Annotated in this window: 92 protein-coding genes, 2 pseudogenes and 1 riboswitch (2 of these 95 running past the window's edge); of the genes and pseudogenes, 28 read left to right on the forward strand and 66 right to left on the reverse strand. The window is 48.6% G+C overall.

All coding sequences use genetic code 11. From position 1 onward, the window contains the following. On the reverse strand, window positions 1-1,253 hold the 5' portion of the coding sequence (locus MAMMFC1_RS05350) for a hemagglutinin repeat-containing protein (protein WP_232035681.1). The gene continues 1,219 nt to the left of window position 1, outside the view; only the first 1,253 of its 2,472 coding nucleotides appear in the window; it begins with the start codon at window positions 1,251-1,253; its stop codon lies beyond the left edge, outside the window. A 6-nt stretch (window positions 1,254-1,259) separates the two neighbouring features. Here MAMMFC1_RS05350 and MAMMFC1_RS22265 point away from each other — a divergent pair, with 6 nt between their 5' ends. After that, window positions 1,260-1,403 (forward strand): hypothetical protein, encoded by a 144-nt coding sequence (locus tag MAMMFC1_RS22265; RefSeq protein ID WP_232035682.1) that lies wholly within the window; start codon window positions 1,260-1,262, stop codon window positions 1,401-1,403. Window positions 1,404-2,286: 883 nt separating this feature from the next. Continuing rightward, window positions 2,287-2,421, forward strand: coding sequence for a hypothetical protein (locus tag MAMMFC1_RS22600; protein ID WP_269471864.1), 135 nt, complete (start codon window positions 2,287-2,289; stop codon window positions 2,419-2,421). Between the two features lie 189 nt (window positions 2,422-2,610). Here MAMMFC1_RS22600 and MAMMFC1_RS05355 read toward each other — a convergent pair whose 3' ends face one another. The 8 genes and pseudogenes from MAMMFC1_RS05355 to MAMMFC1_RS05385 all read right to left on the reverse strand — a co-directional run bounded on the left by MAMMFC1_RS05355 (window position 2,611) and on the right by MAMMFC1_RS05385 (window position 12,036). After that, window positions 2,611-3,060, reverse strand: a complete 450-nt coding sequence (locus tag MAMMFC1_RS05355) for a CPCC family cysteine-rich protein (RefSeq protein WP_126307144.1) — start codon at window positions 3,058-3,060, stop codon at window positions 2,611-2,613. Next, a complete protein-coding gene (locus tag MAMMFC1_RS22270; RefSeq protein ID WP_232035683.1) occupies window positions 3,047-4,117 on the reverse strand; it encodes a hypothetical protein in 1,071 nt (356 codons plus the stop codon). The genes MAMMFC1_RS05355 and MAMMFC1_RS22270 overlap by 14 nt, the downstream gene beginning before the upstream one ends. 486 nt (window positions 4,118-4,603) lie before the next feature. Next, window positions 4,604-4,870, reverse strand: a pseudogene (locus MAMMFC1_RS22780) (hemagglutinin repeat-containing protein); the annotation flags it as partial. Between the two features lie 222 nt (window positions 4,871-5,092). Beyond that, window positions 5,093-5,545 (reverse strand): hypothetical protein, encoded by a 453-nt coding sequence (locus MAMMFC1_RS05365; RefSeq protein ID WP_126307148.1) that lies wholly within the window; start codon window positions 5,543-5,545, stop codon window positions 5,093-5,095. A 13-nt stretch (window positions 5,546-5,558) separates the two neighbouring features. Then, a complete protein-coding gene (locus MAMMFC1_RS21120) occupies window positions 5,559-7,346 on the reverse strand; it encodes a hemagglutinin repeat-containing protein (protein ID WP_331852780.1) in 1,788 nt (595 codons plus the stop codon). Window positions 7,347-7,504: 158 nt separating this feature from the next. Continuing rightward, complete coding sequence (locus tag MAMMFC1_RS05375) at window positions 7,505-7,855, reverse strand: DUF2019 domain-containing protein (RefSeq protein ID WP_126307152.1); 351 nt, start codon at window positions 7,853-7,855, stop codon at window positions 7,505-7,507. Window positions 7,856-7,870: 15 nt separating this feature from the next. After that, complete coding sequence (locus MAMMFC1_RS05380; protein ID WP_232035684.1) at window positions 7,871-10,621, reverse strand: hemagglutinin repeat-containing protein; 2,751 nt, start codon at window positions 10,619-10,621, stop codon at window positions 7,871-7,873. Window positions 10,622-10,719: 98 nt separating this feature from the next. Beyond that, window positions 10,720-12,036 (reverse strand): hemagglutinin repeat-containing protein, encoded by a 1,317-nt coding sequence (locus MAMMFC1_RS05385; protein ID WP_232035685.1) that lies wholly within the window; start codon window positions 12,034-12,036, stop codon window positions 10,720-10,722. Window positions 12,037-12,051: 15 nt separating this feature from the next. On the opposite strand from MAMMFC1_RS05385, the gene MAMMFC1_RS05390 reads away from it, so the two are divergent. Both MAMMFC1_RS05390 and MAMMFC1_RS05395 read left to right on the forward strand, forming a co-directional pair. Then, entirely contained in the window at window positions 12,052-12,603 is a 552-nt protein-coding gene (locus MAMMFC1_RS05390) for a helix-turn-helix domain-containing protein (RefSeq protein ID WP_232035790.1), read from the forward strand. Beyond that, complete coding sequence (locus tag MAMMFC1_RS05395; RefSeq protein ID WP_232035791.1) at window positions 12,597-13,637, forward strand: IS3 family transposase; 1,041 nt, start codon at window positions 12,597-12,599, stop codon at window positions 13,635-13,637. Before MAMMFC1_RS05390 ends, MAMMFC1_RS05395 begins: the two co-directional genes overlap by 7 nt. A 441-nt stretch (window positions 13,638-14,078) precedes the next feature. Here MAMMFC1_RS05395 and MAMMFC1_RS05400 read toward each other — a convergent pair whose 3' ends face one another. From MAMMFC1_RS05400 to MAMMFC1_RS05425, 6 genes are all read right to left on the reverse strand, one after another. Next, window positions 14,079-16,034, reverse strand: coding sequence for a hemagglutinin repeat-containing protein (locus MAMMFC1_RS05400; protein WP_126307162.1), 1,956 nt, complete (start codon window positions 16,032-16,034; stop codon window positions 14,079-14,081). A 491-nt stretch (window positions 16,035-16,525) separates the two neighbouring features. Further along, window positions 16,526-16,762, reverse strand: coding sequence for a hypothetical protein (locus MAMMFC1_RS05405; protein WP_126307164.1), 237 nt, complete (start codon window positions 16,760-16,762; stop codon window positions 16,526-16,528). 17 nt (window positions 16,763-16,779) lie between these two features. After that, window positions 16,780-18,990, reverse strand: coding sequence for a hemagglutinin repeat-containing protein (locus MAMMFC1_RS05410; protein ID WP_232035686.1), 2,211 nt, complete (start codon window positions 18,988-18,990; stop codon window positions 16,780-16,782). 739 nt (window positions 18,991-19,729) lie between these two features. Further along, window positions 19,730-20,053 carry a hypothetical protein gene (locus MAMMFC1_RS05415; RefSeq protein ID WP_126307168.1) on the reverse strand — a complete coding sequence of 108 codons (324 nt, stop codon included), beginning with the start codon at window positions 20,051-20,053 and terminating at the stop codon, window positions 19,730-19,732. Window positions 20,054-20,208: 155 nt separating this feature from the next. Then, window positions 20,209-20,571, reverse strand: a complete 363-nt coding sequence (locus MAMMFC1_RS05420; protein ID WP_126307170.1) for a hypothetical protein — start codon at window positions 20,569-20,571, stop codon at window positions 20,209-20,211. Then, window positions 20,568-20,954, reverse strand: a complete 387-nt coding sequence (locus tag MAMMFC1_RS05425; protein ID WP_197723918.1) for a hypothetical protein — start codon at window positions 20,952-20,954, stop codon at window positions 20,568-20,570. Before MAMMFC1_RS05425 ends, MAMMFC1_RS05420 begins: the two co-directional genes overlap by 4 nt. A 181-nt stretch (window positions 20,955-21,135) precedes the next feature. Between MAMMFC1_RS05425 and MAMMFC1_RS05430 the strand changes: the two genes are divergently transcribed. The 6 genes and pseudogenes from MAMMFC1_RS05430 to MAMMFC1_RS22855 all read left to right on the forward strand — a co-directional run. Continuing rightward, the gene (locus tag MAMMFC1_RS05430) at window positions 21,136-21,633 is read left to right on the forward strand and encodes a helix-turn-helix domain-containing protein (protein ID WP_126307173.1); all 498 of its coding nucleotides are present in this window, start codon (window positions 21,136-21,138) and stop codon (window positions 21,631-21,633) included. Between the two features lie 11 nt (window positions 21,634-21,644). After that, on the forward strand, window positions 21,645-22,055 hold the full coding sequence (locus MAMMFC1_RS05435) for a transposase (protein ID WP_126307175.1): 411 nt from the start codon (window positions 21,645-21,647) through the stop codon (window positions 22,053-22,055). A 37-nt stretch (window positions 22,056-22,092) separates the two neighbouring features. Then, on the forward strand, window positions 22,093-22,671 hold the full coding sequence (locus MAMMFC1_RS05440) for a DUF6431 domain-containing protein (RefSeq protein WP_126305552.1): 579 nt from the start codon (window positions 22,093-22,095) through the stop codon (window positions 22,669-22,671). Window positions 22,672-22,762: 91 nt separating this feature from the next. Then, window positions 22,763-24,046 (forward strand): DDE-type integrase/transposase/recombinase, encoded by a 1,284-nt coding sequence (locus tag MAMMFC1_RS05445; protein WP_126305553.1) that lies wholly within the window; start codon window positions 22,763-22,765, stop codon window positions 24,044-24,046. Next, the gene (locus MAMMFC1_RS05450) at window positions 24,046-24,846 is read left to right on the forward strand and encodes an ExeA family protein (protein WP_126305554.1); all 801 of its coding nucleotides are present in this window, start codon (window positions 24,046-24,048) and stop codon (window positions 24,844-24,846) included. The genes MAMMFC1_RS05445 and MAMMFC1_RS05450 overlap by 1 nt, the downstream gene beginning before the upstream one ends. Before the next feature lie 200 nt (window positions 24,847-25,046). Further along, a pseudogene (locus tag MAMMFC1_RS22855) lies at window positions 25,047-25,265 on the forward strand (transposase); the annotation flags it as partial. Here the strand turns inward: MAMMFC1_RS22855 and MAMMFC1_RS05460 are convergent. Continuing rightward, window positions 25,220-27,136: a hemagglutinin repeat-containing protein gene (locus MAMMFC1_RS05460; RefSeq protein WP_232035687.1), complete on the reverse strand. Its 1,917-nt coding sequence runs from the start codon at window positions 27,134-27,136 to the stop codon at window positions 25,220-25,222. The pseudogene MAMMFC1_RS22855 and the gene MAMMFC1_RS05460 sit on opposite strands and share 46 nt — an antisense overlap. A gap of 6 nt (window positions 27,137-27,142) precedes the next feature. On the opposite strand from MAMMFC1_RS05460, the gene MAMMFC1_RS22280 reads away from it, so the two are divergent. Next, window positions 27,143-27,304: a hypothetical protein gene (locus tag MAMMFC1_RS22280; protein ID WP_232035688.1), complete on the forward strand. Its 162-nt coding sequence runs from the start codon at window positions 27,143-27,145 to the stop codon at window positions 27,302-27,304. Window positions 27,305-28,165: 861 nt separating this feature from the next. Here MAMMFC1_RS22280 and MAMMFC1_RS05465 read toward each other — a convergent pair. The 5 genes from MAMMFC1_RS05465 to MAMMFC1_RS05485 form a co-directional block, all read right to left on the reverse strand. Then, a complete protein-coding gene (locus MAMMFC1_RS05465) occupies window positions 28,166-28,630 on the reverse strand; it encodes a hypothetical protein (RefSeq protein WP_126307179.1) in 465 nt (154 codons plus the stop codon). 22 nt (window positions 28,631-28,652) lie between these two features. Continuing rightward, window positions 28,653-31,355, reverse strand: coding sequence for a hemagglutinin repeat-containing protein (locus MAMMFC1_RS05470; protein ID WP_126307181.1), 2,703 nt, complete (start codon window positions 31,353-31,355; stop codon window positions 28,653-28,655). Window positions 31,356-31,741: 386 nt separating this feature from the next. After that, window positions 31,742-32,233, reverse strand: a complete 492-nt coding sequence (locus tag MAMMFC1_RS05475) for a WapI family immunity protein (RefSeq protein WP_158618655.1) — start codon at window positions 32,231-32,233, stop codon at window positions 31,742-31,744. Between the two features lie 16 nt (window positions 32,234-32,249). After that, the gene (locus MAMMFC1_RS05480) at window positions 32,250-34,112 is read right to left on the reverse strand and encodes a hemagglutinin repeat-containing protein (protein WP_126307185.1); all 1,863 of its coding nucleotides are present in this window, start codon (window positions 34,110-34,112) and stop codon (window positions 32,250-32,252) included. A gap of 206 nt (window positions 34,113-34,318) precedes the next feature. After that, on the reverse strand, window positions 34,319-34,552 hold the full coding sequence (locus MAMMFC1_RS05485) for a DUF7336 domain-containing protein (RefSeq protein ID WP_126307187.1): 234 nt from the start codon (window positions 34,550-34,552) through the stop codon (window positions 34,319-34,321). Window positions 34,553-34,910: 358 nt separating this feature from the next. Here MAMMFC1_RS05485 and MAMMFC1_RS05490 point away from each other — a divergent pair, with 358 nt between their 5' ends. Further along, window positions 34,911-36,191 carry an IS110 family RNA-guided transposase gene (locus MAMMFC1_RS05490; RefSeq protein WP_126306781.1) on the forward strand — a complete coding sequence of 427 codons (1,281 nt, stop codon included), beginning with the start codon at window positions 34,911-34,913 and terminating at the stop codon, window positions 36,189-36,191. Between the two features lie 492 nt (window positions 36,192-36,683). Here MAMMFC1_RS05490 and MAMMFC1_RS05500 read toward each other — a convergent pair whose 3' ends face one another. Next, complete coding sequence (locus MAMMFC1_RS05500) at window positions 36,684-37,388, reverse strand: hemagglutinin repeat-containing protein (protein WP_145987615.1); 705 nt, start codon at window positions 37,386-37,388, stop codon at window positions 36,684-36,686. 33 nt (window positions 37,389-37,421) lie between these two features. Between MAMMFC1_RS05500 and MAMMFC1_RS22605 the strand changes: the two genes are divergently transcribed. Next, window positions 37,422-37,544 (forward strand): hypothetical protein, encoded by a 123-nt coding sequence (locus tag MAMMFC1_RS22605; protein ID WP_269471865.1) that lies wholly within the window; start codon window positions 37,422-37,424, stop codon window positions 37,542-37,544. Between the two features lie 56 nt (window positions 37,545-37,600). On the opposite strand, the gene MAMMFC1_RS05510 is transcribed toward MAMMFC1_RS22605, so the two are convergent. The 4 genes from MAMMFC1_RS05510 to MAMMFC1_RS21345 form a co-directional block, all read right to left on the reverse strand. Further along, window positions 37,601-37,903, reverse strand: coding sequence for a hypothetical protein (locus tag MAMMFC1_RS05510; RefSeq protein WP_126307195.1), 303 nt, complete (start codon window positions 37,901-37,903; stop codon window positions 37,601-37,603). Between the two features lie 354 nt (window positions 37,904-38,257). Next, entirely contained in the window at window positions 38,258-38,668 is a 411-nt protein-coding gene (locus MAMMFC1_RS05515) for a hypothetical protein (RefSeq protein ID WP_126307197.1), read from the reverse strand. A gap of 11 nt (window positions 38,669-38,679) precedes the next feature. Then, window positions 38,680-49,107: a two-partner secretion domain-containing protein gene (locus MAMMFC1_RS05520; RefSeq protein ID WP_126307199.1), complete on the reverse strand. Its 10,428-nt coding sequence runs from the start codon at window positions 49,105-49,107 to the stop codon at window positions 38,680-38,682. A 317-nt stretch (window positions 49,108-49,424) separates the two neighbouring features. Continuing rightward, window positions 49,425-49,562 carry a hypothetical protein gene (locus tag MAMMFC1_RS21345; protein ID WP_158618657.1) on the reverse strand — a complete coding sequence of 46 codons (138 nt, stop codon included), beginning with the start codon at window positions 49,560-49,562 and terminating at the stop codon, window positions 49,425-49,427. Window positions 49,563-50,073: 511 nt separating this feature from the next. Here MAMMFC1_RS21345 and MAMMFC1_RS05525 point away from each other — a divergent pair. Next, window positions 50,074-50,475 (forward strand): hypothetical protein, encoded by a 402-nt coding sequence (locus MAMMFC1_RS05525; RefSeq protein ID WP_126307201.1) that lies wholly within the window; start codon window positions 50,074-50,076, stop codon window positions 50,473-50,475. A gap of 517 nt (window positions 50,476-50,992) precedes the next feature. Here MAMMFC1_RS05525 and MAMMFC1_RS05530 read toward each other — a convergent pair. The 6 genes from MAMMFC1_RS05530 to MAMMFC1_RS05555 form a co-directional block, all read right to left on the reverse strand. Next, the gene (locus MAMMFC1_RS05530; RefSeq protein WP_126307203.1) at window positions 50,993-51,259 is read right to left on the reverse strand and encodes a CopG family antitoxin; all 267 of its coding nucleotides are present in this window, start codon (window positions 51,257-51,259) and stop codon (window positions 50,993-50,995) included. A gap of 4 nt (window positions 51,260-51,263) precedes the next feature. Next, window positions 51,264-51,572: a BrnT family toxin gene (locus tag MAMMFC1_RS05535; protein ID WP_197723919.1), complete on the reverse strand. Its 309-nt coding sequence runs from the start codon at window positions 51,570-51,572 to the stop codon at window positions 51,264-51,266. 476 nt (window positions 51,573-52,048) lie between these two features. Next, window positions 52,049-55,825: a helicase-exonuclease AddAB subunit AddA gene (gene addA, locus MAMMFC1_RS05540; protein WP_232035689.1), complete on the reverse strand. Its 3,777-nt coding sequence runs from the start codon at window positions 55,823-55,825 to the stop codon at window positions 52,049-52,051. Continuing rightward, window positions 55,822-59,376 carry a helicase-exonuclease AddAB subunit AddB gene (gene addB / locus MAMMFC1_RS05545; RefSeq protein WP_126307205.1) on the reverse strand — a complete coding sequence of 1,185 codons (3,555 nt, stop codon included), beginning with the start codon at window positions 59,374-59,376 and terminating at the stop codon, window positions 55,822-55,824. The genes addA and addB overlap by 4 nt, the downstream gene beginning before the upstream one ends. A 104-nt stretch (window positions 59,377-59,480) precedes the next feature. Further along, entirely contained in the window at window positions 59,481-59,951 is a 471-nt protein-coding gene (locus tag MAMMFC1_RS05550; protein ID WP_126307207.1) for a hypothetical protein, read from the reverse strand. 14 nt (window positions 59,952-59,965) lie between these two features. Further along, window positions 59,966-60,736, reverse strand: coding sequence for a hypothetical protein (locus MAMMFC1_RS05555; RefSeq protein ID WP_126307209.1), 771 nt, complete (start codon window positions 60,734-60,736; stop codon window positions 59,966-59,968). A 131-nt stretch (window positions 60,737-60,867) separates the two neighbouring features. On the opposite strand from MAMMFC1_RS05555, the gene MAMMFC1_RS05560 reads away from it, so the two are divergent. Both MAMMFC1_RS05560 and MAMMFC1_RS05565 read left to right on the forward strand, forming a co-directional pair. After that, window positions 60,868-61,044, forward strand: a complete 177-nt coding sequence (locus MAMMFC1_RS05560) for an EVE domain-containing protein (RefSeq protein ID WP_126307211.1) — start codon at window positions 60,868-60,870, stop codon at window positions 61,042-61,044. 259 nt (window positions 61,045-61,303) lie between these two features. Then, complete coding sequence (locus MAMMFC1_RS05565; RefSeq protein WP_126307213.1) at window positions 61,304-62,968, forward strand: ATP-binding protein; 1,665 nt, start codon at window positions 61,304-61,306, stop codon at window positions 62,966-62,968. Here MAMMFC1_RS05565 and MAMMFC1_RS05570 read toward each other — a convergent pair. The 4 genes from MAMMFC1_RS05570 to MAMMFC1_RS05585 all read right to left on the reverse strand — a co-directional run bounded on the left by MAMMFC1_RS05570 (window position 62,858) and on the right by MAMMFC1_RS05585 (window position 69,681). Beyond that, complete coding sequence (locus tag MAMMFC1_RS05570) at window positions 62,858-64,177, reverse strand: metallophosphoesterase (protein WP_126307215.1); 1,320 nt, start codon at window positions 64,175-64,177, stop codon at window positions 62,858-62,860. The two genes, MAMMFC1_RS05565 and MAMMFC1_RS05570, sit on opposite strands and share 111 nt — an antisense overlap. Before the next feature lie 14 nt (window positions 64,178-64,191). Then, on the reverse strand, window positions 64,192-65,256 hold the full coding sequence (gene mutY / locus MAMMFC1_RS05575; protein ID WP_126307217.1) for an A/G-specific adenine glycosylase: 1,065 nt from the start codon (window positions 65,254-65,256) through the stop codon (window positions 64,192-64,194). Between the two features lie 208 nt (window positions 65,257-65,464). Further along, complete coding sequence (locus MAMMFC1_RS05580; RefSeq protein ID WP_232035690.1) at window positions 65,465-68,557, reverse strand: efflux RND transporter permease subunit; 3,093 nt, start codon at window positions 68,555-68,557, stop codon at window positions 65,465-65,467. Then, window positions 68,557-69,681 carry an efflux RND transporter periplasmic adaptor subunit gene (locus tag MAMMFC1_RS05585; RefSeq protein WP_126307219.1) on the reverse strand — a complete coding sequence of 375 codons (1,125 nt, stop codon included), beginning with the start codon at window positions 69,679-69,681 and terminating at the stop codon, window positions 68,557-68,559. Before MAMMFC1_RS05585 ends, MAMMFC1_RS05580 begins: the two co-directional genes overlap by 1 nt. Window positions 69,682-69,923: 242 nt before the next feature. Between MAMMFC1_RS05585 and MAMMFC1_RS05590 the strand changes: the two genes are divergently transcribed. Beyond that, the gene (locus MAMMFC1_RS05590; protein ID WP_126307221.1) at window positions 69,924-70,562 is read left to right on the forward strand and encodes a hypothetical protein; all 639 of its coding nucleotides are present in this window, start codon (window positions 69,924-69,926) and stop codon (window positions 70,560-70,562) included. 25 nt (window positions 70,563-70,587) lie between these two features. Here the strand turns inward: MAMMFC1_RS05590 and thiD are convergent, their stop codons facing one another. Both thiD and MAMMFC1_RS05600 read right to left on the reverse strand, forming a co-directional pair. Next, entirely contained in the window at window positions 70,588-71,397 is an 810-nt protein-coding gene (gene thiD / locus MAMMFC1_RS05595) for a bifunctional hydroxymethylpyrimidine kinase/phosphomethylpyrimidine kinase (RefSeq protein WP_126310460.1), read from the reverse strand. Between the two features lie 46 nt (window positions 71,398-71,443). Further along, a complete protein-coding gene (locus tag MAMMFC1_RS05600; RefSeq protein ID WP_232035691.1) occupies window positions 71,444-72,538 on the reverse strand; it encodes an MFS transporter in 1,095 nt (364 codons plus the stop codon). A gap of 469 nt (window positions 72,539-73,007) precedes the next feature. On the opposite strand from MAMMFC1_RS05600, the gene dnaK reads away from it, so the two are divergent. The 3 genes from dnaK (at window position 73,008) to clpB (ending at window position 78,763) form a co-directional block, all read left to right on the forward strand. Next, window positions 73,008-74,879, forward strand: a complete 1,872-nt coding sequence (gene dnaK, locus MAMMFC1_RS05605) for a molecular chaperone DnaK (protein WP_126307225.1) — start codon at window positions 73,008-73,010, stop codon at window positions 74,877-74,879. A 115-nt stretch (window positions 74,880-74,994) separates the two neighbouring features. Continuing rightward, a complete protein-coding gene (locus MAMMFC1_RS05610; RefSeq protein WP_126307227.1) occupies window positions 74,995-76,011 on the forward strand; it encodes a DnaJ C-terminal domain-containing protein in 1,017 nt (338 codons plus the stop codon). Between the two features lie 154 nt (window positions 76,012-76,165). After that, window positions 76,166-78,763, forward strand: coding sequence for an ATP-dependent chaperone ClpB (clpB, locus tag MAMMFC1_RS05615; protein ID WP_126307229.1), 2,598 nt, complete (start codon window positions 76,166-76,168; stop codon window positions 78,761-78,763). 158 nt (window positions 78,764-78,921) lie between these two features. On the opposite strand, the gene MAMMFC1_RS05620 is transcribed toward clpB, so the two are convergent. The 5 genes from MAMMFC1_RS05620 to MAMMFC1_RS05635 are packed head-to-tail and all read right to left on the reverse strand — an operon-like array spanning window position 78,922 to window position 81,031. Then, window positions 78,922-79,449: a hypothetical protein gene (locus tag MAMMFC1_RS05620; RefSeq protein ID WP_126307231.1), complete on the reverse strand. Its 528-nt coding sequence runs from the start codon at window positions 79,447-79,449 to the stop codon at window positions 78,922-78,924. A 14-nt stretch (window positions 79,450-79,463) separates the two neighbouring features. Next, complete coding sequence (locus MAMMFC1_RS21950; protein ID WP_197723920.1) at window positions 79,464-80,129, reverse strand: HD domain-containing protein; 666 nt, start codon at window positions 80,127-80,129, stop codon at window positions 79,464-79,466. After that, the gene (locus MAMMFC1_RS21955; RefSeq protein WP_232035793.1) at window positions 80,044-80,574 is read right to left on the reverse strand and encodes an HD domain-containing protein; all 531 of its coding nucleotides are present in this window, start codon (window positions 80,572-80,574) and stop codon (window positions 80,044-80,046) included. The genes MAMMFC1_RS21950 and MAMMFC1_RS21955 overlap by 86 nt, the downstream gene beginning before the upstream one ends. 18 nt (window positions 80,575-80,592) lie before the next feature. Next, window positions 80,593-80,787: a hypothetical protein gene (locus MAMMFC1_RS05630; protein ID WP_126307233.1), complete on the reverse strand. Its 195-nt coding sequence runs from the start codon at window positions 80,785-80,787 to the stop codon at window positions 80,593-80,595. A 13-nt stretch (window positions 80,788-80,800) separates the two neighbouring features. Continuing rightward, window positions 80,801-81,031 carry a helix-turn-helix domain-containing protein gene (locus MAMMFC1_RS05635; RefSeq protein WP_197723922.1) on the reverse strand — a complete coding sequence of 77 codons (231 nt, stop codon included), beginning with the start codon at window positions 81,029-81,031 and terminating at the stop codon, window positions 80,801-80,803. A gap of 191 nt (window positions 81,032-81,222) precedes the next feature. Here MAMMFC1_RS05635 and MAMMFC1_RS05640 point away from each other — a divergent pair, with 191 nt between their 5' ends. Beyond that, a complete protein-coding gene (locus tag MAMMFC1_RS05640) occupies window positions 81,223-81,528 on the forward strand; it encodes a helix-turn-helix domain-containing protein (RefSeq protein WP_126307237.1) in 306 nt (101 codons plus the stop codon). A 202-nt stretch (window positions 81,529-81,730) separates the two neighbouring features. On the opposite strand, the gene MAMMFC1_RS05645 is transcribed toward MAMMFC1_RS05640, so the two are convergent. The 9 genes from MAMMFC1_RS05645 to MAMMFC1_RS05690 form a co-directional block, all read right to left on the reverse strand. After that, on the reverse strand, window positions 81,731-82,939 hold the full coding sequence (locus tag MAMMFC1_RS05645; RefSeq protein ID WP_126307239.1) for an ATP-binding protein: 1,209 nt from the start codon (window positions 82,937-82,939) through the stop codon (window positions 81,731-81,733). 657 nt (window positions 82,940-83,596) lie between these two features. After that, window positions 83,597-83,803 (reverse strand): DNA-directed RNA polymerase subunit omega, encoded by a 207-nt coding sequence (gene rpoZ / locus MAMMFC1_RS05655; RefSeq protein WP_126307243.1) that lies wholly within the window; start codon window positions 83,801-83,803, stop codon window positions 83,597-83,599. A 634-nt stretch (window positions 83,804-84,437) separates the two neighbouring features. Beyond that, window positions 84,438-85,847, reverse strand: a complete 1,410-nt coding sequence (locus MAMMFC1_RS05660) for a DEAD/DEAH box helicase (RefSeq protein WP_269471866.1) — start codon at window positions 85,845-85,847, stop codon at window positions 84,438-84,440. Window positions 85,848-86,003: 156 nt separating this feature from the next. Beyond that, window positions 86,004-86,306, reverse strand: coding sequence for a zinc-ribbon domain containing protein (locus MAMMFC1_RS05665; RefSeq protein ID WP_126307245.1), 303 nt, complete (start codon window positions 86,304-86,306; stop codon window positions 86,004-86,006). A gap of 185 nt (window positions 86,307-86,491) precedes the next feature. Continuing rightward, window positions 86,492-86,818, reverse strand: a complete 327-nt coding sequence (locus MAMMFC1_RS05670) for a YkgJ family cysteine cluster protein (protein ID WP_158618659.1) — start codon at window positions 86,816-86,818, stop codon at window positions 86,492-86,494. Window positions 86,819-87,471: 653 nt separating this feature from the next. Beyond that, window positions 87,472-88,527 carry an alcohol dehydrogenase gene (locus tag MAMMFC1_RS05675; RefSeq protein WP_197723923.1) on the reverse strand — a complete coding sequence of 352 codons (1,056 nt, stop codon included), beginning with the start codon at window positions 88,525-88,527 and terminating at the stop codon, window positions 87,472-87,474. A 135-nt stretch (window positions 88,528-88,662) separates the two neighbouring features. Further along, the gene (locus tag MAMMFC1_RS05680; RefSeq protein ID WP_126307249.1) at window positions 88,663-88,965 is read right to left on the reverse strand and encodes a hypothetical protein; all 303 of its coding nucleotides are present in this window, start codon (window positions 88,963-88,965) and stop codon (window positions 88,663-88,665) included. Window positions 88,966-89,065: 100 nt separating this feature from the next. Beyond that, window positions 89,066-89,842, reverse strand: coding sequence for a DUF3307 domain-containing protein (locus tag MAMMFC1_RS05685; RefSeq protein ID WP_158618660.1), 777 nt, complete (start codon window positions 89,840-89,842; stop codon window positions 89,066-89,068). Window positions 89,843-90,017: 175 nt separating this feature from the next. Further along, on the reverse strand, window positions 90,018-90,644 hold the full coding sequence (locus MAMMFC1_RS05690; protein WP_158618661.1) for a SatD family protein: 627 nt from the start codon (window positions 90,642-90,644) through the stop codon (window positions 90,018-90,020). Window positions 90,645-91,233: 589 nt separating this feature from the next. Between MAMMFC1_RS05690 and larAH10 the strand changes: the two genes are divergently transcribed. Beyond that, entirely contained in the window at window positions 91,234-92,535 is a 1,302-nt protein-coding gene (gene larAH10 / locus MAMMFC1_RS05695) for an NPN-dependent 2-hydroxyacid racemase, LarAH10 family (protein WP_126307255.1), read from the forward strand. A gap of 61 nt (window positions 92,536-92,596) precedes the next feature. Here larAH10 and MAMMFC1_RS05700 read toward each other — a convergent pair whose 3' ends face one another. After that, window positions 92,597-93,385: a transposase gene (locus MAMMFC1_RS05700; protein WP_126307257.1), complete on the reverse strand. Its 789-nt coding sequence runs from the start codon at window positions 93,383-93,385 to the stop codon at window positions 92,597-92,599. Between the two features lie 188 nt (window positions 93,386-93,573). Here MAMMFC1_RS05700 and MAMMFC1_RS05705 point away from each other — a divergent pair, with 188 nt between their 5' ends. Beyond that, window positions 93,574-94,896 carry an aminotransferase class I/II-fold pyridoxal phosphate-dependent enzyme gene (locus MAMMFC1_RS05705; RefSeq protein WP_174234364.1) on the forward strand — a complete coding sequence of 441 codons (1,323 nt, stop codon included), beginning with the start codon at window positions 93,574-93,576 and terminating at the stop codon, window positions 94,894-94,896. A gap of 613 nt (window positions 94,897-95,509) precedes the next feature. Here the strand turns inward: MAMMFC1_RS05705 and ribB are convergent. Beyond that, window positions 95,510-96,145 carry a 3,4-dihydroxy-2-butanone-4-phosphate synthase gene (gene ribB / locus MAMMFC1_RS05710; protein ID WP_126307259.1) on the reverse strand — a complete coding sequence of 212 codons (636 nt, stop codon included), beginning with the start codon at window positions 96,143-96,145 and terminating at the stop codon, window positions 95,510-95,512. Between the two features lie 128 nt (window positions 96,146-96,273). Further along, window positions 96,274-96,428: riboswitch (FMN riboswitch) on the reverse strand. 180 nt (window positions 96,429-96,608) lie between these two features. On the opposite strand from ribB, the gene MAMMFC1_RS05715 reads away from it, so the two are divergent. Then, window positions 96,609-97,694: an HD-GYP domain-containing protein gene (locus MAMMFC1_RS05715; RefSeq protein ID WP_232035692.1), complete on the forward strand. Its 1,086-nt coding sequence runs from the start codon at window positions 96,609-96,611 to the stop codon at window positions 97,692-97,694. Window positions 97,695-97,813: 119 nt separating this feature from the next. Here MAMMFC1_RS05715 and MAMMFC1_RS05720 read toward each other — a convergent pair whose 3' ends face one another. Continuing rightward, window positions 97,814-98,281 (reverse strand): redoxin domain-containing protein, encoded by a 468-nt coding sequence (locus MAMMFC1_RS05720; protein ID WP_126307261.1) that lies wholly within the window; start codon window positions 98,279-98,281, stop codon window positions 97,814-97,816. A 124-nt stretch (window positions 98,282-98,405) separates the two neighbouring features. Next, the gene (locus MAMMFC1_RS05725; RefSeq protein WP_126307263.1) at window positions 98,406-99,590 is read right to left on the reverse strand and encodes an aminotransferase-like domain-containing protein; all 1,185 of its coding nucleotides are present in this window, start codon (window positions 99,588-99,590) and stop codon (window positions 98,406-98,408) included. A 527-nt stretch (window positions 99,591-100,117) separates the two neighbouring features. Here MAMMFC1_RS05725 and MAMMFC1_RS05730 point away from each other — a divergent pair. Beyond that, window positions 100,118-100,735: an N-acetylmuramoyl-L-alanine amidase family protein gene (locus tag MAMMFC1_RS05730; protein WP_126307264.1), complete on the forward strand. Its 618-nt coding sequence runs from the start codon at window positions 100,118-100,120 to the stop codon at window positions 100,733-100,735. 70 nt (window positions 100,736-100,805) lie between these two features. Here the strand turns inward: MAMMFC1_RS05730 and MAMMFC1_RS05735 are convergent, their stop codons facing one another. Further along, window positions 100,806-101,975 carry a TAT (twin-arginine translocation) pathway signal sequence gene (locus tag MAMMFC1_RS05735; protein ID WP_197723924.1) on the reverse strand — a complete coding sequence of 390 codons (1,170 nt, stop codon included), beginning with the start codon at window positions 101,973-101,975 and terminating at the stop codon, window positions 100,806-100,808. Between the two features lie 263 nt (window positions 101,976-102,238). On the opposite strand from MAMMFC1_RS05735, the gene MAMMFC1_RS05740 reads away from it, so the two are divergent. Next, window positions 102,239-103,348, forward strand: coding sequence for an N-acetylmuramoyl-L-alanine amidase family protein (locus tag MAMMFC1_RS05740; RefSeq protein ID WP_126307265.1), 1,110 nt, complete (start codon window positions 102,239-102,241; stop codon window positions 103,346-103,348). Window positions 103,349-103,365: 17 nt separating this feature from the next. Further along, window positions 103,366-104,304 carry a DUF5050 domain-containing protein gene (locus MAMMFC1_RS05745; protein WP_126307267.1) on the forward strand — a complete coding sequence of 313 codons (939 nt, stop codon included), beginning with the start codon at window positions 103,366-103,368 and terminating at the stop codon, window positions 104,302-104,304. Between the two features lie 24 nt (window positions 104,305-104,328). On the opposite strand, the gene MAMMFC1_RS21960 is transcribed toward MAMMFC1_RS05745, so the two are convergent. From MAMMFC1_RS21960 to kdpF, 6 genes are all read right to left on the reverse strand, one after another. Beyond that, the gene (locus tag MAMMFC1_RS21960) at window positions 104,329-105,588 is read right to left on the reverse strand and encodes a DUF4118 domain-containing protein (RefSeq protein WP_197723925.1); all 1,260 of its coding nucleotides are present in this window, start codon (window positions 105,586-105,588) and stop codon (window positions 104,329-104,331) included. Beyond that, complete coding sequence (locus MAMMFC1_RS21965; protein WP_197723926.1) at window positions 105,585-106,364, reverse strand: histidine kinase; 780 nt, start codon at window positions 106,362-106,364, stop codon at window positions 105,585-105,587. Before MAMMFC1_RS21965 ends, MAMMFC1_RS21960 begins: the two co-directional genes overlap by 4 nt. 29 nt (window positions 106,365-106,393) lie before the next feature. Further along, on the reverse strand, window positions 106,394-106,972 hold the full coding sequence (gene kdpC, locus MAMMFC1_RS05755) for a potassium-transporting ATPase subunit KdpC (protein ID WP_126307269.1): 579 nt from the start codon (window positions 106,970-106,972) through the stop codon (window positions 106,394-106,396). 259 nt (window positions 106,973-107,231) lie between these two features. Beyond that, complete coding sequence (kdpB, locus tag MAMMFC1_RS05760) at window positions 107,232-109,280, reverse strand: potassium-transporting ATPase subunit KdpB (RefSeq protein WP_126307271.1); 2,049 nt, start codon at window positions 109,278-109,280, stop codon at window positions 107,232-107,234. A 16-nt stretch (window positions 109,281-109,296) separates the two neighbouring features. Continuing rightward, window positions 109,297-111,003, reverse strand: a complete 1,707-nt coding sequence (gene kdpA, locus MAMMFC1_RS05765) for a potassium-transporting ATPase subunit KdpA (RefSeq protein ID WP_126307273.1) — start codon at window positions 111,001-111,003, stop codon at window positions 109,297-109,299. A 1-nt stretch (window position 111,004) separates the two neighbouring features. Next, a complete protein-coding gene (gene kdpF, locus MAMMFC1_RS22860; RefSeq protein ID WP_126310466.1) occupies window positions 111,005-111,091 on the reverse strand; it encodes a K(+)-transporting ATPase subunit F in 87 nt (28 codons plus the stop codon). Between the two features lie 264 nt (window positions 111,092-111,355). Between kdpF and MAMMFC1_RS05775 the strand changes: the two genes are divergently transcribed. After that, a complete protein-coding gene (locus MAMMFC1_RS05775; RefSeq protein ID WP_126307275.1) occupies window positions 111,356-112,990 on the forward strand; it encodes a serine hydrolase in 1,635 nt (544 codons plus the stop codon). Window positions 112,991-113,128: 138 nt separating this feature from the next. Here the strand turns inward: MAMMFC1_RS05775 and MAMMFC1_RS05780 are convergent, their stop codons facing one another. From MAMMFC1_RS05780 to MAMMFC1_RS05790, 3 genes are all read right to left on the reverse strand, one after another. Beyond that, window positions 113,129-114,364 carry an LL-diaminopimelate aminotransferase gene (locus tag MAMMFC1_RS05780; RefSeq protein WP_126307277.1) on the reverse strand — a complete coding sequence of 412 codons (1,236 nt, stop codon included), beginning with the start codon at window positions 114,362-114,364 and terminating at the stop codon, window positions 113,129-113,131. A gap of 64 nt (window positions 114,365-114,428) precedes the next feature. Then, the gene (locus MAMMFC1_RS05785; RefSeq protein ID WP_126307279.1) at window positions 114,429-115,109 is read right to left on the reverse strand and encodes an energy-coupling factor transporter transmembrane component T family protein; all 681 of its coding nucleotides are present in this window, start codon (window positions 115,107-115,109) and stop codon (window positions 114,429-114,431) included. Continuing rightward, window positions 115,102-115,343, reverse strand: the end of a protein-coding gene (locus MAMMFC1_RS05790) for an energy-coupling factor ABC transporter ATP-binding protein (RefSeq protein ID WP_232035693.1). Its footprint extends 598 nt past the window's final position; only the last 242 of its 840 coding nucleotides appear in the window; its start codon lies beyond the right edge, outside the window; it ends in the stop codon at window positions 115,102-115,104. The genes MAMMFC1_RS05785 and MAMMFC1_RS05790 overlap by 8 nt, the downstream gene beginning before the upstream one ends.

The raw sequence follows: 115,343 nt of genomic DNA on the forward strand, positions 1-115,343 counted from the left end.
CGATCTTTTTTAGCTACGTCTTTACCTGCGTTGTAATTAACTCCAATGCTGTTTGCCAAATACTTTGCTCTGTTCTCAAAATTGGAGAAGGTTAGCGTACCCGTCGACAGTTTATTCTTATCCGGCGTAGCCGTACTGCTAATGACCGCACCCTTTAGGTCGGTATTCTTCCCTACCGTAATGTCAAAGCCGTCTTGACCGGCGAAGATCCCTGCCTGACTGGTGACACTGTCGTAGACGGAGTCGGTTTTGCCGGTATTGAAAGATCCATGGGTACCGCTGATTTTGCCGGTGCCGAAACCAACGCCGATGCTTTGATTGTTCGCCGTGTAGTCGTCGCTGTCCTGCAGGCTGGTGATGTTGAGGTTGCCGCCGATGTCGGCTTTTACTTTTTCGCCTATTACCTGGGAACCGGTGATGTTGGTGTCGTTGCCGGATTTGAGGTTTACTGTGCCGCTGGCGTCAATGACGCTGCCGGTATGGGTCACAGCGTTGCCGTTTTCTTTGCCGCTACTGCTGCCGAAGCTACCGGAGTAGCCTACGCCGATGGTGCCGCCTAAAGACCAGGAGGAGGAGCTGGTTTTGCCATCGATCTGTTGTTGGTTTTGGGCGGCGTCGAGGTTGATGTCGTTTTCGGCGTCCAAGGTGACCTCAGTCGCAGTGATTTTGGTCCCTTTGAGGTTGACATTACCGTCGGTGGCGGTGATGTTGACGTTGCCGCCGGCGCTGATGTTGGATGGGTTGACGCTTTCCACATGGGTGTTTTGCTCGGATGTGATTGTTGTGCTGCCAATGCTGACGTTGACACCCACTCCTTTTGTCAGATTGCCTTTGAAGTCTTTCAGTTTCTCAAGATCTTTAACGGCTTTGTACTCATACAGCGTTTTAAGCCGGTCATCCTGTACCTGACCCGAGCGCTGGATGTCGTTATATGCACCCGTGGCAGCATCGATTACGCCGCCGCCTAAGGATACACTCAGGCCGCTTTGCTTGAATTCGTATTTGTACTGGCTGTCGTAGGTGTTTACTGTGTTGTCGATGGTGACATTTTTGCCGCTGATGTTGGTGTCCTGGCCGCTGATAATTGTAGTCCCGGCGCTGTTGACTTGGTTGCCGGCAATGAGGTTGACGTTGCCGTCGATGGAGCCGATGGTGCTGCCGGCTTGCTCCATGGTTTGTTGATCGAGGGTGGTTTTTTCGCTTTTGCTGCCGATGGTGAAGCCGAGGCCGCCGCTGCTGAAGAGGCCTGACATTTTTTCTTGGCGGTAGTGTTCGTCGCTGCCGGTTTCATCGGCGGCGGTGATGTTGATGTTGCCGTCGGTGACGGTAAGACCGACATCGTTGGTGCCGACTATGTTGCTAATTTTATAGAGTCACGGAACCGTCCCCCGACTCTTACATGATACTTTAATTTATACGTTTTAATTGAATATAAGTGCGTAAATAATAATTATTTTGTGGCGTAAATGAATGAATTAATTGATGGTCTTTTTGTTGTATTGGAGGTAAGAGTAATTGCGTTGTAGTTATTAAAAATATTATATATTGTGCGGTTGCTGTAACTATTACTATATGTTTTTCAGATTTTTAAATTTAATATTTAAATATTACAAAATTGCAAAAGTGTAACATTAAAATTGCACTTTTATAAAAAATATTTTGAAGTGACAATAATGGTGGTTGGTGGTAAAAATACTATGAAGTATTGATTTATATAGTCTGATTGAATTTTATTGCATAAATAATTATTATTTTGTGCGTGATAATACGGTGTATTTATTTTACATTGGGTGCTGTTAATTTATTAAAAATGATTATATTTATTGGGTTGGTGCAACTATATATAAATATTTTTCCATTTTTTTGATTTAATATATAAATATTACAAAGTCGAGAAAGTGTAACATGGTTTTGGTGATTTTTATATAAATATTTTTTATCCGTGACAACGTGACATGTGACAGAGATTTGTCACTAGTTAATTGGGTGATCTCTGATGTATCATTTTTATCTGGTAATATATTTTATTGTACCCGTTAAGAAAAAATCATCAGAGGTTGACTGAGTAACTCTGATGATCAACTGATGCATATTTGATTATTATTTAAGGAACCAGATTCAACGAAACCTTGATTTTACTGGATTAATGGTAAATTACATAAAAGAACCTCTTAGGCGAAAACACAGTTTTCGTCATCACCGACAGGTGATATATTAGAATTATTATTAATGAGGAGGTTTTTTAAATGTATGATAATATGAGAAGATGTCCGAATTGTGGTGCTGATGCTCCATGTCTGGGTGATTTACGTAAGTGTAAGGAATGTGGTGGAACTTATTGTGGTAGTTGTATGGGTAATGGATATGGGGGTAGTTGTCCTTTGTGTGGAGGGAATGAGTCGAAGTCATTTTAGATGGTAGTTAAGATACATAGATGGTCGTAGAATCACTTTTCATGAATTGTTAATAGTAATTTATTACCTATAAATAATGTGTCACTAGAGAGCATACAGAGAACAAAGCGAGGTCAGCGGATTTTTTACGTCCACTGACCTTGTTTTGATTGGTATTAATATTTAGACTTGCCTATGTTCAAGCTTATTTTGAAATTTATTTTTTTGTAAATCGTTCAACCTTTCTATGAGTATATTCATGTAATTTATTTTCCATTTCAATAATTTCCGTCCATACAACCTCCTTCTTGTCGTTATTATCTGTTATTTTAATTTCTTTGAATAAATTAATTAAAGACTTCTTTATACATATTTCTTCTGGGAGATCACCAGGAACAATTCGAGTATCATTCTCGGGAGAAAACATTACTAAATACTTCTTAAAATTACCTTTTGCCTCTGTTAAAGAATATTTTCCATTTGGTCCTCCATATACCCTATCAGCATCAATATCTGTCTGACCATCATCTTGCCAATAACATAAAAAACATATATCAAACGTAGGCATTTGAGGATGTTCTCGTAAAGGTAATGTAGGATACCCACAACAAGGGCAATAGTCTCTCTTGCATTCCATATATATCTCCCCTCTTTTATAAATTACCATATTTCTCAACCTGCTCTAACCAATATTGTATTCCATTTGTAGGACGCATCATAGTCGAAATTGTTCCTTGAGGAGAACCAATTGCAAATTCGTTGGTTGTTGCATTATATCTAAATGTCCATCCCAAATTATTAGTAAAGCCTTGAACTTCTCCTCCAACTTTACTATTTAGTAAATCACGTGCCTTTTGAACATACTGCGCTTGTGTTATATTTCCAAATTCTTGTAAATGATCAGTTATATGTCGTTCTAACAATTTTTCTGACTGGAATGTCGCTTGACCCCAAGCACCGCTTCCTGATGCAACAGTACCTGCTTTTACCCATCCTCCATCGTAGTAATACAATGTAACACCAGCCACGACTATAGCGGCAGCCCCTGCTGCTATTAAAGTTGAAGAATCGACAGTCGGTGCATTTGATAGAAATGATCCCTGAAAATCAGGGCTTGCTTCTATTTCTTGCCCTAGTTTGGATACTGCTTCCAACATACCAGAATTCATGGGAGCATTTAAATCTGTTCCTGGATATACTCCCAAATAAGTAATTGCTTGATCTTGAGCCTTATCGATAGCATCCCAATAGGCTACCTTTTCCCAATCTTTGTCATCAATCGCTTTCTGACGTTGTTCTTTCTGCCAGTCAGAAAGGAAATTATTCTTCGTACCACTAACTGCCGTTGAACCTCCAGTAGTAGCATCTCCACCTATTACACTAGCTGCAGCAGATCCAATTATAAAACTAGCCCATTGGTGAAGATCAGGATCATCCTTGAATTTATCAGCCAATTCTTTTTGAATTGCTTCGTTTACTCCTGCTCCAACTGCTCCTGAAAGAACATTTCCACCTCCAAAATCAGCCATCACTGCGCCAACAAAAGCATGAAGAGCAATTTTTTGTGGACTTCCTTCTTCCCATCCATTTTCCTTACTAATCTTATGAACTAACTTAAATGCTTCTTCACCAAATATTTGAGCCAATTCCTGCTGTTCTTGGACGGTTTTCTTATCAAATATTTTTCCTAAGGTGTTAACAGCATTTTCAGTATCACGACTCAATTTACTTAGATCAGTGTTTCCGCTACGTACTTCAATTGTACCAGGAGAAATAGCCGATTGAGTTGTACTGTCTGCATTGCCTGATGCAGTTACACCAATATTAGGAGTGATTCCTTGCTCGTTACGTTCTGCACTAGGATTTGTATTGACGTTTACTCCAATACTGCTTGCGCTGTACTCTGCATGGTTTTGGATATCGGAGTACGTAAGAGTATCGGTAGAGAGTATGTTTTTATCTGGAGTCGCGTCGCTGGCAATGACCGCGCCTTTCAGGTCGGTATTCTTCCCCACATAAATATCAAAGCCTTCCGCCCCGGCAAAAATCCCTGCCTGACCGGTGACACTGTCATAGTTGGAGTTGGTCTTGCCGGTATTGAAGGAGCCCGTTGTACCGCTGATCTTGCCGGTGCCGAAACCAATGCCGGTGCTTTGATTGTTCGCCGTGTAGTCATCGCTGTCCTGCGTGCTGGCGAGGTTGAGGTTGCCGCCGATGTCGGCCACGACTTTGTCGCCTTTGACCTGGGAACCGGTGATGTTGGTGTCGTTGCCGGATTTGAGGGTTACGGTGCCGGCGGCGTCGATGACGCTGCCGGTATGGGTTACCGTGTTGCCGTTTTCCGTGCCGTGGCCGGAGCCGAAGCCGCCGGTCAGGCCGGTAAAGTTGCCGCCAAGGCCGAAGGATGCTCCCCAAGGACCAGGAGGAGGAGCTGGTTTTGCCGTCGATCTGTTGTTGGTGCCAACTATGTTGCTAATTTCATAGAGTCACGGAACCGTCCCCTGACTCTTATGGATTAGTGTCACTAGAAGAGACTGAGATGAAAAGCAGAGGTCAGTGGATTTTTTACGTCCACTGACCTCTGCTTTTGAAGAAACTAGGATTATGAGCAGTCTCTACTGTTCCTAGCCACCAGAAAAAATATACATTGTCCAATTTTTTCAATCGTTTTCAACGGTTCCTAGAGTATCGAATTATTTCTATATAATCTTCATAGCACGACGTAAGTCAGCAATATCCTTATTATCCCATTTTCGTTTATCAATTTCCTCAATTACATTGCTTGATGCTACAAACAAAGAATGTGTCAAGTTATCTATGCTACAATTTTCTGAAGAAAAAAGCATGTCATCTCCATTCATTCTCCCCTTCATAAAATTCATGGCTATTGTTTTTTGATCAATTTTAACTCCGCTTGCAAAAAACGGACCATCCATAAATCTAAACTCACACACTTCTCCAATTGCTGATTTTTTAAGTTTATTAATAGCATCAAGCCACCACGTTAGTACAATAACAACAAAGTCATTCCAATACAGTTCAGGAAAAAATACATCTCCAATAGCAAGACATATCTCACCCGTGATTAATCTGCTTTTTCCTTGACCAATATTTAAGGTTTCCGTTCTTACTTTCACCAAAATATCTGTCATAATTCCTCTCCTTTTACCATTTCGGATATGCTGTCTCAATAATATTTGTAACCGTATTAACATACATTTCAATTGTCATACCATTGCTTGTACCTCTTATAACTACTCGATCACCTTGAGTTGAGACTCTTTCTCCATATCTATATGCCTCTCGTACAGCTCGCTCAACTTGTTGAGCATTCATATATGGAGGGAATAAATCCTTAATTGCACTTGCTCGACTTCCCCCAATCATGTGTCCTGATGCTATATGCTCAATATCAATAGCAACATCGCGCCAAGCTGGAAGGTTAACTGGTTTAGCAAGTACAGGCGCTCCCAACGTCAATGTCTTCAAATCAACATTTATTGCTACCCAAACTGCTCCAGCTAATACTAAAATACCACCAGTGTCAGTAATCTTAAATCCATCATAGTCACCAGGAGCTAGGTCAGGATTCGCTAATGCTTCTTGCGCTAAAATTGATACATTTTGTAATAAATTATAGTTCTCTTGATCATTTAAGTCTGTTCCTGGAGGTATGTTCAGTGTACTAATAATTTGATCTTGAGCCTTATCGATAGCATCCCAATAGGCTACCTTTTCCAAATCTCCTTCTTTAAGCGCTTGCTCTCTTTGTTCTTTCTGCCAATCAGAGAGGAAATTATTCTTTGTCTCACTGGCAGCAACACTTGCCCCTGTCTGCGCATTACCACCTACAACTTTAGCAGCAACTGCTCCAACAATCACACTAGCCCACTGTATTACAGCAGGGTCTTTTATCTTTGCTAGTTCACTCATGACGGTCTGATTGAATCCTGCTCCGGCAGCACCTGAGGCAAAGCTACCACCGCCAAGTTGAGCCATTAACCCACCAGCAAAAGCATCAAGAGCAACTTTTTCAGCACTGCCTTCTTTTAATCCAAGATTACCAATCGCTTTAAATACTTCTTCACCAAATAATCCGGCTAATTCCTGCTGTTCTTGCACTGTTTGCTTATCAAATATTTTCCCTAGCGCATTGACGGCTCCTTCAGGAGTTCGATTGAGGTTAGAAATATCCTGGTCGGGATTGCTGCGAATCTCAATCGTTCCCAGGGAAATCGCTGATTTGGTGGTGCTGGAGGCTTCTCCACTTGCAGTTACACCAATATTAGGCGTCAGTCCCAGGTCTTTCTTTTCTACGTCGTTACCGTTCGCGTCTTTCCCGGCGGCATAGCCAATGCCTGAACTGCTTGCGCTATACTCCGCCTTATTCTCAATATCTGACCAAGTCAGCGTATCGGTGCTGAGCCTGTTCTTATCCGCATCCGCCTCACTGGCAATGACCGCACCCTTCAGGTCGGTATTCTTCCCCACATAAATATCAAAGCCTTCCTCACCGGCGAAGATCCCTGCCTGACCGGTGACACTGTCATAGTTGGAGTTGGTCTTGCCGGTATTGAAGGAACCCGTTGTCCCGCTGATCTTGCCGGTGCCGAAACCAATGCCGGTACTTTGATTGTTCGCCGTGTAGTCATCACTGTCCTGCGTGCTGGCGAGGTTGAGGTTGCCGCCGATGTCGGCCACGACTTTGTCGCCTTTGACCTGGGAACCGATAATGTTGGTGTCGTTGCCGGATTTGAGGGTTACGGTGCCGGCGGCGTCGATGACGCTGCCGGTATGGGTTACCGTGTTGCCGTTTTCCGTGCCGTGGCCGGAGCCGAAGCCGCCGGTCAGGCCGGTAAAGTTGCCGCCAAGGCCGAAGGATGCTCCCCAAGGACCAGGAGGAGGAGCTGGTTTTGCCGTCGATCTGTTGTTGGTGCCAACTATGTTGCTAATTTCATAGAGTCACGGAACCGTCCCCTGACTCTTATGCAGGGATTATCAATAGGTAATATTATCCATTTGTTGTTTGTTCACTCAGACGACACCTGAGAGAAAAGAGAGGTCAGCGGATTTTTACGTCTACTGACCTCTTTGCCTATGTTAGCTAAATTTTAAAAATCAAATTTTAAATTCCCCTTTTCCCATTCTGCCAAAGTCATTTTTGCAGTAAATCCGACATTACCTCTTTTGCTTGATAGTTCTAGCAATACATTTTTCGCTTCTGAGGGAGTTATAGGTAAAAGAATTGTAGCTGTATGTAATCTTACATATTCGCTCGAATGTTCTAGGTATGGAAGAAGCTTCGTTAACCCGTATTCTTCATTCGATATCAAATCACTTCTTATTTTTGTAAGTATTCGAAACTGCTTGTTAGCAGTTTTTGAATCCCCTTTATCAAGATATTCTCCATTTTTTTTGCAAGCATCTAAGTATTCTTCTAATATTTTTTCGAGCGACCTCATAACCGACTCCTTTTGTTATTCAAATGATTTGAAAATCCAACGACCATTTTCTTTGACTACATCTCCAAACCCTTTTAAATAATTTAGCCCAAATTCAAATTGCTCTTGAAAACTTTTAGTCGCAAGCCAATCTCTTACTGTCTGTGTTCCAGAAAACCATTGTTTTGATGAATAATACGCACTAATAGCACTATGAACACTATCCTTGCCAGATTGCAACGCAATTATGTTTTCTACAGAATTTATTTCTTCTGCCGCAAATCCTGCCCTACTTGCATTTTGTTGAGCTTGTTCCACTATGTGGTGCCACTGATTTCCTGCCCCTGGAGATCCAAGGAAACCTTTTAGTTCCTTAAATGTCTTGAAACTACCTCCACCAATGGAACTAGCAATACTATCACGAATTTCTTTATTCAATTCCAATTGTTTTTCTACTTCTGCCGCTAACAACGGTGCATTGTTTGAATTATTGGGGTCAATCCCCTTTGCTTTTAAGGACAATCTTGCCCACGTTAGTGCATCTTCTGTTTGAGATTTTACTAACCATGCTGTATATGGATTATTGAGGTTCACTACTTCTGTTGATAAATCGGGGAATGAAGAGTAGTTACTACCATCCATATTAACGCCTAGATTATCCCCCATCTTACTCCATTTATCAATTTGTTCATCGGACACTTTATGCCATTTTGCCTTTATAGCAGCAGTTTCTTCATCACTTTTGCTGTTGCTTAACTCGATAATCATTTGCTGGTATTGCTGTTTTTCAAGCGCTATCCGTCCAGATTCATCATCTATTAATACTGCATCTATATGGTGTTCTGCTAACCACTGCTTAGTTTGTTCCTTGTCCTTGTCTGACCAATATTTTTCTACATCCTGTACAGCTTTGTCATATTCTTCCTTCGTAATACTTCCGCTGTCTAACTTATCTTTCAGGTCTTTCTTTTGTTGCTGGTATTCTGCATACTGTTCATGATACAAGAAGTTGTTTTTCGTCTCACTAGCCGCAGTACTAGCGCCAGTCTGCGCATCTCCTCCAACTGCCTTGGCTGCCGCTGCTCCTGCGATAGCGCTCGCCCATTGCATAACGGCAGGGTCTTTTATTTTTGCTAATTCATTCATTATCAGTTGGTTAAGACCTGCACCGGCAGCTCCCGATGCAAAACTTCCTCCACCAAGTTGAGCCATTAAGCCACCAGCAAAAGCATCTAATGCCGCTTTTTCCGGACTGCCTTCTTTTAGTTTCAAGTCGCCTATTGCTTTAAAGACTTCTTCACCAAATACCTGCGCTAATTCTTGTTTTTCTTGAATAGTTTTCTTGTCAAAGATCTTACCCAATGCATTCAGTGCACCAGACGGATCACGGCTTAATCCGCTCAAATCTTGATTGGGATTGCTCCGTACTTCAATCGTTCCAGGTGATATTGCTGATTTTGTTGTACTATCTGCTTCTCCTGATACAGTTATTCCCACATTAGGCGTTAGACCCAAATCACCCAATTTCATCCCTGGAGTAAGTTTGCTGTTGTAATTAACTCCAATACTACTGGATAGATACTTCACTCTGTTCTCCAGATTGGAGAATGTCAGCGTACCGGTAGAGAGTTTATTCTTATCCGGTGTAGCCTCACTGCTAATCACCGCACCCTTCAGGTCGGTATTCTTCCCCACATAAATATCAAAGCCTTCCGCCCCGGCAAAAATCCCTGCCTGACCGGTGACACTGTCATAGTTGGAGTTGGTCTTGCCGGTATTGAAGGAGCCCGTTGTACCGCTGATTTTACCGGTGCCGAAACCAATGCCGGTGCTTTGATTGTTCGCCGCGTAGTCATCACTGTCCTGCGTGCTGGCGAGGTTGAGGTTGCCGCCGATGTCGGCCACGACTTTGTCGCCTTTGACCTGGGAACCGATAATGTTGGTGTCGTTGCCGGATTTGAGGGTTACGGTGCCGGCGGCGTCAATGACGCTGCCGGTATGGGTTACCGTGTTGCCGTTTTCCGTGCCGTGGCCGGAGCCGAAGCCGCCGGTCAGGCCGGTAAAGTTGCCGTCAAGGCCGAAGGATGCTCCCAAGGACCAGGAGGAGGAGCTGGTTTTGCCGTCGATCTGTTGTTGGTTTTGGGCGGCGTCGAGGTTGAGGTTTTGCTTGGCGTCTAGCAGGACGTCGATGGCATGGATGTTTGTCGCTATCAGGTTGATATCCCCGTCGGTGGCGGTGATGTTGACGTTGCCGCCGGCGTTGATGTTGGACGGGTTGACGCTTTCGGCGTGGGTTGTTTGTTCGGCGGTCATTTGGCTGCTGCCGATGCTGACGCTGACACCCGCTCCTTTTGTCAGATTGCCTTTGAAGTCCTTCAGTTTCTCAAGATCTTGAACGGTTTTGTACTCATACAGAGTTTTAAGCCGGTCATCCTGTACCTGACCCGAGCGCTGGATGTCGTTATAAGCACCCGTGGCAGCATCGATTACGCCGCCGCCTAAGGATACACTCAGGCCGCTTTGCTTGAATTCGTATTTGTACTGGCTGTCGTAGGTGTTTACTGTGTTGTCGATGGTGACGTCTTTGCCGCTGATGTTGGTGTCCTGGCCGCTGATAATTGTAGTCCCGGCGCTGTTGACTTGGTTGCCGGCAATGAGGTTGACGTTGCCTTCGATGGAGCCGATGGTGCTGCCGGCTTGCTCCATGGTTTGTTGATCGAGGGTGGTTTTTTCGCTTTTGCTGCCGATGGTGAAGCCGAGGCCGCCGCTGCTGAAGAGGCCTGACATTTTTTCTTGGCGGTAGTGTTCGTCGCTGCCGGTTTCATCGGCGGCGGTGATGTTGATGTTGCCGTCGGTGGCGGTAAGACCGACATCGTTGGTGCCAACTATGTTGCTAATTTCATAGAGTCATAGAACCGTCCCCTGACTCTTATATTCGGAGTAAATCCTCGATCTTTTTTAGCTACGTCTTTACCTGCGTTGTAATTAACTCCAATGCTGTTTGCCAAATACTTTGCTCTGTTCTCAAAATTGGAGAAGGTTAGCGTACCCGTCGACAGTTTATTCTTATCCGGCGTAGCCGTACTGCTAATGACCGCACCCTTTAGGTCGGTATTCTTCCCTACCGTAATGTCAAAGCCGTCTTGACCGGCGAAGATCCCTGCCTGACTGGTGACACTGTCGTAGACGGAGTCGGTTTTGCCGGTATTGAAAGATCCATGGGTACCGCTGATTTTGCCGGTGCCGAAACCAACGCCGATGCTTTGATTGTTCGCCGTGTAGTCGTCGCTGTCCTGCAGGCTGGTGATGTTGAGGTTGCCGCCGATGTCGGCTTTTACTTTTTCGCCTATTACCTGGGAACCGGTGATGTTGGTGTCGTTGCCGGATTTGAGGTTTACTGTGCCGCTGGCGTCAATGACGCTGCCGGTATGGGTCACAGCGTTGCCGTTTTCTTTGCCGCTACTGCTGCCGAAGCTACCGGAGTAGCCTACGCCGATGGTGCCGCCTAAAGACCAGGAGGAGGAGCTGGTTTTGCCATCGATCTGTTGTTGGTTTTGGGCGGCGTCGAGGTTGATGTCGTTTTCGGCGTCCAAGGTGACCTCAGTCGCAGTGATTTTGGTCCCTTTGAGGTTGACATTACCGTCGGTGGCGGTGATGTTGACGTTGCCGCCGGCGCTGATGTTGGATGGGTTGACGCTTTCCACATGGGTGTTTTGCTCGGATGTGATTGTTGTGCTGCCGATGCCGACGCCGACACCCACTCCTTTTGTCAGGTTGCCTTTGAAGTCCTTCAGTTTCTCAAGATCTTTAACGGCTTTGTACTCATACAGCGTTTTAAGCCGGTCATCCTGTACCTGGCCCGAGCGCTGGATGTCGTTATAAGCACCCGTGGCAGCATCGATTACGCCGCCGCCTAAGGATACACTCAGGCCGCTTTGCTTGAATTCGTATTTGTACTGGCTGTCGTAGGTGTTTACTGTATTGTCGATGGTGACGTTTTTGCCGCTGATGTTGGTGTCCTGGCCGTTGATAATTGTAGTCCCGGCGCTGTTGACTTGGTTGCCGGCAATGAGGTTGACGTTGCCTTCGATGGAGCCGATGGTGCTGCCGGCTTGCTCCATGGTTTGTTGATCGAGGGTGGTTTTTTCGCTTTTGCTGCCGATGGTGAAGCCGAGGCCGCCGCTGCTGAAGAGGCCTGACATTTTTTCTTGGCGGTAGTGTTCGTCGCTGCCGGTTTCATCGGCGGCGGTGATGTTGATGTTGCCGTCGGTGGCGGTAAGACCGACATCGTTGGTGCCGACTATGTTGCTAATTTCATAGAGTCACGGAACCGTCCCCCGACTCTTACAAAATACGCAATTAAGTCAATCTGTCAACTACAAAACTGGATTTCAAAGTATAATGGTCATGAGAAGTTAAAGTCTTCTGGAACAGGAGGAGCAACCATCATGATCAAAGGTCGCAAAACGAGTTATGAGGAAAGAGTTGAAATCGTTAAATATTGTATTGAGCAACAGAATAACTATGCTGAAACGGCACAAAAATACCAAGTCTCCTATCAGCAGGTTTATAGTTGGACAACCAAGTATGAAACCGATGGTGTCGAAGCCTTACAAGATAAACGTGGCAAAAGAAAGACCTTAGATGCAATGTCGGAGATTGAGAAGTTAAGGGCCGAGAATAAACTTCTTGAAGCCAAAAACAAAAGGCAACAAATGGAGATAGAATTTTTAAAAAAGCTGGAAGAAATAGAAAGGCGGCGATCCTAAGCCAGGTAAAATATGAAACCATTTACCTTGTAATCCAGGAACTTCATGATACAACAACTTATCCAATACAGAAACTCTGTGAAATCGCAGGCGTACAAAGATCTTCTTACCACAAATGGCTAAACAGAAACGCGAGTGCTAATGAGCAGATGAATAAAGAATTAATCCCACTGATCAAAGACGCCTATCAAGAACGTAATGGTATTCTTGGGTACCGCCAAATGACTATCAAACTCAATCGTAAACACAACCTTACTGTGAATCATAAGCGGATTTACCGACTAATGAAGATTTTGCAACTTCAGTCCGTATGCCGCCGAAAAAGAAAGAAATATATTCAGTCCACACCTGAAATCACTGCTGAAAATATTTTGAACAGAGAGTTTACAGCAACTCACTTTGGAGAAAAATGGCTTACTGATGTAACAGAGATGAAATATGGTCTTGAACAGAAAGCACATTTGAGCGCAATACTGGATCTAGCAGATAAAAGTATTGTCGCTTTTGTGCTTGATCTTTCGAACAATAATGAACTTGTTTTTAAGACCTTTGACATAGCTCATAAAGAATATCCTGATGCAACTCCCCTCTTTCATAGTGACAGGGGATTTCAATATACAAGTAAGGCCTTTCATAAAAAGCTTGTTGATGCCGGAATGACACAAAGTATGTCTAGGGTATCAAGATGCATAGACAACGGTCCCATGGAAGCATTCTGGGGAATGATGAAATCAGAGATGTATTATCTCAAAAAGTTCAGTTCGTACGATGAGCTGGAAACTGCGGTCAGTGAATATATAGAGTATTATAATAATCACCGATATCAAAAACGACTCCAATTGCATGACACCGTTAGAGTACAGACGCTATCGGAGTCATACAGCTGCATAAAAAAGGTGATGCCAACTTTTACGCAAAGTTGGCATCATAGAGCTTTTATTTTTTCTACTGTCTACTTGACAGGGAGCACTTCAATTTTTACGTCCACTGACCTCTTTTGCCTTATAGAAATTAAATCATCGTCCAGTAATTAGATGGTAAATTTCGAACCCACCAAAGAACAATCCAAGTAAAATGAGTGTAGCTACTAAACCATACATGTACAGTTTAACTGTTCTTCGTTTCTCAGGGTCAAAATCCGGACGTGTGGCCTTCTGATAGCCACCCATAAAAATCAATAGGACTGTCAACACCACTAGAGGTATTGATATCTGCCCTAGTATTGCCGAATAGCTTGCTAACGCACCAGTTCCCTTAATTACATTATCTATTATTACAATGATAAGTAAAACTGTAGATAGCGCCCAGCCTATTCTCCATAACATCGGATCATTCTTGGAAAATTTTATTACCCATCTTAGTATATATGGGATACCAAACAGTCCCCAAACGACCCAAAAAAACCATGGCATAGAATCTATTAAAGACAATATTATAACCCGCTCCCTTCACTGCAAGAGATTTGTGCATACCGATTATTGCCCAAGTCCCTCTTTCCATGGTTTTATCACTTCTTTATTTACTAAATAGGCTACTCCTCCCCCTACGATTGAAACAGCTATAACTGGTGCACCTAGACTCACCGCAGCTCCTCCGCCTAAGGCCAATACGGCAGTTGTACCAATATCAGCACCTGCAGCCATTGCAAATTTTTCATTGAGACCACCAAACGTCTTGTAGTCTAAATAAACATCATATGTTGTCTGCCCAAGCGCCACTACTCCACCGAGGACTTTACTAACACCTTTTAATGCAATAGTGCTTCCAGGGGTAGTATCTACTACGATTTCAAGGGTGGTCGCTGGTCCAAGACGAGGTGCAGACACTTTACCTATAGTAAAGCTGGTTCTCAGTTGATTAATGATTAGTTCTCCCGCTGCGGTATCAACTAATGATTCTCCTACGTTCTTCCCTAACTCAAGAGTTTCATTTCCATAATGTATGAAGTTTCGTGCCCTTGCTAGGTTATTGTTTAATCCCGAATTATCAACATTATAATTTATTATCCCAAATGATCCCGGTAAATTTAGATCATTTAGCACTTTTAACAATTCAGGCTCTATTGCTTCATATGCTTGTCCAGATACTGGATCTCTAGGTACTGGTAATCCGGTATCTGGATCTACACCACTTAGAATATTTATCTGGCTTAATGCTTTATATTCTTCTAATATCTTTAATCTCTCTTCATCGCTTGTAGCTTTAGACAGCTTTTCAGCAAGTTCCGCTTGTTGTCGGTGATTCAGCCAGTTATTCTTCGTCTCACTAGCAGCAACACTTGCCCCAGTCTGTGCATTGCCACCTACAACTTTAGCAGCAACTGCCCCTACAATCACACTGGCCCATTGCATTGCAGCAGAGTCTTTTATCTTTGCCAGTTCATTCATGACGATCTGATTGAAGGCTGCTCCGGCAGCACCTGAGGCAAAGCTACCACCGCCAAGTTGAGCCATTAACCCACCAGCAAAAGCATCAAGAGCAACTTTTTCAGCACTGCCTTCTTTTAATCCAAGATTACCAATCGCTTTAAATACTTCTTCACCAAATAATCCGGCTAATTCCTGCTGTTCTTGCACTGTTTGCTTATCAAATATTTTCCCTAGCGCATTGACGGCTCCTTCAGGAGTTCGATTGAGGTTAGAAATATCCTGGTCGGGATTGCTGCGAATCTCAATCGTTCCCAGGGAAATCGCTGATTTGGTGGTGCTGGAGGCTTCTCCACTTGCAGTTACACCAATATTAGGCGTCAGTCCCAGGTCTTTCTTTTCTACGTCGTTACCGTTCGCGTCTTTCCCGGCGGCATAGCCAATGCCTGAACTGCTTGCGCTATACTCCGCCTTATTCTCAATATCTGACCAAGTCAGCGTATCGGTGCTGAGCCTGTTCTTATCCGCATCCGCCTCACTGGCAATGACCGCACCCTTCAGGTCGGTATTCTTCCCCACATAAATATCAAAGCCTTCCTCACCGGCGAAGATCCCTGCCTGACCGGTGACACTGTCATAGTTGGAGTTGGTCTTGCCGGTATTGAAGGAACCCGTTGTCCCGCTGATCTTGCCGGTGCCGAAACCAATGCCGGTACTTTGATTGTTCGCCGTGTAGTCATCACTGTCCTGCGTGCTGGCGAGGTTGAGGTTGCCGCCGATGTCGGCCACGACTTTGTCGCCTTTGACCTGGGAACCGATAATGTTGGTGTCGTTGCCGGATTTGAGGGTTACGGTGCCGGCGGCGTCGATGACGCTGCCGGTATGGGTTACCGTGTTGCCGTTTTCCGTGCCGTGGCCGGAGCCGAAGCCGCCGGTCAGGCCGGTAAAGTTGCCGTCAAGGCCGAAGGATGCTCCCAAGGACCAGGAGGAGGAGCTGGTTTTGCCGTCGATCTGTTGTTGGTTTTGGGCGGCGTCCAGGTTGAGGTTTTGCTTGGCGTCGAGCATGACGTTGATTTTACTGGATTTACGATAAATTACATGAAAAGAACCTCTATGACGAAAACACCGTTTTCGTCATCACCGACAGGTGATATATTAAAATTATTATTTTTAAGGAGGTTTTATTGATATGTACGATAACGTGAGAAAATGTCCGAATTGTGGTAGTGATGCACCTTGTATGGGATCTTTAATGAAATGTAAGGAATGTGGCGGTGTGTATTGTGGTAACTGTTCTGGTAATGGGTATGGGGGTAGTTGTCCGTTTTGTGGCAACACTGAGTCGAAGTCCTTCTGATCCACCAGATTTGATTTTTACAGGTTATTAATAGGTAATATTATCTAGTCGTTGTTTGTTCAATCAGACGACACCTGAGAGGAAAAGAGAGGTCAGCGGATTCTTACGTCCGCTGACCTCTCTTCTATTAAATCATCTGCAATGTCCTAGACTTGTAGGCGTGTTAAACAATCTCGTCACCTTATCACATTTTCTTCTTCTAAAAAACAGTCTCTACCTTCACTTGATTCCAAATATCCGCCAGAGTTTTCCCATTTATTCGACCATACTCCAATAACTCTTGAGCGGTTTTAAATGATTGATAGTTTTCATCATAAAGTCTCGTAAGATACCACCCATCCTTATTATTGCTTATCGAATATTTTTGTTCCATGTGGAAAAACTCAACCTCATGGCCCATTTCTAAATCATGTTCAAGTTCTTTATAACTATACATTACAATGCCCCTTCTCTTTAATCATTTGATTCTGGTTGTCTAGGTGGGTTTTTTGACCAATCCCAATCATGTTCATGAGGTACTTTAGGATGTTGTTTTGGATTTCCATGATCAGTAAAATCAACATCCTTAAGAGGTCTACCAAATTCATCATAATATCTCCGTGTTATTACATTTCCATCACCATCAACCTTGTCGTAGGACGAATTTGGTGTCCCTTCATCTGGGACCTTATGATCTGTAGAAGTAGTATGGTCGTTTGCAGGTGGATATGTTTTATTAAACATATAGTTATCATATTTATTGTAAGCCCATTCATATACTGCCGAACCCGCTAAGTATGCTACCCCCGCAACTATAATAGCACCATCAACCGTAATGGCAATTTCTCCTACTCCAGGAATCATGTGTATAGCAGCTATAACATATCCAAGATTATTATTTTTCGTCCCACTAGCAGCTATTGAGCCACCCGTTTGCGGTGTTCCTCCTGCAACTGCGGACGCAGCAGAACCTATTGCATAGCTAACCCATTGACGAAGTGCAGGGTCTTGAATGTTTGACAGTTCTTTTTGGAGTGCTTCGTTGACACCTGCACTAAATCCTCCAGATAGTGCATTTCCGCCACCTATTCTAACCATAATGGCTCCGACTGCTGCGTGAAGTGCTACTTTTTGAGGATCACCATCATTCCAACCGTTTTTGTCACTAATTTTATGAAGTTCCTCAAACGCCACTTCACCAAATAATGCTGATAGTTCTTGTTTTTCTTTAACTGTTTGCTTGTCAAAGATTTTTCCCAAACTATTTAATGAGTTATTCGTGTCACGACTAAGGTTAGAAATATCTTGGCTTGGGTTATCTCGTATCTCAATTGTCCCTGGAGCAATAGCAGATTTAGTCGTACTGTCTGCGTCCCCTGAAACCTTTATTCCAATATTGGGTGTAAGACCTAAGTCTCCAAGAGTCATTCCCGGTTCCAATTTGCTATTGTAGCTGAAGCCATTGCTGCTGGCGCTGTAACTAGCCTTATTCTCAATATCCGAATAAGTCAGTGTGCCGGTACTCAGCCTGTTCTTATCCGGCGCAGCCTCGCTCGAAATCACCGCACCCTTCAGGTCAGTATTTTTTCCCACATAGATATCGAAACCTTCCTCACCGGCGAAGATCCCTGCCTGACTGGTGACACTGTCATAAGTGGAGTTGGTTTTGCCGGTGTTGAAGGAGCCCGTTGTACCGCTGATCTTGCCGGTGCCGAAACCAACGCCGATGCTTTGATTGTTCGCCGCGTAGTCATCACTGTCCTGCGTGCTGGCGAGGTTGAGGTTGCCGCCGATGTCGGCCACGACTTTGTCGCCTTTGACCTGGGAACCGATAATGTTGGTGTCGTTGCCGGATTTGAGGGTTACGGTGCCGGCGGCGTCGATGACGCTGCCGGTATGGGTTACCGTGTTGCCGTTTTCCGTGCCGTGGCCGGAGCCGAAGCCGCCGGTCAGGCCGGTAAAGTTGCCGTCAAGGCCGAAGGATGCTCCCAAGGACCAGGAGGAGGAGCTGGTTTTGCCGTCGATCTGTTGTTGGTTTTGGGCGGCGTCGATGTTGAGGTTTTGCTTGGCGTCGAGCATGACATCGATGGCATGGATGTTTGTCGCTATCAGGTTGATATCCCCGTCGGTGGCAGTGATGTTGACGTTGCCGCCGGCGTTGATGTTGGACGGGTTGACGGTTTCGGCGTGGGTTGTTTGTTCGGCGGTCATTTGGCTGCTGCCGATGCTGACGCCGACACTCGCTCCTTTTGTCAGGTTGCCTTTGAAGTCCTTCAGTTTCTCAAGATCTTTAACGGCTTTGTACTCATACAGCGTTTTAAGCCGGTCATCCTGTACCTGGCCCGAGCGCTGGATGTCGTTATATGCACCCGTGGCAGCATCGATTACGCCGCCGCCTAAGGATACACTCAGGCCGCTTTGCTTGAATTCGTATTTGTACTGGCTGTCATAGGTGTTTACTGTGTTGTCGATGGTGACGTTTTTGCCGCTGATGTTGGTGTCCTGGCCGCTGATAATTGTAGTCCCGGCGCTGTTGACTTGGTTGCCGGCAATGAGGTTGACGTTGCCTTCGATAGAGCCGATGGTGCTGCCGGCTTGCTCCATGGTTTGTTCATCGAGGGTGGTTTTTTCGCTTTTGATGCCGATGGTGAAGCCGAGGCCGCCGCTGCTGAAGAGGCCTGACATTTTTTCTTGGCGGTAGTGTTCGTCGCTGCCGGTTTCATCGGCGGCGGTGATGTTGATGTTGCCGTCGGTGGCGGTAAGACCGACATCGTTGGTGCCAACTATGTTGCTAATTTCATAGAGTCATAGAACCGTCCCCTGACTCTTACATAACATCATTTGTAGTTTTTATAAAAATATTTTTTATCCGTGACATGTGACAGATGTTTGCCATAAGTTTATCGGGTGATCTCTGTTGGATGATTTTTATCCGGTAATATATTTTATTGTACCCGTTAATAAAAAATCATCAGAAGTCACGCAAATAACTCTGATGATAGACTGATGCATATATGATTATTATTAAAGGTATCAGATTGATTTAAACCTTGATTTTACTGGATTTACGATAAATTACATGAAAAGAACCTCTGCGACGAAAACTCCGTTTTCGTCATCACCGACAGGTGATATATTAAAATTATTATTATTGAGGAGGTTTTATTGATATGTACGATAATGTAAGGAAATGTCCGAATTGTGGTAAAGAAGCACCTTGTATGGGAGCATTGATGAAATGTAAGGATTGTGGTAGTACGTATTGTGGCAACTGCTCCGGTAATGGCTATGGGGGTAGTTGTCTGTTTTGTGGCAGCAATGAGTCTAAGTCATTCTGATTCACCAGATTTGATTTTAATGGATAATTAATAGGAAATATTATCCATTTGTTATTTAATTACCAGACATCCGCTGACCTCTATTCTTAATGCACAAAATTTATTATACCAACTACTACTAAGATAAGTGCCCAATATTCCATTCGAAGCCAAAATAGGCTGTGAGTATTTACTATTTTTACCTCCTGGTTTGTTTTAGTGTCAAGTAAAATTCGTTCAGCATTTTCGTTGATTTTCTTCCCCAAAAACCAGACTGGTATGGCAGCAATGAACAACGCAACCGATACTGGCCATTTACTGAAAGTATAATATCCTTTATAAAACATCGCATCTAAAGAATATTGCAATACCAAACATACGGATAAAACAATCAACGGAACTGTAAACCCATATCCTCTCCAAATAAGCACGTAATTACCTCCATCTCAATATCATTTTCCTTTTATGGATTTGTATTGTTTAATATTCAATAAGTCATTGAGGTCAGCGGATTTTATGTCCGCTGACCTCTATTCATGACATTTAATTAACCAACAAAAACGTTATTTACACTGTTAACTGCAGCCTAACTCGAACTTGATGATAAATCTTTTTGAGATAAATCCATAGCAACGGCTAATTCAATTTGTTTCGTTTTACTTAGCTTTCGCTTATACTCTTTGAGCGATCTTATTCGTACTATAGGTTCGACATTTTCGTCATAACGGTCTAATTCAACTGAAACGACATGAGTTGCATCAACAAGAAGCACATAAATGTCTTCGCCTTGTTCAGGTGTATGCGCAAGAAAATATACAGTTTTCAATTCTGGAAATAAAGTTTTTAGTACATTAAACAACCTGGGGTTATGTCCCTTAAACAAAGAATCATGCGTAATAGCCATGATTGCCCTAGCGTTTTGTTCTATTAGGCTTCCAATGAGCTTCATTTTATCACTCCCGGTGTAGCTGTTACCAAATTACCTTGTAAATCGGTTAATACAGTCATAACTGAAGTCGGTAGATTAGAAAATTTATCAATCCCTATTATTTTATCTAAGGTTACTTCTCGTAAGAATCTAGGACCTTGATCACTTAACACTATTCTAAGTATAGGAGTCCCAATGACTTGTTCACTTTGAAGAATGCCTTGCAGTTCCTCTGGTGCTACAGTAAATTGAGAAGCATTAACCGAAGTATTAAAATGTCTGGATAATACATGTTCCCATCCAGCCTCCAAATCTCCAGTTATTAAGTTAATACGGGATTGAACACGCCCAGGTATTCCAAAACGTGTCATGAGTGCATTCGCTTCATTCACAACTTTTGCCATCAATTCTTCACTGGCAATCATCGCTTCTTCTGAATAAATTTCTAATTTTTGAAGTACGGCCCTTCCTGCAGGTGTACTATATAAAATCTAAAAAAGATTTACATTAGGGACTATTTTCTTTTGGTTAAATGTGGTATTTTTAAAATATACTTATTCTTTAACCAAAGGAGCAGGGTTACACATGGAATCCTTAGATAATCGTCTAATTGCAGTAAATCATGCAATGAAGAATTGTAAAAACCGACGCCTGTTTGAGCGCTACCAAACCATAAAACTTTACTTGGAAGGTTATGATGTTCCTCAGATCGCCAAAATCACCGGTCGTTGTTTGAAAACAGTCTACAATTTTCTCAACGCCTATCAGACCGGTGGCCTTAAGGCCCTTGCAATGAACTTCTCTCCTGGCAGACCCTCTTTTCTTACCAAGGAACAAAAACAAGAAATTCTTGATGTCCTGATCCATAAAAGACCCGAGGATGTAGGTTTTCCGGCAGAGATGAACTGGACAGGACCCATCCTTAGAGAATGGATAATTCGCACCTTTAATGTAGAATATTCTCGAAGTGGAACCAATGTATTATTGCACGAACTGGGCTTTACCTGTACTCGTCCAACCTATACTCTTGCTCATGCTGACCCAATTCAACAAGAAGAATTCAAAAAAAATGGGAAACCCTGAGAGCCGATCTTTTGCATGACAAAGTTGATCGTATTTTGTTTCAGGATGAATCTATGATTCGGGATTATCAGGCTATCGCCCGTACTTGGTTTCCAAAAGGGCAGCAACGCATTATCCCAACTTACGGTAAGCATCAAGGTATTAAACTTTTAGGCACGCTTGACTATGAAAGCGGCGAAATCTTTGTAATCGAAAGTGACCGTTATGATGCCGAGGTCTTTTTGTCCTTTCTACAGCAGATCCTTTTGAAGTATCCAGGGGAAAGAATTGTAATCATTCTCGATAATGCCAGAATTCATCATGCCAATCTCTTACAGCCATTCTTAATGTTAGCTTGCAAAAAATCTAATCCTTGGCCGGGGAAAATATTGCAGAATCATACGGACGAAGCGTTTTTTCAGATCCGTTCCAATTTGCTATAATATATTGCACATTACAACAGCAACGGGAGCGGATTTTTTGCAGATTCTGATTACAGTTAAAGAAACTATTACGCAATACATTACCCGATTTCAGGCATTAGAAATTGTTCGACCGGAAAAGTGTCCCGTCTGCGGAGCCGTTCACTCGATTCATCGGCATGGCAGCTATTGGCGCAATATCTTGAATGAGCAATGGGAAAAACGGATTCCGGTAGCCAGGTTCTACTGCAAAACGTGCAAACTGACGATATCGATGCTGCCTTCCTTTGCACTGCCCTATTTCCAGTATTCACTGGAGTTCATTGTGACCGCGTTGCAACAAATCTTTCTTGCCAAGGCAACCACGTCAAGAATTTGTTCAGCCCTACTGCGCTTTTATCGAAGACGATTCCATGGCAACTTGCTATTTCTGGAGATGTTTTTCCGCGACCAGGGCTGGCCTGAAGTCACTCCGCAAGATGTAAAAGAAAAAGCCACAAAAATGGTTTGTATGTTAACTGTCCCCACAGCCGAAACCCTTTCGCAAAGGTTTCATCAACACTACAAACATACTTTTATGGCACATTCATTGTACCATAGGTTCTATCTGAGCGTAAACCAGTGCGTTCCCACATAACTTTTCGCTGGCGAAGGTCAGAAAGTTGCGGTATGATGGCTTTTGTACAAGGTTAGCCGGCTAGCCTCCCCATTTACCGGAGGTGTGTTCATTGACAAATGAAGATCGCGAGCAAGTCGCTCTATTTCGTTATGGGCTGATCGCCCCGCTTTTGAATGATCAAGTCGATTCTAAACAAGACTACCTGTCCGAAATCTGCGCCAAGTTCCATGAGGTCCCCTATTATGGCCGCAAAGAATTTGCACCGAAAACTCTGGAGGGCTGGCTCCGCGATTATCGCCGCGGCGGATTTGTGGCCTTAAAACCCAAAGGCCGTTCTGACCGCGGGAGAAGCCGGGTGATCTCACCAGAGCTAAAGGAGCAGATTATTGCTTCGCGTCAGAAAAACAGGGAGCTTTCTGTTGTGCTGTTTTATGAAAAGCTGGTTAAGAACACGGTGTTGGCTCCTGACAAAGTGTCTTACCACAGCGTTTACCGGCTCTTAAAATCACAACAGCTTTTATGGCCGGAGGAGAAAGCATTAAAGGAACGCAAACGCTTTAGTTATGATAAGGTGAATATTCTGTGGCAGGGCGATATGTCCATTGGCCCTTACCTTACGATTGGCGGCAAGAAGCTCAAAACTCATTTGTTCGCCTTTATTGACGACTGCTCCCGGCTGGTTCCTTTTGCTCAGTTCTCGTTTACGGAGAAGTTTAGTCCCATGAAAGCGGTGCTCAAAGAGTCCATTCTCCGCCGGGGTGTCCCGAAGATGATTTATGTTGACAACGGCAAGGTGTATCATGCCAGGGAGCTTCATTTAGCTTGCGCCGCTCTTGGTATTACGCTGACTCATACTCAGCCTTATGATCCGCAGAGCAAAGGAAAAATTGAGCGTTTTTTCGGCACAGTGCGCCGTCGTTTTTACCCGCTCCTTGCCAACAATATGCCTAAATCCCTGGATGATTTAAATGCTCAGTTTTGGAAGTGGCTGGAGAGCGATTACAATCGCAAACCGCATTCCGCACTGGACATGTCTCCTTTTGACTTATTTTTGTCACAGCCGTCTTCTGTCCGATTATATACGGATCCCTATGCTTTGGAACGACTCTTTTTTAAGCGGGAATACCGTAAGGTGAAGCACGACGCAACGATCACGCTGTCAAACCGTTTGTTTGAAGTCCCGGCCAAGCTAGTCGGGCAACGGATTGAAGTACGCTATGATCCGGAGTCGCCCGAGCAAGTCTATATCTATGACAATGACATCCAGGTAGGTGTGGCTGCGCCGGTATCGTTTCGGGACAACTCCCAAGTCAAACGGGAACGCAGGGACTTTCCCAAAGAGACTGCGATTTCTTTTGGCAGTTTACTGGCCTGCCAAAAGGAGGATGTGTGATGTTCCAATCCTTTTATTCTCTCTCGTCGGTGCCCTTTCGCAAAGAGCTTGAAACCAAACACTTCTTTTCCTCGCAAGGATTCTCCGAAGGCACGGCCAGACTGGAATATTTAAAGTCGACTCGCGGTATGGGCGTTGTGATTGGCGAGGCTGGCGCAGGAAAAACTTCGCTGATGAGAAATTTCGCTGCCTCGCTCAATCCTTCGTTGTTTAAGGCCATCTACTTTCCCTTGTCTACTGTCACCGTATCTGACTTTTACAGGGGGTTGACCGTAGGGTTAGGACAGGAGCCGAAGTTTCGCAAGGTCGACCTGTTTGCTCAAATCCAGCAGGCCACGCTTCATCTGTTTCACAACCAAAAGATGACACCGGTTTTCATTCTGGATGAGATGCAAATGGTCTCCAATCAGTTTTTAAACGACATTAGCTTGTTGTTCAATTTTGCGATGGATTCTGCCAATCCGTTTATACTGATTATGGTTGGCCTTCCTCATTTTATGGAACGGTTACGGTTAAGTCACAATCAGCCCCTGGCCCAACGGGTGGTGATGCGTTATCAGATGAATTCCCTTTCGAAAGATGAGGTCAGGCACTACATCCTGCATCAGCTTAAGTTGGCTGGCGCTCTTCATGATATTTTTTCTCCCCAGGCCATTGAGGCCATTACTTCACGTTCTCGTGGGTTTCCTCGCTTGATTAACAATCTGGCAACCAATTGCTTGCTTTACGGCTGTGCCAAAAAACTTGAATTAATTGATGACGAGGCCGTTTTCGCAGTCGCTTCGGAATCCGGATTGTGATTTTACTTCTCTATTTTCCCGCAACCACGTTGTTGCGGGCTTTTTTCTGCGGATGAATGAATGGGCAAACTCACGTTGTATCAATTTGCAAAACCGCTTTTTGCTCTGCTGCATGATTCCTCTTGGTTTGTAAATTAGACCAAATTTCCGGCTCTTTTATTCTGCTATATCACGGATGATTTATTTTGCAAATTAACATCTTAAAGAGTAACAAGGATCGTCTTACCCTTGTTTTTTTGCCGCCTTACAGTCCCAATCTTAATCTAATTGAAGAATTCTGGGGCTGGCTCAAGCATTCTTGTATCTACAACGTTTTTTATCACTCAACCAATGAAATTCGCCAAAGGATTCAAAGGTTTGTCGCTCAAATCAATCAAATGCCTTTAAAGGTCATTGATAGGTTGTGTTGTTCTTTGTAAATCTTTAATAGATTGTATATAGATAAATATCTAAATGCTGAAATTGCAGCTGTCCTTGCAAGTACATGTGCACCCCAGAACCAATTATTCCTTGTCTCACTAACCGCCGTACTTGCTCCGGTCTGTGCATTACCGCCAACAACACTAGCGGCTGCGATACCTACAACCGCACTAGCCCATTGATGTAATGCAGGATCTGTAATCTTAGCTAATTCCAGCTGAACAAGTTGATTAAATCCTGCACCAGCAGCGCCAGAAGCAAAACTTCCTCCGCCAAGTTGAGCCATTAGTCCGCCAGCAAACGCATCAAGAAACACTTTTTCAGGACTACCTTCAGTTAATCCAAGATTACCAATAGCCTTAAATGCTTCTTGGCCAAATAAATTTGCCAATTCTTGTTGTTCTTTAACAGTCTGTTTGTCAAAAATCTTACCTAGCGCATTTATGGAGCCTTCCGGTGTGCGGTTTAGATTAGAGATATCCTGGGTGGGATTGCTGCGAATATCAATAGTTCCCAGAGAAATAGCCGATTTTGTGGTACTGGAGGCTTCTCCGCTGGCTGTTACCCCAATATTGGGTATTAATCCTTTGTCTTTATCGGTAACATCTTTGCCATTGGCGTCTTTGCCTGCAGCGTAGCCAACTCCAACACTGCTTGCGCTATACTCTGCCTTATTCTCAATATCCGAGTAAGTCAGCGTATCGGTACTGAGCTTATTCTTATCCGGCGTAGCCTCGCTGCTAATGACCGCACCCTTCAGGTCGGTATTCTTCCCCACATAAATATCAAAGCCTTCCGCCCCGGCAAAAATCCCTGCCTGACCGGTGACACTGTCATAGTTGGAGTTGGTCTTGCCGGTATTGAAGGAGCCCGTTGTACCGCTGATCTTGCCGGTGCCGAAACCAATGCCGGTGCTTTGATTGTTCGCCGTGTAGTCATCGCTGTCCTGCGTGCTGGCGAGGTTGAGGTTGCCGCCGATGTCGGCCACGACTTTGTCGCCTTTGACCTGGGAACCGATAATGTTGGTGTCGTTGCCGGATTTGAGGGTTACGGTGCCGGCGGCGTCGATGACGCTGCCGGTATGGGTTACCGTGTTGCCGTTTTCCGTGCCGTGGCCGGAGCCGAAGCCGCCGGTCAGGCCGGTAAAGTTGCCGTCAAGGCCGAAGGATGCTCCCAAGGACCAGGAGGAGGAGCTGGTTTTGCCGTCGATCTGTTGTTGGTTTTGGGCGGCGTCGATGTTGAGGTTTTGCTTGGCGTCGAGCAGGACGTCGATGGCATGGATGTTTGTCGCTATCAGGTTGATATCCCCGTCGGTGGCGGTGATGTTGACGTTGCCGCCGGCGTTGATGTTGGACGGGTTGACGGTTTCGGCGTGGGTTGTTTGTTCGGCGGTCATCTGGCTGCTGCCGATGCTGACGCCGACACCCACTCCTTTTGTCAGGTTGCCTTTGAAGTCCTTCAGTTTCTCAAGATCTTTAACGGCTTTGTACTCATACAGCGTTTTAAGCCGGTCATCCTGTACCTGGCCCGAGCGCTGGATGTCGTTATAAGCACCCGTGGCAGCATCGATTACGCCGCCGCCTAAGGATACACTCAGGCCGCTTTGCTTGAATTCATATTTGTACTGGCTGTCGTAGGTGTTTACTGTGTTGTCGATGGTGACGTTTTTGCCGCTGATGTTGGTGTCCTGACCGCTGATAATTGTAGTCCCGGCGCTGTTGACTTGGTTGCCGGCAATGAGGTTGACGTTGCCTTCGATGGAGCCGATGGTGCTGCCGGCTTGCTCCATGGTTTGTTGATCGAGGGTGGTTTTTTCGCTTTTGCTGCCGATGGTGAAGCCGATGCCGCCGCTGCTGAAGAGGCCTGACATTTTTTCTTGGCGGTAGTGTTCGTCGCTGCCGGTTTCATCGGCGGCGGTGATGTTGATGTTGCCGTCGGTGGCGGTAAGACCGACATCGTTGGTGCCGACTATGTTGCTAATTTCATAGAGTCACGGAACCGTCCCCCGACTCTTACGGAACCGTCCCCCGACTCTTAGACTCTTACATGACTCTGATTGTACATGACTCTGATTGTATTGGAGTGCGTAAATAATTATTATTTTGTGGCGGTATAAATAGGTTTCTCTTAATTAAAGAGGAACAAATTGAGAACTATGAAGGAACTGGATACTTTATTAGTTCCTTTTATGTTTTGGGGAACTGCTGTAATTATTTAAAATCCTTATATCTTGGCGGCTGGTGTAACTATTAATATATGTTTTTCCGTTTTTTAAATTTAATATTTAAATATTACAAAACTGGGAAAGTGTAACATCATTTTGGTGATTTTTATAAAAATATTTTTTATCCGTGACAACGTGACATGTGACAGAGAGTTGTCATATATTTATCGGGTGATCTCTGTTGAATGATTTTCGTCCGGTAATATATTTTATTGTACCCGTTAAGAAAAAATCATCAGAGGTCACGGAAATAACTCTGATGATAGACTGATGCATATTTGATTATTATTTAAGGACTCAGCTTCAATGAGATATTGATTTTACTGGATTTACGATAAATTACATGAAAGAACCTCTGCGACGAAAACTCCGTTTTCGTCATCACCGCTAGGTGATATAGTAAAATTATTATTTTTTAAGGGGGTTTTATTGATATGTACGATAACGTGAGGAAATGTCCGAATTGTCATAGTGATGCACCTTGTATGGGAGCTTTGATGAAATGTAAGAATTGTCCGTTTTGTGTCAGTAATGAGTCTAAGTCCTTCTGATTGACCAGATTTGATTTTTAATAGGTAATATTATCCGGTTGTTGTTTGTTCATCAGACGACACCTGAGATGAAAAGAGAGGTCAGCGGATTTTGTCCGTTGACCTTTCTTCTTATCCGTTATAGTTAAGCTTTAAACTCTAACTCTGTGATATCGCAGTTATTTATATTATATTTTCTGAATAACTCGAAAGCTTTCTCTGATATCACAAGGTCAATTCTGCTTTTCATACAGAAATCGTGCCCTGTCCAACTAGTGATATACTTTCCTTCAACTTCGATAACACCTACGGGAATTAATAGTTGAAATCTCGGCAAAACCCTATTAGGATGTAATTCTTTAAAGGAATATGAGGTACTAATTTCAATATCTTTAAAACTATATCCTTGTAAATCACTCTCCTTAATTGCATTGGCTATTCCTTCAGTTACAAGGAAAAACGGACTTGTAGTAATTAGATCATCGCCTAACCATCCTTCAAATTCATAATGTAAGTGTATGGCTTGTTTGATTCTTCCATTCTCGTAAAGGAGTTTAGAGTTATTTCCTATTCCTCCGGGAACTTCAGGTTCTAATAAGTACATTTTCACTGTTGTCACCTCGTATCATATATTACTTAGGTGGATTAAACTTACTACCAAGCATTTCATCTATTTCTTTTGCCTTTTTGTAAAAAGCTTCTTTTGTTGGATTTATTAATCCTTGATCAATCTGTTTATAGAAGTTATTCCATTCCTTTCTTATAGCTGACAAATGTACCTCACTATTAATTTCCTTAGGTATTCCTCTCAAGTTACCGAGACTATTCAATTCAGCTTCTGTAAATAATCCAGGAAATCTTTTTAATACTTGTTGTTCAATTGCATGATGTACAATCACCGTACCTTCAAGTGCAGGGTTTGCAGCAAAGAACGTTGCTCTATAACCAGGATTTACAAACCCAGCCGCTACTTCAAATGGAAGTGTAAGGTTCCCATTTTGATCTACAGCTTGATTATATATCTCTCCGGTATCATTCCTCAGGGGAGTTCCACCATTTACAATAACATCTTTTTTGGTTTCCTGATTTACAGCACGATATACTGTTACATAAGATTGTAAAGGAGTTGAGCTCCCGACGGGAAGTGGGGTAGCTACCCATTGAAATGCAATAGGCTTTCCATCATCTCCTACAACCCATTCATTTCCCATTTGTTGCCCATCTTGATATTTTCCGTCAGCTACCCAAAAAACATCTCCAGGTTTTATACCATTTGGCTGATAGATTTCTTCTCCGTCAATTACCTTATAGTAACCTCTGCCTTTTCCATCTGCGTCGCCATTGTAGTAAATTATGGCTCCTTCCGTGGTCGGCCGATGAATATAATCATTATACTTAACCCCATTATACCCTATAACAGCTCCGACTTGAGCATTTCCACCAACTACTTTAGCTGCTGCAGCACCAATAGCGGCACTGGCAATAAGACGAAGGTTCGGGTCTGAAATATTGGCTAACTGTTTTTGTGCAAGCTGACTTAATCCATCTCCAACTGCTCCAGATGCAAAACCATTTCCTCCAAGGCTGGATGTGAGTCCTCCCACTATAGCGTGTAACAGAACCTTATATTCTCCACCTTCTGCCCATTTAGCTTTCTCTGCATCGGTCTTGGCATTTTTCCATTGAGCTTCAGCCAAATCCCCAATAAAGTTATTCGCTACTTGGCTAAACAGATTTACTAATTCCTGCTTTTCCTGCACTGTCTTCTTGTCAAAGATTTTGCCTAATGTATTAAGCGAATTTCCTGTGTCACGACTGAGATTGGATAGATCAGCATTAGGATTGCTACGTACCTCGATAGTCCCTGGTGAGATAGCAGATTTCGTCGTACTTTCGGCCTTACCACTGACAGGTATGCTGGGATTGGGTGCAAATCCTCCGGTACTGGTGTAGCCAAAGCCACTGCTGCTCGCCGAATACTTTGCTCTGTTTTCCATGTTGGAGAAAGTCAGTGTACCCGTCGAGATAGCATTCTTAACTGCCTCTGCCTTACTCGATATGACCGCACCCTTCAGGTCGGTATTTTTCTCCACGTAGATATCAAAGCCTTCCTCACCGGCAAAAATCCCTGCCTGACTGGTGACACTGTCATAGTTGGAGTTGATCTTGCCGGTATTGAAGGAACCCGTTGTACCGCTGATTTTACCGGTGCCGAAACCAATGCTGGTGCTTTGATTGTTCGCCGTGTAGTCGTCGCTATCCTGCAGGCTGGCGATGTTGAGGTTGCCGCCGATGTCGGCCACGACTTTGTCGCCTTTGACCTGGGAACCGATAATGTTGGTGTCGTTGCCGGATTTGAGGGTTACGGTGCCGGCGGCGTCAATGACGCTGCCGGTATGGGTTACCGTGTTGCCGTTTTCCGTGCCGTGGCCGGAGCCGAAGCCGCCGGTCAGGCCGGTAAAGTTGCCGTCAAGGCCGAAGGATGCTCCCAAGGACCAGGAGGAGGAGCTGGTTTTGCCGTCGATCTGTTGTTGGTTTTGGGCGGCGTCCAGGTTGAGGTTTTGCTTGGCGTCGAGCATGACGTCGATGGCATGGATGTTTGTCGCTATCAGGTTGATATCCCCGTCGGTGGCGGTGATGTTGACGTTGCCGCCGGCGTTGATGTTGGACGGGTTGACGGTTTCGGCGTGGGTTGTTTGTTCGGCGGTCATTTGGCTGCTGCCGATGCTGACGCTGACACCCGCTCCTTTTGTCAGATTGCCTTTGAAGTCCTTCAGTTTCTCAAGATCTTTAACGGTTTTGTACTCATACAGCGTTTTAAGCCGGTCATCCTGTACCTGGCCCGAGCGCTGGATGTCGTTATAAGCACCCGTGGCAGCATCGATGACGCCGCCGCCCAGGGATACACTCAGGCCGCTTTGCTTGAATTCGTATTTGTACTGGCTGTCGTAGGTGTTTACTGTATTGTCGATGGTGACGTTTTTGCCGCTGATGTTGGTGTCCTGGCCGCTGATAATTGTAGTCCCGGCGCTGTTGACTTGGTTGCCGGCAATGAGGTTGACGTTGGCTTCGATGGAGCCGACGGTGCTGCCGGCTTGCTCCATGGTTTGTTGATCGAGGGTGGTTTTTTCGCTTTTGCTGCCGATGGTGAAGCCGATGCCGCCGCTGCTGAAGAGGCCTGACATTTTTTCTTGGCGGTAGTGTTCGTCGCTGCCGGTTTCATCGGCGGCGGTGATGTTGATGTTGCCGTCGGTGGCGGTAAGACCGACATCGTTGGTGCCGACTATGTTGCTAATTTCATAGAGTCGCAGAACCGTCCCCTGACTCTTACACATGAAAAGAACCTCTACGACGAAAACACCGTTTTCGTCATCACCGACAAGTGATATATTAAAATTATTATTACTAAGGAGGTTTTATTGATATGTATGATACTGTGAGGAAATGTCCAAATTGTAGGGCAGATGCACCTTGTATGGGTTCTTTGATGAAATGTAAGGATTGTGGAGGTACTTATTGTAGCAACTGCTCCGGTAATAGTTATGGGGGTAGTTGTCCGTTTTGTGGCTGTAATGAGTCTAAGTCATTTTAGGTTTTAATAATTCGATTAATAATAGGTAATATTATCCAGTTGTTGTATTGTTCACCAGACGACACATGAGATACAAAGAGAGGTCAGCGGGATTTTTACGTCCGCTAACCTCTTTTGCCTTTCGAGAAGTTATCTATTTACTCGCTCGGAAGCCATTAATTTAAAAAGTTGTTGGTTTAATTCATTGGCAAATTTATCTACAGAAATTAACGATACTCCAAAACTATATCCCTTATCAAAACCTCTTAGCTGCCCCTTTGAATATGAACCCATTTTAATCCATACCTCGACACCTAATTCATTTTCCTCGAAGGGATCAAAAATGATTATGCCAAAGTTAGCTTCAAGATTAAAGAACTCAAATTTCTCAAACTTTTGGTTATTCTTTTTGAGATGGATTATGTTCTGTACTTCAGAAATGAATCTTTTAATCTCAAACAGAGTAAAGGTAGTTCCTGCCTCCTCATCGTAAATATATTTCTCATTTGGGACTTCTAAGAGAAAGGTAAACGGAATCCAGTTTTCAACATCGCTACGCGACATTTTTACATCCAATAGCGAACTTTTTACCAGACAAATTTCTAGCAAAACATTCTTTTCTAAACCATTAATTTGAGGCATCGACTCACTCCTATTCTTACCACGGTAAAGAACTATATCCACCATTATTGTTTAACATCCTTGTTACGTCTGACCATGTTCTCAAGGAACCAGTGTTACCACCAACAACGGTAACTATTTCTTTTGTACTATTCACAATAACAACATCATAAAAATTACCAACCTTTTTTGCATAGACCTCTAATCCTCCGGGTTGATATACTTTCTGCGAATAGTTACTTACGACATTATCAATTCGGGCTAGTGTAAACCCTCTTAACTCTGTTCTCTCCACAGCATGCTGAGTTAATCTTAACCCATTTGGCGTTACATCACCAGCTCTTGCAGCCAAAGCAGGTGCACCCAGCGTTAAGGTCTTCAAATCAACATTTATTGCTACCCAAACTGCTCCAGCTAATACTAAAATACCACCAGTGTCAGTAATCTTAAATCCATCATAGTCACCAGGAGCTAGGTCAGGATTCGCTAATGCTTCTTGCGCTAAAATTGATACATTTTGTAATAAATTATAGTTCTCTTGATCATTTAAGTCTGTTCCTGGAGGTATGTTCAGTGTACTAATAATTTGATCTTGAGCCTTATCGATAGCATCCCAATAGGCTACCTTTTCCAAATCTCCTTCTTTAAGCGCTTGCTCTCTTTGTTCTTTCTGCCAATCAGAGAGGAAATTATTCTTTGTCTCACTAGCAGCAACACTAGCCCCAGTCCGAGCATTACCACCTACAACTTTAGCAGCGGCGGCTCCTACAATCACACTGGCCCATTGCATTGCAGCCGGGTTTCCGATTTTTTCCAGTTCATTTATGACGATCTGATTGAAGGCTGCTCCGGCAGCACCTGAGGCAAAGCTACCACCGCCAAGTTGAGCCATTAACCTGCCAGCAAAAGCATCAAGAGCAACTTTTTCAGCACTGCCTTCTTTTAATCCCAGATTACCAATCGCTTTAAATACTTCTTCACCAAATAATCCGGCTAATTCCTGCTGTTCTTGCACTGTTTGCTTATCAAATATTTTCCCTAGCGCATTGACGGCTCCCTCAGGAGTGCGACTGAGGTTAGAAATATCCTGGTCGGGATTGCTGCGAATCTCAATCGTTCCCGGGGAAATCGCTGATTTGGTGGTGCTGGAGGCTTCTCCACTGGCTGTTGTCCCAATATTGGGTATCAAGCCCAAGTCTTTTTTCGCTACCGGGTCGCCATTCGCATCTTTTCCTGCTGCGTAGCCAATACCTTTGCTGCTCGCGCTGTACTCCGCCTTGTTCTCAATATCCGAATACGTCAGCGTATCCGTACTCAGCTTATTCTTATCCGGCGTAGCCTCGCTGCTAATGACCGCACCCTTTAGGTCGGTATTCTTCCCTACCGTAATGTCAAAGCCGTCTTGACCGGCGAAGATCCCTGCCTGACTGGTGACACTGTCGTAGACGGAGTCGGTTTTGCCGGTATTGAAAGATCCATGGGTACCGCTGATTTTGCCGGTGCCGAAACCAACGCCGATGCTTTGATTGTTCGCCGCGTAGTCATCACTGTCCTGCGTGCTGGCGAGGTTGAGGTTGCCGCCGATGTCGGCCACGACTTTGTCGCCTTTGACCTGGGAACCGATAATGTTGGTGTCGTTGCCGGATTTGAGGGTTACGGTGCCGGCGGCGTCAATGACGCTGCCGGTATGGGTTACCGTGTTGCCGTTTTCCGTGCCGTGGCCGGAGCCGAAGCCGCCGGTCAGGCCGGTAAAGTTGCCGCCAAGGCCGAAGGATGCTCCCAAGGACCAGGAGGAGGAGCTGGTTTTGCCGTCGATCTGTTGTTGGTTTTGGGCGGCGTCGAAGTTGAGGTCGTTTTTGGCGGTAAGACCGACATCGTTGGTGCCGATTATGTTGCTAATTTCATAGAGTCAAGGAACCGTCCCTTGACTCTTATTGTGAAGGGAATGAGTCTAAGTCCTTCTGATTCATCAGATTTGATTTTTAGGGATTATCAATAGGTGTAATATTATCCAATTATTACTTGTTCACGAGATGACACCTGAGAGAAAAAGAGGTCAGCGGATTTTTTACGTCCACTGACCTCTTGCTGTCCTATGATATAAAATCAAGCTTCATCCCCATTGATAAAACCTTCCGCCCATTGATCTTTATCTATTTCATACTCGCTGATATGAAAACACTCCATAGGATAGTCTTTAAAACCTGGAAGTATTTTATACCTCCGTATAACCTGCTCAGCTTTTTCTTTAGATGAGTAAACGCCTATAAGCTTTACCTCATCGAATGCCCCATCTTCACCAACCTCATAGCTATGTTGAAGAACATAAGCAAATTTCATGTGTTCACTCTCCTCGTATAATAAGTTTTGTAGGCAATAATCCGCCATTGTTTACAAAGCTTATTTTATTTTTTACTACCCGGATTTGAATCCCCTGATGCTAAAATATTCGTAAGAGAATTTAGCAAAGGTAACGTCTGATCTCTCCTGCAAAACCTTTTGGTTATTGCTTATAAAGCGTGACGCCTGCCTTATTCATCCAATACCGCTAACACAGATGTTGCGTCTCTGGGCGAAAGCTTTCCAGCAAGCTGCTTTCACAGATGAATGCTGATTATGCGAGGGTGCGGTCAGTGAGTAAGATCAGGGTATTCCTTTCTATCTTCCCTATTTTTTGCCAAAAAGGAGGTGAAGTTTTATGAAGAAGGCGGATCTTCTTTCTACTTTATTTGTGGGGATTGACGTAAGTTCCCGAGAAAATGTCGTCTGTGCTATTGATTACGAAGCACAGAAACTTCTGCGGTTTTCTGTACCGAACAATCACCCGGGAGCCATTGAAATGGCCGAAAAACTTCATGCCTTCCTTTACGGAAACCGTGACATCAACAAGCTGATGCTTGCTTTGGAGTCCACGTCTTTCTACGGAATTCATATCGCCAATTATTTGTCTTCCTGTGAGCTGTTAATGCCATTTCATACTCACGTTTATTGTTTGAACCCCAAGATGATTGCCAATTACAAAAAATCGTACATCGACTTAGGGAAAAACGATGCTGTTGACGCTTTTGTAATCGCTGATTTTGCCAGAGTCGGCCGAATTACTACTGCGCCTTGGCGCGGCAGCCAGTTTCTTGCTCTGCAACGCCTGACCCGCCATCGTTTACATATCGCCGCTTCGCTTACTCGCGAGAAAACCTATATGCTCTTGAATATATTTCTTAAATTCAGTCAACTTTCTATGCTCCACGAAGATCAGCAGCCGTTTTCCGACCATTACGGTGCTACGGCCTCTTCGGTTTTAACCGACTTCCTCTCTACCGAGGACATTGCCAATATGCCGATGCAAGCACTGATTGATCATATTGGCCAAAAAGGTAAAAACCGGTTTGTAAATCCTGGCCATACAGCCTCTTTACTTCAGCAGGCAGCTCGCAATTCTTACCGATTGGATAAATGCCTATATGAACCTTTAACCCTCTCTATCGCCTCATCTTTCAACCTTATTTCCGCTTATGAGTCCGAAATAAAGGCCATTAATAAGGCAATTGAAAAAACTCTCAAGGGGCTTGACCCAAATGCTTATCACTCTCTGTTGTCCATTCCTGGCATCGGTCCGGTTTACGCTGCCGGCATCATTGCGGAGATTGGCTCCATCGACGCCTTTAACTCGCACAGTGCTCTTGCTAAATATGCCGGTCTTGTTTGGCGTGAAAATCAATCCGGCAATTTTAGGGCTGACGACACCGTTCTTTCAAAAGCTGGCAATTCCTACTTAAGATACTATCTAATTGAAGCTGCCAGTCATGTTAAGAACCATATACCGGAATACGCAGCTTTTTACCACAAGAAATACGATGAAGTTAAAACTCATCAGCATAAACGCGCACTCGCACTTACTGCTCGTAAATTTATCCGGCTGATTTTTGGATTGCTGGCCAACCATCAGCTTTACTCTAAAAGTAGAGTAAGCCAAATTTAACGACTTCCATTTTTTAACTTTTTCTCCTTCTTGAGGAAAGAGCTTATTAGATTTACCCTTTTTTGGCGCATTGCTTACGATATTTATTTTTTATGAGCTTGACATATTACCAGATTGCTTAAATTCAATTCAGAAATTCGTCAAAATGAGCGGCTTTTGCGAATCTCCATCTCATTCCGAATTCTGGTGTTCCTTTCAGCATCATCAGTCTAGACAGCACTTCGATGACATCGTTATTGCTCCAGAACCGCCGCGGAATTGATACTAGACATTCGTGCGTGAACTCATGATGTTCAAAATATGGATTTTTTTGCTGTTACACCGATTACAGGAGTTAATCCTAAATCCTTCTTTTCAACCGGATTGCCATTGGCATCTTTGCCAGCGTTGTAGCTAACCCCCTGACTATTGGAGCTGTACTCGGCCTTATTCTGAATATCTGAGTAGGTTAGCGTATCGGTACTAAGCTTGTTTTTATCCGGCTCCGCAGTGCTAGAAATGACCGCACCCTTCAGGTCGGTATTTTTCCACGTAGATATCAAAGCCTTCCTCAGCGGCGAAGATACCTGCCTGACTGGTGACACTGTCATAAGTGGAGTTGGTTTTGCCGGTATTGAAGGAACTGTGGGTACCGCTGATTTTACCAGTGCCGAGACCTAAGCCACTGCTTTGATTCTTCGCCGTGTAGTCGTCGCTGTCCTGCAGGCTGGCGATGTTAAGGTTGCCGCCGATGGCAGCCTCTACTTTTTCGCCTATTATCTGGGAACTGATAATGTTAGTATCGTTACCTGAATTCAGGGTCACAGTACCGCTGGCGTCAATGACGGTACCGGTATGGGTGACTAAGTTTCCATTCTCAGTGCCGTTGCCGGAGCCAAATCCGCCTGTGAGTCCCATAAAATTACCACGGGGCAGGCCGAAGGAAGCTCCCAGCGACCAAGAGGAGGAGCTGGTTTTGCCGCCAATCTGCTGTATGTTTTGGGCTGCGTCCATGTCGATGTCGTGAGCAGCATCAATATGGATATCGGTGGCATTGATCTTCATTCCCCTGAATTTTACATCTCCATCGGTGGCGGTGATGGAGACGCTGCCGCCGGCACTGATGTTGGACGGGTCGACGGTTTCGGCGTGGGTTGTTTGTTCGGCGGTCATCTGGGTGCTGCCGACGCTGCTGCCGCCTTCGAGTCCTACCGCCAAGTTGCCGTAATTTTTTACCAGTGTATCCTACATTTGTTTGAGGTCTGTAAACGCTTTATATTCGTAAAGCGTTTTGAGCCGTTCGTCCTGTACCTGGCCGGCCCGCTGGAAGTGCTGGGCGGCGTCCAGGGCGATGTTGACGACGCCTCCGCCTAGGGATACACTCAGGCCGCTTTGCTTGAACTCATATTTGTATTAGCTGTCATAGGTGCTCACCGTGTTGTCGATGGTGATGTTTTTGCCGGTGATGTTGGTGTCTTGGCCGCTGAGAATGGTGGTGCCGGCGCTGTTGACATTGTTGCGGCGGTGATGTTGACGTTGCCGCTAACCGAGCCGATGGTGCTGCCAATCCGGTCGAGGGTCTGTTCGTTCATGCTGCTTTTTTCGCTTTTGCTGCCGATGGTGAAGCCGAGACCGCCGCCGGTGGCGGTAAGACCGACATCGTTGGTGCCGACTATGTTGCTAATTTCATAGAGTCGCAGAACCGTCCCCTGACTCTTACACGACGAAAACACCGTTTTCGTCATCACCGACAGGTGATATATTAAATTTATTATTACTAAGGAAGTTTTATTGATGTACGATACTGTGAGGAAATGTCCAAATTGTGGAAATGATGCACCTTGTATGGGTTCTTTGATCAAATGTAAAGAATGTGGTGGTACTTATTGTGGTAATTGTTCTGGCAATGGCTATGAGGATAGTTGTCCGTTTTGCGGTAGTAATGAATCGAAGTCTTTCTGATTCACCAGATTTGATTTTTTAGAGATTACCAATAGGTAATATTATCCAATTATTATTTGTTCACTAGACGACACCTGAGAGAAAGAGAAAGGTCAGCGGATTTTTACGTCCACTGACCTCCTTTTCTATACGAGACCCCACTTTTCCCTTAGCTTATCTAAATCGCGTTTGGCACCTGAACTATATGACAATTGATAGTTTTCTAAGGTCTCTGGCCATTTATCATCTCCATACGTATAACCTTCTAAGCAATTCATAGCACCATTTTTAATAAAAAGAACAAATCCAATTCCATCTTTTACTCCATCGCATTGTCCCAAAACATCACCAAAATGAAAGGACTTTAATATTTCAAGTCTTGTTGCATCATCGGGTACATCAAATGTAGTAAAAAAACCACTTCCTGAAAATTCTCGATTCTTAATATTAGCTTTTCGATATTGATTACGTAAAGTTTTCAAGATATTGTCTTCCCCATTCAGTAGCTTTTCTATAACTTTTCTTTCAAATTCTTCAAACTTAGATTGAACCTTCATTTTTCTCTCCTTTAAGGGATAAAAGCAGTACCGATTTTTACTATTCCATCTACTACATTTCCCCTAACAGTAATTAATGTATTATTAACTGTAATGACTTCTTCAAATACACCGGTTATACCCTTTGCAACAATTTGCTGTTGTGCGGCATTTTGAAGTGCATTATATGCTTTTACTTGATTTCCACCATATTGTGACAAGAATGGAGCAAGATTATGTTGTTGTTTTCCAAAAATATGGTTAAGTTTATTAGAATCAACTTGTGCCAGCGCAGGTGTACCCAACGTCAAAGTCTTCCAATCAACGTTTAACGCTACCCAAGTTGCCCCAACTAATACTGCGATCCCACCAGCAGAGGTAATCTTAAATCCATCATAGTCGCCAGGAGCTAAATCCTTATTTACTAATGCTTCTTGCGCCAATATTGATACATTCTGCAGTAAATTATAATTTTTTGGAGCATTTAAGTCTATTCCTGGTGGTAAATTCATTCCGCTGATTATTTGGTCTTGTGCTTTATCTACAGCATTCCAGTAAGCTATAGCCTCTTCGTCACCATCAGCTTTCGCTTTTTCGAGTTGTTCTTTCTGCCAATCAGAAAGGAAATTATTCTTTGTCCCGCTAGCTGCAGTTGATGCACCTGTTTGGGCATCTCCACCGATAACTGCTGCGGCAGCAGAACCTACTATAGCACTCGCCCATTGATGTAAGGCAGAGTCTTTTATTTTCGCTAATTCAGTTTGAATAGCTTCATTTACTCCTGCACCAACAGCACTTGATACTACATTTCCACCCCCAAGATCTGCCATTACAGCTCCAACAAAAGCATGCAAAGCTATTTTTTGAGGACTGCTTTCATCCCAGCCATTCGCTTTACTGATTTTATGAACCTGTTCATAAGCTACTTCGCCAAACAACTGAGCTAATTCCTGTTTTTCCTGAACTGTCTTCTTGTCAAATATCTTACCCAGTGCATTGAGTGCACCAGACGGATCACGACTTAAGCCGCTCAAATCCTGATTGGGATTGCTCCGTACTTCAATGGTTCCGGGGGATATGGCCGATCTTGTGGTACTTTCTGCGTTTCCGCTGACGGTTACACCTATATTCGGAGTAAATCCTCGATCTTTTTTAGCTACGTCTTTACCTGCGTTGTAATTAACTCCAATGCTGTTTGCCAAATACTTTGCTCTGTTCTCAAAATTGGAGAAGGTTAGCGTACCCGTCGACAGTTTATTCTTATCCGGCGTAGCCGTACTGCTAATGACCGCACCCTTTAGGTCGGTATTCTTCCCTACCGTAATGTCAAAGCCGTCTTGACCGGCGAAGATCCCTGCCTGACTGGTGACACTGTCGTAGACGGAGTCGGTTTTGCCGGTATTGAAAGATCCATGGGTACCGCTGATTTTGCCGGTGCCGAAACCAACGCCGATGCTTTGATTGTTCGCCGTGTAGTCGTCGCTGTCCTGCAAGCTGGTGATGTTGAGGTTGCCGCCGATGTCGGCTTTTACTTTTTCGCCTATTACCTGGGAACCGGTAATGTTGGTGTCGTTGCCGGATTTGAGGTTTACTGTGCCGCTGGCGTCAATGACGCTGCCGGTATTGGTCACAGCGTTGCCCTTTTCTTTGCCGCTACTGCTGCCGAAGCTACCGGAGTAGCCTACGCCGATGGTGCCGCCTAAAGACCAGGAGGAGGAGCTGGTTTTGCCATCGATCTGTTGTTGGTTTTGGGCGGCGTCGAGGTTGATGTCGTTTTCGGCGTCCAAGGTGACCTCAGTCGCAGTGATTTTGGTCCCTTTGAGGTTGACATTACCGTCGGTGGCGGTGATGTTGACGTTGCCGCCGGCGCTGATGTTGGATGGGTTGACGCTTTCCACATGGGTGTTTTGCTCGGATGTGATTGTTGTGCTGCCAATACTGACGCCGACACCCACTCCTTTTGTCAGGTTGCCTTTGAAGTCCTTCAGTTTCTCAAGATCTTTAACGGCTTTGTACTCATACAGCGTTTTAAGCCGGTCATCCTGTACCTGGCCCGAGCGCTGGATGTCGTTATAAGCACCCGTGGCAGCATCGATTACGCCGCCGCCTAAGGATACACTCAGGCCGCTTTGCTTGAATTCGTATTTGTACTGGCTGTCGTAGGTGTTTACTGTGTTGTCGATGGTGACATTTTTGCCGCTGATGTTGGTGTCCTGGCCGCTGATAATTGTAGTCCCGGCGCTGTTGACTTGGTTGCCGGCAATGAGGTTGACGTTGCCGTCGATGGAGCCGATGGTGCTGCCGGCTTGCTCCATGGTTTGTTGATCGAGGGTGGTTTTTTCGCTTTTGCTGCCGATGGTGAAGCCGAGGCCGCCGCTGCTGAAGAGGCCGGAGGTTTTTTGCTGGCGCATGTGTTCTTCCTGGGAGGTTTGTTGGGCGGCGGTAAGGGTAATGTCGTTGCCGGCCTGCAGGGTTACGTCATGGGTGGCGGCTACGTTGCTGCCGCTGATGTTGATGTCCCGGCCGGTTTGGACACTGATGCTGTCGGCCGAAAGGGTGGTGCCCTGGCTTAGGGTTTCCTGAACTTGGTCGTGGGTGGTGTAGGTGGTGCTGGAGAAGAAGCCGCTGGTGCCTTTGTGCTGATGGTTTTCCTCCACATTGTCGCTGCTCTGGCCTGCTGTCAGGTTGACGTCGCGGCCGGCGGTGAGGGTGAGGGGGCCTTGGCTGTCCAGGTAGGCGGCTCTGGCGTTGAGGTCATTGCCGGCTTGCAGTTCGGTGCTGCCCTGGGTTTGGATGGTGGTGCCGGTTTCGCTGCTGAAGCTGTCGCTGCGCCGGTTGTTGCCATCCCAGACCAGGCGGTTGCTGCCGCTTTGCCCGACGGTGCCGAGGTTGAGGTCCTGCCCGGCGGCAAGGGTGGTTTGGCTGTCGGTGCCGCTGTTGTTGATTTCGGCGGCGGTGAGGTTGACGTTGCGTTGGGCGCTGGCCAGGAGCAGCCCGTTGCTGCCGGTGACGTAGAGGCCGGCGATTCGGTCGATGACGGTGCGGCTGCCGTTGTCGTTGGCCGCGGCCGTGGTGGTGGTGACGAGATTGAGGTCTCTGCCGGCCTGGGCGGTAAGGCTGCTGACGGCTTCCAGCCGCCCGCCGATGTTGTCAAGGTCGGTTCGGGCTTGCAGGTCCAGGTTGTTGCCCCGGATGCTGCCGCCGAGGTTGCGGATGTTTTCGGCGGTCAGAGCGACCAGGTTGTTGCCGGCGATGCCGCCGCTGTTGGTGAGGTCGCCGCTGAGGTTGAGCTTTACGTCATAGCCGGAGAGCAAAGCTCCTGAGGCAGCTAGGTCGCCTTCTTTGAGGGCGCACACGTAGAGTTGGGGTACCAGCGCCCGCGTTGTTTGGCCGTCCGGCAGGATCACGTCTTTTTCCACCAGCCAGACCAGGTCGCTTGTCAGTTCGGCCATCTGGTCTTCGGTGAGGGGTGTGCCAACGGTCAATTGGTGGTCTTGGGCATAGGCTAAGGCGTTGTTCAGCAGGGCTTGGTACTGGTCCTGGTCGTTGGTGAAGTCTTTGAGGAAACGCCTGCCGGTGAGTTGTGTTACTTGTTGCTGGATCATTTTTTGTTCATAGAAACCGTCGCCTAACCGTGGGGGCGGGTCGCCGCGTTGGAAGGAAAGGTTGTTGAGCAGGTATTCGGAGGAAAGCCATTGCTGGTTGTTGGCGAATTGGGGGTCTACCCCGAACAGGAAGTTGTTGTTGGGGTTTTTGTTGATTGTAAAGAGGCTGTTGTTGGCTAGCTGGATGTTAACTCCGCCCGTGCGGATGATTTTGCCGGTAGGGGTCGTAACCTGGACGCCGGGTAGGACGGCAGCGCCGCCGGGTGTGACGACTGCGGTGCCGGCTGTGGCGCCGGCTGCGACGGCAGTGACGCCGGCGGTGACGGCAGCGCCGCCGTTAGTGGCGACACCGGCAGGATTTGCTCCGGCTGCCGTTTGCTGGACGCTGCCGCTTGATCGGTCGCCTGGTTTGGCGCTGTCTAGTGATGGGGCCGCGTTTTCTTGATACTCCCCTTCCGCCAGTGTGATATTCTGAATCACGTCTGGCGGGTTATACCCGGTTGAACTGCTGCCGGTATCATCGCGGCCGCGGCGGTGGTTGCGCCAGTAGGAGGTGACGGTGCCGCTGTCGGTAGTGATGCGCTGTCCCTCGAAGCCGATGTTGTTTAAGGCGCCAATGCTGCCGCTTATGGTGCCGCCGGCGATGATTTTGCTCTTGTCGTTGGTGACGGTGTCGGCGATGATTTGCATGGCGCCGCCGGATAAGATTTGACCGGGGTCGGAGGTTTCTACTTTGCTTTCCATTGTCGTCCGGGTGTAACGGTAGGCCAGCCAGCTCTCAAATCCGCCTGCGGGAGTTTGGAGATGGTCGGATTCGTCGTTATAGATGTAGACGCCGGGGGTGCCGGCAAGGTAGCGGTTAGGAGATCCGCTACCTTGGTATTCTTCCATTTGTTGTTCCTGGGTTTTTTCTATGACGGTGCTGAAGTGTTCGTTGGTGTTGTTGATTTCATGGCTAAAGAGGCTGAGATTGCCCCGGGCTTCTATGGTGGCGCTGTTGTTGTTGACTACGGCTGCCTGGCCGGTTGCTGTTTTGTCTGCCGCCAGGCTGCCCCCGACAGCCATGTCGCCGTCACTGTAGATGAGGGCGTGTTCCCGGTTAACAAGGGTCTGGGCGCCTATATCCAGGCGATTGCGGGCGGCGATGGCGGGCGCCGTGCCATTTTCCACATCGTTGGTGAGGGTATTGGCCTCAATGGCCAGTTGGTCGCCGTAGATACGGCCGGTTCCCAGATTGTTGAGGGTTCCTGCCTCGATCAGGGTTGTGCCGCCGTCAATGAGTCCCCGGTTGGTAAGGGTATCGGCGGCAACGGCGGTGTTTTTGCCGCTGATTTGACCGTCTACGGTGTTGTCGATGCTGCCGGCGATGACGGTAAGGCTGTTCCCGGCTTGAAGGGCTGTTTTGTTGGTGAAGGCGCCGGCGGTTTCCAGTTTGAGGTCGCCGTTGGCTTCCAGTTCACCGGTGTGGGTATAGTCTTGGGTGAGTTTAATGGTAAGATCGCCCTGGCTTACGATTTTGCCGTCGCCTGTGAGGCCGGCGCTGTTGATATTGAGTTGCTGCCCGGCGATCAATGTTCCGCCGCTGTTGTTGATCTGCAGGGTCTTGTTGTCCAGGTTGGCATCTTGCAGGGTAAGGGTTTTTCCGGCAGAGACCAAGCCCTGGCTGTTGTTGATCTGACCGCTGCCGGTCAGGGTCAAGGTTTCGTTGGCCCGGATGGCGCCCTGGCTGTTGTCGATTTGGGCGGCGGTAAGATTTACCGACCGGCCTTCGATCCCCTGGTTTGTCTCCTGGGTATTGGTGTTGTCGATGGCGGCGGCGCGGATGGTGAGGGTTTGACCGGCCCGCACCAGGCTTTGCGCATTGCGGAATGTGCCGCCGAGTTGGATGCCTACATTGCCCAGGGCCTGGATTTGTCCGCCCTGGTTGTTTAGCGAGGCGGCGGTGATGTCCATTGCCCCGGCGCTGGTCAGCAGACCGCCCTGGCTATTGTTGATGTCGGCGCTTTTTACTGTAAGTGTATTTTCGCCGTAAATGTAGCCGGCCTGGTTGGTAAGGCTGCCGGTGAGCAGGTTGACGCTGCCGCGGCCAATGATACCGCCGGTGGCGCCGGAATTGGTGTTGGCAAGGGTTTGCCCGCCGGTGTCGAGGATGAGATCGCCTGCTGCCTGAACCAGGCCGGCTTCGTTGATAAAGATGCCGCTGCGGATGGTGGCCGGGCCGGCGGCGGCGATACTGCCGCGCGTGTTGTCAGTCCGTTGGTTATTGGTGTTGACGTCCAGGCTGCCGCCGAGGATGACACCTTCTGTGTTGTTTAAGCCAATGGCGAAGATGCGGGTTTCCTTTTGGGCTTCCACCCGCCCTGCCGTGTTATCAAGAATACCGGTGGTTGCGGTGACGTCGGCTTGCCCCTGTACGGCGGCGATGGTACCCTGGGTGTTGTGGATCCGGCCGGCGCTGACGGCGACGTTTTGGTTGGCCGCCAGTAGTCCTTGCGTATTGGTGATGTCTTGGGTAACCGTTGCGCTTAAGGTTTGACCGGCGGTAATTTGTCCCTGGCTGTTGTTGAGGCTGTCGGCGGTTATGGTTGTGCTGCCGCCGGCACTGATGATTCCCGCCTGTCCGTTATATAGGCTGTTGTTGATGCTGCCGCGGGCATCAAGGACCAGATTGTTATTATCAAGCCCGGAGGTTTGGATGCTGCCTCCCTGGTTGATAAGTTCGCCGACTTTTATCTTGGCGGCGCCATTGGCGGCAATCTTGCCGCCGCTGTTGTCGAGGGTATGGGCTGCGGTTATGGCGGCTTCTTCGCTGCCGGTCTGCAGGATGCTGCCGCCTCGGTTGGCTATGTCGGCGGCGGTTATGGTTACTTGACCCGCCTGGATTTGTCCGCCCTGGTTGTTTAGCGAGGCGGCGGTGATGTCCATTGCCCCGGCGCTGGTCAGCAGACCGCCCTGGCTATTGTTGATGTCGGCGCTTTTTACTGTAAGTGTATTTTCGCCGTAAATGTAGCCGGCCTGGTTGGTAAGGCTGCCGGTGAGCAGGTTGACGCTGCCGCGGCCAATGATACCGCCGGTGGCGCCGGAATTGGTGTTGGCAAGGGTTTGCCCGCCGGTGTCGAGGATGAGATCGCCTGCTGCCTGAACCAGGCCGGCTTCGTTGATAAAGATGCCGCTGCGGATGGTGGCCGGGCCGGCGGCGGCGATACTGCCGCGCGTGTTGTCAGTCCGTTGGTTATTGGTGTTGACGTCCAGGCTGCCGCCGAGGATGACACCTTCTGTGTTGTTTAAGCCAATGGCGAAGATGCGGGTTTCCTTTTGGGCTTCCACCCGCCCTGCCGTGTTATCAAGAATACCGGTGGCCGCGGTGACGTCGGCTTGCCCCTGTACGGCGGCGATGGTGCCCTGGGTGTTGTGGATCCGGCCGGCGCTGACGGCGGCGTTTTGGTTGGCCGCCAGTAGTCCTTGCGTATTGGTGATGTCTTGGGTAACTGTTGCGCTTAAGGTTTGACCGGCGGTAATTTGTCCCTGGCTGTTGTTGAGGCTGTCGGCGGTTATGGTTGTGCTGCCGCCGGCACTGATGATTCCCGCCTGTCCGTTATATAGGCTGTTGTTGATGCTGCCGCGGGCATCAAGGACCAGATTGTTATTATCAAGCCCGGAGGTTTGGATGCTGCCTCCCTGGTTGATAAGTTCGCCGACTTTTATCTTGGCGGCGCCATTGGCGGCAATTTTACCGCCGCTGTTGTCGAGGGTATGGGCTGCGGTTATGGCGGCTTCTTCGCTGCCGATCTGCAGGATGCTGCCGCCTCGGTTGGCTATGTTGGCGGCGGTGATGGTTACTTGACCCGCCTGGATTTGTCCGGCGGTTCCCCCGGCATTTTTGTCATTATTAAAGGTCTTGGCAGCGCTGATGTCAAGCTTGTCGCCCACATCCAGGCTTGCGCCCGTATGGGTGATGTCTCCTGTTGTGGCGCGAAGGGCGGCACTGCCTCCTGCCTGGTTCACGGCCCCGGTCAGGTTAATGGCTGTTCCTTGCAGGAGCATATTGCCGGCGGCTAGGTTTTGGCCGGTGGCGGTGAGGGTGTCTTGGGCAACCACCGTGAGATTGCCACTGCCGCCAAGTTTACCTTCACGGGTAACGCCTGCCCCAAGGGTACCGCTGGAGGATACGGTGTTGGCCGTAATGCCGGTGTTGCCGCCGGCGGTGATGGCGCCGGTATTGGTGAGGGCGCCGCCGGCGCCAATGGCAGCATCTTGGCCGGCATAGACGGTACCTTGGTTATTTATATCGCCTTGGGCGGCGAGGGTGATGTTTTGATTGGCGGTGGTCGCGCCGGCCAGGTTGATGACGCCGCCGCTGTTGATGGCAAGGGCGCCGCCGGCAGCGATGGTGCTGGCCTCATTACTGTCCAGTCTTTCCCCTACATTGATGGTTATGTTGTTTTGGGCGGCAAGGGTGCCGGTATTGGTGAGGGCGCCTTGGGCGGCAAGGGTTGCATCTCGGCCGGCGTAGACGGTACCTTGGTTATGAATGTCGCCTTGGGCGGTGAGGGTGATGTTTTGATTGGCGGTGGTTGAGCCGGCCAGGTTGATGGCGCCGCCGCTGTTGATGGTCAGGTCGCCGCCGGCGGCGATGGTGCTGGCCTCATTACTGTCCAGTTTTGCCCCTACCCGGATGGTTAGGTTGTTTTGGGCGGTGAGGGTGCCGCTTTGATTGTTGACTGTATTGGCTGTGAGCTCGGCCTTTCCGTTGCTACCGATTTGGCCGCCTTGATTGTTGATGTCCTGACGGACGGTGATGGTCAACAGGCCGCTATCCAGGTTGGCCACCCGACCGTTTTCATTTTGCAGGGATCGGGCTCTTATATTCAGTCCCTGGCCGGCCTCGATGGTTCCCCGCCGGTTGTGGACGGTGTCGGCAGCCGCTATTTTTACCGCGCTGCCGCCGCGAATGACACCGGTTTCATTGATTAGACCGGAACCGAGGCGGATGTCCATGTCTTTTTGGCTGTTGATTTGGCCGCTGGAGTTGTCAAGGTTTTGGGCGGTGAGGGTAAGTTGTCCGTTTGTGTCAATTTGTCCCCCGGTGTTGAGGGTGTCTCCTGCCGTCTTGAGTGTTAGGTTTTGGGCGCCGGCATGGACGATTGACCCTTTGGTGTTGATGAGGTTTTGAGCTTCGATTGTCAGGTTGGCGCCGTTGGCGCCGATTTGTCCGCTGGTGTTTATCGTGTCGCCGCTTGTCCGGATGGTTAATTCTTGTCCACCGGCATGGATGATTTTCCCTGTAGTGTTATTTAGTTCTGCGGCCTCTATTGTCAGTTTGTCGCCGTGAGTCCCAATTTCTCCCCGGGAGTTGTTGATCGTGCCTTGAGCTGTTATCAGGGTGGTTTTTGTTCCGGTTTGGCTGATTACGCCGCCCATGTTGCTGACGGATCCGGCGGTTATGGTGATTTGGTCGGCCTGGAGCTGTCCTTTGGTCCCGATGGGGTTTTGGTCGTTGCTGAGTGTTCCGTTAGCTTTGGCGTTAAGGCTGCCCATGGCTTGTATTGTCCCGCCGGTGTTGGCAATGTCCCCCGTCCGGGCTGTGAGGTTTATGTTTTGACCGGCGTAGGTGTTGGCGCCGCTTAGGTCGACGGCTGCGGCCCGAATGGTTAGATTACCGGCGGCTGTGTTCTGCCCGCCGGCTTTTGTGCTGCCGGTTGTTGTGATGTTGATGTCGCCGTTTGGGGCGATGGTTCCGTCGCTATTTATGCCGGCGCCGATTGTGCCGGTTGAGTCAACGGCAGCTGCGGTAAGGGTGGTGTGCTCTCCGGCGGCAATGAGTCCGGCGTTGGTGAGTCCGGCCGGGGTGGTAAGGTTGACGCTTTTTGCGGCGTATACTAGGTCCTGGGTATCGAGGCCGCCTTGCGCGGAAATATAGATATTTTCCCCGGCGGTTGTGTTGCCGGCAAGGGTGACTTTGCCTTCACCGGTGACGGTTAGGTCGCCGGTGATTGCCGAAATTATTCCCTGGCTGTTCACCCCTACCCCTTGTTCGGTGCCGACAAGGTAGATTTTGTTGGCGTACATGCCGCCTAAAGCGCCTACGTCTATGGCTACGGCGGGTTTGTTGCTGGCGGCGCTTATTTTATCTGTATAGAGTGTGTCGTATTGGACTTCATTTGTGCCGGTAACGACGTTGAGTTCGTTGGTCCAGATACCGGCATTGGCGGTTACCGCCCGGCTGATGAGGTCCACCCGGTCGGTGTCGCCGCCGTTGAGTCCGGCGCCGTCAATGCTGATTTGGCCGCCGCTTACCCGGAAGGCGCTTAGGCTGCCGTCGCCGCCGAATACCGGGGCGCCGGTGGTGAGGGTGGCGTGGCTGGTGTTGATAAAACCGGCTCCGTCTACAAAGATGCCGTTAGGGTTGGCCAGAATGAATTCGGCTTTTTGGCCGGCGATTTCGGTATAGCCGTTCAGATGGCTGGCTTGGGGCCCGCTGACTTCGCTCAAGATAATTCGGGCTGATCCTTTGAGGAGAAAAGGGTTGCCGGCGATATAGCCGGCTAACTGGGTGCCGACTATGTCGCGGGAGTTGTTTAGGATGAGTCCCTGGGAAAAGACGTCGAATTGCTGAAAGATGTTGCGGGATACGCCGGCCGCTGACGGGGTGGTGATTTGGACGACCGGCAGGCCGTTGGCGGTGAATTCTACGTAGGGCCGGTTGCTTCCCGGCGCGCTTTTGTCGACGATGGCGCTGGCGGCAACCAGGGTTGGCTGGCACAGCTGCAGGATGGCGGTGAGCCAGATCAGCCATTTTTTTAGGCTTTGGCGCCGTTGGGTGGTGGTTTGATTATTGGTTCGCAGGCAAAGCATTGTTTTTCACCTCTCATTTTTCGTGATCACATTGGATAGGTAAGGGTAAGCCAAAGGTAAGATTTTCGGTTTTGTAGCCGGCCGGCGAAGACGTCATAGCTGCCGTTCTTGACTTGGCCGCGATATGGCTTGAGGATGTTTTTGGCCCACGGAAAGTGATCGACCTTGTCTCCTTCGAGGACAAGGTCGTTGATGAGGAAACTGGGTTCCTCGGGGTAAAACGGTTGTTTTCTCAGCCGGCGACTGCTGTTGTAGAAATACGTCTTTCTCCTGTCCCCTATGTTGTCGTTCCAAGGCTTCCGCTTGGGAACGCCGTTTCAGTTCTTCCTTGTCGGCAGGGTCGATTTCTTTGGCCTAGCGGTGACAGAAAATAGGATGATTGCCGCCAGGGCCATCCTGGCCTTATTTGATTTTAAAATTCTGGTGATTGCATCACAGCATCCTTGCTTGTTCATGCTCGCCTCCCTGGCAATTATAATGAATTTTAGCGTATTATGCATGAATTCGTTGTTTATAACAGGTATTCCAATATTATCCTAATATCACTTTATTTATAGTACCAAAGTTTTAATCCTGTTTCTATAGGACTTTCGTCCAATTTAGCACATATAAATGTTAAATTTGTATTAAATTTGAAACTGCGGCAGGTCCAGCTAAATGAGTCAGGGGACAGTCCGAGACCACTGAAAAAGTCAAAATAAAACAACCCCCCCTCCAATTAGTATAACAAAGATGGTTATTGACACTAGCGGGGAGGGGGAAAGACTGACAATCAAAATTTTTACGCGAGATAATTTAGAGGCTCAACATTGCAGTATCTTCACTGCGGTTGAGCCTTTTTGCCGCGCAAAACTTCCGATTGAACCCTTAACGAACTGTCCTCAAAAGGTCAAGGTTTGCATAAAAAATCTGCAACTCATACATACTACTTTTATTAAAATTTTTAACTAAAAGGAGACTGAAAAGATGACGGTAATGACAGATACAGACAAACTGGTCATAGAAGAATTTGTTGCCTTCCGCGAAAGACTTATTGATGGGTTACGTAACAAGCATCCCTATGTGCTATCAATAGCAGACAACATATTGGCCGGAAAACAGAACAAGATGAGTATGCAAATTGTCGATGGCGGCCAGATAGCAGGTCAATATACCTTTCACTTGGATGGAGTCCGTATCACCAACGCCGATTCCGGCAAGCTGGAGTCGGAGATTCATCATCCCTTCCTGGGTATAGTGAAGCCTTACGTAATCGTAGAGCGGAATACTCTAAAAAATATAATCAGTGATGAAGCAGCTTTTTCCGCTGATTTATTTGCAGCTATAGCCAAATACCTGCCGGAAATCACAGTCAAATTCATGCGTTAGAGCCTTGAGCATCAGACGGTTGTTGAATAGTTGAATACTTTGCTTAATAAAAAAGACTTAGTGAAAGTTAAGTCTTTTTCTATTACCGCTTTTCTTCTTCATTTTTCCGCCCCCGGAGCAATTTTACAAGTTGATTACAGAGTTTCTTCTTTCATCTGTGCCTTGGCAAGACTCTCCAGAACTGCCTCATCTCCAGGATTAATCAATAAAGCAGCCTGAAAAGAAGCTGCTTCTTCTTTGTGGAATTCAATTAATTTTCTCTATTTGGATTTATATAAAAAAGAAGAATGATCCAAACACTCTTATGGATCATTCTTCTTTCAAACAATACATTTTATATTATATAACGTTATAATTTTTATTACACATTATGACAGACACGTATTTTCCCTTCCACCCTGCGAGATATCTTTGGAGAGATTCAGAAAATTATAATGTTGTCAAAGGGACTGCTTTTAATAGCAATTATAATATTGCAAACTAGTTCTTTCGATCATAAAACGCCTGAACCTTTATTCTAGCGTTCTTTTTTGATAGCTTCATTTATCCAGGATCTCATCAACACTTGATAAGGTATATCTTTCCTCTTTGCAATCTCTTTGGCCGCTAGAACCTGTGAAAGGCGAAGCCGGATAGTTACCTGCTTTAAACGCCTTTCTTTCTGTAACTGCGGTGACATGGTTATATTAACTTCGGCATCGGGTTCCTCAAAATCCAGCGGATCATGGGTTTCCCAAAACTGAATTTCTTCTTCCCGGCTGTTGAATTTAGGGACCTTTTTCATTTTATTACCTCCTGCGGGATTTATATGACGTTTGGTGCCTTTTGGGCATATCATAAGCAGTTATTACCCTTATCGTATCCTTGCGTAATATCTCGAAAATTACGGTTAATAACCGTCCCTCACTGGTTTCTCCTAGCGCAAAATACCGCTTTGCCCCTTCGTCCTCTGTCCGCGCTACTCGAAAATAAGGGCCATTAAAAAATATATCCTCAGCTTCTTCCGGTTGCACGCCATGTTTTTGCACGATGTGGTTGGTATTTATTCTGTCCCACTCGAAATCCACAATCGCAAAGTTCATGTGGTATGCAACCATCGAAACACCTGCTTTCTTAATTTCATTATAATAATTTGTATTTCTATTGTAAATACGGTTGAAGCATCGGCAGCAAAAAAAACAGCCATCAATTTCATTACTAAGAATGCGATTAGTCACTAGACTTTACTAGACTATTATATATGTCGCATTAAAAAATTGACATCCGGGTATCAGGATAAGCTGAGGTTAAGCGATGGTGGTCTGTAAACTCTAAGACTATAGGATGAATTGCGAGAGGTTTTTCGTCCTGCGAGGCGGAGGAGGCGCGCATATCGGGAATATGTAAGCCGACGACAACAAAGCAGGACGGAAAACCTCTCGCAAGAACACTATAGAATTAGCGTTTACAGACCACTAGCGTCGAAGCGTTCCTAATACCCGGATATAATTTCAATTCTTTAATGCGTTCCATATGGGTAGTCAGGGAGAAAAATATTTGCGGAGCAGCAAGCTATAAATTAACTTGGCCTTAATTAGCCCCAGGCATCCAGCTTAATCGCCTCGCCCATTCCAAATGCATATAAATACTGCTCTTTTACTTTCAAACCCAGAATCCGCTCCACCGCCACGGCATACATACTAAGCTGGGCGGCGTATTTCGCCACCAGTTCCCGGGCGTCCCCCGTCCGGTCGGTTTTGTAGTCCAGCAAGACAACGCCGTCGGCCTCGGTGAATAAGCAGTCAATCACGCCCTGGACAAAAACCTGTTCCTTGCTGCCGGCCAGGTCGGGATAAAACCTGTCCGCCGGCAGCATAAGGCTGAAGGAAAGCTCCCGCCAGACCTTGCCGGAAGCGCGTAAACGCTGCCCCAGGGGATTGGCGAAAAAGGCGGCAACCGCCTTATAATCCAGTTCCTCGCCCTGCCCGGGCAAAAGTATTTCCCGTGCCGTCAGCGTTTTTGCCTGGGCGGCGATCCCGCCGGCGGTAAGATCGCCGGTAAGATCGACATGCTGCATTAGTGTGTGCAAGACAATGCCGTATTCCACTGCTGTCATCCCGGACACATTTTGGGTAAACCGCGGCCGCACCAGCGGCTGCTTTTCCGTTACCAGGGAAGGCGCCGGTTCGGCATCACTCCGTTCGATAATCTCCAGCCGCCGCTTGATCTCGGAAACAGACAGTTTGGCCGGCTTGCCCACCGCCTGGCTCCAGGGGTATTCCCAGCCCAATACCGCCTCTACCCAGGCGGTGCCGCTGCCGCGGGCCACAGGCGCCAACTGGCGTACCGACTGTAAAATTTCATCCATGCTTTCCCGGCAGTCCATGGGTTGAGTCAACCGGCCGCCGGTAAAAATATTCACCGTCCACTCGGACGGGTGCGCCGCCAGCGGCCCGGCCGGCTCGTCCTGGCATTCAGCCTGCAGCCGCAAAACCCTGCCGTCCCTATGCCGGGCCACCGCCGGGCCAATCCAGTCCAGGTAGTTTTTGGCTTTGATGATCCTGGCGGCAGGTAGTTTTTCCGCTGCTGCTCCCACTTCCCGGCACCAGTTTTTCAGGGTGGCGGCCGGTTTTTTGACCGTCCCCACCAGGATGAGCTTTTCCCGCGCCCGGGTTAAGGCTACATACAGGATTCGCTGCTCTTCCGCTTTGGTTTCCAGCTCTATTTTGTGCTGAATCCCCCAGCGGGCCGGTGTGGGATAGCGGAACCGGTATTCGGGAACAGTTACATAAGGCCCGACACCCAATTCCTTGTGACAGAGCACCAGGGCCCTGGTATCCTGCAAGTTAAAGTTTTTGCCCAGATCAGCCGCAAATACCAGCGGGAATTCCAGCCCCTTACTCTTGTGTATGCTCATAACCCGGACCACATCTTCGTTCTCGCTCAGCGCCCTGGCGACAGACAGGTCGGAACCCCGCTCCTTTAGCCGGTCGATGAACCGCAGAAAGCGGAACAGGCCGCGGAAATTAGTTGCTTCGTACTGTTCGGCCCGGTCGTAAAGAGCGCGTAAATTGGCCTGCCGCAGCACCCCGCCGGGCATGCCGCCTACGTAGTCGTAGTAGCCGGTGTCCCGGTAGATTTGCCAGACAAGTTCAGCCACACCCTGCCGGCGGGCCAGGCTGCGCCACTTATTTAACTGATCCAAAGCCCCGGCTACCTTAGCCGCCGCGATTGAACCATCCCGGCCTGTGTTTAACGCCTCCCACAGGTCTCCCGCGGGACAGGCCAGGCGAAGCGCTCCCATTTCCGCGGCGGTTAACCCTACCAGCGGCGAACGGAGTACAGCCGCCAGCGGGATGTCCTGCCGGGGATTGTCGATGACAGAAAGCAGCGACAGGATTACTGTTACCTCCGTCTCCTGAAAGTAGCCCGCGTCCAGTTCGGCATAACTCGGAATGCCTTCCCGGCGCAGGGCGTCAAGCAGAACCTGGGCTTTGCCCTGCACCGACCGGAGCAGAATGACCATATCCCGGTAAGTTAGCGGCCGGTAGCTTTTTGTTTCCTTATCGTATACCGTATAGCCGGCGTCCATAAGCCCATTGATTTTGTTGGCGATTAGCAGCGCTTCCTGTTCAAAAGTGCTGAGTTCCTCCCCGTTATCTGCCTCGCTGCCGGCCGCAAATGACTCGCCGGCGGCAGAATTTTCCTCATCCTCCTCCGGGTCGGACTCACCCTCGGCGGTATCCCCGCCGTCGTCATGGCTTGCCTCGGCGGCGGCGATGAGATAAAGTTCCACCGGCCCGGCCAAAGTGGGCAGGTCGGTTGCGGGAAACATGCCCCCGGGATTCAGTTGCTCCGCTTCGCCGTAGTCCAGCTCGGCTGTCTGCCGCGTCATAAGCTGGCTGAACAAAAAGTTAACCGCGTGCAGGACGCCGTCCCGGCTGCGGAAGTTTTGGCTGAGGTCGATACGGCGGTTGGTTCCAAGCCCGTCCCGGCCAAAAGTCGAATACTTGTGCATAAACAGTTCCGGCTCGGCCAGACGGAAGCGGTAAATGCTCTGCTTGACGTCTCCTACCATAAACAGATTAGGCTGTGCCGGCGAACTAAGAAGCTGCAGTATTTCTTCCTGGACCCGGTTGGTATCCTGGTATTCATCCACCATGATTTCGCTGAATCTCGCCTGCAGTTCCCGGGCCACCGCCGAAGGCTTGGTTTCCCCCGGCAGGGCGCTGCTGTCTCGCAGTACCGCCAGACACAAATGCTCCAGGTCATTAAAATCTGCCAGACCCTTCGCCTGTTTGGCGGCGGCAAACCCTTGCCCAAATGCCTTGACCAGTTTTACCAGCGCCGCCACCTGCGGGGCCGCTGCCTGCAGGTCGGCAACCAACTCGCCGGGGCTGCGCTGGAAATAATCGCCGCTCATCTTCTTCACCCGGTTTTTGACTTTGTTGCGCCGGTCCTGAAACTCTTGTTTAACTTCCGCCGCCACTTCCCTGCCCACATTGGCAATACGGGAAAACCGGCAATCGGTCAGGGCGGCGGCCAGGTCCGTCCAGGAACGGCGGGCGGCGGCCAGCAGGCTGTCCAGCACCTCAATGTCTTCGGCAAAGGTCGTGCCGTAGGCTGCCGGGTTCCCCGGCAGAGCGGCTTCCGCCACCATCCCCGCCAATTCCTGGCGGGAAAGCTCCAAATCGAGGATGATTTTGTCCCGCACCAAGGCCGACCAGACAGTGGCGTCAAAGTCGGTCCCTGCCGGCAAAGCAAAAGCCTTGGCCAAGCCGTCCAGCCAGTCCTCCGGCCAAGGGTGGCTGCGGGAAAAATCATATAGTTTGAGCACCAGTCCGCTTAAGGAGCTGTCACCGTCCTCATCACCGTACTGGTCCACCAGCAGCATGAAGTCTGCCTCGGCCTCAGTATAGCCTTCCTCCAGCAATGCTTCCAATACGTCGGTTTTAATCAGATCGGTCTCGGTCTCACTGGCTACCCGGAAATTGGGATCAACGTTGATATGATAGAAATACTGCCTGACAATGCTTTGACAGAAGGAATGCAGCGTGGAAATGGAGGCGGAGTTCAAAAGCGCCAGCTGCCGCTCGACGTGGCGGCGGCGATCCTTCGCCGCCAAATCCATATTATCCAGTACGTTGAGCAGCGCTTCGGCAATCCGCGTCCTCATCTCAGCGGCAGCGGCATTGGTAAAGGTTACCACCAGCAGCCTGTCCACACTCAGCATTTCGGCCGGATCGATTACCCGCCGGATGATCCGCTCCACCAGCACCCAGGTCTTGCCTGAGCCGGCAGCGGCCGCCACCAGGAGATTTTGCCGGCGCGCCTCAATGGCCGCCAGTTGTTGGGGGGAGCATTGCATCATTCATCCCCTCCCTTCTTCGGCGACTGCTGCCAAAGGACATTTGCATCTTTGGGGGCAGCCGCCGCTACTACGGATAGCGCCTGTCTGATAAGGTTCATTGCGGCTTCGTCCGAAAGCCTGGGCAGCGGATTGCATTCGTTTTCCGGCAGGCGGCGGTCAAATTGGCAAACCGCCGGATAAGGGCAATAACTGCACGGCGACTTCTTAGCCAGCCGGTAAGGCCGAATCCGGATATCGCCGGCTAAGATGGCCGTGCCGATTGTTTTCAGTTCCCGGGCCGCGTGCCGGAGCAAAAGGGAAAATTCTTCCGCCGTCTTAAGCTGCTCCAGGGAATTTTTATAAAAACCCTTGGCGCCAAGCCCCACTTTGAAAAACTCCGAATGACCGGCTATGGTTTCTTCCAGCAGCTTGACCACATCCGGGTCGGCCAGCAGCCACCCCGGCATCTTAAGCTGGCTGTTCGCCCGGGCCGCCATTTGCGCCGGCGACAGCGAGGCCGGCCCGACGACGGTGGGATTTTTTAAAAAACAGTAGAGAACTCCGGCCGGCAGCAAAGCTTCTTCCCGGCGTCCGGTTGCCACCAGCAGATAGGTTAAGAGCTGTAACTTAAGTCCGTAGTACACTTCTTCCAGGCTAAGCCAAGCTCCCCCGGACTTATAATCGATGACCAAGGCATATTTTCGTCCCGCATGCACGGCCACGTCCAACCGGTCAATTTGTCCCGCCAATTCCAAAATACTGCCGTCGGCCAGCGTAAACGCCAGCGGCGGCAAGGCATTCAAACCCCGGCCAAAGGACTGCTCCAGCGTCAGCGGCTTGAACCGGCTGACTTTGGCCCAGTCGATTAAGCGGCATATGGACTTATAAGCCCGCCGTTCCAGGCGGGACAGAAGGTGCTCATGCTGCCGGGAGCTGACCAGAATCTCGTTCTGCAGCCGGGGCGCAAGCTCAGTAACAATCTCCCCACACAGGACATCGGCCTGATCATAAGTCACATCGGACCAGTTTAAGCCGGCGGCAGCCACTCTGTCCCCAAACATTTTTAACACGGCGTGGAGAAACTGACCCAAGTCCGGCGAGCGCAGTTTGTGCACCGCCCGCTCTTTCAGTCCCAGGCCATACTGGGCAAAATGCCGGAAAGGGCAGGCGCGAAAATTCTCAAACCGGGTAACACTGCCGCGCAGGCGGTTATTTTTCCGGTATAGCGGCCCGGCCAGCCCGTAGTCCAGCCGGTCCGCCTGATTATGATGGAACAGTCCGGCCAAAGGGGACCGTCCGCTATTTTTAAGACTGCCGCGCCGGACGGCCCAGTTGTACACATCCCACCACACCGGGCTCATATTGCCGGTGGTTTTGTAAAGACGCAAGGCGCCGGCCAGCAAAGCAAGCGCCCTGTCGGTCCTGGCTATATACTCCTTCTCCCGCCCCGGTTCAGGTTCAACCGGGTAGGATACCGGCTGCAGGCCGGTGATTTCCCTTATCCGGCGAATAACCAGCGACGGCGCCAGCGCCTTGCCTTCCGCGTCAGCCAAAGGATAGCTCAGCCACAGGTAGTGGCTGGACCTGGTCAGGGCGGTGTAAACCAGAAACTGCTCGGCAAAGGCATCAGCGGTGGCGCCGGCGGCAAGTTCCACTCCCTGCCCCAGGAGGGCCTCTCTCTCCTTATCCGTTAACAGCCCTTCATCCTTACGCCGTCTGGGCAGAAATCCGTCGTTTATGCCTGGCACAAATGCCGCCTTGATATTTTGCCGCCTGGTGCGTTCCAGGGCCGTTACCGTAACATAATCAAGGCCGGGAGGAATAAGATTGAGCTTAAGGCCTTCCAGGCCTTCGCCCAGGATACCGGCGAAGGCGGTCAAGGACAGCTCCTGCCCGGCAAAAGCCTCCGCCATCTGATCCAGCAATTCCATAACCGCCGGCCATATCTGGCTGTGTTCCCGGGCCTGCTCCAGGTCCCCTTCCTTTTCGGCGGCCTCAGCCCATTCCGCCAGTGCTGCCGGTACGTTCAGCTCTACCAGCAAATCGTAGACTGCGGTTACCAAATCGCGGACAGGAGCAGGGTGCCGGTCACCGGCTTCCAGCCGCCGGGAAAACTTAATCAAAGCTTCCGTGGCCCGCAGGCGAATGTCATGAATGGATTTTAAAAATTCATTTTCCTGTTCATCAGCGGCATCCTTCTCATCGCGCCATTCATCTTCATCCAGAGAAAACCGCCGCCGGAAAGTCCATGGATCGGGCTTGGTCCAGCGGGAACCGCGGATGCCGAACTCCAGGCAATAGTTTTCCAGCCGATCCACTTCATCCCGTGTTACCGGCAAGAGATCGGTTTTTAAGGCGCGGAAAACCGGCTCGTAACTCCACTTTTCCAAAATAATATCCAGCGACGACCGCAAAAGTTCCGCCAGCGGGTGATGGACCGCCGGGCGGCTGTTATCGCTGAAAAAGGGAATATCATAGTCCGCAAGCACTGTGGCCATTAGTTCCCGGTAATTGTCCGCATCCCTTAACAGCACGGCCATTTCCCGCCACCGGAAACCCTGTTCGCGGCTAAGGCGAATCATCTCCCGGGCAATGGCTTCCGTCTCGGTGCGGCGGTTAGCCGCCTCCGCCACGACAAGGCCGGCCTGATCCTTATCCCATTTAGCCACTTTCAGCGATTGCGGGGCAAAAAACTCTTCTATGTAGCCCAAAATGGGCTGGTGGGAAAACCGCTCTCTTCGTACCAGCTCTTCTTCTTCCACCGGAATATGTAAACCCCCGGCCAAAGTCAGCAGTTTGCGCCGGGTATCCCACTGGCGATGAAACAGGGATTCCTGGTGCCTGTGCCCCGCCTCTTCCGGCCGACTGAGACACAGCGTCAGGGTTAACGAACAGGCTGTTGTTAATATAGCCGCCAGAACGGCATATTCCTGGGGAGTAAACCAGGCAAACCCGTCCACCCAAATTTCCGCCTGCCGGATTAGTTCCGCTGCCGGCACTTTTAACGCCAACAGGCTTAAATAATCTTCCGGATCGGTATACCGCTCCTTTAAAAATTCTTCGAATTTACCGTAAAGAAAAGCCAAATCGGATAACTTGCTCCCCAGCGGTCCTTCTGCTCCTTCTTTCAGCTGATTATCGGCCAACGCAGCCAGAGCTTCCGGCTTAACCCCGTAGTTTTTAAATTCCTTGATAAGACCGGCCAGCGTCTCGGCAAAGGTTCTCTCGCCGGCAGCCCGGCCTAAAAGTTTAAGCCGGTCTTTATGTTCCAGCAGAATGCGGCTCAACGCCATACGTTTGCCCAATTCGGTTATATGGGGGCGGGCGCCGCCGCCTGTCTCGCCCAGTACCCGGTAAGCCAGGCGGCGAAACCCTAATACATAGGCCCGCGTGAAGCCGCCGGCGGGGCAAGCCGCCGCCAGCAGGCGCTCCACTTCAAAGGTGGCTTGCTCCGGCACGATCAGGATCAGCGGCCGGCCGTCGGGAGACTCAGCCAATTTAGCCAGTATTTCATCCAGGCAGCGCCGGGTTTTGCCGCAGCCGGCCCGGCCCAAAACAAGGCGCAAGCTCACACCATCGCCTCCTCAAGTTCCTGTCATTTTCCTTATACTTTCGCCGTCAGCCGGACTCTGTCCTGCATTAACGGTTAAGGAAAAGGGCATTCCCTGTGAGGCGGTTACTGAAACCCTTGTTCCTCCTCCACCCTGGCCAGGCCCAGAGCCAGGTGGCTATGGAGAATGTCTTCCACCTGCTGGGCCTGGCCAGGGTCGCATTTGACGATGAGGACGACTTCGGCGGAGCGGGGCGGCCCTTTTGTCGGACGGTCGCGCCTGGTAAGGAAGTAGTCGATAACCAGCGCCAGCGAGCCGCCGATAATCATGCCGGCTAAACCCCACAGCAGCGGGCCGCCTGGCAGCACATAGCCATAGACGACGCCGAGGGTCGTCGCCAGCGAGGCGGCGATACAGGTGCCGTCGAGGACGCTGACCCCGTCGGCCCTGTGGATGGTGTCCAGGATGTTCATCTGGGGACGTTGTTGCGCCAGCGGCACCGCCAGTATCTGAGGGTTGGCGACGCCCCGGATTTCCAGGTCGGAGATGGCCAGCTCCAGATAAGCGGAGTGCTCGAAAGTGGCAATAATGTACATGCTAACGCCTCCCGTCAAAAGGGCATTTTATTGGGGCGGTTGGGGTATTCCTGCCGGAGATGCCTGGCCTGTTCGTAGTCGAAAAGCTTGTTGTATTCGACAGTGTAGGTATAGGCGCTGTACATGCCGAAGTAGTGGATGGAGGGCAAAAAGAGCAGCCAGGCGGGGTCGGTAACGGCGGTGGCCTGAACGAAGTCGCCAAGAAGAGAACAGGTGAAAGCTTCCAGCAAGTGGGACTGGTAGGCGATGCAGACCCATACGGTAAGGAGGATGAAACCGGTGGGCAGCCGGTGGTTGTAGAGGTTGCCGGCGCCGGGAATGAGCAACGACCAGAGCATGGCGCCCCAGGGGCTGCGTTTGTCGAGGAAGTTGATCTCGAAAGCGCTGATTACCACTGGAGGGAGCTGCTGTTCGGTGCGCTCGGCCAGTAAGGCCAGCTTGTTGAGTTGGATGGCGAGACGGTAGCTGTCCCAGACGGCGAAAAGATAGAACGGGACGTAAAGCAGCAGCCAGCGGGGGTTGATGGCCTCCATAGCCTCAGGAAAACGGCCGGTGAAGCTGTATAAAATAACCAGGTTAAGGTGGGACTGGGTGTTGACGACGATTTCCCAGATGATGAGCAGATAGCCTTTAATATAGCTGCCGACAAAAATGTGGCCAAAGCCGGGAAGGGCGACCGACCACAGCGCGGTAACAAGAGGGTTTCTAAAGTGGATGAGGTTGGTCTGGAAGCTGGAAATAGCGGCCCTGGGCCACCGGGGGGCATTTTGCAGCAAGTTTCCCATAGCATTCTCCTTTGGAGCTTAATTATTTCTGCCGTTGTCAGTCGCCGCTGATCTCGATCATCCCATTGATTATCCGTTTATAGGTATAGGCTGTGATTTTGTGGTTATTGTGCGCTAGGGGTGAAACAATTATGCCGCGAGACATTATCTATAAAAATCGCCGCCGCTTGACGGCCTTCCAGCTTGCCACCCCTGCTTTTGCCGCCTGGGAACTGGTCCGCCAATCCCGGCTGTCGGTAATGCCGGTGCCGCCAGACCACTGGCAGCTGATTCAGCGAATGGCCGCCGGCAGCGATATATTCCCCTAATGACAACGAGCCCGCCAGAATCCGGCGGGTTTAGTTTTGTTACTTTATGATCAAAGGTAATGCCTTTATGAACAACAGCTATGGATATATGGAAAAATTTATAATATAAAAAAAGTCTAAACAGTCTAAAAAATCTCGCCAATTCTTGCATTTACTATATTTTTAAAATATAGTAAAAAATTTATACATAAAGGAGGAATATTTCATTTTTTATAGTATTTAAAAATGCTGGTATAATTTTACTAAAAAGGTGAGCAAGATGAATTTAGCTATGTTCTGTTCGGTAGCCGGGACAATCTCACTGATATTTGTATATTGGTATTTGTACGCTGTGTATCGCGAACGGTATATAGGCCTATGGATTTTGGGATGGCTGGGCTTTGCCTTGCGAATAGTCCTTTTTGACTTTGGAATATTTGACTGGCAAACATCCCTGGTAAGCTTTATCATTTTTCAAACGTTTTATCTGGGCACAATTTTACTATTCTTGTCAGGTACTTATCTCTTCTGCGGCAGGCCGTTTAAACGGTGGTGGTTACATTGGGCCGGCAGCATTTTCGTATTAAGCATTATATTTGTATTATTAGATTTACCCATTAGCTATAAATTGGCTCCTTCTGCTGTTTTTACCGGTATAATCCTCATACATATAGGCGAAATTTTTATGCACAATTTACAAATAAAAGGCATAGGCAGCCTAATCACCGGCTATTCATACTTCTTATGGGGAATTTTGACGGTTATTATGCCTTATACACTTACCATCCCTTGGTTAAGCCCCTGGTGTTATTCAGTCACCGGTATCCTCCGGCTGATTATTGCTTCCGGTACTTTAATGATATACTTTGAAAAAACCAGACTGGATTTAACGAATAAAGAAGCCCAATACCGATTGCTGGCGGAAAATGCCGTTGATGTAATTTTTCGTTATCGGCAGTTGCCGGAACCCCAATTCGAGTATATCAGTCCGTCGGTATTGGCAATCACCGGTTATTCTCCCCCTGAGTATTATGCCGACGCAAAATTAATGCGCCGCCTGGTGGAATCCAGGGATTTACCCTTGTATGACGATTTTATGGCCCATCCCTGGAAATATAATCATTTGCCGCTCACCCTGCGTTTGATTCGCAAGGATAATAAAATCGTATGGGTGGAAAAAAAATGCTTTTCCACCTATGATGAAAAGGGGAATTTACTGACCACGGAAGGTAGTATCAGGGATATCACCGCCCGCAAGGAATTGGAGCAGCTTACCATCCGGGCCGACAAAATGAATCTGGTGGGCGAAATGGCTGCCAATATGGCCCACGAAATACGCAATCCTTTGACAACGGTGCGCGGTTACCTGCAGGTGATGCAGGGAAAAGCCGAATTAAGCGACTACTATACACGCCGTTTCAATTGGATGATCGAAGAATTGGACCGGACTAACGGCATTATCTGCGAATACCTCTTATTGGCCAAGGATAAGCGGGCTGAACGAAAAAACTGCGGGTTAAACACTATCATCGGCACATTGTACCCTTTAATCCAGGCCGATGCCGCCGCTTTCAACGTGGTGGTAAGTCTTGATCTAAAACCTGTACCTCAGCTTTATCTGGATGAAAATGAAATTCGTCAGCTAATACTTCATTTGGTGCGAAACGGTCTGGAAGCTATGCCCCGTGGCGGCGAGCTTACTATTTGCACCGGCTGGAAAAATAATGAAATTATTCTGTCGGTGCGGGATCAGGGCCTTGGCGTTCCGGCTCATATACTGGAAAACCTGGGTACGCCGTTTTTAACTACCAAAAACACCGGTATCGGCTTAGGTTTACCCATCTGCTATAGAATTGCCACCCGGCACAATGCCACTATTGATGTGAAAACCGGCAACCTGGGAACCACATTCTTTGTCTACTTTCAATCCAACTTTGCCGCCTAAATCCCCGCTGCGCAAGGTAAAAACCGCCACTTCGGCCGGACAGCCGATACGGAAAGGCAGCCAGTGTCCCGCGCCCACGTTTACATAGCCGTAAGAAGCCCCGTTCCGGTACATCCCCCGCATATACTTGTACTGTACCGGAAAAATTGATTTGCCGCCCACCGCAATCTGGCCGCCATGGGTGTGGCCCGACAGCGACAGGGGAATGCCGGCGGCAAAAGCGTTGTCAAAAAAATCCGGATGATGGGCCAGCAAAACCGGAAAAGCCGCCGCCGGCAGTTTCCTGGCCGCCTGGGCAAAGTAGTTTTCCCGCACGATGCTTTGATTGGCGCCGCCCCTGGCCCAAGGGTAATCCACACCCAGAAGGAATAGGGGGCGGTTGCCGTCAAGTACCTTGCAGGCGTCGTTCTCAATTAAGGTTACCGGACTGGCGGCTACCGCCCGGCGAATCCGGTTTATATCCCGAAAATATTCATGATTGCCCCAGCAATAATATATCCCGTGGGGCAGGAGGGCATGAAACCGGTTGAGTCTCTCCATAGTGGGAGCGAGCAGATCCAAATCATCGACCAAATCACCGGTAATTGCCAAAAAATCCGGCTTCTCCCCTTCAACCATGGCCAGTACCCGCTCCAGCTTGCTCATCCCGAAAAAAGGCCCGATGTGAGCATCGCTCACTTGCGCCACCTTAAGCCGGTCAAACTCAGGCGGCAGACCCGGCAGATGTATTTCATGACGGGACAGCACGATTTCCCGGTCGCCGTTAAAAATGCCGAAACCGCTGCCCGTAAACGGCAAAGCCGGCACAGCCGCCGCCACTCCCTGGATAAATTGCCGGCGGGTAATCCCTTCATAGCCATTGCCATTAACAGCCGCCGCCTTAGCTTTGCAAAACCGTTTGGCAGTATCGCGGGTTATGTGCAGCAGGAACAGCAGCGCCATCAGAAGGAGAAGCCCGATAATCCAGGTATAGGACACATATAACAGCCCCCGGATAAATTCCCCGGTGAGGCTTTCCGCCGGGCGAAACCGGCGGCTCAGGAGAATAATGGCCAGGGACAAGCCGGTAACACTCCAATAAAATATGCGTACCGGCCGCATTGTATAAAACGGGTGCCATTTGGCCAGGATGCGGTAGCCCAGCCAGCATACCCCCGGCACAATGACCAGTATGAACAGCAAGGATAACAAGAACGGATTCTGTTGCACCTGTACCTCCTAAGCTAAAACCCTTCCACTTTAAGCTTCCGGGCCATTTTACCATGGGGACCGGCAAAATTCACCTGCGGCCAGTCCTCCGCTCCTACCCACCTGCCCCCACTCCCGCCGGGCAACAGGGCCGGTTCCGGGGACGCCAAACCGCAATGATAAAAGGAAATGTCCCAGTGCCGGTGGCTAAATGTGTGCGTGCAGGCAAACAGCCTGTCCAGCACTGTAATATTTTGCCCCAGCTGCTGGTTAAACACTCGGGCCAATGCCGCTTTATCATCCTGATCCGCCGTGGTTTCCACCGCCGGAAATTCCCACATGCCGGCCAAAAGGCCCTTAGCCGGCCGCTGGCGAAGCAGAAACCGGCCGGCAAATCGGAGAACTCCGGCCGCCAGCCGAACAGGCACCGGCCTTGCCTGCCTGCTTTTTACCGGCAATTCCTTTTGCCTTCCTGCCTGAAAAGCCTTGCAAATTGAAATCACCGGACAGGCTTCACACCGTGGAACTTTGGGAATACAAACGGCTGCTCCCAGATCCATAAGCGCCTGATTGAATTCTCCCGGTCTGGCCGCCGGCAATTCCTGTTCCAGCAGTTTTTTAATCCGGCGCCTGGCTGCCGGGGACGATACATTCTCTTCCAGAGCGAACAAACGGCTGAAAACCCTTAGCACGTTGCCGTCGATGGCCGTCTCCCACTTATCATAGGCAATACTCAGGATAGCGCCGGCGGTATAATCGCCGATACCGGCCAAACGGGATATCTCCTCCCGGGAATCGGGCACCCGCCCGCCGTACGCCGCCGCCACTTCCCGCACGCCGGCAAGCAAGTTCCGGGCACGGGAGTAATAGCCCAATCCCTGCCAGGAGAGCATAACCTCTTCGTCATCGGCGGCAGCCAGGCTGGCAAGAGTAGGATACTTCTGCAGCCAGCGCTCATAATAAGGCTTCACCGCCTCCACCCGGGTCTGTTGCAACATAATCTCCGACACCCAGATTTTATAAGGATCTTTATCTTTTCGCCAGGGCAAATCCCGCTTGTTCTCATCGTACCAGGCTAATAACAGCTTTGCCAATTCCATGAAGGATTATCTGCTCCCTTATCTTTTGAATTGATTCTGTCCCCTGCCATATGCTTGGAAAGGGTTCCTGCCGCCACTATGTATATATATATTGGCGTCATAGTATGAATTACCCTGCTATATATGTCCCGTTAAAGAATTGAAATTATATGTAATAATGCCGGCTAGCCTTCACTGCGAAGGAAGCCGGCATTATTTTGCAATCTTTTTAGTTTCCCCTTAGTGTGACTTCTTTTTTAGCGACAAAACGGTTTTTTACTCCATCTATCAGCAAATAAACCGACGGCACCACCACCAGGGTTAGCAGGGTGGAGGTCATAAGACCGCCAATGAGCACAACCCCCATGGATTGGCGCAATTCGGCGCCGGCTCCGATACCTAAGGCAATCGGCATCATACCGAAGATCATGGCGGCGGTAGTCATCAGAATGGGACGCAGCCGCACCGATCCGGCTTCGATAAGCGCCTCGGTAATACCCATGCCGCCGGCCCGCAACTGGTTGGTATAGTCCACCAGCAAGATCGCATTTTTGGTTACCAAACCCATGAGCATGATAACCCCGATGAGGGACATGATGTTCATGGTCTGCCCGGCGACCAGCAGGCCGAGAATAGCGCCAATCAGGGAGAACGGGAGCGACAGCATGATGGTGAACGGGTGGATGAAGCTTTCAAACTGCGCCGCCAGTACCATATAGATCAGGACTATGGCCAACGCCAGCGCCTTGCCGATTTCATTAAACGAATCCTGCATGATTTGCGCCTGTCCTACGAATTTGTAGGTATAACCAAGGGGCAGGTTCATAGACGGCATCAAGCTTGTCACCTTGTTGATGACCTCACCGGCAGACGTGCCGGCCACCCCGGCGTAAACGATGACCTGACGCTGGCGGGATTCACGGTCAATCTGGGTAGGACCGGAAGACAACTGAATATCAGCCACATCGCCTAAGCGGATAAAAGCACCGGTTTTGCCGGCAACTCTCAGGTTGGCCACATCGTCAATACTCATGCGGCTGTCGGCGGCCAGCTGCACCCGGATGTTGTAGTCATTGTCACCGGCGTTGTACTTGTTCCGGGTAATGCCTCCCTGGAAAGCCATCTGCACGGTACCGGCCACGGTGGAAGCGTCCAAACCGGCGTCACTCAGCCGCAAGGCATTTAATTTAACCTGTACTTCGGGCACCGATTGCTCGCTGGAGATATCCACATCCATAGTCCCCGGAATGGCCTTTATCTTTTCGGCCAGGTTCTGAGCCGTATGCATCAGTACCTCCAGATCGGGCCCGCGCAAAGCTACCTGAACGGGCCGGGACTCGCCCCGGCCTATGCTCTGACCGTTTTCTACGGCAACTTTCAGATCGCCTACATCCCGGAACTTGAGTCTTAACCCATCCATAATCTGCTCCATGGAGCGATGGCGTTTGCCGCTTGCGACCAGTTTTACGCCGATAGAGGCCTTGTTGGCCTGATTGCCGTCGCCTACCACGCTATAGGAGCTTTGCAGCTCGGGAATGGCCATAATTTCCGCTTCGATAGGCAAGGATAGCTGCTGCATTTTTTCCAGGGAAGTTCCGGCCGGAGCGGTTAAAGTTATGCTGAACTCCCCGGAATCATAAGACGGCTGAAACTCACTGCCCAGAAAGGGTACCAACAAAAAGTTGAGAAACAGGGACAATACAGCTATCGCCAGCAGTTTCTTGGGGTACGTCAGCACCCAGGCCAGCAGCCGGCGGTAACCGGCCTGCACAGCGGTAAAACCTTGCTCCCACTTATCAAGAACCCTTTTCAGCCAGTTGCGGGATGCGCCTTCGCCCGTACCGTCATGGGGTTTCAGCCAGTAGGCGGCGAGAGTCGGCGTAAGGGTAAAGGCTACAAACAGCGAAAACGCAACCGCGAACGCAACCGTTAGCCCGAACTGCTTAAAGAACTGGCCAATGATGCCGGTCATGCTGCCTACCGGCACGAATACCGCCAATATGGAAAAAGTAGTGGCCATAACCGCCAGCGCGATTTCCCCCGTGCCGTCCCGGGCCGCTTCCCAGGCCGACTTGCCTTGTTCCATATGACGGTAGATATTCTCAATAACCACAATGGCATCGTCAATTAAGATGCCTACTGCCAGACTTAGTCCCATGAGGGACATATTATTGAGGGTAAAGTTCATAGCCTTCATGAGAAAGAAAGTAGCCACAACCGAAGTGGGCAGGGCAATGGCGCCGATGAGGGTGGCTCTGGTATTCCCCAAAAACAGGAAGGTGATCGCCACTGCCAGCAAGCCGCCGAATACCAGCGAGGTCATTACATCTTCCACGCTGCTCTTGATATATTCGGAACTGTCGCGGGTGATCTGGACTTTGATATCGTCAGGCAGCGTATCCTGTAAACCGTTCACCGCCTGCTTCACCTTGCTGGCAACATCAACGGTATTGGCGCCGGACTGCTTTTGCACCGATACCAGCACCGCCGGGGCGCCGTTGGCCCGGGCGATGGCTGTCTCCTCCGCCCAGCTGTCCTTGACAGCGGCGACATCACTCAGTTTAATCAGCCGTCCGTCCTGGTTGGCAACAATAATATTGCTGATATCCTCAATACTTTTGTAAACGCCGACTGTCCGGACGGTCAAATCCAGACCCTGTCCTTTAACGTGTCCGCCGGGGGCGTTCAGATTTTGGCTGTTGATGGCATCCAAAATCTGGGGCATGGTTATTTTATAGGCCTCCAGTTTTTTAGAGTCGGCCTGAACCTGAATCTCCCGGTCGGAAGCACCGGCTATACTCACGTCGGCCACGCCGTCAATCCGCTGCAATTCATTTTTTACCACATCGGTTGCCAGTTTCCGCACTTCCCCCGGGCTGCGGGAATCGGACGACAGACTGAAAAAGAGAATAGGCTGCGCTCCGATGTCGAAACGTTGAATAACCGGTTCGTCAATTTGATCCGGCAACTGCTTGCGGATGGTGGCCACCTTTTCCCTTACTTCATTGGCCGCCAGCCGGGCATTGGTGCCAAATTCAAACTCGATTACCACTTGTGATATTCCTTCTTTGGTCACTGAAGACAGCGTCTTGATTCCTGAAATGGCGCTGACTGCATCTTCAACCGGCTTGGTAACTTGACTCTCCATCTCCTCCGGCCCGGTGCCGGCATAGCTGACCGAGACAGCAACAATGGGAAAATCCACGTCGGGATAAAGATCTATGCCTAAGGACGGATAAGCTTGTACCCCAAATACCACTAGCAACATTACCAGCATTACGGTAAATACCGGCCGCTTGATAAAGGTGGCAATGATGTTCATTACTGACCACCATCCCCAACGGGCGAAACAGTCACGCCGTCTCTTACCTTATTCTGACCGGCAACAATGATAGTTTCACCGTCTGTTACCCCTTCCAGGACTTCAGCCCAGCCGCCGCCTACATAGCCCAGCTTCAGTGTGCGCTGCTGCACCTTGTTGTCCTCAGCAACTACGAAAACTGTTTTTTGGTCTTCTTTCAGCACCAACGCGTTTTCAGGCACGGCAATCACATCGGCATGCACCCTGGTGCCAATAGAAACCTTGGCAAACATACCTGCTTTCAGGGTTCCATTTTCATTCGGGATGCTGATTTCAGCGGCAAAAGTACGGGCGGGTAGAGTAGCGGCAGGGGCAATCCGGGCAACAATACCGTCAAATTCCTGATCCAGGGCGTCTACTCTGACCTTTACCGTCGCCCCCGGGGTTAGATCGCCTACTTGCGACTCGCCAACCGTGGCTTTGGCTAACAGGGTAGTAGTATTCGCCAATGTAATTATGGCCGTTCCGGCGTGGGCGAAGGTTCCCGCTTGCAGGTAACGCTTGGTCACCACTCCGTCCCGGGGCGCCGATACGGCAGCATTATTAAGCTTTTCCTTTAAAAGCATCAGGCTGCCTTCCGCCGCTCTGACCTGACCGGCAGCCGCATCCCTTTTGGTGCGGGCGGTGTCAAGAAACTGGGCGGATATGGCGCCTTTGTCCGCTAAAGAATAATAGCGGTTATAGTCCAGCTCCGCCTGTTCCAGGTTGGATCTGGCCGCCATCAGGTTACCCTCGGCCTGCACCACCTGCGCCGCCAACTCGCCTGAATCCAGGCTGGCAATTATCGCCCCCGCCTGAACCGCGTCTCCCTCGGCAACATTCAAAGCATTAATGCGGCCGTCAACCTTAGCGGATACATCGGCGCTCCATACCGGTTCCAAATTTGCCGAGAACACGCTAACCGGATACACATCCCGGCGCCCAACCCGGGCAACCTCCACCGTAATCTCCTGGCCGGCCGCCATTCTGTCGGCCCTGGCTTTATTCGCCGCAACGTTGGCGTAGACGCGATAGCCGATTATACCGGTTAAGGCAATAACCACAGCCAGCGCTACGGCCAACTGCTTCCTGTTCCTAAACAGCATCGCATCCCTTCTCCTTTTCCATTGGTTAAATTAGCGAAACTGGCAGAAATAAACTGACTAACCAGTCAGTGATTCATTATATCATTTTTCCCGCATAAATGATATATATATCACTACAAATGTTAATACAATTCAGCTGGTTTATTCTGTAAATTTTCCGTGAAAGGCAAACAAGGCGGCGTTAACCAACGCCGCCTCTCTCTCATATACTGTAAGTAATCTTGGGGGAAGGGGGTATCATCATGCCTTTGACTGATACGCCGCAAACCATCATCAACACCATTCTGGCTGATATTAACGCCGTCATTCCCAACTTCTCATCTCTTGTCAGCTCATACCGCCTGCTCGTGGGCTCCGCCGAGGAGATTCACCGTATCCCCGACGCGCCCTTTGAAGTGTTTGAAAGAGCGTTAATACGCTGTGATCGGGCCGGTACGCTCATCGATACCTTACTGGAACTTTTATGCTGCAAGATAACTTTCAGCAGCGAGTTTCTGTCGGTTACCTGCGCGCCGGTTGATTTGCTCCAATATCTCACCAACCGCACCCAGCTGGAAAATACCGCGCATCATACCGCCGAGCAAATCGTGGTCATAGAAATAATGCGCCGGCTGCTGGAGCGGATCGGCCAGGACGGCTCCTGTTTCGGACCGCCGCCGCCAATAACCCCGCAAGCCCCGCCGGCCCCAACGGGCCCACCCCCGCAAGCCCCAACGGGCCCACCCCCGCCGCCACGGGACCTTACCTGCAAAGAATTAGAGACAGAAGCCTATGCGGACACGCAGACAGAAGTTGAAAAAGAACTGGCCACAGAAGCCAATTTTGTTTATGGGTGCCCGGAAGAAATATTTGATTCGCCGCTCAAACGCCGGCATATATGAAAACGAAAGCGTAACTAAAAAAATACTATATCATGCCTGCTTGCTTGTATAATGTATAGAAGTGGTGGGTCGGCCTTGCGCCTTTGCCGATGGTTAAAGCATTCTCGATCGCGACGGTAACATACTCTTTGGCTTGCGTTACCGCCGCCGGGACATTAAGGCCTTTTCCCAGGTTGGCGGCAATAGCGGCCGACAATGTACAGCCTGTGCCATGGGTTTTTTTCGCTGCAATCCGTTGGGCGCTTAGATAGTGGAAATTAACTCCATCGAACAGCACATCGATAGAATTCTCAGGGTCCACCGCCAGATGCCCCCCCTTTACCAGTACGTTCCCGGGTCCCATGGCGTATATCCGGCGGGCAGCCTCTTCCATATCGGTAAGATTGTTTATGGTCAGGCCGGTTAGGACTTCAGCCTCGGGAATGTTCGGCGTCACCACCGCGGCCAGGGGCAGGAGCTCTCCGGCCAGGATGGCTTGCGCCGCCGGGTTTAAAAGATGATAGCCGCTTGTTGACACCATAACCGGATCAAGTACAATATTGACGGCCTGATATTGCCGCAGCTTGGCGGCTATGATTTGGATGGTTTCCATCCGGGACACCATGCCGATCTTGACCGCTGCCACAGGGATGTCGTCAAAGATAGCCTCAATTTGTTTGGCAATAACGTCCGCCGTAATGTCCTGCACGGCAAAAACGCCCTGGGTATTTTGCGCCGTGACGGCGGTAATGACACTCATACCGAATACCCCATGAGCGGCAAAAGTTTTCAAGTCGGCCTGAATCCCCGCCCCGCCGCTGGAGTCCGAACCGGCGATGGTCAGGATGTTTTTCATAGTCTGCATCCTATCAACTCCTAAACTTCACTGCCAAATCTACTTTCTACTTTGTCTCCAAACTTATTTGTGGTTCCCTCTCCCGGACCACATCCCGGACGAAAAACGTACAGACAAATCCCACCACCGGCAGGATGGCCAATAGGTCGAAAACCAGCGGCAGGCTCCACAAGTCGGCAATCCGGCCCAAAAGCAGCACCCCCATGCCGCCAAGCCCGACGCTGAACCCGATGGTAAGGCCCGAAGCCATACCCACATTGCCGGGCATCATACACTGGGCCAACACCAGGCCGCCGGCAAAAGCGGCGGATAAAAACGCGCTGGCCAGGGCCAAAACGATGAATACCCAAACGCCGCTCATACTTTGGAACAGTACCAGCAGCAGACTAATCGGCAGTATAGACCAGAGCATAATCCGTTTACTGCCGTATCTGTCACTCAAAATTCCGCCGCACAGCGTTCCCAGCGCGCCGCCGGCCAGGAAAACAGTCAGCAGCCAACTGGCATAAACCGCATTACCGCTTAAGTACGACACATAGTACAGCGGTATGAACGTGCTGATACCGGCACTCACCGTTGCCCGCACCAGCACGACGCCTAAGAGAGCCGCCAGCGGCACCGATATTAAGCACTTAAGATCGCCTAACCCGGCAGCTTTGCTTTCCGGGCGCGGCAGGGTCATAGCCATCCTATACAAAGGAATGCTGATGCCCAAAAAGGGGATTAGGTACAGCCAGAACATCCCTTCCGGCACGCTGGTTAACAAAAACCCCATAAACAAAGAGCCCAGAGCGAACCCGGCATTGCCGCCAACGACAAACATGCTGACACCTTTCCCCTTGCCGGCGCCGCTTAACCGGTTAACCGTTTTGGCTCCCTCCGGGTGAAAGGCAGCTATCCCCAAACCGGATACTACGGTACATAATAGCAGGATATAATAATTCGGCGCCAGCAGCGAGCCCAGCATAGCCAGGCCGGAGACGGCACACCCCGCCGCCATCAGCCAGGGGCGGTGATTTTTATCGCTGTAATAACCGAACACCGGCTGTATCACCGACGAAGTCAAATTTTGCAACAGAGCAATCGCGCTGACTTGCGTATAGCTCAAAGCAAACTTAGCTTTAAAATACGGCAACGCCACCAGCAGGGCCCCCTGGGACAAGTCGGTGACGCTGTGAGCAGCGACAATTAAAAAAAACCACCCTGGGTACCGATCTTAGCATATCGAACACAAAAACCACTTCCATTTATCCTGATATCTACTGCTTTAATCTTTTAATCCACAAATGATTGGGCTCCTGTCTATTATTGCATACGAAATACTACTTGTAAATGACCGGACATGGGGTAGACTATTTGTGTTGTCCCGCAAAAATTATTTAAATTTTGCTACCAAAAAGTCAAAAAAGGTCAAAAAGTCAAAAATAGATAGATTCCCTATGAATCCGGGACATCGTATGCGAAGAATGGATATTTCAGCCAAAAACAGCCTATTTTAATGATTTTTCTGTTTTTAATTAATAATTACTTTCTGGTAATATAAACTTGTAAACTCATGAATACTCCCGTAAGGTCTAACACATAATTCTATATAAGAGGAGGCGCAAATTATGGGAAAAGTAGTGGGCATTGATTTAGGTACTACCAACTCGGTCATTGCCGTTTTGGAGGGAGAACGGCCGGAGGTTATCGCCAATGTGGAAGGCGGCAGAACTACCCCGTCAGTCGTTGCATTCCGTGATAACGAGCGTCTTGTCGGCCAGTTAGCCAAACGGCAGTCTGTCTTAAACCCCGGAAAAACATTCTATTCGGTAAAACGATTCATCGGTCGCCGCTTCAATGAAGTTTCCGACGAAATGAAGCTGGTGCCGTATAAAGTGGTTCAAGGCTCGGATGACACCCTCAAATTTACTGTGGACGATAAGCAGTATGCGCCGGAAGAAATATCGGCCCAAGTACTGCGTAAGATGGTGGATGACGCCGGCAAGTATCTGGGCGAGAAAATAACTGACGCGGTCATTACGGTGCCGGCTTATTTTAATGACGCCCAGCGTCAAGCTACCAAAGACGCCGGCCGTATCGCCGGACTCAATGTGCTCAGAATCATTAACGAACCTACAGCCGCCGCTTTGGCTTACGGCCTGGATAAGAAAAAAAATGAAACCATCCTGGTGTTTGACTTGGGTGGCGGTACGTTCGACGTATCCATTCTGGAAGTTGGCGACGGCGTATTTGAAGTAAAATCCACCAACGGCGATACCCACCTGGGCGGCGACGATTTCGACAAAGCTGTCGTCGACTGGCTGGCGGCCGAATTCAAAAAGGATAACGGCATTGATCTCTTAAAGGATAACCAATCGCTGCAGCGTCTTACCGAGGCGGCGGAGAAAGCTAAAATTGAGTTGTCGGCAGTTACGGAAACAACTATCAACCTGCCTTTCATCACTGCTGACGGCGGCGGCCCGAAACACCTGGAAGCCAAACTGACCCGGGCGAAATTTGACGAAATTACCCACAGCCTGGTGGAACGTTGCCGTATTCCCGTGGAAAAAGCGCTGGCTGACGCCAAACTGTCGGCCAAAGATATAGACGAAGTCATCCTGGTGGGGGGCTCCATCCGTATCCCCGCTGTCCAGCGTCTGGTCAAAGCCCTGACCGGCAAAGACCCCAACCAAAGCGTTAATCCGGACGAGGTTGTGGCTGTCGGCGCCGCCATCCAGGCAGGCGTACTGAGCGGTGAACTCAAAGATGTGGTCCTCCTTGACGTCACACCGCTATCCCTGGGTATAGAAACCTTGGGCAGCATCATGACCAAAATCATCGAACGCAATACCACCATCCCCACCCGCCGCAGTCAAGTCTTCAGCACCGCCGAAGACAACCAGCCGGAAGTAGAAATTCACGTTCTTCAGGGCGAGCGGGACATGGCCGGTGACAACCGTACCCTCGGCAGGTTCAAATTAACCGGCATTCCTTTGGCGCCGCGCGGTATGCCGCAGATCGAAGTCACTTTTGACATTGACGCCAACGGCATCCTGACCGTAGGCGCCAAAGACAAAGCTTCCAACAAAGAGCAGTCCATCACCATCAGCGGTTCCAGCAACCTGGATAAGGCCGACATTGACCGCATGGTAGAAGATGCGAAACAGTACTCGGAAGCAGACAAAAAACGCCGGCAACAGATCGAGCTGAAAAATGAAATAGATTCTCTGGCCTACCAGGCCCGCAGCTTCGTGACCGAAAAGGGTGAAACCCTGCCGCCCCATGTCAGCGGACGCCTGACTGCCGCACTGGAGGCGGCCAAACAGGCCGTCGACGATAACGCCGACATGAATAAACTGCGGCAAGTTAAGGAAGAATTGGAGCAGGCCTACAGCCAGGCTTGCCAGTGCAAGCCCGAAGAACCCAGACAAAACCAAATGAATGATCACGGCAATGAAAGCAAGCGGAATGACGACGTAATCGACGCTGAGTACGAGTAAGGCGAGTAAGCTCCCACGACAGTACTGTAAAAAGTACGGCGCGGGAGCTCCCGCAGTGCCGGCAACGCAGATGGGGCTTTAGCAACAACCGAAAATGACAAGGCGGGTGATGCGTATGAAGTACATTGACTATTATGAAACACTCGGCGTTCCCAAAACCGCATCCGACAAGGAAATTAAACAAGCTTACCGCAAACTGGCCCGTAAGCATCACCCCGACTTGCATCAGGGTGACGCCAAGGCGGAAGCGGAAGAAAAGTTCAAACTTATCAATGAAGCCTATGAAGTGCTGGGTGACCCAGATAAACGGGCCAAGTACGACAAACTGGGCATGAACTGGAAAGCCGGCGATGAATTTAATTTCGATCCGTCCAATATGGACGGCGGTTACACCTATACCTACCAGGGACCTTCTGATTTTGATCTCGGCGGCTTTGGTTTCAGCGACTTCTTCGCCAATATTTTCGGTCAGGACTTTGCCCGCAGCCGTCAAGGCGGCGGCAGAACGCGCCGGGCCAACCGCAAAGGGGAAGACGTGGACGCGGAAATCAGCCTGACTATAGATGAGCTTATTCACGGGGTGGAAAAAGAAATGTACCTGTCCGCCCCCAATGTCTGCGCCGCCTGTGAAGGGCAACGCGTCACCCAGCGGGGTGTATGCCGGGCCTGCGGCGGTACGGGAGTAACGGAAGATACCAAAACCGTCAAGGTAAAGGTACCCGCCGGACTCTATCCGGGGGCATCCCTCCGGCTTAAGGGCTTAGGCGGCAAAGGCTACGGCGACGGACCGGCCGGCGACCTTTATCTGCACATCCGGGCCGCACAGAACCCTTCCTGGCAGATAGACGGCAGCGATTTGGAAGCTGATCTCATGATTTACCCCGACCAGGCCGTGCTTGGCGATAAAGTGCAAGTACCCACGCCCCACGGTCAGGTTCAGCTCAAAATCCAGCCCGGCGTCCACGCGGGGCAAAGACTGCGTCTAAAGAATAAAGGCCTGCCCAAAGGCGGCGGAACTTTCGGCGACCTCTACCTCAGAATCCGCATTGATATTCCTAAAGACCAGTCGGAAGAAGAAAGGGAGCTTTACCGCAAAATCCACGAACTGCGCCAAACCGCGAAAGCTGATTAACTATAGCCACGAACTGCTTAGAAACTGTCAGATGCCAGGCGCGACGAGTACTGGAACGCAAGCGTACTGGGATGTACGCTGGAGTGAAGCACGCAGAAGCAACAACGCAGATGACGGTTTATAAGCAGTTCCAGACTTAAAGGAGGTTATTACAATGGCCCAGGACAAATTCACTCAGAAAGCCTCGGCAGCAATACAAGAAGCGCAACAACTGGCAGCTATGAACTACCACCAGGAGTTGACCACTCGCCATCTCTTGCTGGCGCTGACAAAAGACAACGAAGGTATTATCGCCTATATTTTATCTCAATTTAATATACAGCCCCCAATGTTCCAGGCTAAGCTGGAACAACTTCTGAAGAATATTCCTTCTGTCCGGGGCCAGGATACCGGTCTGAGGATGAATACAGCCATGGTCCGGGTGCTGGCCCTGGCGGAAAAACAAGCCTCATCCATGAAGGATGAATACGTCAGCGTTGAGCACCTTCTCCTGGCTATTGTCGAGGACGGCGACAGCGACGTTGTCAGTGCCTGCCGCGAATTCGGCCTGTCCCGCAGCCGCATTATCCAAATCATCAACGATTTCCGCGGCGGCAGAACTATTACCTCCGACAACCCGGAGGAAAGTATGCAGGCCCTCAATAAATATGGCCGCGATCTCACCGACCTGGCCCGCCAAGGCAAGCTGGACCCGGTGATCGGCCGGGACGAAGAAATCCGCCGGGTGATGGAAATCCTGTCCCGCCGCACCAAAAATAACCCGGTGCTCATCGGTGAGCCCGGCGTCGGCAAGACAGCCATTGTTGAAGGCTTGGCCCGGCGCATTATCGCCGGCGACGTACCGGAAGGCCTGAAAAACAAAATAGTATACTCCCTCGACATGGGAGCCATAGTAGCCGGCGCCAAATACCGGGGCGAGTTCGAGGAACGCCTGAAAAACGTACTGTCCGAAATCACCAAATCCGAAGGCAAAATCATCCTCTTCATTGACGAACTCCATACCGTGGTCGGCGCCGGCGCCGCCGAAGGCGCCATGGATGCAGGCAACATCCTCAAACCCATGCTGGCCCGCGGTGAACTGCGCTGTATCGGCGCTACCACATTAAATGAATACCGTAAACACATTGAAAAAGACGCCGCCCTGGAACGGCGCTTCCAGCCGGTCACAGTAGACCAGCCGGGGGTGGAAGACACCATCTCCATCCTGAGAGGCCTCAGAGAGCGCTACGAAGTCCACCACGGCGTCAGGATCAAAGACGCCGCCCTGGTGGCTGCCGCCGTGCTGTCCGACCGCTACATTTCCGACCGGTTCCTGCCTGATAAGGCCATTGACCTGGTGGACGAAGCGGCCGCCAAACTCCGGACCGAAATTGATTCCATGCCCAGTGAACTGGACGAAGCCATGCGCCGCGTCATGCAACTGGAAATAGAAGAACAGGCTCTCAAGAAAGAAACCGACCCCTCTTCCCAGGAAAAACTTAGCCATATCCACGAGGAACTGGCCAACCTGAAACAACAGGCCGACTCCCTGAAAGCCCAGTGGCAAATGGAAAAACAGGGCATCGTCCGCCTGCGCAACCTCAAAAAAGATATCGAAGGCATCCGCACGGAAATGGAAGCGGCCGAACGCAGCTACGACCTGAACCGTTTGGCCGAACTCAAGTATGGCCGTCTACCGGAATTAGAGCAACGATTAAAAAATGAGGAAAACCTGCTGGCGGAAAAACGTTCCCATAAAGTTATGCTCAAAGAAGAAGTGGACGAAGACGATATCGCCAAAATTGTAAGCCGCTGGACAGGTATCCCTGTCACCCGGCTGCTTACCGGCGAACGGGAAAAACTGGTCCACATGGAATCCATCCTCCACGAACGGGTTATCGGCCAGGACACCGCCGTCATCGCCATCACCGAAGCCATTATCCGCGCCCGCGCCGGCATCAAGGACCCCAACCGTCCCATCGGTTCCTTCATCTTCCTCGGCCCCACCGGCGTCGGTAAAACCGAGCTGGCTAAAACCCTGGCCGAAGTCCTCTTTGACGACGAGCGCAGCATGATCCGCATCGATATGAGCGAATACATGGAGAAACACACCGTTTCCCGCCTCATCGGCGCGCCTCCCGGCTACGTCGGCTATGACGAAGGCGGCCAACTCACCGAAGCCGTGCGCCGCCGCCCCTACAGCGTCATTCTCCTCGACGAAGTGGAAAAAGCCCACAACGATGTCTTCAACGTTCTCCTGCAAATCCTGGAAGACGGCCGCCTGACCGATGGTAAAGGCCGCACCGTGGACTTTAAGAACACCGTCATTATCATGACCTCCAACATCGGCTCGCAGGAAATCCTCAACAACGATTTCGCCGTAGCCAAAGAGCGGGTCCTGGATATGATGAAACTCCACTTCCGCCCCGAATTTCTCAACCGTATCGACGACATCATCGTCTTCAACGCCCTCACCGGCGAGCAAGTGGCCGACATTGCCGCCATCCTGCTCAAGAATCTGGATAAACGCCTCAAGAAGCAGCTTAATATCAGCCTGTCCTGGGACAACAAGGCCCTTGAACTCCTGTCCAAACAAGGCTACGACCCCAACTTCGGCGCCAGACCGCTAAAACGGCTCATCAGCCGCCTGGTGGAAACCGAACTCAGCAAAAAGATCATCAAAGGCGAAGTGCCGGAAGGCAGCCATGTGGAGTTGAGCGCCGAAGGGGATAAGATTACAATTGACGTGATGCTGGAACCGGAGACAGTGTGAAATTATATAGGTAAAAAATTGGTCCCCTTGCTGCTAACAAAACAGTAAGGGGATCATTGTTGAGATGTCCCCCTCTTTGTCTCTTGATTTTTATCAGATTATAGGCAAGTTTAAATCCGATTTAAATTTGATAAATCATCTTTATATGGTAGAAATGGTTATTGTAACTTAGTTTTTAGTTGATCAACTTCTTTAACTGCTTCGAGTGCCTGATCTATACTTACGTGTGGTTTTAATTCATTTACCCTTTTTGCCCTATCCTCTACCAGCCTCGTCCCATCTTCCAATGTTACATAAAGAGCCGTTGCCAATCGTTCGAGTTCGGCAACCCCTTTGCCACCAAGGTTTTCAGCAACGAAATCGATACTACTTTCATATTGACTAATAAACTCATCAAACTGCTGCATAACAGGAGTATCTTTAGCTACCATCGTAGGACCGTAAGGATAGGGTTGCGAAACCATCTTTACCAACCCATCAGCCCTCATCGCAGTGAGGTCTTCAGTTAAATCGAATGAATATGGGCCATGTTTATATAATATAAAATCATACCCTAATGGTATTTCCAGAAGCTTTTGTAGAAAAAAGGCAGCTTTCTGAATATGAGTTTCACCGCACCAACTCCCTCTATTTTTAAGTTTTTTCATTAAAGAAAGCATCAGTGCAGTTCTTTGCAACCTTTTCACAGAACATCCTCCTATCAAATCTTAATTATACTCTCCCTTTGTTTTTCAAGCCACCGCTCAGCCTCTTTCCGATAAAGAGGCGAAATATATACATAGTCTACAGCAACAACTGGAATTCTTTGAAGGGTTTCAGATAATGTTATAGAAGGTATAATCCGATTATCTCGTGTGATTACAGGGAAATTTACCGAACTACCTTTCTGTTTGTAACTGTCTAAACGAACAAAATCAATTCCAAATTTTTTCTCAGTTGCTTCAAAAATGGAGAAAGCCGCTTCTGGATTTTTAGATACATCTTCAGGGTTCCGTTGATAAAGTACTCTAAAATGATTTCGGTTCACTATCCGTGAAGCTGAATCGTGCCCTGCCTGAGAAGACGAGCGTGCAGCCTTAAGAATAGCTGCCGTGACCTCATTATCAGTCATTTTCAGATGAGATTCAAGATCAGTTTTATACTTTCCGTTTTTAAGCCACTGTTTCAAAAAGTCTTTTAAATGTATATCATAAACCCTTCTAACGGGATGAAAGTAGACCTGAACATACATAAAGTACCGTGCAAGAAGCATTGCTTCCGCAGAATGTAAGCCACCCTCCTCAACACCAAGAACAAATTGACCCATCTTCTTCCTTTGGCAATAATCTAAGCGTATCAATAAGCCTGTAATGATCAAATTTTCCATAAACTACTCCCGCATGGTGAGAATCACGGAGAAGATAATCCATGCGGTCCACCCCAAAAGCATCACCGACAATAATTTCTGCAAGAATAGCTTCCCAGTCTGTAAAAGTTTCATTTCTTAATTCTTTAGGTCCAACAGCTAGTTTTACAATATCCTGAGTTCGAAGCGGAGGTGTCATACACTCCCAGATTTCTCTCATTTCCTGGCTACGAATCAATTCGACAGTAAGTGTTTCATGATTTCCGGATGATAATAACTCTTTCTCAGCAGCATGAGAAAAGGGCAAATGCCCAATATCATGGCAAAGAGCCGCTACTCTAAGTACACGACGCCAATATCGCCTCTCATCCTCACGTTCAATTTCGGGAATAAGACTTTTAATTGTAGGATGAATATTATTGGGATCAGTTATTACATCATATACTTTACCAGCTAGCTCCATCATATCCAACTAGTTTTAGAATCAAACTATTGCCACCACGGCTCTGCCGTTATAGATCAACTCGACACGATCTATAATTCCTTGATTATACTGCATAACCTTGATTAGCGCATCTTCAGGTGAAGGAGCGATAACGAGGGCGGAATTTTTCCAGTCGACCTCTTGCTCACTGAAAGCTTCGACCTCCCCATCGGAGACGTACCAAAAGGATGCCATTATTCTTTCCTCCTCATTTCTTGCAATCAATCGACCGGTTTGCGGCGCCTGGTTGCTCGCTTAACAACTCGGTTGCACTGACTCCCAGAGCAATTGCAATACTCCCCAGAAGCGCGAGCGAAGGAACCTTTTGCCCATTTTCCACGGCAGACAGATATTCTCTTGTAATACCGACAGCCAAAGCCAATTCCCGCTGCGTCATTTTCTTTTCACAGCGGATTCGTTTGATGGTTAGCTTTATCACAAAGAACATCACCTCGCCTACTCTCATTGTAATTTAATAGATTATAAAAATCAAATTATAAGCAATCTGATAAATTACTATAATTTAATTTTATTGGCAATTATCTACCAAAAGCATAGAAAATCTTGACCTTACTTACTATTTGAAATATGATAAATGTAAACTATTAGATTAACATCAAGAGGTATGTAATGGAGATAGGCTCCCGGATTCGAGAGGTTAGAGAACTAAAAAGGATTAAACTAAATGAATTAGCTCATTTAGCTGGCATTTCCAGAGTTTATCTGAGTGACATAGAACGAAACAAAAAGATGCCGCTTATTCCAACATTAGAGCGAATTTGTGCCGGTCTCGGCATCACCCTTGCCGATTTTTTTACCGAGGAGAAGTCGGAACTTGCGCCGGAACTTTGTCGGTTGCTTGAAACGGCGAAGAAACTGACCCCCGAACAGCAAGAATACCTGCAAAAACTATTAGAAGCCATGGGCAAGGAGTAAACCTTCGCCTATCTTTTATACAATATTGTTGAACAAAAAATTAATAAGTATTACTATTCAGTAAATTCCTAAGCAAATCTAGATAGTGTTTTTGTCAGAGGGACGGTTCTCTTGGCAGATTAATTTATTTGCGCGCAGAAATGCAAATTGAGCATTTTATCTGTAACAACAAGTTTCAGGTGTCAGGATTGGTGGCTTATCTTTACCAGCTATTCAACAAAAAACCTTTGATATTCAAATGTGTAATCCCCTTGTGGGACATATCGACATCATCCATGCTGACCACGAACTTAGGAAAGTTATCTTCGATTTGGAGTAGATTTCCAAACTCCCGTTCCTGCGTTTTTTTATCGGCTAAGAGATAGGCGACCTGAACATAGATGCTTTTCCCTTGCTTCTCGGCAACGAAATCAATCTCTTTTGTATCAAGTTTACCTACATAAACATCATACCCGCGCCGTCGAAGTTCTAAATATACAATATTTTCGAGCGTCTGAGATATATCATCCTGCTTATATCCTAAAACAGCGTGCTTGAAGGCGTTGTCCGCTAAATAAAACTTCTCTTGCGTTTTCAGAATCTCTCTGCCCTGCAAATCCTGACGCGAACACCTATTGAGAATATAGGCACCTTCCAGTTTTGAAAGATAATTGTAAACCGTTTCAATATCGATTTTCCGGTTCTGACTTTCCAAAAAGCCTTTTATGGAGTTTGCCGAAAAGGTGTTGCCAATGTTATCAAAAGCGAACTTCACAATACGCTCCAACTGGTCAACCTTCCGTATTTGGTTCCGCTTCACAATATCGGTGAAAATGGTAGTGTTGTAAATATCTTTCACGATGACATAGGCTTCATCCAAGGTAAGTGGTTTAAGATGAACGGCAGGGAAACCGCCGTATTCAATATATCTTAAAAATTCCTTGGAGAGATCGGCAAGCTCGCCGTACTCTTTCCTAAACACTAAATACTCCGCAAAGGAAAGCGGATGTATGCGAAATGAAATATATCGTCCGGTCAAATAGGTCGATATTTCTGAGGACATCATTTTGGAGTTGGACCCTGTGACAAAAATATCAACATTGTATTCGGCTTCCTCCATGAAGGTATTGACCAGCCGTTCCCAATGCTCTATTTCTTGGATCTCATCCAAAAATAAATACGTCCGTTCACTTGGAACAAGTTTATCTTTGATGATCTCAAATACTTGTTTCACATCCGTATTCTGCCATTCCAAGGTATCGAAGTTAAAGCGGACTATACGGTTTTCGGATATTCCCCTCTTTTTAAGCTCATCCATAAGCATCAACATAATGGTTGACTTTCCACAACGGCGGACCCCAGTTAAAATCTTTACTAACGGCATATCAATAAACGGCGTGATTTGGTCAATGTAAGATTGCCTTATAAGCATAGCGACCACCTCCTTCCAAATAATATAATCTAATTAATATAAAAAAATCAACAGTTTTTATGGTTATAACCAAAATATATTTTTATATCCATATCGACAAATGTATATAAAAAACAGCTATGGATTATCACGCCTAAATAATGCAAGTTCTTCTATCGCCGCCTCAAATCGCTGCTCAACTTCCGTCGTAAAAATCAGGGGACAGGGACTCTGTTTCAAGCTTTCCAAATCCATTGGAATACCAATTTCCGAGGATAACGTTTGAGCAGCAAGAGTTTTCCCACAGCTAGGTATGATCCCATATTTCTTACCCAACAACCTCTATAATCCCACCCCCAGACAGCAACATTAACTCCACGTGCACCAGATTTATTACCTCGATGTCTTTCGTGCCTCGCAAGACCTCCCCGGGTAAGAACGCAATCTTTCTCTCCACCTATCTGCTAAGTTGTCATGGGGGATGTCACGGGGGACGGTTCGTCTGACAAAGTAATTTATTTGCGCAGAAATGCAAATTGAGCATTTTGTCTGTAACAACAAGTTTCAGGTGTCAGCAGAACCGTCCCTATAACAATTTCTGACGTCCCTCGCTTCTACCAATTCTTTTATATCAATATATCAATAACATTCCACCTGTCCCCTGTTTTTAAATTAACTTTATTTAATGCCGGTCTTGGTCTGTTCATAACCAATCTTACCCTGAGCTATTTCTTCTAAGGCAATTGTAACCGGTTTATTAGACTCACTTTCAATTAACGCAATTTTTCCATCTATAATTTCGCGGGCCCGTTTGGCGGCAAATATTACCAGAGCATATTTGCAATCGGCTTTTTTCAATAAAATCTCCAACGACGGATTAATCATACAATTTCTCCTTTAAAATCTATTCCGCTCGTTCTTCTAGTTCCCCCTTATGTGATCCTTTTTTTATAACTTAATCCCTTTTAGATGATCTTTTTCGATATAAAAACCGCCTCGGTGGATATTCGGCATATGCCGGCGAGTGTGATTCGGCACACCCAATCTTCTATCCCCGTAGCGGTAAAAATTTTATATTTAGTTAGTACTCGTCAATAAGCACTAAAATTATATTAAGTTCTTTTCAAGAATTGTACCATAAAATTTCTTACCCGTCAATTTTACTATTTTTCAGTATTCATGCCAATGGAATTTCTTAAATTATCCTAAAATTTATATTGTTTGTCGGCTGCGTGTTATAATTGAGACATAGCTGTCTATGATTAGGCGCAAACTAATTAATTGATCCGGGCTGGAGGCTTGTATGGAAGAGAGATTAAATGAGGTAACGCATGGTCTAGGAGCATTGCTTTCCTTGGTCGGGCTTATTATCCTCGTTGTGGTCTCGCCAGCATGGCAACATATGGCATCTCATAAGTTCTAGCATCTATGGCACTTCGCTAGTTCTGTTATATCTAGCTTCGACACTGCATCATAGCTTCAGCAATGAAAAACCCAAATATATCTCTGAGAATAAAAGTTAATATTTCCAGGAGTTATTACGCGGTGTGATTTTCGGGACTACTTTTTTTGCATTGGACGGTCTTCTGTTTCCACCATAAGTTCGCACCCGTACTGGCAACTCTTCAGTAATTTTTACCGGAGTACTGTGTGACTCTTTGGTAAGCATTTTTAGTGCGGCCGCAAGTAAAGAGACGGAATCCATTTCTGTAAGGAGTTCTTCAGCCCTGCCTTTATAGTGGTCATAGTTTCCCTCTTCGACTTGATTCAGTAATTTTTCTACTGTTAAGCGCTGTTGTCCTTCTACCGCATCCGCCATGGTCGGTACGGGCATCCGGAGGATTTTGCGTTTAGTAGTTTGTTCGATTGAATGAAGATGCTCTAGTTCGCGAGAAATTACAAAAGTCAAGGCTAAACCCGGTTGTCCCGCACGGCCAGTTCGGCCAATTCGATGAACGTAGCTCTCGGGGTCTTGCGGGAGATCAAAGTTATAAACATGAGTGACTCCACTGACATCCAGACCGCGGGCAGCGACGTCAGTAGCGACAAGGATGTCAACAATTCCTTCTCTAAATTGCCGTAGGACAGCATCCCTCTTGGACTGTGTTAGGTCCCCATGAATTCCCTCAGCAGAATAGCCACGTTTTTTTAGCGCCTCTGAAACTTCATCAACACGTCGTTTTGTCCTGCCGAAAACGATTGAAAGTTCGGGAGACTGGATATCCAGCAGGCGACATAAAACATCAAACTTTTGGCGGTCATTGATTTCCATGTAGTGTTGCTCAACCAACGGAATGGTTATTTCCTTGGCTTTGATTTTTATTAAGGCCGGATCATGTAAAAAACGTTGGGCCAGGTTCTGAATTGGTCTGGGCATGGTAGCAGAGAAGAGGAGTGTTTGGCGTTCATCGGAGGTTGTGCTTAAAATCTGTTCTATATCTTCTATAAACCCCATGTTCAGCATTTCATCAGCTTCATCTAAAACGACCATCTGGGTGTCTTGAAGCTTAATTGTCCCACGCCTCATATGGTCCATCAGACGTCCTGGCGTCGCTACGATGATTTGGGGATGTCTTTTCAAGGCTTTAATTTGCCGCTGAATGTCTTGGCCTCCGTATATCGGGAGCGCATGAATCTCTGTAAACTGCCCGATTCTATTCAGTTCTTCCGCTACTTGTATAGCAAGTTCACGAGTAGGGGTTAAAACAATTCCTTGAACCATTCCCGGATGTTTTTTTACCTTTTCAATTAACGGAATGCCGAATGCTGCCGTTTTCCCTGTGCCGGTTTGGGCCTGTCCAATGAGGTCTTTACCCTCAAGCAGAACAGGAATACCTTCTAGTTGTATCGGTGTAGGTTCCTCAAATCCCATTTCGTTTAGTGCTCTAATGATTTCATTACTAATTCCTAATGCTTTGAATTTTTGCAATCGATATTGCCTCCTCGTAATAGCCGGTGTCAATTAGTGTTACCACCGGCAAGATGTAGTATGTGTTTGCTTCTGTATAATGTTGTCACTACGTGACTATGAATGATTGCCTGTCAAATAAAAAACTCCCCTACTCAAAGCAGAGGAGTTAAATTCCTATCGTCTATTATTTTGACTGAAACAGTCTCTACAGTAAACGGGACGGTCACTGCTAGGGCGGAACGGGACTTGGGTCTGCACACCGCAAGCGGCGCAGGTTACATCATACATTTCACGCTGCTGATAGTTGTTGTTGCGACTGGAACCACGATTGTTTTGTTGTTTGCGGGCTGCTCTACAAGTAGGGCAACGACCAGGTTCGTTGGTGAACCCTTTTTCCGCGAAGAAATCTTGTTCTGACGCGGTAAACACAAATTCGGCGCCACAGTCACGGCAGGTTAAATTTTTGTCTTGGTTCATTTAGAATCCTCCTCAATTTTTCTACCCAGAATAGTGAATGGTAATTACTCATAAAAACTTCCCTCATTAAGTAGCTTGAGAAGGATAAATGGTTAACGCACCAGCAAATTTTCTTGGGCTATCCAAGCATACTACACATTCGGGCAAATGTAAAGCACATTACGGCACCTTTTTTCAAAACTATGTTATTCTTTACTTGAAACCCTTATAGAGATCTGGAAAGTGCTTTCCTCCACACAAGAGTATTCACGGCAGGCATTAGGACGACTACTCCAGATTGAGCACCCCTGGGATGTTAAGTAATAACATTCCATGTTTTCTTTTTTAGCCAAAATTGCAAACGCATCCGGGCCTTCTTCCCACAAATATTTATCATACGTTTTAAGACGCAATCGTTCTGGCGGGGTAAGCGGTACCAGGAAATTTTTGCAACAGGCCTTGTCATTGCAGTTCTTACATGCTTCGACTATCACATCTTCACATGGCCAGTTTTCATCGGCTAAATATTCCACAGCAAGCCCTCCATTCAAATTGTGCAATATATCCGCCCGCAGTTATAGTTCTCACCTTACATCGCTATCAGCAATTGGGTGAAAAAACTAGTCTTCCTCATCATAACAGCATTGAGGTGCGCCGTCTCCTTTGCTCTCCAATCTTCTATATGTATTTTCATAATCCTCTATTCATGAATAAGAGCCAACTGTCTGTAGCCTCCTAGCTTTCTTTTTGGCGTTTAGTTGTCACGGGGACAGTTCCTTCGGCAAACAGTTTATGTGGAAAATCAGGGTCACGTATTGCGTTATTGCGCTTATTTAATATACAATCAAGACAAAAACCTGCCCTCTTGTTTAAGCGGTTAGTTTTATTTTCAGTTTACCGTTTTTTTTCACAAAAATACAAACTCCTGCTACATTCAACCTGATCCAGCAGGAGTTTGTATTTTAACGGCAGAACATACATTATGCCGCAGTTGAGTCTGAGCAGATAAGACTATATCAATACTGCTTTCATGTTGACAGATGAACTCCTCAAACTGCCGCATAACAGAGTATCTTTAGCTGCTATCGCAGGACCGTACTTGTCTGCGGGACGGTTCCGACGACAGAATTCAATGTTATATTTATGTCACAAGAACTGTCCCCATGGCGCTTTCGAAACAAATGTCTTATTTCTCATAAGGAGTAACTGCCCATTTTATGCAATTATCTTTCTTGCCTCCAAATATGTCGTAACCTTTCAGAATATCGTTCAGTGGAGCGTGGTGAGTAATAAGGGGTCTCATGTTGATTTTTCCTGTCTTTATAAGTTCGATCAGGAAAGGAATGCGATTGGCATTTACGAGACCCATGCTTAATGTTATGTTCTGAATCCAGAGTTTGTTCATGGCTAATTCAAATGGTTTTTCGAATACTCCGATGACAGATACGTTACCTCCAGGCCGGACACAGTCAAGAGCCAGCTGAAGGGTCGGAGCAGCACCGACGCCCTCAATGCAGCGGTCCGCACCACGGCCGTAAGTCAACTTTTTGACTTGTTCAACGATATCGCAGTTTTTAGGATTCAGCGCGATGTCAGCGTAACCGTTTTTTATGGCAAAATCCAGCCTTTCCTGAATGATGTCCACAGCAATAACCCGCGCGGGGCCCCACAACCTAGAGGCAGCCATAGCGCACATGCCGACAGGGCCGCAACCGGAAACCAAAACGGTTTCACCAGGCTGAATATTGGCGTTTTCAGCCCCGAAATAGCCAGTGGAAAGGATGTCTGCAACACACAAGACGTCTTCATCGGTGAGCTCCTTAGGGATAATATGGCACCCAAGGTTTGCATGTGGGACACGGACATATTCAGCCTGGCAACCGTCAATCATGTAGCCAAAAATCCAACTGCCGGTTTCGCAGTGGGAATAGATCCCTTGCTTACAATAAAAGCATTCACCGCACTGGGTGATACAGGAGATAGCGCATCTGTCGCCGACTTTGACATTGTGAACTGCTGAGCCGATTTCGATAATCTCGCCGCAAAATTCGTGGCCGAGAATGCGAGGGCTTTCGACCTCTGGTACACCGCCATGCCAGATGTGAATGTCGGTACCGCAGATGGTCGTTGTGGTTACTTTGACAATAGCGTCGTCGTCTTTGATAATCTGCGGGATAGGGACTTCATCTAAGCTGATGTTTTCCGGTCCGTGATAGACCAGAGCTTTCATTGTTCCTTGCATTTTAAACTCTCCTCGATATAATTATTTAGCAAATAAATATTATTTACTAATATTTATTATATCAAATTTTTATGCCTATCGCAAGCTTTTGTATGTGTTTGTAGCTTTTTATAGCTGAAAAGGATAGGGTTCCTGCTAATTCGGTGCTGCTTTTTCCACTGAAATAATTTGATACATACAGCCGCCATATTCGTTTAGTATATGCTTTAGTTCTTCTGGGCTAGCGCCGTTAGATTTCAAAACAAGTTCAATCTGTACCTGTCTTTGATCATCAGCAGTCTGTTGAAGTTTTCCTGCTTTGACAGCAGCGATAGGTAAGGAGGAATTGCTGCGAATATGCGAAAGAATTTCTTCGGTAGATCTTTCAGTGTCACCAATTTTTAGGAGAAAATGGCCATGGTCACCACCCTTTGCTGTATCTATTTTATTGTCAACCATCCTGATCACTCCTTTTTATTTTTTCCTTTTTCCCAAGTTTTATTCGCTAAATGGCTGAAAGTTTCCTGCAAATTGCTATGCGCACCGCTACCTTCCCCCGCTACCTTAACAGGATAATCACACCCTTTACACAAAGACCGGTTACTATCGCCGCCAAAGTACTGGCAAGGGTGCCAATAATATAATACTGAGTAAAATCTCTGTTTTCAAATTCCTTCAACCGGGCAATGGATTTGGCTGCAAATACCAGGCCAATAGCATTATACGACTCTAATAAAACGAAAATAAGAATGATACTGCGCTCCAGCCGGCCGATAAACTCACTGGAAATATACATATCAGGCGGCTTGTCCGGCCCGTATTTCTCGATGGCCAGCCTGACAATAAAATTCACGCCTCGAATATTGATCAATACTGCACATATTATGGTTATGGCCACTATCAATTGGGATTCCGATATTTGCTTTATTTCCGGATAATAATTCACAAACCAAAAATATCGGGCAATACCATCCACTATTGCTAAATTGGGGGTAATGCCTTTCAACCAGGGATAGCTTAGAATTATGGCAAGCAAATGCAGCATTTGGTCGACCAGCAGACTTTCAAATCTTTGCCGGCAGTGTCGTTTATCAAACTCCGCTCTGGATTTATCAACGATTAAGTGCAGAAGGCCTAATACTGCTATGACTTTTAATAAAGAGAAATTGCCGTAAGGAAGCGTGAGAATAACAGCCGTCCCCATCCCGATTATTGTATGCTGCAGAAGAGCATAGGAACTAAGGTTCTTTTCTCTGGCCATCCGGCTGGTTTGTAAGTAAAAGTCGGATATAATATGAGCTAAAATCAACAACGCGACTACGACTATACAGGTCAACCGAATTCCTCCAACTATACTGTTTATATACTGACGAGTCCGCAAGTCCTGCGGCTTATAATATCGCCTTTAGAGTGAATATGTTATAGTTATCGCCTTTAGAGTGAATATATTATCGCTATTCCCTTAAGAGTGAGTAGGTGCTCCGGCCAACAAGCATAGCCAATATGGTCTGTTAAACCGGGAATTCATTCTTTAGATATTTTTCAATTTCTGTCCTAGCCATGAGTATCTCATAATAAGAGGCTGCCGCCAGCGCTTTGCTAACTGTACTTTGGGTTACGTTTAGTTTTTCAGCAACCTTTTTCTGATTATTAAATTCTTCCATCAAAGCAACAACTCTAAATTGATTATCAGTCATCTTTTTCTCACAGGATTCGATGAAGAAGGCTAAAGAATTTATTAATCCGGTTCCAGCATAGTCCGCTTTCAATAAAGTGCCTGATCTACTTTTCTTGGCTTGCTTGACAGCTTCCCGCGCCCGATGAAATGCCGGTCCGTCGGCTAAGCTTACGAAACTTGGATGGATATCGGTGCTAATTTCCCCTATACCTATGCCAACAACCAATTCGTAAGGCCGCATTTGTTTCCTGGCAAATTCAACAATTTTTAAGCTTACGGAAACATTGCTCAGCAAAACTTCAAATTCATCCCCGAGGGTTAATGCAAAATTTGCGGCAATATCATCTGCAAATATTTGATTGCCTTTGTCAATCATATGGCGAAACTGCTCTTGAATAGCCTTACGCTCCGCATATTTCCGCGAGTCAGCAATATCACCGATTATTGCAGAATAAATCATGGTTACACCTCTATAGCCTCGGCAATTGTCGCAAATTAGTAATATATACGCCGCATTAAAGAATTGGTATCTGGTATCAGGATAAGCTGAGGTTGAGCGACAGCGCCGAAGCGTTCCTAATACTCGGATATAATTCAATTCTTTAATGCGTTCCATGTAGTCATGTAGCATAATAGTATATTTTCTGTGTAGTTCTTACATCTCCTTCTGGTTGTAACATGTAATAGTAATTACGTAATTACATTGATCCCGGGCAAGCACTGCGTGCTTCACATATCCTCCTATACTTCCCTAAGATTGGCAATCTTTGCTATCTATAAGATATCCGGAAGTAGCCCCGTTTATTTCCGGATACGCGCCATAGCAGCCAACTACCGTGATTTTCATTCCCCAAAGCCTCCTAATGTTTTCCCTGTTCTAATGCCGTATCAAGTCTTGGCCATTGCTTCAGTTAGCTTCGTTTCAACGCCTCGGCGACATAAATTTCCTTGAAGCATTTTTTCCCGGACTTGGCAGGAAATATTCCTTCAGTGGGTAATATGATTAGCTATATGGAATGCATTAAGGAATCCTATAGGGATGTGAACAAATGCTAAGAGAATTTGCTTTAGGCTTCGGTGACCGTGAAATCAAGATATCTCTCCCGCCGGAGCAGATCATAAATATTGTAGAGGGCAAACCTGTCGCCGCGATTACCGATGTACCCGCAGCGGTAATCGCGGCGCTCAGCAATCCCATCGGCTCACCCCCTTTGCAAACAGTTATTAAGTCCGGCGACAAAGTAGCCATCATCGCCAGTGACATTACCCGCCAATGGGTCAGACACGATCAATTCCTCCCAACGTTGCTTAACGAACTAAATGCGGTTGGCATACCGGACAGGGATATCAAGCTGATTGTTGCCCTGGGCGCGCACCGTCATCATACTGCGGCGGAAAATATATTAGTCTACGGTCAGGAAGTTGTTAGCCGCATCCAAATCGCCCAAAGCCATGCACCAGCCAAAGAGGATTTTGTCTACGTAGGCAAGACCTCCCGCGGCGTGGAAACCTATCTCAATAAACATGCCGTTGCTGCCGACAAAGTCATTCTGACCGGCGGCATTGTGTACCATCTTATGGCCGGCTTTGGCGGCGGCCGTAAAGCCATCATTCCCGGTATATCAGGATATGCAACGATTCAGGGCAATCACAGCTTTTGCCTGCATGACGTAGTTGGCCAAGGTATCAGTCCCCGTTGCGGTGCCGGTAAGTTGGACTGTAATAATATGCATGAAGATATGACCGAGATGGCGGCCATGCTAAATCCGGCCTTTCTGTTAAATGCGGTTTTTACTCCGGAAGGCAAATTCGCCCGCTTTGTGGCCGGCCATTGGCAGACAGCCTGGCTGGAAGGATGCCGGACGGTCGAAAGCATCTTTGGGGTACCGGTCAACAGCCAAGCCGATCTGGTCATTGCCTCCGCCGGCGGTTTCCCGAAAGATATAAACCTGTATCAAGGAGCAAAGGCCATTGATAATGCTTTTGCGGCCGCAAAGGAAAACGGCGTCATTATTTTACTGTTAGAGTGCCGCGATATTATGGAGCCGCCTGATTTCAGCGGCTGGTTCAATTACGAGTCGCTTCGGGACAGAGAAATAGCCTTGCGGCAGGGCTTTACCGTCCCCGGCTTCGTTGCCTTAAAATGCGGTCTTACGGCTAAAAAGCTACCACTCATTGCTGTCACTCTGCCGGAAAACAAAGCCTTCCTGAAAAAAGCCGGCATGATCGCCGTTACCACCGCGGAAGAAGCCTTAACGATTGCGGCAGAGAAACTAGGCCGGAAGAATTATACCATCACCGTCATGCCCCATGCCGCCAACACCGTGCCATTGGTGCAAACTAATGCGTAGTGCTTTCCTGCTTTTTTAAATAGGATATTGCGTTTTGAGTCAGCCGCTTTTATTGTCGCTTTTACTGTTTTAACGCTTTCCGGACCACTTCCCGGTTAATTCCGGTGATGTCGGCGATTTTTCGCATTGACCAGCCGCTGTCCCGGGCTAAACATCGCAGCAGCTGATTCCGTTCAGCTATGTACTCACGCCTTTGAATGTCTTGTTTAGTCAGGTTATGATCACGCAGATACTTTTCAATGTACCCGCCCACTTCTTCCTGGTTCATAGGCAATCTGCCGCTATCAATGTCCAGATATTTATTATTCAAATCTTCACTGTGATGAAAGTCTTGAAAGTCGGCTGCGGCGGCAGCCATGTCCCGCGAAAAAAGTTCGAGTATTTCCTGTACTTCCGGCAGAATTGACAGGTTCCGGCTGATATAATAGCGATAACTACTCCATGGGTATGTTTCCAGTGAACTTACCCCCGCATTAGCAGGATTTTGGTGAATATAGCGAATGACAGACAGTAAATAGCTTTCCTCCTCAATGTTTTCACTTTTATACCGGTCCTGGAATACGTGACCTACCCGCTGATATTTCTGGTTGAAAAAATATGCATATGCCGTGCCTACGCTTCGCATAAGATCCGAGATATTCAGCCGGTTTTCCTTGATGACCAGGTGCACGTGGTTATCCATCAGGCAGAAGGCGTACAAAAGGTAGTTCCCGCCATCTTTCTTCCGCAACAGTAATTCTAAAAACTTGGCCTTATCCTCATCGTCAATAAATATATTTTTGCGTTCATTTCCCCGGAGCATGACATGGTAAATTCCCGTCTTGCTTCGTAATCTGGCCGCTCTTGGCATAGTGGATAATCACCTCTGAGATAATCTTGCCATATCTTTGTTGTTTTGTCAAAAGAACCGTCCCCTTGCCTAATGCCCAACAGGTATTTTGAATACATGGGTATTTTTCAGGGTAAACCTGTTGCCAAAAAAAGCTTACCGCCGTATTATTTATGAAAAAGGCTTTAAGGAGTAAGGGGTAATGATAAATGGCAATAACTAGTTTGGAAAGAATGAATAACTCCGATTTGGCGGGATATTACAGCACTCTCAGCCGTAATTATAAAAAAGTCCGGTCACAAAATCTCAAACTGGATATGTCCCGGGGTAAACCCTGTCAGGAACAACTGGATCTTACCGCCGGACTCATTGATTGTCTCAGCCGGACCGATTTTCGAGCAGCCAACGGTACAGACTGCCGGAACTATGGCGGCATAGACGGTATTCCGGAAATCAGGGAGCTTTGTGCCTGGATCTTGGAAGCCAGGCCCGCCGAGGTTATTGTGGGGGGGAATTCCAGTCTGGCGCTGATGCACGATCTGATTGTGCGGGCCATGCTGCAAAAGTTGCCGGGGAGTGAGACTCCTTGGAAAAAACTGCCGCAAGTCCGGTTTCTCTGCCCAAGTCCCGGTTATGACCGGCATTTTGCCATCTGTGAGTATTTGGGAATCGAAATGATACCCGTTAATTACCAGGCTGACGGTCCGGATATGGATAAAGTAGAGCGACTGGCAGCCGCCGATCCGACTATAAAGGGTATCTGGTGTGTACCCAAATACAGCAATCCCACCGGTATAACCTATTCCGACTCAGTGGTAAAGCGTCTGGCAACAATGACTACTAAAGCAAGTGACTTCCGGATATTTTGGGATAATGCTTACGCCGTTCATCACCTGACCAACACACCGGACCGGTTGCTGAACATTCTTACCGCCTGCAAAAACGCCGGCAATCCTGACCGGGTTTTTATATTCGCCTCCTCTTCCAAAATCAGCTTTCCCGGCAGCGGTATTGCAATGATGGCCGGCAGCGAAACCAATATTAACTGGCTGAAAAAGCAGATGATCATACAAACGATTGGGCCCGATAAGATGAATCAATTGCGGCATGTCCGTTTCTTCAAGGACCCGGCCGGCATTGAAGCCCATATGCGCCGGCATGCAGCCATCATCAAACCGAAATTTGATTTGGTTACGGCAATTTTTGAATCTACCTTGGGAGGAAAAAACCTGGCCACCTGGAGCAATCCCCGGGGCGGTTACTTTATCAGCCTGAACACGTTACCCGGTTGTGCCAAAAAAGTAGTCGCCAAGGCGGCTGAAGCGGGAGTCGTACTCACTGGCGCCGGCGCCACTTTCCCCTACGGCCTTGACCCGGAAGACAAGAATATCCGGATAGCTCCCACTTTCCCGCCGCTACCGGAATTAAAGCAGGCTCTGGAGTTGGTTGCCCTTTGCATCCAGTTGGTCAGCGCCGAGCAGGAACTCGCTAAAAGGAGTACTCCGGCAAAAAACAAAATCGCTGCCGTTTAGGCAGCGATTTTGTTTCGTTTAAACAGGGGCAATTCGCAGTGAGGTTTAGCAAGACTCAAAATCGTTATCACAGAATAAAAGTAGCAAAATAATGATGATGATAACGATTACAGCAAAACCGTTACGGCCACCACCACATCCAAAACCCATATGTATTCCCCCCTAAAATATGATGAAGTTTAGTTGAAAACTTTACTCTATCCTATGTAACAGGTAGCCGGCTTGCTACTCACCAGGCTTAATTTGGGCTCGGATAACACTGTCATTGCCGTTGCCAAAGTTGTGCTATTAATCCCATTGCTGGAAAGCCAAACAGGGCTATGAGACCTGGTTAAATTAGCTCCTGTCCGGGTAAACAGCAAAAACGAATACCGCCGTCATAAGGGAAAAACAAAAAATCCGCCGGTAATCCAGGCATGAGCCCGGAATCCCCATTGTCCTGACCCGGAAACACCCTCCAAGCCCTCAAGTCCCCATACCGGGTGGTACCGCTTCCAGACTCCGGCGGGGGTAGAGTCCCTCACCGAAGACTGATGTTCAGCGAAAGCTAAACGAGTTTACCGGATATAATTAAAAAGCCACCCATCGAATTTCTCAGGGTGGCTTCTCTCATTTATAATTTGCGAAATTTCACCAGATCAGCAACTGTTACCACTGCCATTTTGTGCTTTTGGGCAAAGGCGGCAATCTCCGGCAACCGGGCCATGGTACCATCAGGATTGGTAAGTTCACAAAGAACGCCGTATGGTTTTAACCCGGCCAGCCACATCAAATCAACAGTAGCTTCTGTATGGCCTTGCCGCTCCAGGACCCCGCCGGGGCGGGCCCTAAGCGGAAAAACATGCCCTGGTTGGCGCAGGTCCTCCGGTCTGGCGTTGTCGGCAATAGCAGCCATTACTGTCTGTACCCTGTCGGCAGCCGACACGCCGGTAGTCACTCCTTCTGCCGCTTCGATGGATACGGTAAAGGCCGTCTGGAACCTGCTGGAATTGTTCTCAACCATCATCGGCAGTTGCAATTGCCGCACCTTGTCCGGCGGCAGGCACAGGCAAACAATTCCACTGCATTCCCGGATCAGCATTGCCATTTGTTCTTTCGTCAAAGTCTCAGCCGCGAATATCAGGTCACCTTCATTCTCCCGCTCCTCATCATCGGCAACTAACACGCCGTTTCCCTTACGTAAAGCGCACAGAGCGTTTTCCACCCTTTCAATTGGGGTGCCAAACTGACTAAATGGGTTCTGATTCATGGTAAAATGCCTCCTATTATTATAGTCGACTTACCTGAACCAGGGCGAAGACAGACAGCTAACATTAGACGGCAGATTCCATAAAAACAGGTGAACCATTACAGTCCTGTTGGATAAATCGCTGACTGCCTTATCCTCTTTCATCCGGACTGTAACCGTCGGCTCTGGCATCAAACCAGATCTGCAGACCTCTTGTTTCGGTAAGAAAAAGAGCGCACGCGGGCTCCCTAGATCCATCTAGGATACCGCCGGTGGGGACTTTCACCCCGCCCTGAGAATAAGTCACAGTTTGAGAATACAATAATTTGCCGTATTGTGTCAAGGTGTCAAGACCTTAAATAGGACAGAAGAATTAGGTATAAATAGGACAATGGGCTTATTAAATTCCATAAATAGTTGCTGTATACTATTAGTAGTTGATTTTTTCTTATTACTCGATTTTAATCAAAGAGGAGCGGATTGTATGCCAACAAAAATGATTGCGGTAAAGGACTTAACACCTGGTATGATTATTGGCGAGCCGGTACTTTCCGCCAGCGGCAAAGTGCTGTTAGGGCAATACATATCCATAACACCTAAAATAACGGCTCTATTAGCCATGTGGGATATCAACTATGTGTATATAAAGGTTGAAGACGGAATAGAGCCGGCGGCAATACAAACAATAGACAACCAGCCGTCCGATCCCTCGCCGCTTGACCTTTCCGATGAATGTCAAAAATTCTTTAATGAGTACGATAATATTGTTACCACCGCTGCCCAATCCTTTGAGTTCATTCGCGGCCAAAAACAAGTCCCGGTGCAGGAGCTGAAAGACACATCCTTCAGCATTTACTCCACCGTGCTCGCCAATGGCTCGGCCGCCCTGGACTACCTGCTGGTTAGCGACTATACTATAGCTGATAAAGTATCACGGCATTCGGTCATGGTAGCATTTATCAGCAGTATTATCGGCCGCCAGTTGAAACTGTCCGTCGATGAAATTCATATACTTATTTTGGCCGGCCTGCTGCACGATGTTGGCAAGTTCATCGTCGCCAATGATAATAACAGCAACGGGCCGCAAGCGCATGTAATCAACGGCGCCAAACTCTTACGCACCGTTCCCGGTCTGCCCCGGGAAGTGGTCGTAAGCGCTCTGCAGCATCATGAATATATGGACGGCAGCGGCTTTCCACTGGGTCTAACCAGTGAGAAAATATATCTTTTCGCCCGAATTATCGCAATTGCCAACATCTTCCACCACCAGACCTATGACGAGGAATTTTCCAATCCGTTTCCGGCGCTGGATTATTTATCCAAAGATATGTTCGGCAAGCTGGATCCTGCTATTTGTCAGCCCTTTATCAGGCAAGTCCGGGATTCGCTGATTAATTCTCCCGTATTGTTAAATGACGGGCGTGTCGTACAAGTTGTATTTTTTAATCCGTCCCATGACTACAGTCCCGTAGTCAAGACTCAATGCGGTACGGTAATTGATCTGGGAACAAGCAAGAACATCCATATTAAACGGGTTGTTGCGCCGGAATACCTGGCAAACGCCAATTAAGATGATTAGAAGACGCCCCGTGAATCCATTGCCTGCGTACACGGCCAAGTACGCAGCGCCGCCGGGTTCATGGGGCTGCCTGCATCCGAACCTTTCTCCTTTCTCAACAGCCGGATATTTTATTTGTTATATTTTTTTAGTACAGCAAGCACTTCTTGGATGTCAGGCAACTCAGGCACCGGGTAAATCTTAACCCATACAACTTTACCTGTCTCATCAACGACGACATTAGCCCTTTCGGAAAAGCCTTCTTCCGCCCGGAACAGGCCGTACTCCCCTGCTACTTTGCCATGGGGCCAAAAGTCTGACGGCAGCCGGACGTTAGCAATTTTCAGTTCTTTGGCCCAGGCATTTTTGCTTGGGTAAGGATCGACGCTTATCCCCAAAGGAACGGTATTCAGACCGGTCAACTCGGCGAAATTCTCCTCCAGGTTTTTCATCTGCTCGGCACAAACCCGGGTCCACGCCAGCGGATGCCATGATAACAGCACCCTCTTCCCCCGGTAGTCGGATAGTTTGATCGTATCCTGGCGGTTATCGGTTAAGCTAAAATCCGGCGCCGTATCCCCCGCAGCAATGATTCTCATCGTAACTCCCCCTTCAAATATTTAATAAATAATTATTATCTAAAGATATTCGTCATTCATTTGTGAATTCCTTCCCCCAAAAGACTGACCTGTTATTTTAACTTATCGTTAAACCCGGCTGTTGTTAATACTCGTTTATGGCCCGTGCCAACCGTTTAATTCCCTCGACAATTTTCTCTTCCGGCATATTGGAGTAATTTAAGCGTAAGGTATTTGTCACGCCGCCGTTAGGAAAAAATGAATCCCCCGGGACGAAAGCCACGTTATAATTTCTTAGGCAGTTCAGCAGCAACTCAACCGCTTTGATCCGTTCCGGCAAGACCGCCCAGGTAAACAGCCCGCCCTGAGAATAGGTGAACTTTACCGTACCGGGAAATTCGGCCTGCATTGTCTCAACCATAACGTCCCGCCGGCGGCGGTAAACATTAATAATATTGGCCACAAAAGCATCCAAGTCATAGATCTCAATAAATTTGGCAATTTGCCGCTGGCTAAGAATTGAGGTATGCAAATCCGCGCCTTGTTTAATCAATACATATTTATCTAAAAAGCGGGAGTCCGCCGCGATCCATCCTATCCTCAGCCCGGGACAAAAGATTTTGGAAAAAGTACTGATATAGATTACCAGCCCCTTTTGATCCATAGACTTTAAGGACGGCAGCATTTCTCCCTCGAATCGCAGCTCACCATACGGGTTATCTTCAATAACCGGAATTTCGTATTCGTTCATCAGTTCAATCAGCTGCCGGCGCCGCGCCAGCGACCATGTCCGGCCGGAGGGATTCTGGAAGTCCGGGATGACATAGATGAACTTTACTCTGTTGGTTGTCGCCAGAATTTTTTTTAGGTCCGCCATGACCATGCCGTCATCGTCGGTGGGTACTTCTTTAAAAACCGGCCGGTAGGCTCTGAAGGCGCTGATCGCCGCCAGATAAGTCGGACTTTCGCACAAGACGACATCGCCTTCATCGATAAACAGCTTGCCGGTAAAATCCAGCCCCTGCTGCGACCCGCTTATAATCCGTATATCCTCATAGGTAACACTGGTTTCGTTTTTTCGGTTCATGCGTTCGGCAATCTGCCGCCGCAACGGCACAAATCCCTCGGTAGTGGAGTATTGCAAGGCCTGCCTGCCGTTTTCCTCCAATACCAGCTCAGTCACATGCTTCATCTCTTTTACAGGAAAAAGCTCAGGCGCGGGAAGACCGCCGGCAAAGGAGATAATCTCCGGGTTCTCGGTAATTTTCAAAATTTCACGGATTTCTGACGCCTTCATGAACTCCATTCTTTTGGCAAAAGCAACTCCCATACGGCTGTCCCCCTTATTCACTCCAATAGTTTATCATCAATACTAAAGGGTTATGTTGCCAATGTACATATCCAATTGCAAAATATCCCCCAGAATTGGATACTATATATGTCGCATTAAAAATTGACATCCGGGTATTCGGATAAGCTGAGTTAAGCGACAACGTCGAGGCGTTATACCCGGATATAATTTCAAGTCTTTAATGCGTTCCATATAACTGAAATATGATTAATAAAAGCAGCAGGTATATCAAACCTGCTGCTTTTATTAATCAGTCTCTTTAACTTTTGCGGGCCGTAAAAAATATTATGTAGTAGCATCGGCAATAACCAGTCATTCACTGCAATTAACTTTCGGCCGGTAAGCTAAAAAGATTGAAAAATACTGTTGCTTGGAATCTATATATCAGAATGATTAGAAAACCCGACTGGCGCCGAGCCTAAGCGATAGCGATAGCCGTTGGTTGCACTTATGTCAACAGAAAGTACTCCTATTTTCTGTTAGACTAAAAAATGGAGGCTTTAAAAATGAAAATAACAGTTAATCCTGGCCACTATCCGGGTTTGGACCCGGGCGCAATTAACCCTGAAACCGGGCTGCAAGAGGCAACGGTAAACCAGCAGGTGGGTGAAAAGCTGGCAAGCCGTTTAAAGAATTACGGGCATGATGTGTTGCTAATCCAGCGCAATGAGTTATACGAAATCACCGATGAAAGCAATACCTGGGGTGCTGAATTATTCATCTCGCTTCATTGCAATTCCTTTACAAGCTCAGAAGCCCACGGTACAGAGACATATCATTTTCCCGACAGTGAAAAAGGGAGTAAGCTGGCCTCGCTGATTCAGGCCGAATTCATCGGCAGCCTGGGACTGGCCGACCGTGGTGTAAAAGCCGCAAACTTTTATGTACTGCATTACACCGATTGTCCGGCAGTACTTTTAGAAATGGCTTTCATCACCAACCAGGAAGAAGCCGCCTTACTGGAAAATCAGGACTGGCAGGGGAAAGCCGCCGATGCTATCGCTGCCGCTTTTCAGCGCTATATCCAGGGGGCCGGCGCTGACGAAACCGCCGGCTTGAAGGACCCAGCCGGCAACAATGGCAAGCAAGTTGAAACAACAGATTCCCATGATCTTGAGAGTTGAATGAACCGTAATAAAATAACCCGGGCTGCAATACAGGCAGCCCGGGTCTTGCTATTTTGCGTTTTTCACATTATACCGGAACAACCAAGTTCCGGACTGCTTCCCGTACCGCCTTTTCGCCCTGGCTGAAGTTCAGTTGGTGTACACCCATAATTGTCAGCTGGGAGAATACGTAGTTGCGGAAAGAATAGAAAGGTTTGCCTTGCAGATCCCTGTCGCTTAGCTTGTAATCCGACTTGGCAATATTCTCCAGCAGGGGAATTGCCCATTTAACCGCCGGAACACTGATAACCCAGTCATGGTCGCCGAGATTGGTAACAAAAGTTTCGATTGCTCTGGGCAGGGGAATTGTTTTGCCGCCGGCAGCCAATAGACCAAGGCGGACCGGGTCTTTGCCGGCAATGATTGCTCCCGCTTTAAGATAATTTACTACTCTTGCTTCTTCCTCCGGCGTTCCGGGATTATCGTGGGCGCTGGCCTGGGCGACGATTACTTTGGCCGGCAGACCGCGATAAATAGACTCGGCTATACTCAGGATGTGATGAGCGCCGGTCCCCGCAATCGTAAACTCAGGCAGACTGCTGGCATCATCCTGCCACTGGAACACCCAGGGTTTATGAAGGTCATGCAGCAATTGGGCGGCTATTACTACATCCTTGTCCAAATATAAAGCATCGGTATTTATGTAGCCATTATATAAACCCAGGGAAGAACGGACGTTTAACGCCGTGTGAACCGGCAATCCTCCCGGATAGGAGTGGTGGCTCGCATAGCCGCTGCCCGGGGCAGACTCAAAGGGCTGAGGCTTGCGTCCGGCCGCAGGTAGAGGCGGCAGAAGGTTTTCCGCAGTAACAGACTCTTGCAACAGACCGTTGGCCAGGAGTTCCTTGCGCAGCTTTTCCCGGTCGCCGGCGGCAGTATATTGGGCAGCTACTTTAGGAACCGGATTCTCTATAATCTCGGTAACCGCCCCCCGAAGTTTGGCGTCACTGATCTCCCGGCTGGTAGCCAGCAGGAACTGGTAGCTTTCTTTCACCAGTACCGACTTGTTAGCCATATCCACTGGACTTAGTGCCTGACATTCCGCCAGCGAGATTGCTTTAATATTGGCAGTGCCGGCTTTCGCAGCTCCGTAGGAAACAGCAGGAATAGCGCTCATAACAGCCAGGGTAGAAGCTGCTCCGGCCGTAACCCGGAGAAAGTCCCGCCGCGATAGGCTGCCTTTTTCCATATCAACCATTTTAAGCACTCCTTTCATCCTATGCACGTTTAGGCATAAATTACATATAATTACATAATTATATTTTAGATATTATTGGGCTAGGAAATGTTACTATCAGATTAAATTTTGTTTAATATTTATTCCCTTGCCAACTCCCCCTGTTTTTCACTTGTTATCCAAGATATTTCTAAGTAGAATTATTATAGAAATAAAAAATATAAAAAGGGGTTGGGGAAGATTCTAAGCTATTATCCGGCCTGTATGGCTGCGGAGGTGTTCTAATGCTTAGCCTGGTAAAGATCGTACCGCTGGTGAGCCTGATATTAATGATACTGATTGTAATGCCGTCGGTGGTCCGGGCGGCGGCCGCCGAATCAGGCCCGGTTGCTTCCACCTATACCGTCCCGGAAATTAAAACCTTTTCGCTTAAGCAAAAAGACGTTGTCGCCATTGCTGTGGAAGAATGCCTGCCTGCCGATGCTGTAGCCAATCCTCTGGAATATAAACTTGAGCCTGTCTTTAACGCGGATATGATGAAAAATAGGCTGGAAGTCACTTTGATGAACGTAACCGCTACCGGGGGGGAGCTTGGTACTGCCGGCGGCAAATTTATTGAAGCTTTTAACGCGAATTACCTCAAGCGGGTTAGCATCGAAAAAGCAGCTGAAAATCGTCTCAAAATCACCGCCGACTTCCCGGCAACCGCCAAACCGCAGATCACTACCGTAAAGCGCAAACGGGTCAGCCGGCCTGACAACACCACCGTCTACCGCACCTACCTGGTGCTGAACTTCTCACCCGGCAGCCCCGCAGAGCCGGCCAAGACTATTGTTCTGGACGCAGGCCATGGCGGCAAAGACACCGGCGCCACCAACAACTACCTGTATGAAAAAAATCTTAATCTGGATATCGCTCTCCTCACCAGAGACATCTTGCTGGCGCGGGGTTATGATGTTTATATGACCCGGACAGACGACCGTTTCATAAACCTGCTGGACCGGGCGGATGCGGCAAATATCCTTAACGCGGCTGTGTTTATCTCCATACATAACAACTCCATGCCTGAGGATATGCCGGATTCTGCCAGGAAGCTATACCGGGGCACCACAGTCCTGTACAACTCTGCCGCCCCCCAGCCGGCAAAAGATCTGGCAACCATTATGTGCGATAAGCTTGCCGGCACTCTCGGCACCCACCAATATCCTTTGCAGAATCGTCCCGGCTTGGTGGTCTTAAACTCTACCTGGGTGCCTGCGGTTATTGCCGAAGTTGCGATGCTGCCTCATGCCCAGGACGCCAAAATGATTTCGCAGCGTATCTATCGCCGGGAAGCTGCGGCAGCCATCGCCGCGGCTACCGAAACCTACTTTCGCGTTTGTGCTGCGCTATAAGACAGAAGGGGATAGGCATGAAAATGGACATATCACTCAGCAAAGACTTGTTTATCATACTGGCCGGATTAGTATGCCTCATTATTACCTCGCCCGTGTATGCTGCATCGCCTTCGGTCGGCAACACCCCTGCCAATATCAGCAACAACGGTCTGGCAGCTGCGCAAGACGGGTACATTTACTTCCTTGACCCGGTTGGCGACATATACGCCGGCAGCAGTGAAAAAATCTTCAAAATAAAAGAAGGGGAATCCACCCCGGTCCTGCTCGGTGACGATGAAGCCTGGAATTTGAATGTCGCCGGCGACTGGTTATATTACAGCAACTGGTCGGATAATCACCGCATCTACAAAATCCGTACCGACGGCGCCGAAAAAACCATGATCGGCAACGACCCGGCCAACAACGTAGCATTAACCGGTAACTGGCTGGTTTATGTCAAATGGACCAATACCACCGGCGCCGCCGATAATAACATTTATAAGGTATCGCTGGACGGACAAACCAAAATTCAACTAAACCGCGATCAGTCGGAAAATCTTACGGTAGCTGACGATTGGATTTATTACATTAATGCTTCCGACGGATACAAGCCGTACAAGATCCGGTTGGACGGCACGGAGCGTACAAAGATTGCCGATGATCAAATCTTGTTCATGGCGGTGGCTGATGATGGTTATATCTATTACAGCAACTACTCAGACGGGAGAAAGTTATACCGCATCAATACGGACAGCCAGGGCCGAAGTAAACTCAGCGACGACCGGGCAGGCTTTATCAACGTTGCCGCCGAGTACGTGTACTATACCAATGCCTCCGACAGCGACAGTTTATACCGCATCAAGGCCGACGGTTCCGGCCGCAAGCAAATCTGCGACTTTGGCACCGGACCTACGCCTATTAATGTAATAACAAACCAACTCTATTACAACCGGTTGTTCATAAAGGTCAATTAGTAAGAAAAACAAACAGCTGCTTATTTATCCCCCACAACCTCCTTCCCGTGTCTGCGCGGCAAGCCGGGCCCGCTCAACGGCAATTGCGGCCAGACCGACCCAGGCATCAATCAGCCGCCGCTCTCCCGGCGTCAGTTTATTGGTTACCTGAATTCCGAATACACCGACAATATTGTCCCGGGTCTTGAGGGGAATATATAAATAGCTGGCGCCAGGCAGCGTTTCGGTAGACCGGCCCGCCGTCTGGCCGTGTTCATAGGCCCAGAACGCAACCGCGGCCTCAGCCGCATCCGGCAGGGGCTGCCTGACTATATCCCCGTCACCATTAACGATTTCCCAGTACTGCTCCTGCGTCGCCGGATCGTATGCCGCCCAAACCACCAATTTGCCATTAGCCTCCGGCAGGATTACCACCACCGGCCTGTCAAGAGTTTCCGCCGCTTGTCTGGCTATACCCCGGGTGATTGCGCCCAAATCGGAAACAGCCGCAATTTCCCGGCTGAATTCATATAAAGCCCGGGCGCTTTTTTCCCGCTGGCGGGCCGACGCCGCCTCGTGGCGCAAGAATTCCGTCCGCCCGCCGATAACAAAAGCCACAATCAAAAAGGTAATAAAGCTCCATAAGTAACGTATATCGGTGAGACTTAAACCAGTAGCCGACGAGACAAACAAAAGGTCAAAAAGGACTACGCCGCATACCGCAGCAAAATAGGACGGCCAACGGCCCCACCAGAAGGCGCTCATAATTACCGGCAGCTGGTATAGAAGAGCAACGTTTACCAGTTCTATTTTGTTGCGCAGCAGCCAGCAAAAAGTTGTAATGATGAAGACCATAAGCAGCCCGCCGCCATAATGCCGCCATGGCATGCCGGCTTTGGCTGGCGCGGCTTTAATTGCCGGTTTATATTCAGGTTCTTCCACGCCATGGATAATATGGACATTTATGCCGTCACTCCGCCGGATCAATTTATTGACCACAGATCCATGGCAAATCTCCCGGAAAAAACTATGGCGGGGTTTTCCAATCACGATGGTTGATACATTATGGGTCCGGGCAACCTCCAGCATATCATCAATCAGATTTTCCCCAACCACCGTCAGCGTTTTGGCGCCTAATTCCTCCGCCAGCTTTATATTATGCGCCACCCGGTCGCGCTCTTTCTCACCCATGGGGAAGCGGCGCTTGGCCGGTTCGATATGTACCGCCAGCCAATCGGTCTGCATTCCTCCGGCCAGGCGGCGGGCGGCGCGAATCAAATGGGCTGAAAATGGACTGGCGCTCACACACACCATAACGCGTCCGGCAGTTGGCCAGGGACCTCAATCTGGTGTTCGCGCATATATTCGTTTAAATCTTTATCCACTCTGCTGGCGGTAAAGCGCAGGGACAGTTCCCGCAAGGCGCTGATATTGCCGGGACGGAAGAATTTTTTCAGAGCTTGCTCTACCTGACCGGGAACATAGACTTTTCCCTCTTTCAGCCGTTTGATTAATTCCTGCGGCGGTATATCAATAAGCTGTACATTGTCAGCCTGCTCCAAAATATGATCCGGTATAGTCTCCCGGACAATAACGCCGATAATCTGAGCGACGATGTCGTTTAAACTTTCGATGTGCTGAATATTGACGGTAGTGTAAACATCGATACCGGCCGCCAAAAGCTCTTCCACATCCTGAAACCGCCGCACATGGCGGGAACCGGGAACATTGGCATGGGCCAGCTCATCCACCAATACCAGTCCCGGTTTCCGTTCCAGGATAGCGTCAATATCCATTTCAGCCAGTGTTTTTTCCTTGTACTTAATTTCTTTGGCCGGAATGCGGGGCAAGCCGGCGACCATCTTCGCCGTCTCCTGACGGCCATGGGTCTCAATCCAGCCGATTACGACATCAACACCTTCTTTGCGCAGCTCATGAGCCGCTTCCAGCATGGTATAAGTTTTGCCCACTCCCGCCGCCGCGCCTAAGAATACCGTAAGTTTACCCCGGGACTCTTTGGCTAACTTTTCCAGCAGTTCCTCCGGCTTAGGTCTAGTCTCCCCTCTGTTTCCGCTTGGCAATATCCTCCCCCCAATGCCCATGGCAGTAATTAACGTTTCAGCGCATCCAGAGCCAAATTCAATTCAAGCACATTCACGCGCGGTTCACCCAACAAGCCAAGTTGGCGGCCTTTCACATGGCTATCAACTAATTTGCCGACTGCCGCAGCCGGCAACCCCCGCTCCCTGGCCACCCGTTCCACTTGAATATAGGCGGCTGCCGGCGAAATATCCGGGTCCAGCCCGCTGCCTGAAGCCAGCACCAAGTCGGCGGGGACAGGTGTTTGTTCAGTAAGTCCATTTTCCTCACGGACTTTGGCTATATTGCCAGCTACGATAGCCAGCAATTTTTTATTAGTCGGTCCCAGATTGGAGCCGCCTGAACCAGCGGCATCATAGCCGTCTTTTCCCGCCGCCGACGGGCGGCCGTGAAAGTACCCGGCGCTGGCAAAGCCCTGCCCGATCAATGCCGACCCGACAGGCTTACCATCCCTGACAAGGATCGACCCGTTTGCCTGAAAGGGAAACAGAGCCTGCGCCACCCCGGTCATGGCCAAAGGATACACCAGACCGGTCAAAACAGTCATAACCAGCAACATCCCCAGAGAATTTATAATAGGTCTCAACATACGTTTTCAACACCCTTTCAGCCGATAAACCTTTATTTTTTCTAGCTTTTTACCTTATACCTGCCAATTCCGCCAATTTGATTATCCTTAAGCCATCGTCGTTGCTCAGCTAGCAAATGCCACGAACTGCTTAGAAATCGTTAGATGCTAGGCGCGACGAGGACCGGAACGGAGGCGTACTGGTTGTACGTCGGAGTGAGGACCGCAGAAGCAACGACGCAGATGACGGTTTCTAAGCAGTTCCCCACTAAATAAGCCACTATACCAACCCCAACGCCACAATAATCATGTCGATTATTTTAATGCCAATAAACGGTATAATTAGCCCGCCGAGGCCATAAATGAACAGGTTTCTTTGGAGAATCACGCTTGCTCCCACCGGCTGGTATTTTATGCCCCGCAAGGCTAACGGAATGAGCGCGACAATAATCAGCGCATTAAAGATTACGGCGCTTAATATGGCACTTTCCGGTGTGGCCAGATGCATGATATTAAAAGCATTCATTACCGGATAGGCGGCAGCGAACATAGCAGGAATTATGGCAAAGTATTTGGCCACGTCATTGGCAATACTGAAGGTTGTGAGCGAACCGCGGGTCATCAGCAGCTGTTTGCCAATTTCCACCACCTCAATCAGTTTGGTCGGATTGCTGTCAAGGTCAACCATATTGCCGGCCTCTTTGGCGGCTTGCGTACCGCTGTTCATGGCCACCCCCACATCGGCCTGGGCCAGCGCCGGCGCGTCATTGGTACCGTCTCCCGTCATCGCCACCAGCATCCCCTTTTCCTGATATTCGCGAATCAAGGCCAGTTTAGCTTCCGGAGTGGCTTCCGCCAGAAAATCGTCTACACCGGCTTCGGCGGCGATAGCCGCGGCGGTGAGCGGGTTATCTCCCGTAATCATGACGGTTTTGATGCCCATCTGCCGCAATTCTTTAAACCGCTCTTTAATGCCGCCTTTAACAATGTCTTTCAAATGGATTGTGCCCAGCACCCGGCTTCCCTGCACAACCACCAGCGGCGTGCCGCCCGCTTTGGCAATTTTTTCGCAGGCGCTTTTTACCGCCTCCGGAAAAGCTCCCTCCTGCCCATTAATTTCATTGATACCATTGATATATTTTTCAATAGCGTCCATTGATCCTTTTCGAATCTGTTGTCCTTTAATGTTAACGCCGCTCATCCTTGTCTGAGCCGTAAAAGGAATAAACTCGGCGCCAAGTGTTTGTAAATCCCGTTCCCGTATATTATACTTTTCCTTGGCCAGGACGACGACGCTGCGGCCTTCCGGCGTTTCATCGGCCAGCGACGCTATTTGCGCGGCATCGGCCAGCTGCATTTCCTCCACGCCCGGGGCGGGAACAAACTCAGTGGCCATCCGGTTGCCCAGCGTAATGGTACCGGTTTTATCCAGCAGCAGAACATTGACGTCACCCGCTGCCTCAACAGCGCGGCCGGACATTGCCAGTACGTTTCTTTTCAGCAGCCGGTCCATACCGGCAATGCCGATGGCGCTTAAGAGACCGCCGATCGTTGTGGGAATCAGGCAGACTAACAGTGAAACCAGCGTGACAACTGATATTAATGTGCCGGAATAAACGGCAAACGGCTCAATTGTCGCCACAGCTACCAGGAAAATGATTGTTAAGCCGACCAGTAGAATGGTGAGGGCAATCTCGTTAGGAGTTTTTTGCCTTTTGGCGCCTTCAACCAGCGAGATCATACGGTCAAGGAAAGTTTCGCCGGGATTGGCGGTAACCTGTACTTTAATCCAGTCGGACAACACCCGTGTACCGCCGGTAACCGATGACTTGTCGCCGCCCGATTCCCGGATGACCGGCGCCGATTCCCCGGTCACAGCGCTTTCGTCGACTGAGGCCATGCCTTCAATTACCTCACCGTCGCCGGGGATAAATTCGCCGGCTTTCACCATCACGATGTCGCCTTTGCGCAATTGAGCGGCGTCTACCTGTTTGCTGCCGCTGCCCACTATTTTGGTAGCTTTGGTCTGGGTCCGCGCATTGCGCAGCGCCTGGGCCTGGGCTTTGCCCCGGCCTTCGGCGACTGCCTCGGCAAAATTAGCGAAGAGTACGGTAAACCATAACCATAACGCGATTTGCAGGGAAAAACCGGCATGAGCCGTGCTGCCTCCCAGGATGTCCCGGATCATTAACCCAGTAGTCAAAAACGAACCGATATAGACGATAAACATGACCGGATTTCTAAACTGGGTCTTGGGATTCAGCTTCCGGAAGGCATCGCGGACGGCTTCCCCCAGTATTTCTTTATTAAAGCTTTGGCGGTCACTCATATGCTTACTCTCCTTATTAAAATGTTGTACCTTGTAACATTAGCTGCTGCTCGACAATCGGCCCTAACGACAATACCGGCAGGAATGTGAGAGCGCCGACAATTAGGACCACACCCGCCAATAAAAACACGAATAACCAACTGGCGGTGGGGAAGGTTCCCGGTCCCGGCGGCGATATTTTCTTGGCCGCCATGCTGCCGGCTATGGCCAGGGCCGGAATAATCACCCCGAAACGGCCAATATACATATTAAATGCCAGCGCCAGATTGTAAAAAGGAGCATTGGCGCTCAGGCCGGCAAAGGCGCTGCCGTTGTTGCCGGCAGCCGAGGCAAAGGCGTAGATCATTTCACTCAGTCCGTGGGGGCCGGGATTGGCAGTGGCCGACGTGCCTTGCGCGGTAACCGCGGCGATGCCGGCCCCGATAAGAATGAGAACGGAAGGAATCAAAATCGCCAGCATGGCCATTTTGGTTTCCCGTGACTCGATTTTTTTGCCGAGATATTCCGGGGTCCTGCCCACCATCAGGCCGACGATAAAGACGGTGATGATTACAAACATCATCATGCCGTAGAAACCCGCGCCCACGCCGCCAAAGATTATTTCGCCCAGCTTCATCTGCAGTAAGGGAATCAGTCCGCCAAGAGGGGTAAAGCTGTCGTGCATGCCGTTGACCGCGCCACAGGAGGCGGCAGTGGTAACAGTAGCGAACAGCGCCGTCCCGCCTATGCCGAAGCGGACCTCTTTGCCTTCCATGGCCGTCGGGCTGTCTACGCCTAAAGAACGCAACATGGGGTTGCCGTATAATTCACTCGTATAGAGAGTGCCGAGCATAAGCACAAACAGCAGAATCATTGTCGCCAAAACCGAATATCCCTGGCGCCGGTCCCCCGCCATCCGGCCAAAAGCGAAAACCAGCCCGGCGGGAATCAGGAAAATGCTGAGTATTTGCAGAAAATTGCTCACCGGCGTCGGGTTTTCAAAGGGATGCGCCGAGTTGGCGTTAAAGAAACCGCCGCCGTTGGTTCCCAGCATTTTTATGGCTTCCTGGGAAGCTACCGGCCCCATGGCCAGTTTTTGCTCGGCGCCCTCCACGGTCTGGATGGACAGATACGGGGATAAATTTTGCAGCCCACCCTGCTGGACAAGGATTACTGAGAAAATTACGGACAGCGGCAGCAGTACCCATAGGACGCTGCGCACCATATCCGCCCAGAAGTTGCCGATAGTGCCGGCCGTCTTACGGGTAAGGCCCCGGATAAGAGCTACCGCTACCGTAAGGCCGGTTGCCGCCGACAGGAAGTTCTGCACTGTCAGGACCGTCATCTGCGTGAAATAACTCGTGGTAGTCTCGGGGACGTAAGACTGCCAGTTGGTATTGGTCATAAAGCTTACCGCTGTATTCAGCGCCAAATGCCAGGGACTAACCCCGGACAGTTGTTCCGGGTTAAAGGGCAGGATACCTTGCAAAACTTGCATAAGATACACCAGGATCATACCCAAAAAGTTAAAGGTTAGCACGGCAACGGCATACTGCTGCCAATTCATTTCTTCTGTTTCGTTTACGCCGGTAAGACGGTAGAGTAATTTCTCTACGGGTTTAAACAAAAAGTCCGTAGAGGTCTTTTCCTGCATAAATACTTTGGCCATATACCTGCCCAACGGCAAGGCCAATAGGAGCAAGACTGCCAGGTATAATGCAAACAGCAGCCAGTCATTCGTCATTTTAGAACTCCTCCGGTTTCATTAATGCATAAATTAAATATACCAATAAGAAAAAGGCAATTATCCCCGCCAACCATAGGTCAGCCATCCTTTACAACCTCCTTCTGCGCCAACCGGCAATTACAATAATAGTATAACGCCGACCGCTGTAAAGATTAGGTAAAGATTCTTCACTGCGGCGTAAAAAAAATGTAAAGAATTCCGGGCCGGCCGCTACCGGTTTCGGCGTCAGCCGCTATATAATCTCGAAAGACAATTATTGTGCTTTTTCTACTTTTTTCCATGCAGGAATTTTCTTGATAAACCCGAATTATTTTCCAGGATATGTGACATTCTGCTGGGGGGAATATCAATGCGAAAACTATCATCCTGTTATCGGCGCTTAGCCGCCATCGCGGCGGCGATACTTTGGTCTGTCTGTCCCGTCCAGCAAGCCTGGGCCGAATATTATCCGCTTGCGCCTTACATAGTACCGGCTAAACCTTCCGCCCTTGATAATAAATTGCTGTCAATTATGACCGAACATAAAATCGTTGGCCTGGCAGCCGCTGTTTTCCAGGGAGACAAAATTGTCTGGAGCAGCGGTTATGGCTGGGCCGATCTCAAAACACCCCGTCAGGCTGGGGCCGAGACCATCTTTCGTGTGGCCTCCATATCCAAAATGATTACCGCCACCGCCCTGATGCAGCTTTATGACCAGGGCAAATTCGCCCTGGATGACGACATCAGCAGGTACTTGGGTTACCAGGTGCGCAATCCTGGCTATCCGGATGTAAAAATTACCTTCCGTCATCTGTTGACTCATACCTCCAGCATCCTCGACAGCGGCAGCTACAACAATATCATCCAAGAGAGACCGGAGTTACTAAGCAGTATTCAAATAAAGGATATGCTGGTGCCCGGCGGCAGCTACTACTCGCCGGCTACCTTCGCCAACTACCCCCCCGGTACCAGCTTCAGCTATTCCAATTTCGGGGCGGGCATCATTGGCTCGCTGGTGGAGGCCATATCCGGTATGCCTTTTGAAAAATACTGCCTAAAATACATCTTTGGCCCGCTGAAGATGGATGCAGGCTTTGATCCAGCCGACATTGCCAACTGGAAAAACCTTGGCTTATTATATCGTCCTGACGAGACCTGCACTTCCTTTCAGCCTGTTGCAGGCTATTATGACGCCAAACCTCAGCCATACATCATTACTGCCCCCCTTGGCAACGCCCTGGGGTGGTCGCCGGCCGGCGGCACACGGGCCAATGTTCTTGACCTGTCCAAATTCATGATGGCGCATATGAATGGCGGCAGCTACAACAAAGCCCGTATACTAAAGGCCGAAACAGCGGATTTGATGCATGATATGCAGTGGTTCGGTTATAGTATGGACGGCTTTTATAAGCAGAAAGGGCTTAATTTCCATATCTCCGACGATTTAGTCCCCGGACAACGGCTTACCGGACACTCGGCCGAAGCTTATGGCTTAATCGGCGATGCCTACTTTGACCCTGATTCCAAATTCGGTATGGTGTTTTTGATGAATGGCGGCAACTACCGTGATGCCCATCCTTTCTACCGGGTTGAGAATGACGTGGCTAACGCCCTGTATAGCCAGTTCGCCCCGAAACCTTCCAACAACCCCCGCGCAATAAAAGCCCGGGCGAACGATAGCCTGCTTTCGGTAAATAACCGCAAAATCTTCATGCCCGTTCCGGCATCCGTCGCCAAACCGCGCCAGGACAAAATACTCTTTGTCCCGGAAATGTCGGCAGCCGACGCCTTAAAAGCCCGTATAACCCAAAATGCGGCGAATAACACTCTGACCTTTGTTTACGGTGCAAACAAGGTGTTGCTGACTGCCGGCCAATCGGAAATGGATGTTAACGGTAACAAGGTCCGGTTGCCGCAGGCCCCTTATAAAACCGGCAATCATGTTATGGTCCCTCTCAGGGAGCTAAGTTTGGCCCTGGGTGTTAAAACAGATTTAAACTTTTAAATATCCAAAACCCTTGACTCCGAGAATCCGCCGCATTCCACCCTTGCCGGCTATTTTCCCTGCATAAAAAGAGGGGTTAACCGAAAGTTGCTTTTCGGTTAACCCCTCTTTTACTCTATTATTTATTGCAATTAGGTTTTACAGACTCAAGCGGGTTTTAATACGCTCAATCGCTTCCTGCGTACTTTCCTGGCTGCCGAAGGCAGTAAGCCGGAAATAGCCTTGGCCGGCGGGACCGAAACCCGAGCCCGGCGTACCGACAATATAGGCTTCGGTGAGCAGCTTGTCGAAGAAGGACCAGGAATCCATGCCTTGGGGTGTTTTCAGCCAGATGTAAGGAGCATTTACGCCGCCAAACACTTCCAGGCCTACGCTTTTCAAGCCCTCCCGGATAGTCTTGGCATTGGTCATGTAATAGTTGATCAATGCTTTTATCTGTTTCTGACCGGAGGCGGTATATACCGCTTCCGCCCCGCGCTGGACAATATAGGGTACGCCGTTGAACTTGGTAGTTTGACGCCTGTTCCACAATTTATTGAGGGGACAATCCTCTCCCTTGCCGGTCTTAGCCACAACTGTTTTGGGAACTACCGTAAAAGCGCAGCGGGTACCGGTAAAACCGGCATTTTTGGAAAAAGTCCTAAACTCAACGGCTACCTCTTTGGCTCCCTCGATTTCATAGATACTGTGAGGAATTCCCGGTTCTTGAATGTAAGCTTCATAGGCGGCGTCATAAAGAATAACGGCGCCGTTTTGCCGGGCATAGTCCACCCATTTCTTAAGCTCGGCTTTGGACAGAGTTGTGCCTGACGGATTATTGGGATAACAGAGGTAGATGATATCCACTTTTTCCTGAGGCAAAGCGGGAATAAACCCATTTTCCGCGTTGCAGGTCAGATAACAGACGCCGGCGAACCGCCCATCCCCTTGCAGCTCGCCGGTACGACCGGCCATGACATTGGTATCCAGATATACAGGATACACCGGATCGGTGATGGCAACTTTATTATTAAGGCCGAATATCTCCTGAATATTGCCTACATCGCTTTTGGAGCCGTCACTGACAAAAACTTCATCCTCATCCAGGGTAATGCCGAGAGGTTTATAGTCAAACTCGATAATTTTTTGGATTAAAAAACTGTACCCTTGTTCCGGTCCATAGCCGCGAAAGGTCTCTTCCCTGGCCATTTCGTCCACCGCGTTGTGCAGTCCGTCAATGACCACCGACGGTAATGCCCTGGTCACGTCGCCAATACCCAGCCGAATTACATTGGCATCCGGGTGGTCCTGTTTAAAATCCGTTACCCGTTTGCTAATTTCCGCAAACAAGTAACTTCCCGGCAGTTTTAAATAATTTTCATTAATCACAGGCATCGCAAAATCCCCTTTCGCATCCAAAAATCCCCTAGTTACAGTTTAGTATAACATATATATACTGCTAATATAAATAACGCTGGGCGATTAATCCTACAGTTACCGCCACCATAAGGCCAAATGCCGCATAATCAGGTGCAGCCAACGCCACATCGGTGGTAAACTGTCGTCTGCCCCGGCTGCCGAATCCTCTAAGCTCCAGACTCATGGCCATTGTTTCCGACCGGGTTATTGCTTTTAAGACCAGCGGTTCTACGATTGCCACATAATCAAGCAGCCTCTTGAGCGGATTACCGCGAAAGACATAGCCCCGGCAGGCCTGCGCTTCCCGCACGGCTTGGCTTTCAGCCAGAAAGTCGGGTACAAACCGCAGCGCCGCTGTAAACATAAACGCATATTCGTAGGGAATGCGGCACTGGCTCACCAAAGCCGCCGTTAGGTCCTGTATGCGGGTGGTAGCCAGAAGAAAAACAAAAATCACCGACATTGCCATCATCTTAAGGCCCGACATGATTGAAAACTCCAGGCTGCCGCCGAAAACATACTGCATGCCCACGAGGGTCAGGGAAAACAGGGCAAGCACGGCAACGGCCTGATACGTCTTCACCGGCGCCCGGTAGAGAGCAAGAAGCAAAATTTGCCCCCCCACTAACAGCGCCAGCCCAGGCACCGACTGAATTAAGAGGGCCCAGACCGATATGACGGCAGTCAATATAATCTTTGTCAGCGGCGCCAGTTTAGGCATGACATTCTCCTCCTGTCCTTAGCTTTCGGTACAGCGAATTTACCAGTCCGTCCAGATCCGCCGGACTTTCCCCGGCGACTTTCAGCTTTCGGGCCAAAAATGCGGCGGTCGGCAGCGCCAAACCCCATTCCGCCACATTATAGTCCCCGCCGAACAAACTGGAAGGTAAGCCGTCAAACACTTTGCGCCCTTCACTCAGAACCACCACCCGGCTTGCATAGCCGGCGATAAGCT

This window comes from Methylomusa anaerophila (assembly GCF_003966895.1).
GTDB classification, from domain to species: Bacteria; Bacillota; Negativicutes; order Sporomusales; family Sporomusaceae; genus Methylomusa; species Methylomusa anaerophila.

Excerpts from the sequence above, each read along its gene's own strand:
- MAMMFC1_RS05550 (WP_126307207.1), bottom strand. The coding sequence starts at position 59,951 with ATGTACATTATTGCCACTTTCGAGCACTCCGCTTATCTGGAGCTGGCC.
- MAMMFC1_RS05380 (WP_232035684.1), bottom strand. The coding sequence starts at position 10,621 with ATGTCAGGCCTCTTCAGCAGCGGCGGCCTCGGCTTCACCATCGGCAGC.
- MAMMFC1_RS05520 (WP_126307199.1), bottom strand. The coding sequence starts at position 49,107 with ATGCTTTGCCTGCGAACCAATAATCAAACCACCACCCAACGGCGCCAA.
- MAMMFC1_RS05610 (WP_126307227.1), top strand. The coding sequence starts at position 74,995 with ATGAAGTACATTGACTATTATGAAACACTCGGCGTTCCCAAAACCGCA.
- thiD (WP_126310460.1), bottom strand. The coding sequence starts at position 71,397 with ATGAAAAACATCCTGACCATCGCCGGTTCGGACTCCAGCGGCGGGGCG.
- MAMMFC1_RS05700 (WP_126307257.1), bottom strand. The coding sequence starts at position 93,385 with ATGCCAAGAGCGGCCAGATTACGAAGCAAGACGGGAATTTACCATGTC.
- MAMMFC1_RS05405 (WP_126307164.1), bottom strand. The coding sequence starts at position 16,762 with ATGTATAGTTATAAAGAACTTGAACATGATTTAGAAATGGGCCATGAG.
- MAMMFC1_RS05565 (WP_126307213.1), top strand. The coding sequence starts at position 61,304 with ATGAATTTAGCTATGTTCTGTTCGGTAGCCGGGACAATCTCACTGATA.
- MAMMFC1_RS05665 (WP_126307245.1), bottom strand. The coding sequence starts at position 86,306 with ATGAACCAAGACAAAAATTTAACCTGCCGTGACTGTGGCGCCGAATTT.
- MAMMFC1_RS21345 (WP_158618657.1), bottom strand. The coding sequence starts at position 49,562 with ATGAACAAGCAAGGATGCTGTGATGCAATCACCAGAATTTTAAAATCA.
- MAMMFC1_RS05515 (WP_126307197.1), bottom strand. The coding sequence starts at position 38,668 with ATGAAGGTTCAATCTAAGTTTGAAGAATTTGAAAGAAAAGTTATAGAA.
- MAMMFC1_RS05430 (WP_126307173.1), top strand. The coding sequence starts at position 21,136 with ATGGAATCCTTAGATAATCGTCTAATTGCAGTAAATCATGCAATGAAG.
- MAMMFC1_RS05590 (WP_126307221.1), top strand. The coding sequence starts at position 69,924 with ATGCCTTTGACTGATACGCCGCAAACCATCATCAACACCATTCTGGCT.
- MAMMFC1_RS05715 (WP_232035692.1), top strand. The coding sequence starts at position 96,609 with ATGCCAACAAAAATGATTGCGGTAAAGGACTTAACACCTGGTATGATT.
- dnaK (WP_126307225.1), top strand. The coding sequence starts at position 73,008 with ATGGGAAAAGTAGTGGGCATTGATTTAGGTACTACCAACTCGGTCATT.
- mutY (WP_126307217.1), bottom strand. The coding sequence starts at position 65,256 with ATGGAATTGGCAAAGCTGTTATTAGCCTGGTACGATGAGAACAAGCGG.
- MAMMFC1_RS05485 (WP_126307187.1), bottom strand. The coding sequence starts at position 34,552 with ATGAAATTTGCTTATGTTCTTCAACATAGCTATGAGGTTGGTGAAGAT.
- MAMMFC1_RS05385 (WP_232035685.1), bottom strand. The coding sequence starts at position 12,036 with ATGTCAGGCCTCTTCAGCAGCGGCGGCCTCGGCTTCACCATCGGCAGC.
- ribB (WP_126307259.1), bottom strand. The coding sequence starts at position 96,145 with ATGAATCAGAACCCATTTAGTCAGTTTGGCACCCCAATTGAAAGGGTG.
- kdpC (WP_126307269.1), bottom strand. The coding sequence starts at position 106,972 with ATGTTGAGACCTATTATAAATTCTCTGGGGATGTTGCTGGTTATGACT.
- MAMMFC1_RS05400 (WP_126307162.1), bottom strand. The coding sequence starts at position 16,034 with ATGCTCGACGCCAAGCAAAACCTCAACCTGGACGCCGCCCAAAACCAA.
- MAMMFC1_RS05735 (WP_197723924.1), bottom strand. The coding sequence starts at position 101,975 with ATGGTTGATATGGAAAAAGGCAGCCTATCGCGGCGGGACTTTCTCCGG.
- addA (WP_232035689.1), bottom strand. The coding sequence starts at position 55,825 with ATGATGCAATGCTCCCCCCAACAACTGGCGGCCATTGAGGCGCGCCGG.
- MAMMFC1_RS21955 (WP_232035793.1), bottom strand. The coding sequence starts at position 80,574 with ATGATGGAGCTAGCTGGTAAAGTATATGATGTAATAACTGATCCCAAT.
- MAMMFC1_RS05680 (WP_126307249.1), bottom strand. The coding sequence starts at position 88,965 with ATGGTTGACAATAAAATAGATACAGCAAAGGGTGGTGACCATGGCCAT.
- MAMMFC1_RS05560 (WP_126307211.1), top strand. The coding sequence starts at position 60,868 with ATGCCGCGAGACATTATCTATAAAAATCGCCGCCGCTTGACGGCCTTC.
- rpoZ (WP_126307243.1), bottom strand. The coding sequence starts at position 83,803 with ATGATTAATCCGTCGTTGGAGATTTTATTGAAAAAAGCCGATTGCAAA.
- MAMMFC1_RS05785 (WP_126307279.1), bottom strand. The coding sequence starts at position 115,109 with ATGCCTAAACTGGCGCCGCTGACAAAGATTATATTGACTGCCGTCATA.
- MAMMFC1_RS05450 (WP_126305554.1), top strand. The coding sequence starts at position 24,046 with ATGTTCCAATCCTTTTATTCTCTCTCGTCGGTGCCCTTTCGCAAAGAG.
- MAMMFC1_RS05460 (WP_232035687.1), bottom strand. The coding sequence starts at position 27,136 with ATGTCAGGCCTCTTCAGCAGCGGCGGCATCGGCTTCACCATCGGCAGC.
- MAMMFC1_RS05640 (WP_126307237.1), top strand. The coding sequence starts at position 81,223 with ATGGAGATAGGCTCCCGGATTCGAGAGGTTAGAGAACTAAAAAGGATT.
- MAMMFC1_RS05725 (WP_126307263.1), bottom strand. The coding sequence starts at position 99,590 with ATGGGAGTTGCTTTTGCCAAAAGAATGGAGTTCATGAAGGCGTCAGAA.
- MAMMFC1_RS05745 (WP_126307267.1), top strand. The coding sequence starts at position 103,366 with ATGAAAATGGACATATCACTCAGCAAAGACTTGTTTATCATACTGGCC.
- MAMMFC1_RS05530 (WP_126307203.1), bottom strand. The coding sequence starts at position 51,259 with ATGAAAAAGGTCCCTAAATTCAACAGCCGGGAAGAAGAAATTCAGTTT.
- MAMMFC1_RS22600 (WP_269471864.1), top strand. The coding sequence starts at position 2,287 with ATGCTCCATGTCTGGGTGATTTACGTAAGTGTAAGGAATGTGGTGGAA.
- MAMMFC1_RS05775 (WP_126307275.1), top strand. The coding sequence starts at position 111,356 with ATGCGAAAACTATCATCCTGTTATCGGCGCTTAGCCGCCATCGCGGCG.
- MAMMFC1_RS05375 (WP_126307152.1), bottom strand. The coding sequence starts at position 7,855 with ATGAGGTCGCTCGAAAAAATATTAGAAGAATACTTAGATGCTTGCAAA.
- MAMMFC1_RS05645 (WP_126307239.1), bottom strand. The coding sequence starts at position 82,939 with ATGCTTATAAGGCAATCTTACATTGACCAAATCACGCCGTTTATTGAT.
- larAH10 (WP_126307255.1), top strand. The coding sequence starts at position 91,234 with ATGCTAAGAGAATTTGCTTTAGGCTTCGGTGACCGTGAAATCAAGATA.
- MAMMFC1_RS05630 (WP_126307233.1), bottom strand. The coding sequence starts at position 80,787 with ATGGCATCCTTTTGGTACGTCTCCGATGGGGAGGTCGAAGCTTTCAGT.
- MAMMFC1_RS05585 (WP_126307219.1), bottom strand. The coding sequence starts at position 69,681 with ATGCTGTTTAGGAACAGGAAGCAGTTGGCCGTAGCGCTGGCTGTGGTT.
- MAMMFC1_RS05535 (WP_197723919.1), bottom strand. The coding sequence starts at position 51,572 with ATGGTTGCATACCACATGAACTTTGCGATTGTGGATTTCGAGTGGGAC.
- clpB (WP_126307229.1), top strand. The coding sequence starts at position 76,166 with ATGGCCCAGGACAAATTCACTCAGAAAGCCTCGGCAGCAATACAAGAA.
- MAMMFC1_RS05780 (WP_126307277.1), bottom strand. The coding sequence starts at position 114,364 with ATGCCTGTGATTAATGAAAATTATTTAAAACTGCCGGGAAGTTACTTG.
- MAMMFC1_RS05525 (WP_126307201.1), top strand. The coding sequence starts at position 50,074 with ATGACGGTAATGACAGATACAGACAAACTGGTCATAGAAGAATTTGTT.
- MAMMFC1_RS21950 (WP_197723920.1), bottom strand. The coding sequence starts at position 80,129 with ATGGAAAATTTGATCATTACAGGCTTATTGATACGCTTAGATTATTGC.
- MAMMFC1_RS05355 (WP_126307144.1), bottom strand. The coding sequence starts at position 3,060 with ATGGTAATTTATAAAAGAGGGGAGATATATATGGAATGCAAGAGAGAC.
- kdpB (WP_126307271.1), bottom strand. The coding sequence starts at position 109,280 with ATGAGTGACCGCCAAAGCTTTAATAAAGAAATACTGGGGGAAGCCGTC.
- MAMMFC1_RS05580 (WP_232035690.1), bottom strand. The coding sequence starts at position 68,557 with ATGAACATCATTGCCACCTTTATCAAGCGGCCGGTATTTACCGTAATG.
- MAMMFC1_RS05490 (WP_126306781.1), top strand. The coding sequence starts at position 34,911 with ATGAAGAAGGCGGATCTTCTTTCTACTTTATTTGTGGGGATTGACGTA.
- MAMMFC1_RS05555 (WP_126307209.1), bottom strand. The coding sequence starts at position 60,736 with ATGGGAAACTTGCTGCAAAATGCCCCCCGGTGGCCCAGGGCCGCTATT.
- MAMMFC1_RS05410 (WP_232035686.1), bottom strand. The coding sequence starts at position 18,990 with ATGTCAGGCCTCTTCAGCAGCGGCGGCCTCGGCTTCACCATCGGCATC.
- MAMMFC1_RS05675 (WP_197723923.1), bottom strand. The coding sequence starts at position 88,527 with ATGCAAGGAACAATGAAAGCTCTGGTCTATCACGGACCGGAAAACATC.
- MAMMFC1_RS05690 (WP_158618661.1), bottom strand. The coding sequence starts at position 90,644 with ATGATTTATTCTGCAATAATCGGTGATATTGCTGACTCGCGGAAATAT.
- MAMMFC1_RS05365 (WP_126307148.1), bottom strand. The coding sequence starts at position 5,545 with ATGACAGATATTTTGGTGAAAGTAAGAACGGAAACCTTAAATATTGGT.
- MAMMFC1_RS05720 (WP_126307261.1), bottom strand. The coding sequence starts at position 98,281 with ATGAGAATCATTGCTGCGGGGGATACGGCGCCGGATTTTAGCTTAACC.
- kdpF (WP_126310466.1), bottom strand. The coding sequence starts at position 111,091 with ATGGCTGACCTATGGTTGGCGGGGATAATTGCCTTTTTCTTATTGGTA.
- kdpA (WP_126307273.1), bottom strand. The coding sequence starts at position 111,003 with ATGACGAATGACTGGCTGCTGTTTGCATTATACCTGGCAGTCTTGCTC.
- MAMMFC1_RS05475 (WP_158618655.1), bottom strand. The coding sequence starts at position 32,233 with ATGCCTCAAATTAATGGTTTAGAAAAGAATGTTTTGCTAGAAATTTGT.
- MAMMFC1_RS05730 (WP_126307264.1), top strand. The coding sequence starts at position 100,118 with ATGAAAATAACAGTTAATCCTGGCCACTATCCGGGTTTGGACCCGGGC.
- MAMMFC1_RS05420 (WP_126307170.1), bottom strand. The coding sequence starts at position 20,571 with ATGAAGCTCATTGGAAGCCTAATAGAACAAAACGCTAGGGCAATCATG.
- MAMMFC1_RS05425 (WP_197723918.1), bottom strand. The coding sequence starts at position 20,954 with ATGGCAAAAGTTGTGAATGAAGCGAATGCACTCATGACACGTTTTGGA.
- MAMMFC1_RS05705 (WP_174234364.1), top strand. The coding sequence starts at position 93,574 with ATGGCAATAACTAGTTTGGAAAGAATGAATAACTCCGATTTGGCGGGA.
- MAMMFC1_RS05470 (WP_126307181.1), bottom strand. The coding sequence starts at position 31,355 with ATGTGTAAGAGTCAGGGGACGGTTCTGCGACTCTATGAAATTAGCAAC.
- MAMMFC1_RS05740 (WP_126307265.1), top strand. The coding sequence starts at position 102,239 with ATGCTTAGCCTGGTAAAGATCGTACCGCTGGTGAGCCTGATATTAATG.